Raw genomic sequence first — 114,859 nt, 5'->3', positions numbered from 1 at the left:
GCCGCTGGATCGCCAGGCGCGCCTCGACCTCGGGTCCCGCGGCCAGCCGCCGGGCGAGCTGGCCATTTCCCGTGAGTGTCGAAAAGCGATCCACGGCGAGATGAACTGCAACCCCTGTGCCGCGTCGTCCCTCGATGCCAACCCGGGGTCCTGGGCCAATTTCTGGATTTTTTCGGAGGTTTCGCTGGGGTGGACGCAGGAAAGTCCAGGAAGCGTGATCCACCCCGGTCGCGATCCATCCATGCTCATCGGTGGCCGGGCCCCCAGCCCCGGCCGCGTCAGCCCTTGGACCAGGCGCTGATCGAGCGATAGCTGGCGACGGACTCCTCGATGACCTCCAGGGCGCGGTTCCTGTCGTACATCGTCTCGACCTCGGCGAGCTTGTTCTCGAGCGTCTTGTAGTCGATGAAGAACCGCATGAGCTCCTTGGTCACATGCGGGGGCAGCTCCTCGTGGGTCAGGTAATGGGCCACGGAGGGGTCGTCGACGGCGACGGCGATGATCTTGTCGTCGACGCCCTTGTCGTCGCGCATGAAGAAGCCGCCGATGGCGCGCGCCCTCACGATCGTGAGCGGCACGACCGGCTCCTGCATGAGGACGAGGACGTCGAGCGGGTCGCCGTCGCCCGCGTGCGTCTGGGGGATGAAGCCGTAATTGGCCGGATAATGAACGGACGAGTAGAGCACGCGATCGAGCATCAAGAGCCCGGTCTTCTTGTCGAGCTCGTACTTGCACTTCGACCCCTTGGGGATCTCGATCACCACGGGAAAGAAGTCGTGCCGGCTGTCGGGGAGCAGGATGTCGTGAAGCGGATGGGTCATTGAGGCGTCCTGGGCTTTCGCCCCGCCCTGGGTGTGGACGAGGGGCGCGCAGGATAGCAGAATTCCAGGCAAATTGGCGCGCGACGTGGCGCGCGCGACGTGGCGCGCGCCACGCCGCGGCTCACTCCCGCCAGCAGAACCCGAAGCGCGCGGACGCCCCCGGCAGGAGCTCGGCGTTGTAGCTCATGCCGGAGAACTTCACGCCCGCGTTGCCCGCCTCGGCCACGGCGTTCCACACGTCGGTGGGCGTGCCGTCGGTCTGCAGGGTGATCACCCAGGTCGCCGGCGCGTCGCCCACGTTGGTGACGTCGACCGACTTGCAGCCGCCGCCGTCCCACACCGTGTCCACGGTCTCCTTGACGTCGAAGTCCGAGTTCACGGGCGGCGGGTCGTTGTCGGTGCCGCCCGACGGCTCCTCCTCGCCGCCGCCGGGATCCTCCGACGGATCCGGCTGCGTCGCCGCCTCGGCGAGGCGCCTCGTGAAGCGCGGCGACTGCGCGATCGCCTTGATGACGCCCGCGACCGTGAGGTTCTCGGGCCCGAGCTGGCCGGTGATCTGGTCCGCCATGCAGGAGAGCTCGGCCTGGTCCATGGCGCCGAAGCCGAAGCGGAGCCACTGGAGGGTGAAGCACGCCTGCGCGTCGGGGCTCTCCGCGAGCTTCTGGGCGAGCTCTCCGGTGCCGTCGAACGGGCCGCTCGTGCCCTCCGCCCCCACGATGTTGCCGCTCGCGTCGACCGGGTGCCCGTCGTCGGTGTCACGGTAGCGGCCGACGCCGTCGAAGTGCTCGAAGCCGAAGCCGATCCCGTCGATGAGCGAGTGGCAGCTGCCGCACGCCTCGTTGTTCGAGTGCTCGAAGAAGCGCTCGCGGGTCGACTTCGTGGGATCGGGCTGGGGCGGCTTGACGTCGAGCCCCGCGGGCGGCGGCGGCAGCGGCTGGCAGAGGAGTTGCTCGCGCACGAACTTGCCGCGGTGCACCGGAGACGACTCGCCGGCGTGCGCGTGGGTGCTGAGGACGCTGCCGAGCGTGAGGATGCCCATCCGGTTCGACCCGGTGAGGTCGACGCGCGTCGTGCCGTACTGATCCGCGGCCCCGCCCGGCGCCGGGAGCCCGTAGAACGACGCGAGCTCCGGGGTCACGTAGGAGTAGTTCGCGGTGTACATCTCGCCCAGCGAGCCGGAGCCATCCTGGAGGAGGTGGTGCACGAAGGCCGCCGTCTCCTTCTCGATCGCCTGCCGGATCTCCTCGGTGTACTCCGGGTACGCGGTCATGTCCTTCGACGGCTTGGCGCTGAGCTGGAGCCATGTCCTGAAGAACCTGAGGACGCCGGCGTCGGCCCGCGGATCCTGCATCATCCGGTCGACCTCGGCGGAGATGGCCGCCGGCGTCGCGAGCTCGCCCGACTCCGCCTTGCTGAGCAGCTCGTCGTCCGGCATCGAGCTCCAGATCATGTAGGAGAGCTGAGACGCGATCTCGTGCGGCAGGAGCTGGTAAGTGCCGTCCTGCGCGGCCACACCGAGCTCCGGGCGATAGAGGAAGTACGGAGACTGGAGCACGGCGGCGATCATCGCCTGGACGCCCCCGGCGAAGCCCTCGTCGGCCTTCACGCCGCGGTAGAGCTCCATGTACCGGGACCGGTCCTCTTGCGTGAGCGGCCGGCGGAAGGCGCGGCGCCCGAAGCCCTCGAAGAACTCGGTCGCGCACGCGTCGTCTCCGGTCTCGATCGGGCAGGGGACGAGCGACCCGGGCGCCGCGGCCACCTTGGCGGCGATGTCCTCGGCGGCGTCCCGCATGAGCTGGACGTCGGCGCCGGCGTAGAGGAGCGCGTCGGCGTTGTTGTCGAACCCCTCGACGTTCGCGTCGGTCGGGAGGATGTAGCCGGTCGTGTCGACGCCGAGGAGGTCGGCCACGGTCCTGTCGAACTCGACGCGCGACAGCCGGCGCAGGACGCGCCGCCCGGACACCATGTTGGGCTCGCAGGCCGTCGGCTGGTCCTCGCACCCCTCGCCCAGGTTGACGCGGTTCACGAACTTCTCGAAGGACTGGTATTCCTCGCTCTGGAACGGGATGAGCGCGCCGCCGGCGTGGCCGTCGGGGTGCCGTCCGGAGGGGCGCAGGAGGAGCGTCGACTCGCCGTTCACCTCGAGCGCGGCCATGGCGCGCACCGCCTCGAAGTTGGCCTGCAGCGCCTCGTCGGTACCCGAGGTGTCGAACACCATGCGGGTCCCCTTCGCGAGCCCGCTCGCGGTGTGGCAGACGGTGCACTTCGAGGACATGATCGGGTCCCAGAGGTTCGCCTTGAAGAACTCGATGTTGTCGGCGCACCCCGAGTCCAGCGAGCCCGTGTCGTCTCCGCCGTTCGTCTCGTCGCCGCCTCCGAACATGCCGTTGCAGCCGGCGCCCGCGGCGCCCAGCGCGGCGCATGAGAGCAGGAGCGCGTAGCCGAGGCGCGGAGTCCGCCGGCGCCGCGGGGGGTCGCTCGCCGGCGGGGGCCGGGAGACGGGCGCGTCCGCCGTGTCGAAGGGTCCCTTCGCGTGTGTGTTCATAAGCTTGTTCCTCGTAATCCCAAGTGCTTTGAGTGGACGGACGTGCGGACGACCGCGCGTCACGCGAGCCCGTCCAGGGGGCCGGTGCCCTTCGAGGCGTCGCCGAAGGTGCTGTTGCTGAGGCCCATGGCCTGGCAGATGGAGACCAGGAGCTGCTGGTGGGGAGCGCCGCCGAACTTGATGTAGCGGCCGGGCGTGAAGGCTCCCCCGCCGGCGAGGACGAACGGGACCGACTCGCACCGGTGCAGCGGCGCGTCGCCGAGCTCCTTGGCCCACACGACCAGCGTCTCGTCGAGCAGGGTGCCGCCGCCGGAGCCGGCGGTCGACTTCAGCTTCTTGAGGAGATAAGCGAACTGCTCGGCGAACCACCGCTCCGCGATGCGGAACCTGTCGACGTCCTCCCCCGAGCTCGCGTGCGAGAGCGAGTGATGATCCTGGCTGGAGAGGCCGAGCCACCGGAGGTGCAGCGGCGAGACCGTGTGAGAGAACTGGACGGTGGCGACGCGGGTCCGGCCGCAGGCGAGCGCCGCGGCGACGAGGTCCATCTGCGCGACGGCGATGTCGGGCACGGCGTCCTCGTCGGTCGGGTTGAACGAGGGCGGCGGCGGGGGCGCCGTGCCGCAGCTCGCCGCGACGGGGCCGGCGCCGGTGCTCGCGCCGGGCGCGATCTGCTTGAGGCCGTCGATGTGCGCGTCGAGCTTCGCCTGCTCGCGCGCGGGCACGCCGGCGCGCAGCGCCTCCATCTCGCCGTTCGTGACGCGCAGGATGCTCTGCCGGCGCTTCATCTTCGGATCGATCTCGCCACCTCCGGTTCCGGTCGAGCCGCCGTTGCCGGTGAAGCCGTCGAAGATCTGGTTGTAGGCGGTCCGCGGCTCGTCGATCACGGGCGCGAACTGCCCCGCCGCGCTGTAGGACATGCGGGTCTGGGCGCCGGTCCCCCACGGGCTCGTGTAGATGCCGAGGTTGACCGGCCGGACGCCGAGCTCCTGGGCGACGTACCAGTCGACGCTCTGGCCGCGGCTCGCGCTGCCGGCGTTCCCGCCGCCCGTGAGCATGTTGATCATGCCGGGCTCATGGTTGTCGACGCCCTTGAAGTCGATGCCGTCGCAGATGATGAGATCGGACTTGTGCGCTGCGAGCGGCTCGAGGATCGAGCCCGCAGGGAAAGAGAAGCTCGATCCGGAGCCCGTCGGGCGCCAGAGGTGATGATGAGTCCCGTTGGGAGAGAAAAAGATGACGAGGTTGCGCGCAGTACCACCGTCGGCGCGAAGCTGGCTGATCCTCCCGAGGAACGGAGCGGCGAGGAGACCAGCGCCCAGGCCGGCGGCGAAGCGACGTCGGGATATGCGGTTCATGCGAGCGTGCTTTGCAGAGGCCGTGCCCGCGAGGCGATCGGCGCCTGAGCACTCGAATTCATCGAGCTCGCGAGGGTGCCACATGTCGCCTGAACCCGGAGCGGTTCTGGGCGCGAGATCCAGTCGATTTGGAGGATGATCCTGAACCGGAACGAGTTCGGCGCACATTCAGCACAATGCGTGAGCCTCTGCGGCACCGCACGGGCTCATCCGCGAAACGCGCGACGCAGGCCCTCATTCAGCGGCGGATATTCAAGGCACGTGCCGCGGGCGTCCGGAAATGCCTTAAGGGGTCTCAGCGCCGCTGGTGATGCCTGGCACATTCACGCTGCATCAGGAGGACGCCAGGAACGCGAGGAGAAGCCACAATTTTATCCTCCTGGCATCCTTTGTACCTCGGCCGCTCGACATCTCCTCGCCTGGAGAATACGACGATGCAGCGATGCTCGTGCGTGTCCGATCCAGTCACACAGAGCGAAGACCGCCAGGACGCCAAGAGCAGTCGAGACCGTGCCCCGCGCACGCCCCACCCGGGCGACGGGAGCGCGCGCCCGCGCCGCGCCGGCCGCGGCGCAAGGCGGCCTGCGCGCTCGCGCTGCTCGCGCTGGCCGCCGCCCTCGGCGGCCCCCCCGCCGCGGCGGCGCGCGCGCCGGACGCGGCGCCGGACGGTCCGCCGCCGCCCGCCCCGGGCGCCCTGCGGGGCGTCGCGCCCACCGATGAGGCCGCAGAGCCACCGGCCGACGGCCGCCCCGTGGTCTCGCCGGTCCAGCGCCCCGACGAGCGCGACGTCCCGCAGCGCGCCTGCTCCTTCGCGCTGCCCGTCTGCGCGCACGCGCCCGCGGGCGTCCCCGGCAGCGCTCTCCTGGAGAGCCTCGCCGACCTCGAGGCCGCGATGCGCGCCTACGACGCGCTCGGCCTGCCGCGGCCGCTCCCCGACGGGGCGCGCGGCGGCAGCCCGGCGTACGACCTCTACCTGGAGCGCGGCCCGCGCCGCCCGGCGCGCGTCGGGCACGACCTCAGGGCGATCGGCGAGCGGTTCGACGCCGCGAGCGCGTTCGCCATCGTCGCGGCGCCGGGGCGGGGCGGGTGCTCGAGCGCGTCCGACGCGGCGTACGCGCTCGGCCACGCCGTCGCGACGCGCCTCGACGCCGGGGCCGAGGAGGGCGCGCTCGCCATGACGGCGAGCTACCTCGCGGCGATCGCGGCGCCCTGCCCGGCCGAGGAGCTCGCCGCGATCGACGCCTTCCAGCGCGCGCCCGAGCGGGCGCTCACGGGCGCGGCGCTCGGCGCCCTCGACGGCGCCCTGCTCTTCCCGTGGTACCTCGACGACGCCTACGGCACCGGGACGCCGGCGCAGGTCGCGATGTCGCTGCTCGCCATCGCGGCGCAGCCCACGCCCGGCGGCGCGGCGCGCTTCCGCGCCGAGCCCGACACGTTCGACGCGCTCCGGGCGTCGCTCCGGTCCCGCGGCAAGGACCTCGACGACCTGCTCCTCGAGTTCGCGATCGCGCGGGCGTTCGTGGGCAGCCGCAGCGACGGCGCCCACCTGTCCGACGTGGAGCGCTTCGGCGACTTCGGCCGGGTGCGCTTCGAGTGGTCGCTGCCCTACGCGACGCTCCCGCGGCGGGTCGCGCCCCTGCGCCCGATCGAGCCGACCGGCGCCACCTACCTCTGGCTCGATCTGGCCGCGGAGGGCGCGGCCGGCGGGCCGGACCTCGAGGCGGCCGAGATCACCCTCGTGGCCGACTGGGAGCTGCCCGCGCTGTTCCGCTGGGCGATCGTGAAGGTCGACCGGCAGGGCGCCGAGGCCGGCCGCGTCGAGGTGGCCGGCATCTTCGGCGAGAGCCGCGCGCAGCGCACCGTGGTCGGGCTCGACGGCCTCGCGGGGCTGCTCATCGTGGGCGTCAACGCGGGGAGCATGATCCGGAGCCGCCCGTTCGACCCCGACGACGCGCCGTTCATGCCGCACGCGTACACGGTCTGGCTCTCGAGGTGATCGCGGCGTATCACGCCCGCGCCTCGTCGCCCCTCGGGGACAGGTGCTGCGCGAACCACTCCCCCGCGAGCCGGGCGACCGCCGCGAGCGCGCCCGGCTCCTCGAACAGGTGCGTCGCGGAGGGCACCACGGCGAGGCGGCGCGGGCCGGCGAGGCGCTCGAGCGCGCCCTGGTTCAGCGCCAGCACCGTGGTGTCCGCGCTGCCGACGATGAGCAGCGTCGGCGCCCGCACCCGGGTCAGGGCCGCGCCCGCGAGATCCGGCCTGCCGCCGCGCGACACGACGGCGCCCACGGCGCGAGGCCGCGCCGCCGCGGCGACGAGCGCGGCCGCCGCGCCGGTGCTGGCGCCGAAGTAGCCGACGCCGAGGTGACGGAGCTCGGGGCGCGCGAGCGCCCAGTCCGTCACCCCGAGCAGCCTCCGGGCGAGCAGGTCGATGTCGAAGCGGAGGCGAGCGCTCCGGCGATCTTCGGCGGCCTCCTCCTCGGTGAGCAGATCGAACAGCAGCGTGGCCAGCCCCCACCGCCAGAGCGCCTCCGCGACCGAGCGGTTGCGAGGGCTCCTGCGGCTGCTGCCGCTGCCGTGGGCGAAGAGCACGAGGCCGATCGCGCGCTCCGGGATCGCGAGATCCCCGGGCAGCGCCGCCGTGCCCGCCTGGACGAGGAGCGGCCGCTCCGCGCCCTCCGGCGGCGGCAGCTCGCGCCGCGCCTCGGCGAGCAGCCAGGCGACCAGGTCATCGGAGGTCTGCGAGAAGTCCTCGTAGTAGGCGCCGATCGCCTGGAGGCCGGGGTCCTCCTCGATGCAGGCGATGGAGTCGACCTCGCGGGCGAGCGACGACAGGCTCGATGGCGCGGCGACCGGCGCCGCGAGCACGATCCGCCTCGGCGAGCGCTTGCGCAGGTCGCGCAGCGCGGCCCGCACCGTGCCGCCGGTCGCGATGCCGTCGTCCACGACGATGACCGTCCGCCCCTCGACGCGGGGCATCGGCCTGTCGCCCCGGAACCGCCGCACCCCGCGCTCCACCTCGGCGGCCTGCTGCTCCGCGATGTCGGCGAGCTCCGCGTCGGCGATGCCGAGCGCCGAGACGAGGCTCCGGTCGATGTACACCTCGCCCCCCTCGGAGATCGCGCCCACGCCGAGCTCCGGCTGCCCGGGCGCGCCGAGCTTGCGCACGATCCACACATCGAGCGGCGCGCCCAGGGCGCGCGCCACCTCGTAGCCCACCTCGACGCCGCCGCGGGGCAGGGCGAGGACGAGCGGCGCCTCGCTCCTGTACCCCGAGAGCAGCTGCCCGAGCCTGCGCCCGGCGTCCCTGCGATCCTGGAACAGCTTCGCTCGACCCATCGCCGCCTCCCCTCACCACCGCTCCCTTTTGGATCGTGTCGATCTTTCAAGAGCGGTGCCGCGCGCGGCGCGCGGCGGGGGCGCCGCGCCGGCGCGGGCTCAGCCGCGCGGCGCGCCGCGGCGGACCGTCAGCCGAACAGGCTCCACTCGTCCTCGATGAGCGACAGCGCGTTGATCAGCTCGATCGCGAGCTCGCGATCCAGCCACTCGTCGACGCGCTGGCCGGCCGCGACCGCGCTGAAGCACGCGCGCGGGATGCGCTTGGCGAGGTGCATCAGGCACGAGCCGGTCCGATCGAGGCGCGCGACCCAGTCGGTGTCGCGGTAGGCGTACCTGGCCTGGTGGAACAGCGAGTCGCTGAGCGCGGAGATCCTGTCGCGGATGACGTCGGCGGGCTCGGCGCGCGACGCGATCGCCTCGCGGACCTCGCCGATGGCGCGCAGCACCAAGCCGACCGGCGCGCCGGGGTGGAACGAGGCGCGCTTCGGCGAGAACGTGAGATCGTCGAGCGCGACGAAGTACCAGGCCTGCGGCGAGGACACGCGGTAGAGGTACGCCGCGCCGCAGGCGTCGGCCGCCCTCATCGCGACCTGCCAGGCGCCCTCCTCGTCGACGCTGTCCTGCTCCGCGGGCATCCCGTCGATGCGCTCGACGCCCGCGCTGCTGACGAGCGGATCCGCCCACGCCATGACCACGACCGACGTGGTGCGCGACCAGCTGCACAGGAGGCGCGCCCTCGCCTCGGCGGAGACGCGGCCGCCCGGCGCGATCCAGACGAAGCGCCCGTCCTTGAGGTCGGCGCGGTGCTCGTGCTGCGAGGCGCCGTGCTCGGCGAGCTGCTGGAAGAGCGCCTCGCCCCGCGCCGCCCAGCGCTGGGCGAGCGCCTCCTCGGCGCTGTCGGACGGCGTGTCGTCCCAGTCGAGCTCCGGCGGCCGGGGCGGCGAGAGCTCCGTGTCGTCCGCCTCGCTCGCGGGCTTTTCGCTGCGGGGTCGCCGCTTCGGCGGCGTCGCCTGGGCGTGCTCGTCGGCGCGCGCCCTCGCGGGGCGGAGCCTCGGCGCCGCCGGCCGCTCCGTCGCGGCGCCCTTTCTCGCCGCCGGCCGCTCCGTCGCGGCGCCCTTCCGCGCCGCCGGTCGCTCCGTCGCGGCGCCCTTTCTCGCCGCCGGCCGCTCCGTCGCGGCGCCTTTCCGCGCCGACGAGCGCTCCGTCGCGGTGCCCTTCCGCGCCGACGAGCGCTCCGTCGCGGCGCCCTTCCGCGCCGACGACCGCTCCGTCGCGGCGCCCTTCCTCGGCGCCGCCGCGCGCTCCGTCGTGGCGACCTTCCGCGACGTGGTCGATCGCTTCGCCGGCGCGGCCGACCGCGCGGCGGCAGCCTTCGCCTTCCCGGGCGTCGCTCGCGCGCTGGCCGCCGGCCGCTCGTGCCTGTCGCGGAGCGCGGCCGGCGAGCCCGCCTCGGCGACGCCGCGCTGGCCCGCCTTGTCACGAGGCTGCGCGCGCGCCCGCCCGCTCGATGCCTTGACGGTGCGCCTGGGTTCGGCCGATGTCCTTCGACCGCGCGGTTTGGGCATTGGGACAGCGTATCACGAGCCCGGCGGGCGATACCGACAGACGCGCCCCGAGAAACGCGCATGTCGAACGGAAAGGCGGTCCACCGAGCGCCGCGCCCGGGAGCCCGCAATCGAGCGCTCCGTCGCGGCGCCCATCACCCGAGCTCGCACCTCCCCGGCCCCGCGCGCTCACGCCGCCTTCAGCGCAGGTGCGTTTGCGTTCAGCGCCCGTCTTGTTGCGTTTGTTGCGTTTGTTGCGCCCAGCTGCCCGTATTTGCGTCGCTCGCGTTCAGTTCGCCTCGCTGAGGGCCCGGCGCACGACCTTCTTGAATTTCCTGAGCGGTTGGGCTCCGCTGACCAGGTAACCGTTGATCACGAACCCCGGAGTCCCGGTGATGCCGGCGCTCCGCGCGGCCTCCGCGTCGGCCTCGACGGCGGCACGGTGGGTGCGCTCGTCGAGGGCTCGGGCGAAGCGCGCCGCGTTGAGCCCGATGCTCGCGGCGTGCTGCTCCAGGGCAGCGCGATCGAGGTTCGCGGCGTCATGGGCCTTGAAGAGCCGATCGTGCATCTTCCAGAAGCCGGCCTGCCCCTGCTGCGCGAGCGCCTCCATGGCCGCTTCGGCGGCCAGCTGCGCTTCGGGGTGGAAGGGGAGCGGCAGGTGGCGAAAGACCACGCGGACCTTGCCCGGGAACGCCTTGAGGAGCTCATCCATCGTGGCGGCGCTGCGCGCGCAGAAAGGACACTGGAAGTCGGAGAACATCTGGATGACCACCTTGCCGGCGGCCGCCCCCTTTGCGGGGTGGCCCTTGGGCGGCGGCGGCACCGACACCTTCGGCGGGAGCGCCGGCGGGACAGCCTGCTTCTGGATGGCCTCGTAGACCTTCGCGCGCGGCGTCCCCGCCACGACCATGGCCTCCGCCTTGGCGAGCTCCTCGTCGATGAGCGCCTGGAACTCCTCGATCGGCTGCGCGCCGACCAGCCTGCGCCCGTTGATGAAGAAGTGCGGCGTCCCCGCGGCGCCGAGATCGTCGGCGAGCTCCATGTCGGCCTCGATCGCGGCCGCGTGCTTGCGCGAGGCGACGGCGCGCTTCGCCGCCGCCACGTTCAGCTGGAGCTCGGCGGCGAGGGCCTCGAGCGCCGCGTCGTCGAGGCCGGCCTCGGGCGCGAGGAGGCGGTCGTTCGCCCGCCAGAAGGCGGCGTCCCCCTTCTGGGCCCGCGCCTCCCGCGCGAGCTCCGCCGCGGGCTCGGCGCGGGGGTGGAACGGGAGCGGGTTGTCCTTCCAGACGACGCGCAGCTTGTCACCGTACTGCGCCGCGAGCTTCTCGACCGTCGGCGTCACCCGCCTGCAGAACGGGCACTGGTAGTCGCTGAACAGCACCATCGTGACGAGCGCCGTGTCCTTGCCGCGCACGGGCGAGTCGCCGACCGGCACGAGGTGCACCACCCGGCGCTCTTCCTCCTCCGCCGCCTCCTCGGGATCCGCGGCGGGCGCCGCGAAGTTCTTCGCCGCGAGCGCCGCGTAGATCTGCTCCGGCGGCGTCCCCGCGGCGCGGAGCGCGCGCGCCGCGGCGAGCTGCGCGTCGATGATCTCGGCGAACCGCTCCGCCGGCTGCGCGCCGACGAGCAGGACGCCGTTGATGAACGACGCCGGCGTGCCGTCCACGCCGAGCCGCGCGGCGAGCGCCATGTCGGCGTCGACCTTGCGCGCCGCCCCGCTCCGCTCGACGAGCTGCTCGACCTGGCCGGGCGTCACCCCCGCGCGCCGGAGCGCCGTCGCTTCGAGCTCCGGAGAGAGCCGCTCGTCCGCCCCGAAGATGGCGTCATGAAACGCCCAGAACGCGCTGGGGCCGGCGTGCGCGAACACCGCCATCGCCGCCTCGGCGCTCGGGCGGGCCTGCTTGTGGAAGGCGAGCGGGAAGTTCTTCCACACGATCCGCAGCTGCTCCGGGCCGTAGCTCCGCTCCAGCTGCCGCAGCGTGCCGCCCAGGTGCTTGCAGAAGGGGCACTCGAAATCGGAGAACACGACGATCGTCACGGGCGCGAGCCGGCTGCCGCGCGCCGGATCGGCGCGGGTCACCGGCACCGGACCTGGCTCGCCCTCCGCGACCATGAGCTCATCGAGCGTCGGGCGCGTCGCAGCCGTCGAAGACCGCGCGGCCGCGCCCGGCGGCTGCGCGGCCTTCGCCGGCTGCGACGCGCCCGGGGCGGACGGCGGGAGCGCGGAGCTGCAGGCCAGGGCGAAGATCAGCGAGAGCCAGGCGACGGCGGCGAGGGCGCGGCGGAGCATCGCGCGAGTGTACTCGCGTTCCGCGATGACGCCGGCCGTCGCCGCGCGGCCTCGCTGCGCCCGGCGCGGAATGCGTCCGCGCGTCGCCCCGGGAGCGGCGAAGCGCGCGGATGCGGCCGGGCCAGGCACGATTGACGCCCTCGCGGCCTTCGGCCATGACGGGCCCGGCGCGCCGCTCTGCCGCGCCAGGAGAGCGCACCGGAAGCCATGGAGAAGGTCTACAGCGCCGCCCGCGTCCAGCCGGACGCGCACAGGGACGTCCTCGCGCAGCTCTGGAAAGAGAACCTCGCCCACGGCGAGGTCTCGCAGGAGTTCGTGGAGCGGCGGATGCGCTGGTTCCAGGAGCAGAACCCGGCCGGCCCTCCGCGGACCTGGATGGGCTTTCACGGCCCGGCGCGGGAGATCATCGGCAGCGGCTCGTTCTACCCGCGCGACGTCTACGTCAGCGGGCGGAAGCTCAAGGCCGGCGTCCTCGGCGATTTCGGCGTGACCAAGGCGCACCGCATCGCCGGGGCCGCCATGAGCATCCAGCGCGAGCTCGCGAAGGGCTGCCGCGACGCCGGGGTCGACTTCCTGTTCGGCTTCCCCAACAAGGCCTCGTTCCCGATCTTCCAGCGCGCCGGCTACAAGAAGATCGCGGACTCCACCATCTGGGTGCGGCCCCTCATGGCCGCGTACAAGCTGAACGAGCTCGCGGCCTCGTCGGCCGGCGATCAGCAGAGCATCGTCACCGCGGTGGTGCAGCGGGTCGCCGAGCGGGCCGCGTCGGCGGTCCCCCACCCCCGCTGGCGCGCGCTCTGGGAGCCGGCGGCGCCGGGCGCCCCGCCCGCCCCCCTGACGCAGGCGCTGTCGACGGCCGCCGAGCGCGCCGTGCAGCGGGCGACGGTGAAGCCGGACAACGCCCTGGTGCGCGCCGCCGGGCGCGCCGTCGACGCCTCGATGGCGCTCCGGGACGCCGCGGCGCTGCTCGCGCGGGGCAGCCGCGTGCGCACCGAGCTCGTGGACGCCGCCGACCACCGCTTCGACGAGCTGTGGTCGCGGGCGAAGCCGTCGCCGATCGCCGGCGAGCGGAGCGCCCAGTTCCTGAACTGGCGCTACGCGCAGCTCGGCAACGTCCGGTACCGCTTCTTCTGCATGCTCGACAGGCACGACGGGCGGCTGCTCGGCTACGCCGTCTACGCGGTGCGGAACAACAAGGTCGAGATGACCGACGTGTTCTGCGAGGACAGCGGCCCCCTGCTCGACGCCCTGCTCCTCGAGTTCTGCCGGGCGATGCGGCGCGAGGGGCACGTCTCCGTGGGGATGCTCCTCGTGACGCCGCCCGCGTTCAGCGCGCGCCTGCGGGCGCTCGGCTTCTTCTCGCGCCCCCACCCCCCGAGCGTGGGCTCGCGGTGGCTCATCGTACACCTCGACCCGAGCTTCCCGGACGAGCTGCGGCGCGTGCTCCTCGACCCGGACAGCTGGTTCATGACCGACGGCGAGCTCGACGTCTGACCGCCCGGGCGCCCGCCCCCCGGAGGATCCCACCGATCCGCTGGACCACCTGCTGCCGCCGGTTACCCTTGCCTCTCCATGGATAACGAGGCGCCGGCCCTGTCCATCGCGCGGCTGCGCTCCATCTGGGACGCGGAGGTGGATCCCTCCGCGCGGCGCGCGCTCACCGCCGCGGCCTTCGCGGGGCTGTTCGGCGCGGCGCACGTGGCGCGCGTGGGCTCCCCGCTCGCCCGCGGGCTCGCCGGCGCCGGCCTCGCGCTGCTGCTCGCGGCGATCGTCGCGCGGGTCGTCGTCGCGCGGCGGCGGCGCGGCGACGCCCGGCGCACCGTGCGCGAGATCGTCGGTCGCACGGACGAGGCGCTCGGCGCGGCCACCCTGCGGGCGCTCTCGCTCGTGGATCGCGCCTCGGCCGACGATCGGGTCGGGTCGCCGGAGCTCGCCGGCCTGCACCTCCGGCGGCTGCTCGGCCGCGCCTCGCGGGCGCGCATCCTCGCGCGCGCGCAGCGGTCGGCCGCGCGGTGGGCGAGCGCGGGCCTCGGCCTCGGCCTGGCGGCGCTCGCGGCCGCCGCGATCGATCCGCCGCGCGTCGTCGAGGGGCTCGACGTCCTCGCCGCCCGCGGCGGCGAGGCGCCGCTCGCTCTGCTGTGGCTCGAGGAGGTCGAGATGACGGCCACACCGCCCGAGTACCTGCACGAGGGCGCCGAGGTGCTCCTGCCGTTCGCGACGACGATGCAGCCGCGGGGGACCGTGATCACGGTGCGCGGCCGCCCGGTCCGGGCGGGGCGCGCGCTCGTGCTGACCGACGGCGGCGCCGAGGTCCCGTTCGTCGACGACGGCAAGGGCGGCGTGATCGCCCACTGGACCCTCGGCGACTCGACGACGCTCCAGGCGGCCGCGCGCTTCGGGCAGGTCCGCGTCCGGCAGGCCGACGCGCAGCGCGTCGTGTCGATCCCGGACGACGCGCCGCGCGTCACGCTCGAGGGCGCGCCGCGCACGGTCAGGCTCCTCGACGAGCCCAGCATCCCGCTCCGCTACGAGATCACCGACGATCACGGCCTGCGCGAGGTCGACCTCGTCCTGCGCGCCGGCGCGAAGGAGGAGCGGCGGGTGCTCTCGCGGCCGGCGGGGGACGCGAAGATCGACCGCGGCGGCTACGAGCTCAAGGCGCGCGACCCGTTCTTCCGCAGGACGTACGTGCCCATCGAGGTGCGGATCGAGGCGCGGGACAACGATCCGATCGAGGGCCCGAAGTGGGGCAGGAGCGAGGCGATCGTGGTCATCCCGCCGCAGGTGGGCGAGCCCGAGGCGCGGCGCTACGCCGCGCTCGCGAAGGCGCGCGACGCCCTCACCGACCTGCTCGCGGACCGCATCGGCCAGAAGACGCCGGAGGCGGGCGGCGCCGCGGCGCACGCCGCGCACGAGGCCGAGGCGCAGGCGACCGCGAAGGCGGAGGTCGAGCGCGCGCTCTCCGCCGACTACGGCGGGCTCCGGGTGCGGGGGCGCGTCGCGTCGCTCGCGCGCGGCCAGCTCGCCCGGCTCGACGCGGCGCTCGGCGCCGAGCGGAAATCCACCACCCGCGCGGCGCACCAGAAGCTGCTCGACGAGACCGAGGGCGTGCTGCTCGCCTTCGACGCCGGCCTGCGGGGCCTCGGCGTCCGGGACGCCCGGGCCGTCGCGCAGCGGCTCGCCGACGTCGCGGACGAGGCCGCGGCCGCGGCCGAGCTCCTTCGAGGCGGCGGCGACCGCGAGGGCGGCGAGGTCCGCCTCGAGGCGGCCGTCACGGTGCTGGGCGGCGGGGGCGCCGAGCTGCGCAAGCTCGGCGAGCTCGGCCTCGATCTCGGCGAGATCGTCGCGAGCGACCTGCGCAGGGTCGCGCGCGCCCGCGGCGCCGGCGACTGGGCGCACGCCGAGCTCGCGGCGCGCGACCTCGCGGCGCGGCTCCGGCGGCCGGATCCCTCGTTCGGCGGCGGCGGCCGCGGCGGGGTGGAGTCCGGGGCGCCGCGCGGGGGGCCCGATCCCGGGGAGGCTTCGCGCGCCGACGAGAGCGTCGCGCAGAGCGAGCGGGAGCTCGAGGACCTCGCGCGCGATCACGCCGCCGAGACGAACGCGGTCGCCGAGGAGCTCATGCGCGCCTCGCGGCCCGAGGACGTCGCGGCGCTCCGCGAGGAGGCGAAGCGGCGCGCGGAGGCGATCCGCGAGGCGGTGCAGGAGCTGCCGCGGCCCGGCGGGGCGCCGGGCTCGGCCGAGTCCGCCGCGGCGGCCGGCAGGGAGCAGGCCGAGGCGATGGCCGGCGCGCTGGAGCAGGGCGGCCTCGAGGAGGCGGTCGAGAGCGGCCAGGGCGCGGCGCGCTCGCTGGGCGAGGCGAAGCGGCTCGGCGCGCAGGGCGGCGGCTTCTTCCCCGAGGAGCGGGCCGGCCGCGAGGCGGGCGAGGCGCAGCAGGCGCTCGCCCGGGAGCTCGCCTGGGCCGAGGAGGCGCTGCGCCAGCTGCGGCAGGCGGCGTCGGAGCGGGCGCGGGAGGGCCTCGCGCGCTCGAGCCAGCGCGAGGGCTCGCTCGCCGATCGCGCGCGCGAGCTGCGCAGGCGGGGCGAGCAGGGCGACGGCCGCATGCCGGAGGAGATGCTCGAGCGCCTCGAGGAGGCCGAGCAGGCGATGCGCGACGCCCAGCGCGCCCTCTCCGAGGGGGAAGGCGAGCAGGGCAACGAGCGCCAGCGCGACGCGCAGCGGCTGCTCGAGATGTCGCGCAGCGACGACCAGAGCCAGGACGGCGACGCCGAGTCGGAAGGGAACAGGGACATGGCGAGGAAGGCCGACATCCCGGACAAGGACAAGCACAAGGGCCCCGAGGAGTTCCGCCGGCGCGTCCTCGAGGGGCTCGGGAGCGCCTCGGAGCCGCGGCTGCGAGAGGCGGTCAAGCGCTACGCGGAGGGGCTCCTGAAATGACGCGCGCCGGCGCTACGGCGGCCCCGGCGAGGGCTCCGCGCGGGGCGACGGCGCTCGCGAGGCGCGGCCTGCGGGCGGTGGTCCTCGCCGCGCTCGCGACCGTGTCGGCGACCGCGTCCGGCCGCATCGCGGTCGGCGACCTCGATCGCGCGGTGCGGGCGCGGACCGCGATCCTGGAGATCGACGCCCCGGCGGCGCGGGGCATCCTCGAAGGCGCGGATCCCGTCGATCCCGCGCTCGCGCTCGAGCGCGGCCGGCTCGCCATCTACGAGGGCGACTGCGACGCCGCCGCGGCGATCCTCGCGCGCCCCGATCTCGCGGCGACGGCGGAGGGCGCGGCGCTCGGCGACATCGCGCGCGGCTGCGCCCGCGCCACCGCCGCGACGGTCGTCGTGAACGACGAGGCGCGCGGCGTGTGGGTGCGGCTCCAGGACGACGACGATCGCGCGCTCGTGCCGCTGCTCGTCGAGGTGGCCGCGAAGACGCGCGACGTGCTCGCGAAGGACCTCGGGGTCGAGCTGCTCCGGCCGCTGCGGATCGATCTCGTCCGCGATCAGTTCACGCTCTCCGCGATGACCGGGCTGCCCGAGGACGCGGCGCGGACGACGGGCACCGTCGCCATCGCCAAGTGGGGGCGGGTGACGATGCTCTCGCCGCGCGCGACGCCGAACGGCTACCCCTGGCTGGACACGCTCGCGCACGAGATCACGCACCTCGCGCTCTCGCGCGGCACGCGGGACAACGCCCCGCTGTGGCTGCAGGAGGGCGTGGCCAAGCGCGAGGAGGTCCGCTGGCGCGAGCCCGACCCGCTGGACGACGTGCCGTCCGCGGACGCGGTCGCCTTCGTCGGCATCCAGAAGGGCCTCGGGCGCCCGCTCGACAAGATCGGCCCCTCGATCGCGATGCTCCCGAGCGCGGAGGAGGCGGCGATCGTGTTCGCCGAGGTCGCGAGCTTCATCCGGTACTGGACGAGGGAGGCGGGCGACACGGCGCTGCCCGAGCTCTTGCGCCGGCTCAAGGACGCGAGCAGCGACGCGGATCTGGAGCGGGCGATCGCCGACATCTCCGGCGCGGATCTCGCGGCCTGGGACCAGCGCTGGCGCGCCTACCTCGCCACGGTGCCGGCGAGCGTGCCGCCCGACCTCGCGCCGGGCGGGGACATGCCGCACCGGCAGGAGGTCGCCAAGCGGGTGCGGCTCGGGCAGCTGCTCCACGATCGCGGCCACCACGCCGCCGCCGCGGTCCAGCACGCCCGCGCGCAGGCGCTCGCGCCGCACGAGCCGGCGGTGCGCTGCTTCCTCGCCGCCGCCCTGCTGGCCTCCGGCGAGCGGGCGAGCGCCGCCCCGCTGGTCGAGCGGGTGGAGGACGTGAACAGCCGCCACGGCCGGTGGTGGTCGCTGCACGGCCTGCTCCACGGAGGCGCCGACGGAGGCAGCGCCTTCTCGGCGGGCGTCGCGCTCGACCCGCTGAGCCCCGAGGTGGCCTGCGAGGAGAAGCTGCCGCCGGAGCTCCCGAGCGACCCCACCCGGTCGGCCCTCTGCGAGGCCGCGCGCCGCAGGGCGCGCTGATCAAAAGACCGCGGAGTCGAGGAAAAGCCGCCGCTCGACGCAATGGCGCGCGCTCGCCGGTTTCTGCGCGAGCGCGCGCGCTCCGGCTTCCGTCGCGCTGGAGCGCGCGCCTACGGTCGCGCGCGTGCCGAACCTGGATCGCATCGCCCTCGTCGTCGCGCTGAGCCTCGCCTTGCCGGCTCGGTCGCGCGCCGACGACGCGCCGCCCTCCTCGGCGCCGCGCAGGGTCGGCGAGCTCGGCGCGTCGTCCGTGCTGGCGTTCGGCTTGCTGCCTGCGGCGAGCATCGGCCCCTCGGTGGAGGCCACCCTCCGCTGGCTCGACGCGTCCCTGTCGGTCGAGGCGCGCGTGCTCCGGGCGCTGGGCCGCGGCCCGAGCGCCGCGACGATCCTGGGGCCGGAGAGCACCGCCGGCCTCGGGCTCATGTCGATATGCAGGCACGAGGAGGCCGTCTTCGTGTGCACCTCCTTTCAGACCGGGGTCGTCGCCGCGGATGTCGACGCGAGCCTGAAGCCGACGAGCGGCGGCGAGCTCTCCTGGATGATCACCTCCGGCCTGCGTGGGGGCGCCGCGTGGCGCCTCGCCCGCCACCTCGAGCTGCGCAGCTTCCTCGAGCTGCACGCCGTCCTGGAGCGCCCTCACGTGGAGGTCGACTCCATCGAGAGGTGGCGGGCGTCCTACGTCGCGGGGATCGTCGGCGTCGGCCTCTGGTTCCGCCTGAACCCGGAGTGACGCAGGCCTCCTAGCGCGCCGAGGCGCCTTCGGTGAGGCGCCCTCGCCCGGCGCAGGCGCCTCGCCGGCGGCTGCGCGGCCGCCTCACCGGCGACGCGTGCGCGGCCGCCTCAGCTCTTCGTGCGGAGCGCGCGCGCCAGGGTGTTCCTGCCGACGCCGAGCCGCTTCGCCGCTTCCGTCTTGTTCCCCTCGCACGCGCGGACCATCGCCTCGACGTAGCGCCGCGTCACCTCGTCGAGGGTGAGGCCGAGCGGCAGCGCGACCTGATCGTCGCCCTCGGGCCCCGAGGCGGCCTGCGGCGGGGCGCCCCCGCGCCGGCGCGCCGGGAGGTGCCCGGCGGAGATGCGGCCGTCCGGCGCTAAGGCGATCGCGCTCTCCACCCAGTGCTCGAGCTCGCGCACGTTGCCCGGCCAGGTGTGGGCGCGGATGTGGCGGAGCGCGTCCAGATCGAAGCGCGGCGCGGGCCTGCCGTACCGCGTCGCGTAGACGTCCGCGAAGTGGCGGGCCAGCGTCTCGACGTCCTCGGGACCGCGCTCGCGCAGGGCCGGCAGGTCGATCTCGACGACGCGCGCGCGGTAGTAGAGATCCTTGCGGAAGCGGCCCTCGGCGACCGCGCGCTCGAGGTCGCAGTGCGTGGCGCACACGACGCGCACGTCGGCGCGGAGCGTCTGCCGACCGCCGACGCGCTCGAACGAGCGATCCTGAAGGAAGCGCAGGAGCTTGCCCTGGATGTCGAGCGGCAGATCCCCGAGCTCGTCCAGGAACAGCGTGCCGCCCTCCGCGAGCTCGACCTTGCCCGGCACGCGCCGGTCCGCGCCGGTGAACGCCCCGCGCTCGTGGCCGAAGAGCTCGCTCTCGACGAGCTGCGCCGGCAGCGTCGTGCAGTCGACCGTGACGAAGGGCCGCGTCTGGCGCCGCGAGTTGACGTGGATCGCCCGCGCGAACAGGCTCTTGCCGGTGCCGGTCTCCCCGCGGAGGAGCACGGTCGCGTCGGTCTGCGCCGCGAGCTGGACCTTCTCGTAGACGGCGGCCAGCCGCTCGCTGCGGCCCACGATCCGGTTGAACGGCCCCTGCAGCACGACCCCCGGCCCGCCGCCCTCGGCCGCGCGGAGCGTCGTCAAGAGCAGCGCGCGGGCGAGCTGCGTCGCGAGCGCGACGAGGTAGCGCTCGTCCTCCTCGTCGAAGGGCGCCCCCGCGCGGTTCAGCAGCTGCACGACGCCGCGGATCGGCGCGGCGCCGTCCTCGCGGATCGGCGCGACGAGCATCGAGCGCGTCGTGTAGCCCGTCGCCCGATCGGCCGACGGATCGAAGCGCGGATCGCGCGCCGCGTCGTCGACGCGCACGACCTCGCCGGTCCTGGCGACGTGCCCCGCGATGCCGCGCTCGAGCGGCTGCCTGAGCGCGGGGAGCTCGGGCAGGACGGCGACGCGCGTCACGAGATCGCCGCGCTCCGCGTCGACGAGCCAGATCGTGGCGCGGTCGGCGCGGAGCGCCTTCGCGAGCCGCTCGCACGCCGTGCCGAGGAGGGCGTCGAAGTCGACCTCCCGGGCGAGGAGGGAGGCGAGATCGACGAGCAGCGAGAGGCGCGACATGGATAGCGGAGCAGGATCCAGCATAGAGGTCGCCGCCCTTGTCGTCACCCGCGTCATCACGCGGCCCGCGCGACGGCCTCGACGTCGATGCAGAGCCCCTCGCGCGCGGCGACCGAGGCAGGGAAGAGCTCGCGCGCGAGGCGCTCGATCTCGGCGACGCCAGCGTCCGTCCGCTGCGGGTCGTGGTGGAAGAGTACGAGCTGACGCGCGCCGCACGCCCGCGCGATCTCGGCGCCCGCGATGTACGTCGAGTGCCCCCATCCGACCCTCGATCGCCCGGCGTCGCCGCGGTACTCCTCCGGGGTGTACTGCGCGTCGTAGATGAGCACGTCGGCGCCGTCCGCGAGCGCGCGCAGCGCCGGATCGACGCAGGCGTAGTGCTCGGTGTCGGTCGCGTAGACGAGGCTCTTCCCCGCGTGCTCGAGGCGGTAGGCGAGCACGCCGCCCGGGTGGTTGAGCTTGGCGGTGCGCACGTGCACCTCGCCCACGTCGAACGCCTCGCCCGGCCGCGCCTCGCGCAGGGCGATCTGGGCGCCCAGCTCGTCCAGCCGGACCGGGAAGCTCGGCGCCGCCATCTGCGCCGAGAGCGCCTCGCGGAGGGTCCCGGCCCCGTGCGCGCTGCCCACGATCGACAGCTTCGAGCCCGGCAGGTACGCCGGCACGAAGAACGGCAGGCCCTGGATGTGGTCCCAGTGCAGGTGGGAGAGCAGCACCGTCGCCTCCACCGGCCCTTCCCGGAGCAGGGCATCTCCGAGCTTGCGAACGCCCGTCCCGGCGTCGAGGATGAGCCGCGTCGATCCGCAGCGGACCGCCACGCAGCTGGTGTTTCCGCCCACCGCCGCCGTCTCCGGCCCAGGCGAAGCGATGCTCCCGCGAACCCCCCAGAACCTGATCTCCATCGTCGTCGCGTGCCTCCTGGGCTCCCTTCAGCGAGCGGCGTGCCAGGGCGCAGGGACTTGAAATCGCTCCGCTTTTCTGCTGCCCCCGGCCAGGCCGATCGAAGTTGCAGCGCCGGGTCCGGATCGGCGCTTCAGAATGGAGCGCGCGGCCGGCGCGGTCTGCCGGCGCTCGCGCCGCCATTTGCGTGGGGCGGCGCTTCGCGGTTGACGCCCTCGCGGCGACGTGGAGAAACGTGGAGCGCGGGGGACGGGCCTTTCGTCGCGCCACGGATCGCGCTGAGCGTCGCGCGTCGCGTCAAGGCTGAGCTCCTTCGCTGGATGGGGGGACCGCGCCGGCGCGGAAAGGTTCGCCTGACCCGAGCGTTGACCGAGGTCCGTCCCGAGGCCTAGCATTCCTGCACCGCTCTCTTTCCCGCATTGTTACCGCCGCTCCGCACAATGACCGTTGCCACCTACGCCGCCGCACAGCTGTTGCGGGTGCTTCCGCGAGAGCGCATTACCCGGGCCGTTGGCCGCCTCTGCGACGCCAGAGCACCCGCCGCTGTCTTGAACGCGGTGGTCAAGCTCTACGCGCGCGCGTACCGCGTCGACATGGACGCCGCCGAGGTGCTGACGAGCCCTTACGAGAGCTTCGACGCGTTCTTCACGCGCAAGCTCCGCGAGGGGATGCGCCCTGTCTGCTCCGATCCCGGAGCCATCACCAGCCCCGCCGACGGCCGGATCGAGTCGCTCGGCCCCGTGACCGAGGGCGGGCGCCTGCTCATCAAGGGGCAGCCCTACCGCGTGGAGGACCTCGTGGGCGACCCCGCGGAGGCGTCGCGCTACGACGGCGGGCAGTTCGCGGTCGTCTACCTCTCCCCCCGCGACTACCACCGGGTCCATTCGCCCGTCGCCGGCCAGGTGAGCCTCATCCGCTCGATGCCGGGGGAGCTGTTCCCGGTGAACGCGATCGGCGAGCGCCACATCCCGGGCCTGTTCGCGCGCAACCGGCGCGTCGCGATCGTGATCGACACCGAGCGCCAGGGGCGCGTGACGGTCGTGATGGTGGGCGCGATGATCGTCGGACGGATCACGGTGAGCGCCGTCGACGCGCGCGACGTGCCGCTCGGCGTGCACCCGATCTCGCCGGCCCTCCCGGTCGCGTGCGGCGAGGAGATCGGCAAGTTCCACCTCGGCTCCACCGCGGTCCTGTTCGTCGAGCGCGGGGTGTCGCCCCCCTGGAGCAGGGCTCCGGGGCCGGTCCTCTACGGTGAGCCGATGGACGGAGGGGGCAGGCAATGACGAGCGAGCGGCCGCGCAACCCCCTGGCCCAGGCCGCCCAGGAAGGCGGCGCCTCCGGAGAGTCCGGCGCGCCCCCGCCGGGCGAGGCAGGGAACGCGGCCGCGCTCGCGCCGCAGGGAGAGGGCTCGCTCCCCGCGCGCTCGTCCGTCGCTCCGCGGCCCGAGCGCACGCCCAGCGTGCGCCCGCAGCTCGCGACCACCACGCCGCTGCCGCGCCTCGACGTCATCCCGGGCATGGCCGACGGGAGCTCCAGCCGGCCGCCCTCGGAGATCCCGGATCTCGATCTCGATCCGCGCATCGCCGGGCCGCCGACGGAGCGCTCGCGCCACGGCACCCCCCTGCCAGCCACGCCCACCTCGAGGCGGGCCTGGCAATCGCTGGCCGCGGAGGTGGAGCGGGCCACGGAGGCAGAGCGCGGCGACGGCGCGAAGACGGCGCGCCGCCGCTCGCGGCGGCTCGTGAACGTGCCCGGAGACGCGGCGCAGCAGGGCGACGATCCGGGCGCCGCGCTCGACTCGGGCGCCGCGCTCGACTCGGGCGCCGCGCAAGCGGACACGGCGACGCCGCGATCGCTGGGGCTCGATGAGGCGGAGGACGACGGATGGTTGAGCGCCGCCTCGAGGCCTCCCAGCGAGCCGGCGATCGAGGTGCCCAAGACCGCCAGCAAGCCGGCGCCGCCGCCGAACCTGGCGGAGCTGGTCGCGCCGCGGGCGGTCCCGCGGCCGTCGCCGAAGTCCTCGAGCGTGCCGCCGATGCCGACGCCGGGGCTGATCATCGACCCGGACTCGGTCGCGGTGATCCGGCCGCTCCAGATCCTCAGCATCGAGTCGAACCTGCCGCCGGTCACCTCGCAGGCCGAGCCGCAGCCCGAGCCCGCCAGGCCGCCGCTGCTGACCGACCCGACCGAGCACGAGTGGCCGCCGCTCCAGTTCCGGAGCGGGCCGGACTCGCGCCAGACCGTGCTGGGCCTCGACCCGTACCAGGAAGGCCCGGGGGAGGGCCCGCCGACCGCGCGCGACGCCGCCTTCGACGCCCTCCAGCCCGAGCCCCGGCGGCCCCAGCCGTCGGCGCCGGAGATCGAGGCGCGCCCGCTCGACTGGCGGCCCGGGTCGAGCCCGGAAGAGCTCACGGAGGTCGAGCCCGAGCCCGAGCTGGCCGACGAGGCCAGGGCCGACGCGACGAGCGCCCCGCCCGAGGCAGGCGGAGGCGAGCAGCAGCAGGTCGACCCGACGCGCATCACCTTGCCGCCGAAGAGCAGCGAGGTCGAGCTGGAGGAGGTCGAGCCCGAGCTGACCGACGAGGGCCGGGCCGCCCGCGCCGACGCCCAGGCGGCGCATCCCAAGAAGCCGCCGCCGCCCCCGCCGCCCCCGCCGCCGCCGCGGCGCCCGCGCGCGCAGGCGCTCGCCTCGCCGGATCTCGCGACGTTCACGTCGGTGCCGCCTCCGCCCGTGTCCGTGCCGCCGCCGCACGGCGATCCCTCGGCGCGCATCTCCGCTCCCCCCGCGCAGCCCGCGGCCAAGCCGCTCGATTTCGAGCCGAACTCCGGCCCGTCGACCGAGCCCGCCGCGCGCCGCAAGCGCCCGTGGTGGGAAGAGCTCTTCGGCGACGACTTCCTGCGCACGCTCGACAAGATCGACAGCAAGGTGGTTCGCCGCGAGGTCGACTTCATCGAGGAGCGGCTCGGCGTCGAGAAGGGCGCCGTGATCCTCGACCTCGCGTGCGGCGCGGGCGGCCACGCGATCGAGATCGCGAGCCGCGGCTACAGCGTGGTCGGCTTCGACCTGTCGCTCGCCATGCTGGCCCGCGCCGCCGACGACGCGCAGGACCGCGGCCAGAAGCTGAACTTCCTCCAGGGCGACATGCGCGAGATGACGTTCGAGGAGACCTTCGACGGCGTCTACTGCTGGTCGACGAGCTTCGGCTACTTCGACGACGAGAAGAACGCGGACGTGCTCGCCCGCATCCGCCGCGCCCTCCGCGCGGGCGGCATGCTCCTGCTCGACATCGTGAACCGCGACTACGTCGCGTCCCGCCAGCCGAGCCTCGTCTGGTTCGAGGGGGACGGCTGCGTCTGCATGGATGAGATGCAGGTCGATTTCTTCACGAGCCGGCTCAAGGTGAAGCGCACGGTCATGTTCGAGGACGGCCGCTCGCGCGAGATCGACTACTCGATCCGCCTCTACGGGCTGCACGAGCTCGGCAAGATGCTCCACGAAGCCGGCTTCAAGGTCACCGAGGTGACCGGCCACCCCGCGCACCCGGGCGTCTTCTTCGGCTCGGAGTCGCCGCGGCTCATCATCCTTGCCGAGCGCAGCTGACGCGCTAGGGGGCTCCTGACGCATGCGCTTCGAGGCCGCGATCTCGCGCGCGCTGCCGGGGATCCCGGCCAGCGCCTCCCCCGTCGATCAGATCGCCTACGCCCGCGATCTCTGGCCGCGGCACCACCTCGCCGTCACGGAGGGCCGCATCGCCGAGCACCGGCCCGGGATGATCCTCTGGCCGGCGTCGACCGAGGAGGTCGCCCGGGTGGTCCGCTTCTGCGCGGACGAGGGGCTCCCGCTCGTGCCGTACGGCGCGGGCTCGGGCGTGTGCGGCGGCGTCCTGCCGGACGACCGCACGGTCGTGCTCGACCTGAAGCGGCTCTCCCGCCGCCGCTCGCTCGATCGCCAGGCCCCCTCGGTCGAGATCGAGGCCGGCGCCCTCGGCATCCGCTTCGAGGAGGAGCTCAACGCCGAGGGCTTCACGCTCGGCCATTTCCCGTCGTCGATCCTCTGCTCGACCGTGGGCGGCTGGGTCGCGGCGCGCAGCGCCGGCCAGTGCTCGGGGCTCTACGGCAAGATCGAGGACATGGTCGCGTCGCTCGAGTGCGTCGTCGGCCGCGGCGAGGTCGTCCGCTTCGATCGGCGAACGCGCGGCCCGGATCTGACGCCGCTCCTCATCGGCAGCGAGGGCGTGCTCGGCGTGGTCACCGCCGCGACGCTCCGGCTGCACCCCGCCCCGCCGGCGCGCGCGTTCGCCGCCTTCTCCTTCCCCACGCTGGAGGCCGGGTGGAACGCGATGCGCGAGATGTTCCAGGCCGGCCTTCGCCCGGCGGTCTCGCGGCTCTACGACCCGTTCGACTCCTTCATGGCCAGGCTCGGCGCGGTGCGCCGGCAGCGCGGCCACGCCGTCGCGGGCGACGAGCCGACCGAAGGGCCGGCCGCGCGGGCGCGCGGCGCGCGAGGCCCGGGCACCGGCGCCGCCGTGCTGCGCGGCCTCCTGCGCGCGCCGGGGCTCCTCAACCAGGCCGTGGACGCCGTCGGGTCGCGCGTGCTCCGCGGCGCGACGCTCATCCTCATCTTCGAGGGCACCGCGCGCGCGAGCGCCGAGGATCTCGCCCGCGCCGCGGCGATCGCCGGGCGCGCCGGGGCCAGGCCGCTCGGCGAGGAGCCGGCGCGCCACTGGCTCGCGCACCGCTACAGCGTGAGCTACCGCCAGGCGCCCGTCTTCATGGCCGGCGCGTTCAGCGACACGATGGAGGTCGCCGCGCCCTGGTCGCGCCTCGACGCGCTCTACCGCGCGGTGCGCGGGGCGCTCGGGCGCCACGTCTTCGTGATGGCGCACCTGTCCCACGCCTACCCGGACGGCTGCAGCATCTACTTCACCTTCGCGGGCAGCGCGCCGACCGTGGCGGCGGCCGAGGCGAAGTACGACGCGGCCTGGCGGGCGGCCCTCGACGCCGCGATCGACGCCGGCGGCACGCTCTCGCACCACCACGGCGTCGGCCGCAGCAAGGCGCCGCGGCTCGGCGCCGAGCTCGGCCTCGGCGCCGACGTCGTCCACGCGCTCCGGGGCGTCTTCGACCCCGCCGGCATCATGAACCCGGGCAACCTGCTCCCGCGCGAGGCCGCCCGCGCCGCGCGCCGCCCGGTGCCGCCGCCGCCCGCGTCGCCGGTGATCGACCGCGACGCGCTGCTCGTGCACGCCGCCGGAGAGGCTCGCCTCGGCGAGGTCGAACGCGCGCTCGAGCAGCGCGGCCTCACGCTGGGGCTCGACTTCGACGCGGCCTCGCGCGAGCTCACGCTCGACGCGTGGATCGCGGCGGGCGCCCCCGGCGCGCCGGATCCGTGGAGCGATCCGGTCGATCACCTCGTCGCCGGCTTCACCGCGCGGCTCGCGTCGGGCGCCGAGCTCGCGGTGCGCCCCGCCCCGCGGCGCGCCGTCGGCCCGGATCTCTTCGCGCTGTTCCTCGGCGTCGGCGGGCGCGTCGGCGCCGTCACGTCCGTGCACCTGCGCGCCCATGGCGCGTCGCGGCCGCGCGCGCTGCCGACCTCGCTGCCGCGGCAGCCGCCGCTCGGCCAGGCCGAGGCGGTGTGGCTCGACGCCGTGGTGAGCGCCGCCCGCGACGTCCGCTGAGCGGCGCCGGCGCTGGCCGCCTCAGCCGGGGGGCCAGGCCATGGGCCGGCCGCCGAGGACGTGGACGTGGAGGTGGAAGACCGTCTGGCCGGCGTTCGCGCCGCTGTTCACGACGGTCCTGAAGCCGCCCTCCGCGATGCCGGTCTTCTCTGCGACCTGCCGCGCGGCGAGCAGCAGCCGCCCGAGGACGGCCTCGTCCTCGGGCGTGGCCTGGGCGATCCCCGCGATGTGGCGCTTCGGGATGACGAGCACGTGCGTGGGCGCCTGCGGGTTCACGTCGTGGAAGGCGAGGACGTGCTCGTCCTCGAGCACGACCTTCGACGGGATCTCCTTGTTCGCGATCTTGCAGAAGATGCACATGGTCGCCTACTAGTACCGCGTCGTACCGCGCGTCAGGAACCCCTATCACGCAGCGCTAGCTCCACCCACCAGCAGTCCGGCCCGGGGATCCGGGGAGAGTTTCAACGCAAAGGCGCAAAGACGCAAAGGCGTAAAAAGACGAATGTTTTTGCGTCTTTGCGCCCTTTGCGACTGTGCGTTGAAATCTCCCTCGCGAGGCAGATCCCTGACGGGATTTCTGACCCGCGGTACTACGGCGCCTGCGTATCGCGCCGCTCCCGGTCGCGGGGCAGCGTCCGGGTCGCCGGGTCCGGCTCTCCCGGCTCTCCCTCGCCGGCGGCCTCCAGCGCGCCGCCCTGCCCTTCCCTGGGCAGCAGCCGGGCGAGCGCTCGCTCGATCCGCGAACTGTCCGCTGGCTCGGGGAGCAGGTCGTCGGGTAGCGCGGCGCCCGACGGCGGGCTCGGCGCGGCGCCCCCGCCGTCCTGCTGCCCGGCGCGGGGGACCGTCCCGCGCGCGACCGCGATGCGGAGCACGGCGAGCTCGAGGTCGTCGAGCGCGGCGGTGCGCTTCAGCCCGAGCGACGGCACATCGTAGGTGAGGAGCGCGCCGCCGCTCGCCGCGGGCGCGAGCCCGGCGCGGCCCGCGCCGCCGACCAGCTGCCGCACGATGCTCCTGAGCAGCGCCGCCCGCCGCCGCACCCGGCGCGCCTCGGGATCGGCGTAGAGCGAGTAAAACCGGTTCCGCGAGAACGTGGACGGCGCCAGCACGAGCGCGACGAACAGCGCCTCCAGATCGATGGGCGGCGTCCCCCTCACGTCAAGGGCTCCACCGCGCCGCCGGCGGGCCCCGAGAGCCCGCCGCGCCGCAGGAGCTCCGCCTGGCGATGCGTGCGCAGCGCGCCGATGAGCTCGTCGAGATCCCCCTCGATGATCTTGTCGAGCTTGTGCAGCGTGAGGCCGATCCGGTGATCCGTCACGCGGTTCTGCGGGAAGTTGTAGGTCCGCACCTTCTGCGCGCGCTCCCCCGTGCCGACCATGGTCCTTCGCTCCGCGCTCTGGGCCTCCTCCTGCCGGCGCTGCTCGATCTCGAGCAGCCGGCTCCGGAGCACCTTCATCGCCTTCGCCTTGTTCTTCAGCTGGGAGCGCTCGTCCTGGCACTTCACGATCATGCCCGTCGGCAGGTGCTTGATCTGCACGGCGCTGTTCGTCGTGTTGACGCCCTGCCCGCCGGGGCCGCCCGACGCGGCGATCGAGATCTCCAGGTCCTTGTCGTCGATGTGCACGTCGACCTCGTCCGCCTCGGGCAGGACGGCGACGGTCGCGGTCGAGGTGTGGATCCGCCCCTGCGTCTCCGTCGTGGGGACCCGCTGCACGCGGTGCACGCCGCCCTCGTAACGGAGGTGGGAGTAGACGTCCTGCCCCGAGATCAGCGCCGCGACCTCCTTGTAGCCGCCGGCCGAGGCCTCGCTCAGGTTGAGCACCTCGACCTTCCACCGCTTCGTCTCCGCGTAGCGGCAGAGCATGCGGAAGAGGTCGGCGGCGAAGAGCGCCGCCTCCTCGCCGCCCTCGCCGCTCCGGATCTCGATCACGGTGTTGCGCGCGTCGTTCGGGTCCTTCGGCAGGAGGAGCACCTCGAGCTCGCTGGCGAGCCGCTCCCGCTCCGTCTCGAGCTCGGGCAGCTCCGCCTGGGCGAGCTCGGACAGGTCGGGATCGCTCAGCGCCTCGCGGTCCTCGGCGATGCGCCGGTCGACGTCCCGCAGCCGCGCGAAGGCGACGACCACGGGCTCGATCTCGGTCCGCTCGCGGTTGAGCCGCTGGAGCTCGGCCGGGGAGGAGAGCACCGCCGGGCTGCACATGAGGTGCTCGAGTTCCTGAAAGCGGCGCTGGACCGCCTCGAGTTTCGCGATAGGTAGCATCTGCAATCCGAAGACGACGCGGAGTTGGACGGCGGCGGCGTGCGGCGGCGCCGGCGCGCGCTAGCCGTGGGCGCCAGCGTAGCCGGGGTCGGCCAGCACCTTGGAGTAGTCGGCGAACACCCGATCGGGCTGGACCGGCGCGGTCACCGACGCCTCCCGCCAGAGCGTCGCGCGGAGCGAGGCGAGGGCGATCTCGAGCTGCGCGTCGTCCGGCTCCGCCGTCGTGATCTTCTGGACCAGGAACCCCGGCCAGAGCAGCACGCGGAGCGGGCCGGTGGTGCAATAGCGCGCGAAGAGCCGCTGGATCTCGAAGGTCACCGCGGCGATCAGCGGGAGGAACGGCAGCTTCATCAAGAAGAAGCCGACGCTCTCGACGAGCCGGCCGCCGGGCAGCTTGGGCAGGAACGCCCCGAGGGACGCCCCGGCCACCGAGAACACGACGATCGACACGAGCGCCACCATCACCAGGAACGTCGTCCCGCAGCGCGGGTGCATGGCCGTCTTGCGGCGCGCGTTCTCGACCTCGAGCGCCTCGCGCGCCTCGTAGGTGGAGATCGCCTTGTGCTCCGCCCCGTGGTACTGGAAAACGCGCCGGACCTCGGAGATCTGGCGGATCAGGAGGAGGTAGGTGACGACGATGGCGAGCTTCGCCACGCCGGTGATCGCCTGGAACCCCGGCGACGTGACCTCCAGCCCGAGGCCGAAGACCTTGTTGACCAGCTCGGCGCCGGCCTGAGGCGCCGCCACGAAGAGCAGGACCGCGAAGAGGATCGGGATGATGCCCATCCCCCCGCCTCTCTTCTTTCCATCCGCGCTTCCGTCCGCGCCGCTGCCGCCGGGCGCCGGGCCGCCCGCGACCTGCGCGGGCTCGCCGTCCTGCGTCGCGATCGCGGCCATGCTGAGCGCCAGGGAGGTGAGGCTCGCTCCGCTCGCCGAGCCGGCGCTCGAGCGCCTGGAGGCCGGCCCCTTGGCCGAGGCCGCCTCCTCGGCCGCCAGATCCTGCTCGTAGAGATCGGCGGACCAGCGGAGCGCCTGGGATCCGAGGCGCAGCGACTCCACGAGCGTCGCGACCCCCCGCACGAACGGCCACGTGCGCGGCCCCTTGGAGACCGCGGTCATCGGCTGCTCGCGCACCACGAGCTCCCCCGAGCGGCGCCGGCAGACGATCGCGACCGAGCTCGGCGATCGCATCATGACCCCCTCAATCACCGCTTGGCCGCCGATATACGGACGTGCAGGCTGATCGCTCATACGCGTTCCAATCTAGCGCATCACGCGGCTTTCGCATCGGCCTGGCCGATCAGCGCCGCGAAAGGTGGACGGACGACGTCGTCCGTCGTCCGTCGTCCGGCGCGCGCGCCGTCTCGGCCGCTCGCGCAGCGCGGGTCGGCCGCTCGGGCCGGCCGGCGCGCTCGGGACGAGCGCGGGCCTCCGCCACGCCCCGGGCGGGGCGGCGTGACGGGCGTGTCTGTAAAGAAGGGATGTCGAGGAGGGGACGAGCCGCCCGCCTACTTGCCAGCGGTCGCGTACTTCTTGCGGAAGCGGTCGACGCGGCCGGCGACGTCCATGATCTTGTGCTTGCCCGTGTAGAACGGGTGGCAGGCGGAGCACACGTCGGTCGTGAAGCTGCCGCGGGTGGAGCGGGTCTCGACGACGGCGCCGCACGCGCAGGTGATCGTGGAGGCCTTGTACTCGGGGTGGATGCCGGGCTTCATGGTGAGTCCTTCGGGTGTTGCGAGGGAGGGCGCCTATAGCTCAGGGCGTCTCGGACCGCAAGAAGCCCCTCCGGCGCGCCGCGTCTTCACGTGCTCCCGCGGCGTGCTCCCGCGCCGGAGTCTGCCGGACGGGCGTTCGGCGCGGGTTGCGTGAGGAGATCGCGGGGCCGGAGAGGTCCTGGCGTGGCCGGCGGAGCCCGCCGCTCCGCACCGACGCGGCACCTCGAACCGGAGCGCCGGCTCGAGGCGCTCGACGGCGCGGAACGCGGACGCTCTACGTGCGGCCCGAGGGCGCGCCCGTCAAGCGTCCGGCCCGGCTGGCCCGCGCGCACGACAATTGCTAGGGGCGGCGTTGACGCTCGGATGCACATGGTTAGTTTCGCGGTCGCGAGCCAGCGAGCTCGCGAAATCCGGCGAAAGTATCCGAATTCCCAGCGGTTTTTGACGGCTCTGGAGCAGGGGCTCGCGGCAGCTGTCAGCCGGGCCCTGCTGGCCGGTCGGGTCTTCTCGCCCCCCCGGCGGCGACCAAGCCGTCGCGCAAACATTCCTCGGAGGGTTCAACGTCATGGGCAAGATCATCGGCATCGATCTCGGCACGACCAACAGCGTCGTCGCGGTGATGGAGGGCAAGGAGCCCAAGGTCATCGTGAATGAGGAGGGCTCGCGCCTCACGCCGTCCGTCGTGGCCTGGGACGACAAGGGCGAGGTGCTCGTCGGGCAGATCGCCAAGCGCCAGGCGGTCACGAACCCCACCAACACCATCTACTCCGCCAAGCGCTTCATGGGTCGCCGCGCCGAGGAGGTGCAGGACGAGACGAAGCGCGTCCCGTACAAGGTCAGCAAGGGCAAGAACGGCGACGCCTCGATCGAGGTGCGCGGCAAGCAGCTGTCGCCCCCCGAGGTCTCGGCGAAGGTCCTGCAGAAGCTGAAGAAGGCGGCGGAGGACTACCTCGGCGAGAAGGTGACCGAGGCCGTCATCACCGTGCCCGCGTACTTCAACGACTCGCAGCGGCAGGCCACGAAGGACGCCGGCCGCATCGCCGGCCTCGAGGTGAAGCGCATCGTCAACGAGCCCACGGCGGCCGCGCTCGCGTACGGGCTCGACAAGAAGAACGAGCAGGTCATCGCCGTCTACGACTTCGGCGGCGGCACGTTCGACATCTCGATCCTCGAGGTCGGCGACAACGTCGTGCAGGTCATCTCGACCAACGGCGACACCCACCTCGGCGGCGACGACGTCGACCACCTCGTCATGGACTGGCTCGCGGCCGAGTTCAAGAAGGACACGGGCATCGACGTCTCGAACGACAAGATGGTCGTGCAGCGGCTCAAGGACGCCGCGGAGCAGGCGAAGATCGAGCTGTCGAACGTGCAGGAGACGACGATCAACCTGCCGTTCCTCACCGCGGACGCCTCGGGGCCGAAGCACCTCCAGAAGCAGCTCACCCGGGCGAAGCTCGAGCAGATGATCCGGCCGCTCATCGAGCGCACGCTCGAGCCGACCCGCAAGGCGCTCGCGGACGCGAAGAAGACGCCGCAGCAGATCGACGAGATCGTCCTGGTCGGCGGCTCGACCCGCATCCCGCTGGTCCAGGAGACGGTCAAGAAGTTCTTCGGCAAGGAGCCGCACAAGGGCGTGAACCCGGACGAGGTCGTGGCCGTCGGCGCCGCGGTCCAGGCGGGCGTGCTCTCGGGCGACGTGAAGGACCTCGTGCTGCTCGACGTCACCCCGCTCTCGCTCGGCGTCGAGACGCTCGGCGGCGTGATGACCGTGATGATCGCGAGGAACACGACGATCCCGACGCAGAAGAAGGAGATCTTCTCGACCGCGACCGACAGCCAGCCGAGCGTCGAGGTCCACGTCCTCCAGGGCGAGCGCACCGAGGCCCGCTACAACCGGACCCTGGGCCGCTTCCACCTGGAAGGCATCATGCCGGCGCCCCGCGGCGTGCCGAAGATCGAGGTGACCTTCGACATCGACGCGAACGGCATCCTGTCGGTGCACGCCAAGGACACCGCCACCGGCAAGGATCAGCGGATCACGATCACGGCGTCGGGCGGCCTGAAGGAGGACGAGATCAACCGGATGGTCAGCGAGGCGGCGACGCACGAGGCCGAGGACAAGCGGCGCCGCGAGGAGATCGAGCGGCGCAACAAGCTCGACAACCTCTGCTACACGCTGGAGAAGACGATCAGCGAGAACAAGGAGAAGCTGCCGGAGAGCGACGTCTCGGCGCTGAACGGGATCATCGCCGAGAGCCGGTCGGCCATCGAGAAGCAGGACGACGCGGCCGTGACCGCGGCGCTGGAGCGGCTCGAGAAGGAGGCGCACCGCATCGCGAGCGTCATGTACGAGAAGGCCGGCCCGCCGCAGGACGGCGGGGGCGCCGCGCCCGGCGCCGCGGGCGGCCAGCCGCCGCCCCCCGCCGGCGGCAAGGGGAAGGACTCGGTCATCGACGCGGAGTTCGAGGAGTCGAACTGATCGCCGCGGGGTGAGCGCTCCTCGAGCGGTTACGCCGGCGCAACCGGCGTAACCGACGCGGCTCACGCGACTCACGCGACCGGCGTCCCCGATGGTGCTGGCGCCGCTGGCACAACGGTGAAGTAGCAACGAGCGCGGCTTCGTCCGCGCTCGTTTGCATTTGAGGCCGCGCCTCACCCTCCGAGGCGGCGCGGACCGCCATCTCCCCCGCCGCGCGCTCCTTGGGCGTCGACTCGGATGTCCGGGGGCCGTATAACCGGCGCTCATGCGAACTCTCCTGCCGCTCGCCACCCTGGTCCTGATGGCCGGTCCCGTCGCCTGCGGGCCGGCCCCTACGCCTGCCGCGCCGGCAGGAGCACAAGGCGAGGTCAAGGCCGGGCCCTCCCAGCCCGCGAGCCCCGCGTTCGATCTCTCCCCCGTCGCCGAGCCCGCCGACATCGTGGGCGTGCTCCGCTGGAGCAACCCGGCGGCCACGCTGTCGAGCGTCGCCGCCTGCGCCGGGATGCCGCCGGCGCTCGCCGAGGCGGGCGCGCAGGGGCTCTCCGCGGGCGTCCTGAGCGAGCTCGTGAGCCCCTCGATCGACGCGAACCAGCTCGCCGCGGTGGTCGCGCTCGACGCGCCGGTCCACCTCGTCGTCGCGCTCGACGACAGCTCGAAGCGAGGCAACCCGGTCGCGGCCGTGTCGCTCGGGCTCACGTCGCTGGAGCGGGCCAGGGGCGCGCTCGAGGCCGGCGCCACCCTGACCGAGGTGAAGCCGGGCATGTGGAAGATCGGCGGCAAGGAGCCCGCGTCGTCGAGCTGCTTCCTCGCCGCGTCCGCGGGCTCGACGCCGGCGCGGCTCCTCTGCGGCGATCGAGACCGGGACGTGACGACGCTCGGGCCGTACCTCGCGCGCACGCTGCCGACGCTCTCGCCCGAGGCGCGCGACCTCCACGGCGAGGTCCGCTTCGTCCCGCTCAGCACGAAGTACGGCGACATGGCCAAGCAGCAGCTCGGCGGCCTCCCGATCCTCGCGCAGAGCCAGCTCTCGATCGGGCAGCCCCAGTTCGACCGGGCGCTCACCGACGCGACCACCGCCGTCCAGGCGGAGCTCGAGGCGCTGATCAACGACGCGAGCAAGGCGATCGTCGATCTGAAGGTCGACAACCAGACCTGCGTGAACCTCACGGCGGCCCTGGAGCTGCGGGGCCAGTCGTCGTGGCTCGCGAAGACGATGGCCGACGGCGCGAGCCGCGCCGCCCCCGCGCCGGCGCTCTACTGGCGTGTGCCGAAGGACAGCCACGGCGCCTTCTTCGACCACGGCTACGACCCGGCGCACTACACCGGCATCCTGAAGACGCTGCGCGAGATGCTCGAGGGGTGGCTCGAGAAGGAGAAGATCGGCAAGCCCGCCGATCGCAAGGCGCTCGCCGACGTCCTGTCGCTGCCGATCAACCGGACGCCGAGCGTGTCCGCGCACGGGTACGTCGACGCGCCGCCCGCCGCCGCGAAGACCGGCAAGCCTTCGCCGAACGAGATCCTCGACGGCATGATGGGCGGCTTCGTCGGCTGGAACCTGTTCGGGTTCGAGGAGGCGCCGGACGCGCTCATCAAGTACCTGAAGAACGCCGTCGCCGCCTACAACACGCCCGCGCTGCGCAAGCGGCTCCCGGAGCTCGACGTCGATCCGAAGGACCTGCCGACGGTCAAGACGGTGCAGGCGCCGAAGGAGCTCGGGAAGACGTCGCTCGCCGTCGAGATCCAGATCACGAGCGAGCTGCCGTCGCCCGACGCCGACGCGGCGCAGGCCCCCGCCGGCAAGGCCAAGCCGAAGCCCAAGGCCACGGTGACGCTGCACCTCCTCCTCATGGGCGACGAGAAGACGACGTGGATCGCGTTCGGCCACGACAAGCGCGAGCTGCTGAGGCGGCTCGCCATGGTGAAAGCGGGCGCCCCCGACACCGACACGCTCGCGTCGCGTCCGGGGCTCGAGAAGCTGAAGACCGGGAAGTTCGTCTCGGGTGGATTCTCGACGCTCGCCCCGATCACGCGCACGCTGCAGAGCGTCCTCACGACCCTGGACAGCCCCGGCGCGGCCCCGATGGCGCTGCCGCCGGAGGCGCGGCGGTTCGGCGAGGCGCTGGCGAAGCTCCCCCACAAGGGCGAAGGGCTGATGTTCATCACGACGCAGGAGCAGGGCGGCGCCGCGCCGCGCGCCGAGATCGCCATCAACGTGTCCAAGCCCGTGCTCGAGGACATCGGCGCCCTCCTCGCGGCGGGGCTCCAGATGGCCGGCATCACGAAGCCATAAGCCCGCGGATGCGCTATCACAGCGGGAGCCCAGCGTGGCCGCTCCTGCTCGGTCGTGTCCTCCGGAGGACGCACGCGCCGCGTGCGCCCTCCGCCCACGTTCAAGACCGGTATGCGAATTGCCCAGCTCCCCGAAGAGATGAGAGGAAACCATGAACAACCGTGAAGGTGCGAGTCGCGACGGAACGAGCCCGGCGCGACCGGAGACGTCCGGGAACGCCACGACGGCAGCCCCCATGCCGAGGCCGCCCGTGCGCCGCACGGCGCCCGATACGGACGACTCCGATCTGCCCGAGCTGACGCCGGAGCAGCTGAGCGAGCTCAAGCAGGCGCTCGAGGAGCGCCGGGCGAGCCTCGTCGCCAACATCGACGAGCGGCAGCACGCAGAGCGCGACGTCTCGCGGGAGGTGGGCGACGAGATGGACGAGGCGAACGCCGAAGGCGCAACCTCGCTGACGTCGAAGCTCCTGGAGCGCGACGTCCGGGTGCTCGCCGAGATCGATCGCGCGCTCGCCAAGATGAAGGAAGGGACCTACGGGATGTGCGAGGGCACCGGCGAGCCCATCGGGTACCGCCGCCTCAAGCTGCGCCCGTGGGCGCGCTACAGCGTCGCCTACCAGGAGCAGATCGAGCGCGAAGAGCGGACCGGCGGCGGCTCCTGAGCCGAACGCCAGCGCGCCGCACGCCCCGCGCCGAGCGCGGGCGTGCGGCCGGGCGCTAGCGGAAGCGCGCGTCCAGCGGGGCGCTCGCGCTCGTGCCGAGCGCCTTGGTCCACGCGATCACCGGCGCGCGCCAGTCGAGGCCGGTCCACCGCGGGGAGGGGTCCTGCGCCTGGAAGCGAAAGCCGTCCCCGCCGTAGTAGAGGAAATCGATCGTCGCGACGGTGTAGCGGCGGTTTTCGTCCAAGAGGCGCCCGTCGTGCAGGACATAACGACCGCCGGTCGAGGGCGATAGGCCGACGAGCACCGCGTCGCGGTGGCGGAGCGTCTCGAGGATGTCGCTGCCCCGCAGCGAGCAGATGACGAGCTTGTTGTCGAACGGGAGGACGGAGAACACCGTCGCTTTCGTGATGGGCCCCCTGGGGACGGCCTGCCGGATGCCGTCCTTGTTGAGGATCGCGACGTCGACCCCGAGCTGCTCGCGCCACGACCCCGCGATCCAGCGCTGGATCTCGGCGGAGTCGCGCTCCATTCCGTCGCTCGAATACCCGATCTGCTCGCCGAGCGCCGCGTCCAGCGCGCGCTGCCAGCCTGCGGCGGCCCTGGAGAGCGGCTCGTCCGGCGGGGCCGCGGGCGCGCCCTCCGGGTGGGCCACGTCGACGACCTCCGCGGCGACCGACAGCACGCGCCGCTGGAGCGGACGGCGGGGGTCGATCTCGAGCGAGACGCGGGCGTAGCTGCGCAGCCGCCAGCCGGGGTTGACGAGCGGCACGCCGCCCACGCGCAGCTCGGCCCTCTTGTGGCAGTGCCCCGCGCCGACGAAGGACAGGCGCCACTCGGGGTGACGCGCGAGGATCGGCTCGAGCACGTCCTGGCACTGGTGCGCGACGAGCACGAGCGCGTCGGGCGCGGCGCGCCACGCCTCGGGGATGGCGCGCGAGAGCGCCGCCTCCTCGCCCTCGAAATCGATGCCGTCGAAGCGGCTCGCCGTCGCGGCCTCGCGGGTGCGCGAGGTCGAGAGGCCGACGACGCCGATGCGCAGCCCGCGCCGCTCGAACACGGCGAAGGAAGGCAACGCGAAGGCGGAGAGCGCCGGATCGGTCACGCGCAGGTTCGCCGCGAGGTAGGTGGCGCGAGACCGTGTCCGGTTCTGGAGAAAGGCGTCTCTGCCGAAATCGAACTCGTGATTTCCGAAGGCCGACGCGGCGTAGCCCATCCGCGCCATCGCGTCGGCCATCGGCGCGCCCATGAAATAGGAAGAGATCGCGGGGCCGGTCCAGTTGTCGCCGCCGGAGAGCGCGAGCGTCGACGGGTCCTCGCAGGCCGGCGCTGGCGGGAGATCGGGCGGAGCCCCGGGCGCAGGGCCCGCGCAATGGCCCTCCCGCGAGCGCCACACGGCCAGCACCTCGGCCGCGCCGCCGAGGACCTTGCCCCCCTCGGCGGTGGGCAGGAGCCACCCGTGCTCGTCGGTCGTGTAGAGGAGGGTGACCGCCGCCGGAGCGCGCTCGGCCGGAGCCGACGCCTTCGCGGCCGTCGCCGCCTCCCTGGGATCGCACGCGGAGAGGGGCAGCAGCGCCAGCGCGCCGAGCGAGAGCGCGGCGAGCGCGCGCGCGGCGCGGCGCCGTCGCGCAGGCACCGCGCTCAGGGGCATCGCGCAGGCTCCGCGCGGCGAGGCACCTCAGCCGCCCATCCGCTGGATGAACGGGACGATGCGCTCGACGAAGGGCTGCTTGTGGTAGCGGTCGAACTCCGCCCACGTGCAGAGCGTGCGGGGATCCTTCACGCGATCGACGAAGAGCACGCCGTCGACGTGGTCCTTCTCGTGCTGGAAGGTGCCCGCCGACAGCCCGCGCACGACGCGGTCGATCGGCTTCCCGTCGCGATCCAGGCCGGTCAGGCGGATCTCGGTGTACCGATCGACGACGCCCCTCAGGTTCGGGACGCTCAGGCACCCTTCGTAGTTCTCGAACGTCTCCTGCGTGAGCGGCTCGATCACGGGGTTGACCACGATCGTGAGCGGGATGTTGGGCTTGTACGGATACCGTGGGTTGTTCTGCACCTCGACCGCGAAGATGCGCAGCGGCGCGTGGACCTGAGGGGCGGCGATGCCCGCGCCGTTCGCGTCGCGCATCGTCTCGACCAGGTCGTCGATGAACGCCTGCATGGCGGGAGACGAGAGCTCTTCCGGCGTGACCTCGCGCGCTCGCTGCCTGAGGACGGGGTTGCCGATGTGGGCGATTTTCAGGAGCGTCACGCGCCGATCGTACCATACGCGCGCGCCGCCGCCCCCGTCCCGCGGGGCCGCGCGATCGTCGACCACGCGCGCGGCCATGCGGCGCGCTTTTGCGTCAGCTATGGAGAGGGGCCATGCACTACTTCCCCGACGAGCCCCACGTCCCCGAGCAGCAGCAGGCGACCGCCGTCATGCACCTCCGCTTCGAAGACGTCAGCCAGAACGGACGGGTGATGCTGGACGCGCTGCCGCACGGCCTCGGGCCCGCGATCTGGGTGAAGCTCCTGCGCGCGAGCCCCGTCGAGGCGCTGATGACCACGCAGGGGATCATCCCGATCCTCACCCGCCTCATCATCGAGGGCGGCGACGGCCCCGTCGCGGCGCGGGAGCCGCTAGCGCTCAAGGGCAGCTACCAGCTCGCGCGCACGGAGGACGCCGCGTCGGAGGTGAACCGGCTGATCCTGGCCATGTGGCTCTCGGCCAGCGCGCGCCGCAGCCGGACCTACGGCCCGCCGCCGCCCGGCGCCGGCGAGCCGATCCAGGTCGGCCGGGTGTTCGCGGAGCACGTGTTCACGCGGCCCTTCGCCGAGCCCGGCGCGCGCAAGGTGCTGCGCTTCGACGCGCAGGACCTGCCGCCGGTCCCGCCGGAGCGCTACGCCTGGCGCTCGCCGGAGGCGCTGATGGGCCTGCCGGCGGGCGCGGAGCCGTTCGACCCGGAGCCGACGCTGGATCCGATCCCGATCGCGTTCGGCCTGGATCACACGGACGGCAACCAGCACGTGAACTCGCTCGTGTACCCGCGGCTCTTCGCGGAGGCGGCGCTCCGGCGGCTCGCGCAGCACGGGCACGGCACGGCGGTGCTCGCCCGCAGGGTCGAGGTCGCCTACCGCAAGCCGTGCTTCGCGGGCGCGCGCGCGAGGATCGTGCTGCGCACGTTCGCGATCGACGGCGCGCTCGGCGCGCTCGGCGCGTTCGTGCCGGACCCGCCGCACGGCGCCGAGAGCGCCGCCCCCGAGGCGCGCGCGTACTGCTACATCCGCACGCTGTTCCAGGGCTGAGCGGGCCCCTCGGTCGAGCGGGGCCTCTCGCGGCCCCGCGCGCGACGGCCGGGCGCGCTACGCGCTCGCCGGGCGCGGGAGGCCGGCGCGATCGGCGATCTCGTCGTGGAAGGCGCGGAACGTCGACTCCTGCGGCCACGACGGCGCGTTGGCGAGCAGCTCCCCGACGCGGGTGAGCTCGCCCTCGTCGATGGCGATGACGGCCGCGGCGTAGCGCATGGCCCAGAAGACGAGCGGGCTGACCTCGCTCGCGCGCTCCAGGAGCGCGCGGTCGCCCGGCACGCTCGTGTGCGCGAAGGCGCGGGCGAGCGCGCCGGCCGCCGCCCGCAAGGTGACCACCCGGTTGCGGAAAGGAGAGCTGACGTTCGGGAGCGGGAGGCGCTCCAGGCGACCGGCGCGCTCAAGGGCCGCGTCGCGATCGCCCTCGAAGGTGTAGAGGAGCGTGTCCAGGAAGAGCCGGTGCTCGAGCGCCGCGTCCCACGCCGGCCCCCGCTCGGCCGCCGCCATGGCCGCCCGCGCCTTCTCGACCCAGCCGTAGGCGGCGAACGCCGTCGCCGTCATGAGCGGCGCCATCGTGGCGGGGTGCGGGATGCGATGCAGCGTCGGCGACCAGCGCTGCAGCACCGAGCGCACGTCGCCCGAGCGGAGCAGCCGGCGCAGCTTGCGGCGAGCGAGCCAGCGGGCCGCCGCGAACGCGAGGACCAGGCCGAGCACCGCCGCCATGATCACCGGCTGCTGCCAGGCGAACCGGAGCGCGGCCGCGGCCAGCGCTGCGGAGCCGGTGAAGAGCAGCACCGGAATCAGCCGGCTGCCCCGCCCCTCGTCCTCGGAATCGAACGGATCCACGACACCTCCAAGCGTACGGGGCTTCCCGAACGAGGCAAGTCCCGGGCGACGCGCGCTCCGGCTCCACCCACCCCGCCACCCTCCCCCCGCGCGCGCGGCGAATTGCGCTCCGACTGCATCCGGATGGCCCTCGGCGGAAGAACGCGGGGAGGCAGGCCCTCGGGCGTTCGTCGCGCGGCCGAGACGCCGTGGCGCTCACGAGCGCGCCGCGGCGCGCTTCATAAGGCTCGACACGGCGCCGAGGTTCGACTACGTAGTCCGTGCGTCAGGCGAAAGCGCCTGGACCTCATGGGTCCGCCGACAGCGCGCCGTGAACCCCGCCAGGCCCGGAAGGGAGCAACGGTAGCGGAAAGCGGGTGTGGCGGGCCCACTTGCTTTTTGTGGGCTCGACGCGCTCCCGCACCCACCCCGGGCGCGGTCGCGGAGCCCGGTGCCAGGTCGCTGCCGCGGGCACGACCGGCGCATCAAGGCGCTTCGAGCGCCGCCGGCGCGATGGGCGCGACGGGCACGGAGAAGAGCGCGTCCGGGCTCGTCGTGATGCGCGGGACATCCGTGCTCCGCAGCGGGCTGACGCCGCCGGCGGCCAGGCGCTGCTGCACGATGCCCGCCTCCTCGTCGCCGCCCTCGAGCGTGATGGCCCCGAGGCGGCTGTCCCGGCCGACGTCGCCGTCGATGAGTATGCTCGCCCGGCGCGACGGCTCGATGGACGGGTTGATGGACTCGAGCCCGTTGCCGCTGAGGACGAGCCCGTGGATCGCCGCCTGCGCCCGCTCCTGCCAGCTCACGCCGTCGCCCACGACCTCCTGGGCCTGCTCGCCGCTCGCGCTCACCACCGCCGAGTCGGCGAAGGTCCCGGCGATGCGCATGCCGTCGATGATGATGCCGCGCGCCTCGCCGCTCATGCCCAGGCCGATGGCCCTGTTCTTCTCGAGGACGCCCCCGCGGAGCGCGACGGGCTGCTCCGGCGTCGTGTTCTGGATCCAGATCCCGGGCTGGTTGCCGCTCACCTCGAACCCCGCGCCGTCCCCGCCGATCGCCGCGCTCGCGCCGTCGATCAGGAGACCGAAGCCGCTGTTGTCGGCCACCTTGAGGGACGTCGCCTCGAGGCTCGAGCAGCTGGACACGGAGACGCCGCCGCTCGGGTCGAACCCGGTCAGGCCGTTACCGCTCACCTCGATGCGGGACAGCGAGGCGCGCGCCCCGACGAGCGACACGCCGACCACCTTGTTGTCGCGGAGGACCGCGTCCTCGACCTCGAGGTCCACCGTCGCCTCGCAGTCGCAGCCGCCGGTGCACTGCGCCCACAGCCCCGGCCCCCGCGAGCCGGAGACGACGGACCGCACCACCGAGACGCGGTCGGCGTCGAACACGCTCAGGCCGTAGCGCGCCGAGCCCTCGATCGCCGCGTCGACGAGGTCGAGCGTCGCGCCGAGGCCGACCGTCACGCCGTCGGCCGCGCTCCCGGCGACGCGCACCGCCTCGATCCGCGCCCGCGCGCCGGCCGCGACCACGACGCCGCCCTCGCCGACCGTGAGCCCGCGGAGGACGGCGCCGTCGCCGGCCGCGAGCGAGACCGCCGCCACGGTCACGGAGCCGGCGCCCCTGCCCAGCAGGCTCACGCCGGGCGGCAGATCGACGGCGCCGTACGTGCCGGGGCCGAGCGCGATGCACGCCCCGGGCTCCGCCGCCGCGGCGGCCGGCGAGAGCGCCGCGGGGCTCGCGACCTCGATCACCTCGGCGCAATCGACGGACCCGGCGCAGAAGTCGCCGCCGCAGAGCGCGCCGGCGGGGACGCCGATGCACGCGCCGGAGGCCGTGAGCGCGCCCGGGCACGCGCCCTTCGTCGGTTCAGGGTCCGACGCGCACCCGAGCGCCGCCGGGCCGAGCGCGGCCATGGCGGTCAAAACGAGAGCTGCCTGATTCCAAGCCTTGATCATGACGAACGTCTCCTGCGCGGCACGCCGCGCTGCCCAACGAGAAGAGGCGCGGCCCCTCAGGACCCCGCGAGCACCGCGCGGCACTCGCGCGCCCGCGCGGCGAGCTCGCCCTCCACGAAATGCGCCGCCAGCGAGGCGGAGAGCTGCGCGACGGCGGCCTCGGCGCGAGGGCGCGTCGCGGCGTCGCGCAGGCCCGCGCGGCAGATCGTCGCGAGGCCGAGCGCCACGTCGGCGAGGTACACGCGCCCGCCGCCCACCTCGGCGAGGCGCAGCGCCGCGCAGCCGGACTCGAGCGCCTCGCCGACGTGGCCGACCGCGAGCAGCGCCGCGGCCAGGTTGCGGTACGCGTCCGGCAGGTCGGCGCCCGCGCCGGCCTGCTCGCCCAGCGTCACCGCGCGCCGCGCGTGCTCGAGCGCGGCGCGCGGGCGCGAGAGCCGGAGCTCGACCTCCGCGAGGTTGTTGTGCCCGGAGGCGATCGCCTGGAGATCGCCGAGCCGCTCCTTCAGCGCGAGCGCGCGGGCGAACACCTCGCGGGCGCCGCCGAGGTCGCCCCGCGCGAACAGCGCCGCCGCGACGCCGTTCAGCGCGAAGCTCAGCGCCTCTGGGGACGCGCGCTCGTCGACCGCGCGCGCGGCCTGGCGGTAGCAGCGCTCGGCCTGCACCAGCCGGCCGCGCGAGTAGAACACCGTCCCGAGCGCGAGGAGCAGCTGCGACGCGGCCTCGCGGCGGCGGCCGTCGCCGGGCGGCAGCGTCGCGCAGACGCGCAGGCTCCGGAGCGCGACCGCGCGGCAGGCGTCGAGATCGCCGTCGCGCCGGTGGAGCGCCGCGAGCAGGCCGACCATCGGGAGCGCCTCCGGGGCGGCGCCGCCGCGCTCGGCGAGCGCGATCGCCCGCTCGACGAGCGCGCGCGCCTCGGCCGTCGCGCCGCGCACCTTGAGCGCGAGGGCGAGGCGGTAATCGACGCGCGCGTCCCAGAGCAGCGCCGCGCTCGGGTCGCGCGCGGGCGGCGCGGAGGCGCGCCGCTCCACGCGGAGGATCCGCGCCCGCGCCTCGTGGTACGCGCGCTCCGCCTCGTCGAGGCGGCCTGCCCGCCGGAGCGCGTCGCCGGCGTCGAGCAGGAGCCCGGCGCGCTCGTGCCACGCGAACAGCCGGCGCTCGCCGCCCGCCGACGCGGCGCGCGCCTCGGGGCCGCTCGCCTCGGGGCCGCCCTCGGCGCGCGCGTGGATCTCCCGGGCGCGCTCGAAGTGGCGCAGCGCCTCGGCGTTCTGCCCGAGCGACGCCGCGCTCGCCGCGGCGCGGGCGTAGGCGAGCGCGGCGCTCCGCGCGTCGCCGCCGCGATCGTGGTGCAGCGCCGCGAGCGCCGCCCCGACCTCCCCGGGCCCCCGGGGCGCCGCCGACATGCCGTCGAGCCAGGCGGCGACCGCGCGGTGCATCGCGCGGCGCACCTTGAGGCTGAGCGTGTCGTAGGCGATCTCCTGGGTCGCCGCCTCGGCGAAGACGTACTCGCCGTCCTCGGGGAAGGTCGACGCGTCGCGCGCGCGGATGATCTGCTGATCCCGGAGCCGGCGCAGCACGTCCGCGGTGCTCGACGCGCCGCCATCGAGCGGCGCGACGCCGCGGAGGTGGTCGATCGCGCCCTTCCAGAACGTCCTGCCGACCACGGCCGCCTGCGCCAGGACGGCCCGCGCCTCGCCGTCGAGCCGATCGAGCCGCGCCTGGACGACGCCCTGGATCGTCGCCGGCAGCGAGAGCCGGGCGAGCTTCTCCTCGTGCAGGATCCACGGCTCGCCGGCGCGCCGCTCGAGGGCGCCGACGTCGATGAGCAGGTACAGCGTCTCGGTCAGAATGAGCGGGTTGCCCTCCGCGCGCTCGGCCAGGGCGCGGACGGCCTCCGCGGAGCAGGGCGCGGCGAGGCGCAGGCGATCGCGGGCCATGTCCTCGACGTGCCGCCGCGACAGCGGGCCGAGATCGAGGCGCGCGTGGCTCGCCTTCCCCTCGCCCCAGTGCGGCCGCCGCTCGTAGAGCTCGGGCCGCGCGGCGCCGACGAGGAGCAGCGGCGCGTCCGAGAGGCGCACGACGAGGTCGTCGAAGAGGTCGAGGCTGGCGTCGTCCGCCCAGTGGATGTCGTCGAGCAGGACGACCACGGCCCCGCGCGCGGCCACGGCCCGCAGGAGCACCGCGACGGCCGCGGCCACCCGCTTCTTGACGTCCGCGCCGCCCTCGTCGGGGACGATCGCGGTCGCGGACGCGGCCGGCGCCGCGCGGCGCGGGCAGAGCACGGCCGCGATCTCGTCCAGCGCGTCCGCCAGGGCCAGCGGATGGGGCGCGCCGTCGGCGCCTTCGCCCGCGCCCGCCCCGGAGACGCCGGCCCTGAGCTTGCGCAGCACGACGTCGCGCGCGTCGTCGTCCTGGACGCGGAAGTGGGCGCGCAGGAGCGACGCGGCGAGGTGGTAGCTCGCGTCCATCGACAGCGAGGAGCACGCCGCGGCGAGCACGACGCACGGGCCCGCAAGAGGCGGCGCCATCGACCGGATCTCCGACAGGAGGCGGCTGCGCCCGACGCCGCCCGCGCCGATCACGGAGACGAACATCGCGCGCCGCTCCGCGACGACGGTCTCCAGCGCCTCGGAGAGCCGCTGCAGCTCCGCCGTCCGCCCGACGAAGCGGGTGCCCTGCCCGAGGAAATCGGATCCGGCGATCGATCCGCTCGCGACCTTGAGGACGCGGAAGCTCGGCGCGTCGCCGCCCTGCGGCTCGACCTGGAAGAGGCCGGCGACCTGCCGGAACGTGGGCTGCGCGATCAGCACCGCGCCCGGCGCGGCGGCCTGCTGGAGCTGCGCGGCCGCCCGCAGGGCCTCGCCGGAGGCGTCGACCGGGGCGCCCGGCGCGGCCGCGCCGCTCACGAACAGCCTCCCCGTGCTGATGCCCACGCGCAGCCTCGGCCGGCACCCCGGCGGCAGCTCTGCGCCGAGCGACGCCGCGTCGATCGCGGCGAGCTCCAGCCCGGCGCGGACCGCCCGCTCGGCGTCGTTGTCGCTCGCGCGCGGCGCGCCGAACAGCGCGGAGATGGCGCCGCTGCCGCGGCCGTCCACGACGCCGCCGAGGCCCTCGACCCGCGCGCGGACGAGCGCGAGGCAGGCCTCGCGGAGCTCGAGCTCCTGCTCCGGATCGAGCGGCGCCTGCCCATCGCCGCCGGCCACGATCTCCGCCGAGAGCACGGTGCAGACGCGGTACTCGCCGGCCGGCGGCGCGGCCCTCGCGGCGCGCGCGGGCGCCGCGAAGGCCGGGGGCGGCGCGCGCCCCGACGCGGGCGCGGAGGCGGCGTCCGGCAGCGTGGCCGAGAGCGCATCGGCGGGCCTCGGCGCGGCGCCGCGGCGCGCTTCCGGGACGCGCGCGAGCGCCTCGCCGAGCTCCCGCGCGTCCCGGAAGCGCGCCGCGGGCTCGACCGCGACGGCGCGCGCGATGACCCCCTCGAGCGCGGGGCTCGCCGCGACGCCCAGCCCCGCGAACGACGGCCGCCTGCGCGAGTCGACGGCGGCGAGGTAGAGATCGGCCCAGTCGCTCCCGTCGAGCGGCTGCTTGCCCGAGGCGAGCTGCAGCAGGATGAGCCCCAGCGCGAACACGTCGGTCCAGGGCCCGGTCGCGCCCAGCCGCGGGTTGAACTGCTCCGGGGCGCCGTAGAGCGGGGTGAACGCGTGCAGCGTCCGCGACGCCGCGAGCTCCTGCGTCGTCTCGGTCGCGGCCCCGCTGGGCGCCGGCGTCGCCGAGCGCGCCGTCTCGACGAGCGCCTTCGACAGCGGCATCGACGCGTCGATCACCTTGGCGATGCCGAAATCGACGACCTTCATCGTCGTCGCGCCGGGCGACCCGACGAGGAACAGGTTCGCCGGCTTGATGTCGCGGTGCGAGACGCGCTCGTCGTGCGCCATCGCGAGCGCCGACACCGCCGGCGCGAGGAGCTCGATCGCCTCGTCGACGGGGTACGGCCCGCGCCCGGCGGCGCTCCGCGCGTCGATGTGCTGCGCGAGCGTCTCCCCCTCGAGCCACTCCATGACGAGGTACGGCGTCCAGTGGCCCTCCGGCGAGGTCGCCGCGGCGACGTCGAGCGCCTGGACGATGCCCGTCGTCCGGCGCGAGAGCCGGTGCAGCAGCCGCGCCTCGCGCTCGAACGTGTCGAGCAGCGCCCCCCGCTCTTCCAGCGAGAGATCCGCGGGTATTTTCAAGCACTTGACCGCGACCTGCTCCTGGAAGCCCAGGTGCGTCGCCCGGTAGACGACGCCGAACGCCCCCTCCCCGGCCACGGCGTCCACCAGCAGCTTGCCGCCGATGGTGCTGCCCACCCAGCCGAACGGGTCTCGCGCGATCATCCGCGGAAATTCTACCGCCCACGCCGCCTCGCCGGGAGCGCGCCGCCTCGGCGGGGCGACGATCGTCGCCCTGCGTCGCCGCCGGAGGTCGAGCGGGCGAAGCGAGCGCGACGGCAGTCGCCCTGCGCGCGCGTCCATGCTACGCAGCGGCCTGCAAGGCGCGCCCTCGGTCCTGGCCGCCGTCCTGCGCGAGCTGCCGCAACGGTCCCCGGGACGGATCGCACGCGTGCAGTGGAAGGGCGCCCTCGGGCGCCCAGCGCGACTCTGGGGTGCGATGTGGCTGAGCCGGAGTTTGTTTCCCGCGATGGTGGCCCGCTCGAGGTCCTGATCATCACCCAGAGCTCGATGAGCACGCGGCAGCTGCCGGGCTCCGGGAGCGTCGTCCTCGGCAGGGACGAGGACGCCGGCATCTGCGTCCCGGACTCCTCGGTGTCGCGCCGGCACGCGGTGCTGCACCTCGGCCCGCCGCTCCGGATCGAGGACCTCGGCAGCAGCAACGGGACGCGCGTGCGCACCCGGCACAGCAGCGCGGCGACCGAGCGCCTCATCGACGTCGGCAAGGGCGCGCCCGCGCGCGGCGCCGTCGAGCTCGCGCCCGGCGACGTGATCTACCTGGGCGCCGCGCGCGTCATCCTCCGGCAGAGGGACGGCGAGCGGGGCGCGCGCAAGGACGTCATCGTCAAGGACGACGCCATGCGCGCCGTCTACGCGCTGGCCGAGCGCGTCGCGAAGGGCCCCATCAACATCCTGCTCCTCGGCGAGACGGGCGTCGGCAAGGAGGTGCTCGCCGAGTCGATCCACAGGGCGTCGCCGCGCGCGGGCCGGCCGCTCCTGCGCCTCAGCTGCGTCGCGCTCTCCGAGTCGCTGCTCGAGAGCGAGCTGTTCGGCCACGAGCGCGGCGCCTTCACCGGCGCCGTCCGGGCGAAGCCGGGGCTGCTCGAGACGGCCGAGGGGGGCACGGTGTTCCTCGACGAGATCGGCGAGCTGCCGCTCTCGATCCAGGCCAAGCTGCTCCGGGTCATCGAGGAGCGGAAGGTGATGCGGGTCGGCGGCCTGACCCCCACGAAGATCGACGTCCGCTTCATCTCGGCGACGCACCGCAACCTCGAGGCCGAGGTGAGCCGCGGCGCGTTCCGGCAGGACCTGTACTTCCGGCTGAACGGCGTGACCCTCACCCTCCCGCCGCTGCGCGAGCGCCCGGGCGAGGTCGCGGCGCTGGCGCAGCTCTTCGCGGAGCGCACGGCGAAGGAGCTGTTCCCCAGCGAGGCGAGCGCCGCGGCCGTCCCGCTCTCGCCCGCGGCCCTGGCCGCGCTCCAGCGCCACAGCTGGCCAGGCAACATCCGGGAGCTGCGCAACGTGATCGAGCGCGCGGTGATCCTCGCCAACGGGGCGCCCATCGGGCCGGAGCACCTGCTCCTCTCCCCGCTGGCCGATCCCACCCGTCCCTCGCATGAGCCTACCCTTCCGGTGCAACCGTCTCAGGCGCCCGCCCCGGCGGCCGCGTCCCCGAGCTCCCCGCAAGGGGATGCGAGGGGCGTGCCGGACGGCGCGAAGGGCGCGCTCGACGGCGCGGGCTCCGGCCCCACGCGGCTGCGCGATGCCATGGAGGCCCACGAGCGCGAGCGCATCGTCCAGGCGCTCGAGCAGTGCATGGGCAACCAGACGCGCGCCGCGGCGCTGCTCGGGATCTCGCGGCGCACGCTGGTGGAGCGCATCCGCGTGTACGGGCTGCCGCGGCCGCGCAAGGCCTGAGCGTCGCCCGTGCGTTGCGCGAGCCGCCGCGCAAGTTGCGCGAGGGCTCGCTCGACCGCGCGCCCCCGCGCGCAACGCCTCAGGCGGGCGTCTCGCGCCGCGTGAGCGGGGCGAGCTCGATCCCGAGCTCCGTGGCGAACCGGAAGATGCGCTCGTCGCGGTAGAACTCGCCGAAGACGACCCGCGAGATCCCCGCGTTCGCCATCATCTTGAAGCACCCCCAGCACGGCGAGGCCGTGACGTAGACCATCGCGCCGTCGATCCGCACCCCGTTCCGCGCGGCCTGGATGATCGCGTTCGCCTCCGCGTGGATCGTGCGCACGCAGTGGCCGTCCTCGATGAGGTGCCCCTCCTCGTCGCAGTGGGGCAGCCCCCGGATCGAGCCGTTGTACCCGGTCGCGAGGATGCTCTTGTCGCGAACGATCACCGCGCCGACGTGCTTCCGGTCGCAGGTCGCCCGCGACGCGACGACCTCGGCGATGCGCATGAAGTATTCATCCCACGAAGCCCGGTGAGTCATCGCTCGTCTCCACGGCGGGGATCCGCGCCCGCTGCCCCCTCGATGCCGATCGACGCCGAGGCTCCGCGCCCGCTGTCCCCTCCAGAATGTTCAGGGGTCCGCACTCCGGTCCTCGCGCGTCCCCGCGCGAGGGGGCCCGGCGGCGCGCGCTCGCGGCCCTGGCCGAGCCGCGCCGCGCGCCCTGCGGGCGCTTCTATCACGATGTCGGGCGCCGCGGAGCCCCTCCCGGACGGGCGACCGCGCGAGGCGCCTCGACAGCGAGGGCCGCCGCGTGGTAGCGCGCGTGCGTGAGCTCCACTGCGAAACCACGCCGGTCAGATCGCCGCATCCTCGTGCTCGGCTCGGGGGGGCGCGAGCACGCCCTCGCGCGCGCGCTCGCCCGATCGCCCTCGGTCGCCGAGGTCGTCGTGGCGCCCGGGAACGCCGGCACCACGGCGCAAGGCGGCCCCGGCCGCGCCCCGATCCGCCGCGCCGACCTCGCCTCGCTGTCGCCCGACGAGGCGACCCGGCTCGCCGTCCGCGAGCGCGTCGACCTGGTCGTCGTCGGCCCGGAGGCGCCGCTCTGCGCCGGCGTCGCCGACGCGCTCGCCGCCGCGGGCGTCGCCGTGTTCGGGCCGAGCCGCGAGGCGGCGCGCCTCGAGGGGTCGAAGGCGTTCCTCAAGGAGTTCGCCGCCCGCCACGGCATCCCGACCGCGCCGTTCCAGATCGCGCGCTCCTTCGACGAGGCGGCCCGCATCATCCGCGAGCGCGGCGCGCCCATCGTCGTGAAGGCCGACGGGCTCTGCGCCGGCAAGGGCGTCGTCGTCGCGGCGACCGTCGACGAGGCGCTCGCGGCGGCGAGGGACATGCTCGTGGATCGCCGCTTCGGCGACGCCGGCGCGACCGTGATCCTCGAGGACGCGATCGTCGGCGAGGAGGCCAGCGTCCACGCCCTCAGCGACGGGGAGGCGATCTTCGTCCTGCCGGCGGCGCGCGATCACAAGCGCGTCGGCGAGGGCGACACCGGGCCGAACACCGGCGGCATGGGCGCGTTCGCCCCGAGCGCCCGCGTCACCCCCGAGCTCACCGCCCGCGTCGAGCGCGAGATCCTCCGGCCGACGATCGACGGCATGCGGGCGGAGGGGAGGCCCTTCCGCGGGGTGCTGTTCGCGGGCCTGATGATCACGCCCGCGGGGGACCCCATCCTGCTCGAGCACAACGTCCGCTTCGGCGATCCCGAGTGCGAGGCGCTGATGGAGCTCCTCGAGGGCGACGTCGCCGAGCTCTGCGCGTCGGCCGCGGCGGGCGCGCTCGACCCCGGGGCGGCGCGCGTCGCCCCCGGCCGGCACGCGCTCACCGTGGTCCTCGCGGCGCGCGGCTACCCGACGGCGCCCGTGACCGGCGACGTCATCCGCGGCCTCGACGCCGCGGCCGCGGTCGAGGGCGCCTTCGTGAACCACGCGGGCACGGCGGAGCGGGACGGCGCGATCGTGACCGCGGGGGGGCGCGTGCTCGCCGTCACCGCCGCGGGCGACTCGCTCGCGGAGGCGCGGGAGCGCGCGTTCCGCGCCGTGAGCGCGATCGACTTCGACGGCAAGGTGCTCCGCCGCGACATCGGGGTGGACGGAGCGCGCGCCGCCGGGTGAGGCGCGGCCCGCGCGGCGCCGCGCTTGACCCTCGGCCGCCGGTCGTGCCTATCGTTTCACGAGGGCGCGCCACCGCCGCCCAGGCCGTCCGCCGGGTGCGCGCGGCGACGCGGCTTGCCGGGGAGCGCATCGGCCACAGAGAGACGGGGGGCGGCGCTGCGCCGCTCCCGACCCGAGAGCGCGACACCATGGAGCCCATCGTCGATCTTGCCCCGGGCGCGGAGGACAACGCGCTCGCCGCCCACTTCGGCCGGCTCATCCGCGAGCACCTCGGCCGCGACCCGAGGCGCGTGTCCGATTTCCGGACGCTGCGCGGCTCGGTGCTCGTCGTCGCGCAGGACACCGGCACGTCGATGACGATGCGCTTCGATCACGGGCGCCTCACCATCCACGACGGCGCCATCGGCATCCCCTCCGTCACGTTCTGCGGCGACGAGGCGTCGCTGCTCCGGCTCCCGGACATCGCGTTCCACCGCTGGCTGAGCCTCCCGAAGCTCGGCCTCCTGCACCGCCGCCAGAGCGGCCCCCTCCGCGAGCTCGCGCGGCTCGTGGCCAGCGGAGACCTCAAGATCTATGGCCTGCTCGCGCACCCGCGGCTCATCCTCACGCTGCTCCGGGTCCTCTCGAGCCACCCCTGAGGTCCGACCAGGCCGATCGCGCTGGGCCTGCCGGTGTGATGACGGTGTGATACTGTACGACGAAAGCGGACTTCGCCGTCCGCGTCCGACGGGCGTTCTTGTGGGCTTGCAAACCTTTGCAACGCGGCCCAGAAGCTGGCTTTTGACGGCCTGTTGGGCTGTTGGTATGGCTCGATCATGGGCATCCGATTGCGCTACCTCGCCCACGATCTCGAGGTGCCGCTCGGCGAGTTCTTCATCGGACGGAGCGCGGATTGTCAGCTGTCGCTCGACGACCCGCTGGTGTCGCGCAGGCACGCGCTCTTGACCGTCGGCGAGGGCGGCGTCGCGATCGAGGATCTCGGCAGCCGCAACGGCGTGCTCATCAACGGGACCCGGATCACGGGCCGCCAGATCCTGTCGGACGGCGACAAGATCGCGATCGGGGGGCAGGAGATGTTCCTGCTCGGGGCGATCGAGCCGAGCTCGACGCACTCGCCGCGCAGCGCGCCGATCTGGACCCGGCAGCCGAACGCGCGCACGGTCGACATGAGCGAGATGTCCTCGGGCGAGGACGACGGCGCGACGGCGATCGCCTCGCGCAGGTCGCTGCCCGGGCTGATCCCGCAGCACCCCGACAAGCGCGTGCACGCGCTGAGCCTCATCGGCAGCGTCGCCGACAAGGCGCTCGCCCTCGGGCGGGTCGACGAGGCCGAGCGCATCCTCCAGCGCTCGCTCAACGACATCCTCACCAAGGCGCGGGAGGGGGGCGTCGGGGCCGTCCAGCCCGAGCTGGTCGAGAAGGCCAGCACGTACGCCGCCCGCCTCGCCGCCGCCACCGGCCGGGGGTCGTGGATCAACTATATTTTCGAGCTGAACACGCGGCTCGAGCTCCTGCTCCCCGCCTACCTCGTCGATGAGCTGTATAGTGTCCTGCGCAAGGTGAAGGCCGTCGACATGTCCATCCTTCGTGGCTACGCGAAGCGGCTCCGCGAGCGTGCGGGAGAACGTACCCCGGCGGAGCGGTTCATCCTCCAGCGAATCGAAGGGCTCGAGCGCCTCGGCGCACTGAAATAGACCATGCCTTTCCGCCTCCGGTACTTGGCGCACGATTTCGAGCTCCCCGAAGGGCCCTTCGTGATTGGCCGGAGCGGCGACTGCCAGCTCTCGCTCGACGATCCGCTGGTGTCCCGGCGCCACGCCACGCTGCAGGTGCGCAGCGACGGCGTGGCCGTGCTCGATCTCGAGAGCAGGAACGGCGTGTACGTGAACGGCACGCGCATCTCCGGCCAGCGCGAGCTGGTCGACGGCGATCGCATCATCATCGGCAGCCAGGAGATGCTGCTCTACGGCGGCGAGGAGTCGCGGCCCCACGACGCCTACGGGGTCGAGTTCCGGCGCGCGACCGCGACGCTCGGCGCGATGGCGCTGACCGAGATGCGCAAGATGTCGGACGACCCGACGGAGCTCACGAGCCCGACGGGCGACGGCGGCTCCAAGGGCTTCCAGTCGCTGCGCCTGCTCGCGAGCCTCGCCGACAAGGCGCTCGCGATGGGGCGGAGCGAGGAGGCCGAGCGCATCCTGCAGACCGTGCTGATCGACATCCTGAGCCGCGCGCGGACGAACGTGCCGCTGGAGATGCCGGCCGCGGAGCTCGCCGCGCGCTACGCGGCCCGCCTCGCGGGCGCGACGACCAAGGGCACGTGGGTCAACTACGCGTTCGAGCTCTTCACGATCGCGCGCCGCCCGCTGCCCGGCCCCGTGGTCGACGAGCTCTACACCGTGGTCCGCCGCGTGAAGTCGCTCGATATCCAGCCGCTCAGGATCTACCTCGACGACCTGCGCCGGATGGCTCCTTCGTTCGGTCCGACCGAGCGGTTCTTGATGCAGCGGATCGAGGGTCTCGAGCGGCTGGTCGCGGCGAAGTAGCCGCCTCGTCGCCCGGCGCCGCGGTCGCCGGCGCGGCGGCCCGCGGCGACGCGCGCGGGGCGGGCGGCGCGGCGTCGCGAGCGGCTGCGCGCGAGGTCGACCGAAAGGGCGACGGCGTCGACGACGTCGGCGGCGCCGGCGCCCGGGAGGGCTGCGGCGGGGCCGCGGCGGGGGCCGGAGGCTCGTTGCGAGGGCGCGCGCTCGCGCGCCCCTCGGCTTGCTGCCAGCCGAGGTTCCTCGCGGCGGCCTTCGCGATCGCGTCGCGCAGCTCGGGATCCGGGACCTTCCCGAGCTCCCGCCGCACCTCGGACGGGAGCGGCGCCTCCTTCGGCGCGGGGCGGACCTCCTCGCGCCACGGCGGGCGCGCGACCGGCTCCACCTTGCCGACGCGGAACCGGAGCGACTGCACCGCGAGGCCGCGCGCGCGGAGCTGCGCGGTGATCACGTCGCCGAGCATCGAGAGCTCCTGCGCCCACGTCGAGCTCGCCGCGCGCACGTGAAGGACGCCGCGCTCCAGCTTGAGCGGCCGCGCGCGCGCGGCGATCCGGGACCCGACGGCCGCCTCCCAATCGCGGAACGGCATCGGCGCGGTGTCGACCTCCGTCGGCGCCGCCAGCGACGACGCCCGCTGGATCAGCGCGCCCAGCCGCTCGATACCTCCGCTCCGACGCGACATGCGCGCCGAGCGTAGCAGCCCGACGGCGGCTTGCTCCGGCGGACCGCGGCGTTCCGACTCGCCCGACGTCGCGGACGGCCGGCCCCCGCCACGCCCTGGCCCCGCCCCGCCGCCCCGCGACCAGGACAGCCGACGATCGATCGCGGGCGCCTCACCCCGCCGGAACGGCCCGGAGCCGCAAGCACGCTCGCCCGCAGAGGACGAGATCCGCGCAGAGGCGCCTCGTCCAGGGATTCCGCATCGGTACCGAAGGTGGGACTCGAACCCACAAGCCCGTGAGGACAGCGGATTTTGAATCCGCCGCGTTTGCCATTCCGCCACTTCGGCTCAGCGCTCCGAGGAGCGTGCGCTCCGGGAACCGTAGATCACCCGGCGCGATCCTGGCAACGGTCGTCGACCGTCCGATCGCGGTCTGAGAGCGATCGGAGCGCGGCAGAGGCGCGGCGACGCGCGCGGGGGAGCGGCGGGCGAGGCGCGCGGCGGCCGCGGATCGCGGCCGCGCGGCGCGAGATCACACCACGAAATCCAGCATCTGGAGGCGCGTCAGGTAGTCCTGGAGCGCGGCGGCGTACTCGTCGATCAGGAGATCGAGCCTCACCAGCGCGCCGTGATCGTCGATCGCGTCGATGGTCCCGCTCACCGGGATCTCGCGCGTGGGCAGGATGAGCACGCCGCTCCAGTGCGCGCCCTTCGCGGCGTCGCGGAGGCCGGCGAGGCGCAGCCAGCCGTCGGAGAGCTCGACCACGGGGACGAGCGCGCCGCTGTCCAGGCGGACGGAGCTCTTCAGCGTGTGCGCCGGCTCGACCATGTAGTGCGAGCGCCGGTTCTTCTCGATGAGCTCCTCGAGCGTCGCGCAGATGACCTTGCTGAGCGGCGTCTCCTCGCTGTCGAGCACGAGCTCGAGCAGCCGCTTCATCGCCCGCTGCGTGCGGATGAGGTTCGCGCGCACCTCCTCGAGCCGCCGCGCGTCGCGGCGGATCTTGCCGGCCACGACGTTGAGCAGGTTGTTGTAGAACGGGTAGGCGACGTCGCCGTGCCCCTCGAAGAAGTCCTGCAGCTCGGCGACGCCGATGCGCCAGATCTCCGAGGGCTGCGTCGTCACCGCGGTCGTCGTCCGCCGGAAGCCGGTGAGCGCGCCGAGCTCGCCGATCGGCGAGATGGGGCTCAGGCGGAAGCGCGTCTCGCCCCCCTCGAGCAGCGCGACCTCGCCCTGGACCAGGAGGAACAGGTGCGCCGGCGCGCTCCCGGCCTCGAAGAGCACGTGGCCGGACGGGACCTCCTGGCGCTGGAACGCCCTCATCAGCTCGTCGAGGTGGTCCTCCGTGATTCTCTCGAACAGGGGGATCGCGTGCAGGTCGGATGGACGGACCGCCATGGGGTGACACTCCTCTTCAACGTGGGTCGGGCTCCGCGTCCGCCGCGTTGCGAGACACGGATCCATGCGGCGCGCACGAGCTCGGCGTGGACCGCGGGAGGGGCATCCTACTCCAGGTCCCGTCGCGAGGAAGAGGGATGGCCGCCTCGCCGAGCGGCGCGCGCCCACGCGGGAGGCTTGCCCCGCTGGCGGGATCGGGTGGGTGCCGGTAACGTCGCGTGGGTGATGCCGTCCGTTCGTCAAGGGCTCTTCGCCGCGGTGCGCCTCCTGCCGCTGCGGCTCCTCGCGCTCGGCCTCGCCCTCGCCGCCGTCGCGTGCGGCTCCGCGCCCGCGGCGGCGCCGGCCTTCGTGGAGGCGCCGCCGCCGCCGAAGCCGCGCAACGCGGCCGCGATCGCGCAGTCGATCGCCGGGGGGAAGGTCTCGGTGCTCGTCTTCGCCGATCGGACCCGGGGCCACCCGATCATGGCGCGGCTCGCGGCGCTCGATCTGTGGGGCCCCGTGCTCACCGGCACGGGGCTCGATCCGGAGCGGGATCTCGAGCGCGCCTTCATCACCGCGCCGCGCGCGGACGCGGCCCACGAGGCGGTGATCGTCCTCGAGCACAACGTGCCGCCGGAGCGGCTGAAGACGGGGCTCGACACGCTCCTCTCGCGCAGCCAGCCGCCGGGCGCCGAGGAGAGCGGGCTCGGCGTGCCGGCCGTGCGCGTGACCCTCAAGGGGCACACGCGCGTGGTGGCGACCGTGGAGCCGAACTTCCTCGTGGTGCTGCCGGTCTCGCGGGCGCGCGAGGCGCGGCGCTTCATCGGCACGGGCGGCTTCCCCGAGCCGGTCGGCGACGAGGCCGCGCTCGCCGCGGCCATCGATCCGGCGCGGACGCTGCGGGGGCCGCGCGAGGCGCCCCGCGTGCCGCCGACGCTGAGATCGCTCGAGGCCACCGTGACGCTGGCCAAGGACGGCGGCGCCACGGTCGCGCTCGACGGGGCGAGCCAGAGCCCCGAGGACGCCGCCCGCGACGCGGCCTTCCTCAACGCGGAGATCGAGCGCGCGACCTCGTTCCGCATCGCCGTCGTGACGGTCCGGGTCGTCGACCCGGTCGAGTTCTTCGCCGAGGGAGACCGGGTGAAGGCGAACCGGCGCGTGACGCCCGGGGAGATCGACAAGCTCTTCGCCCTGCTCAGCGCCGTGCTGCCGCGCTAGGCTGCCGCCCGATGCGACTCGTCAAGATCGGAATCGCCAACGTCAACGCGACCGTCGGCGCCGTCCGCTCGAACACCGACCGGTGCCTCGCGCTCGCCCGCTCGATGGCGCGCGACGACGTCACCCTGGCGGTCTTCCCGGAGCAGGTGATCGGCGGCTACGCGTCCGAGGACCTCGTGCAGTGGCCCGCGTTCGTCGCGAGCCAGCAGCGCGAGCTCCGCCGCTTCGCCGAGGAGACGGCGTCGCTCCGCACCGTGTTCGTCATCGGGGTGACCGTCGGCGTGGGGGGCGACCTCTTCAACGCCGGCGCGATCGTCCACGCCGGCCAGGTGCTCGCCTTCTCCCCGAAGGAGAAGCTGCCCACGTACAACATTTTCTACGAGGCGCGCACGTTCTCGCGCGGCATGCCGTTCATGGAGCTCGACGCCGACGGCGTGATCTGCGGCGACCGCATCCTCGCCTTCGATTTCGGGACGATCGCCGTCGAGGTGTGCGAGGACATCTGGTCGCCCGACGGGCCGATGCGGCGCCGCTGCTACGCGGGCGCCGAGATCGTCTGCAACATCTCGGCGTCGCCGTTCCGCGCCGGGGTGACGGGCACCCGGCGCGAGATGATCGCGACGCGCGCGGCCGACAACCAGTGCACCATCGCCTACGCGAACCTGGTCGGCGGCAACGACGGGCTCGTCTTCGACGGCGGCGGGTTCATCAACCAGAACGGCCGCCCGATGCTGGAGGCGCCGCGCTTCCGCGAGGGGTACGCCGCGGCCGTTGTCGACCTCGACCGGACGACGCGCTGCCGCCGCGAGGCGAGCACCTGGCGCAGCGACCTCGAGGAGTTCCGCCGCGCCTCCCCGCACATGGTGGAGGTCCTCCGGGCGCCCGGGCAGACCGCGGACCGCTCGCGGCTCGCCTACCCCGCCCCGCCGCCGGGCACGACGCCGTTCCTGCCCTCGGCGGCGCTGCCGGCGATCTCGGCGCGCGACGAGCTGCTCGACGACTTCTACGAGGTGCTCGCGCTCGGCGTCGCCGACTACTACCGCAAGATCGGCGCCTTCAGGGGCATCGGCCTCGCGCTCTCGGGCGGCCGCGACTCGCTCCTCACGCTGCTCGTCGCCTGGCGCGCGGTGCAGCTCCTCCACCCGGGCCTCGAGGGCGAGGCGCTGCGCGCGCAGATGAAGGCGTCGCTCCACGCGTTCTTCATGCCGTCGCGCTACTCCAGCGACGCGACGCACCGGGCCGCCGCGCAGATCGCCGACGATCTCGGCGCCTCGTTCGCGGTGATCCCGATCGAGGACGCGTTCCCCCGGGAGCTCGAGGCCGCCCAGGCGATGGTCGGCGAGGGCCGGCAGCTCACCGAGCTCACGCGGCAGAACGTGCAGGCGCGCATCCGCGGCGGGCGCATGTGGAACTGGGCGAACACGAGCGGCGCGCTGTTCCTGCAGACGGGGAACATGAGCGAGAAGGCGCTCGGCTACACCACGGTGGGCGGCGATCTCGAGGGGGCGTTCAGCGTGATCGCCAACCTCCCGAAGACCGTGGTCATCGCGCTCATCGAGCGCCTCTCGCAGCGCTTCGGCTTCAAGGGGATCCAGCAGACGCTCGCCACGACGGCGGGGCCGGAGCTCGCCGAGAACCAGTCGGGGGAAGCCGAGCTCATGCCGTTCGAGGTGCTCGACGCGTGCCTCTACCTCTACGGCGCCGAGAAGCTCGCCGCCGACGAGCTGGCCGCCGCGCTCCCCAGCCTGTTCCCGGACAAGGACCCCGCCGCGCTCGCGGCGTGGGCCGAGAAGTTCGCGACCCTGTTCTCGAGATCGATCTTCAAGTGGGTGCAGTCGCCGATCGCGATCCACCTCGGCTCGCTCGATCTCGACCGGGAGCGCGCGCTGCAGCTGCCCGTGGTGCAGCGGACCGAGTGGAAGGGCGGCTGAGCCCCGCCCGGGCGCGCCCCGCGGCCGCCCTCGCCGCGCGGGGCGGCCAGCGCGTCAGTTGGGGGCCTTCTCGACCGGCGTCTGCGCCGCCTGCCGGCCGTCCTTCCCGTCCATCGGGGTGAGCTCGAGGATCTCGTGGCCCGGGGGCGCCGGGGGCGGGGCGGGGCGGATCGTGCCGTCGGCGGAGAAGCGCTCGAGCTCCTCGGTCACGCGGCGGAGGTAGCCCTGCTTGATGTGGAACGGCAGGAAGGCGCTCTTGAAGCCGGCCACGATGGTCGACTTGATCTCCTTCAGGCCGAACCCCATCTTCGTGTGGCAGTGCCAGAGCTCGTGCGACACCGTCGTGTCGGTGACGAGCCGGTTGTCGGTGTTGACCGTCACGCGCAGCCCGAGGCTCTGGTAGAGCTTGAGCGGGTGCGAGGCGAGGTCGCGCACGGCGCCGGTCTGCACGTTCGAGGACGGGCAGCACTCGAGCGGGATCCGGTGATCGTTGATGTAGTGGAGCAGGCCCCCGTCCTCGCGCAGGCGGCAGCCGTGGCCGATCCGGTGCGCGCCGCAGACGTGCAGCGCCTGCGCGATCGACTCGGGGCCGTAGGCCTCGCCGGCGTGGATGGTGCAGTTGATGTTGTTCTGGCGCACGAGCTGGAACGCCGCCTTGTGGTGCTTCGCCGGGTGGTCGTACTCGGCGCCGGCGAGGTCGAACCCGACCACGCCGCGGCTCTTGTAGGCCACCGCGAGCTCCGCCATCTCCAGCGACGACTCCGGCGAGATGTTCCGGATGCCGCAGACGATGACGTTGCTCTCGATGCCCAGCGCGTCGCGCGCCGCCCTGAGCCCCGAGAGCACCGCCTCGACGACGCTCGTGAGGCGCAGGCCGAGGCGGGTGTGCAGCATCGGCGAGTAGCGGACCTCCATGTAACGGACGTTCTCGCGCGCGGCGTCCTCGGCGAGCTCGTAGGCGACGCGGTAGAGCGCCTCCTCGGTCTGGAGGACGCGCAGCGTGATGTCGAACGCCTTGAGGTACTCGACGAGCGAGCCGCAGTTCTGGCCCAGGTTCATCACCCGGCGCAGCTCCGACGGCTCGTACGTCGGGAGCTCGACGCGGTTGCTGCGGGCGAGGTCGATGATCGTCTCGAGGCGCAAAGAGCCGTCGAGGTGGACGTGCAGATCGGTCTTGGGTAGTTGCCGGAAGAACTCCAGCGGGAGCTTGCCGGCTAGCTCGGGATGATCACTCATGAGCTATTCTGTCACCCGCCGACCGGCCGCGAAAGGCGGCGGGCGAGCGCAGCGCGGCGCGGCTTACGGTGCCGCCGCCGCCGCCGATGACGGGGGCGGCGCGGACCCGCCCGACGCGCCGCGCGAGCGATCCCGGCTGCCCACGACGACCGCGGCCGCGGAGACGCCGAAGAGGGCGACGAAGAGCAGCGGGAGCGGCAGGCTGAGCGGATCCCCGGCGGCCTCGCGCCGCAGCGCATCGCGGAGGCGATCGGGGTTGTAGCCGACCACGAGCCGCCGCCCGACGTAGGTGGCGGGGAGCCCGCGCGCCTCCATCCGCCCATACAGCGCGACGTCCGCGTCGATCGTGGCCTGGGTCTCCGGCGCGGCGAGGCAGGCCTCGAAGTCGGCGGGGAGCCCGAGCGGCGCGAGGACGGACGCGACGCGGTCGTCCGTGAGCTTGCCGGGCGACGCGCTGTAGAGCAGCGCCGCGGCCTGCTCGCGCTTGTCCGGGGGCGCGCAGACGTACGCCTTCGCCGCGGGGAGCGCGCCGGGGTGGCTGGGCAGCGGCACCATCTTGCGCACGTGGCGCAGCCGGTCGCCGTAGGGCTCCTCCATCTGGCTCAGCTCGGGGTGCAGCCGGCGGCAGAAGGGACACTCGAAGTCGGTGAAGGCGACGACCGTGATCTTGCCGGGCTCCTGCAGCGCCGCGAGCTCCGGCGGGAGCGGCGGGATGACCGGGTAGCTGCCCCAGAGGAACGGCAGGCCGATCGCCGCGACGGCGGCCGCGCCCCACACCGTGGTGCCGGGCAGCCCGCCCTGCGCGGCGCGATCGAACGCCGCGCGCGGCATGCGCCACGCCTGCCAGGCGACGAGCGCGGACGTGACCGCGGCGGCGATGGCCGCGACGTCGACCGCGACGCACCACGCGCAGAACGCGCCGATCGCGAAGGCCTGCAGGCCGAGGAGCACCGTGGCGGCGAGGCCGCCGGCGGCCGAGGCCGCCGCGATCGCGACGTGGTGCCAGCGCTCCCGCGCGAGCAGCGAGGCGGCGAGGAGCGTGCTGAAGGCGGCGAGGCCGAGGTTCGGCAGCGGGACCCCGAGCAGCCGGCTGTACGGCGACACCCGGACGGCGAAGCAGCCCGAGCTGACGCCGCAGAACGCGGGGTCGCCGGCGTTCTGGTACTCGACGACGAGCGCCGCGCTCGCCGCGATGGCGACGAACAGCGCGAGCCGGAAGAGCGTCACGACGAACCGGGCGCGCCCGGCCTGCGCCTCGCCGGTCGAGGTCGCGGGCCCTGCCGCCTGGGTCGCGGGCCCCTCGGGGCCGGCCCGATGCGCCTCCGAGGATTCACGCGCGTCGCGTCTGTCGCGCGCCGGACGCACCGCGAAGACGTTGCCCCTCCCGGCGAGGAAGACGAGGAGCATCAGCGCGAGGAGCAGGGCGATCGAGTTCAGCAGCATCGGTCCGTGGCGGCGCCAGAGGCGTGGGTTCGAGGCATACCGGACCCGGGCGGCGACAGCCAGCGAGAGGAGACTCGTGCTAGTCGAGTTTCATGCGTTCCTCATCTCGCGGAGATTCCCCGACGACCGGCTCCGGCGCGCGCCGCCGGGAGGCCGTGGTCGGCCTGCTGTCGTCATTCAAGCGCGCCCTGCACGCCAACGAGATCGCCGAGCGCCTCGGGGTCGAGCCGAGCCGCTACACGAAGCTGCAGCGGCTGCTCGAGGAGCTGTCGACGGAGGGCAGCATCGTCGCCCTCCCCGGCCAGCGGTTCCGCGTGAGCCGCCAGCAGGTCGAGGCGCGCGGCGCCGAGCACGAGGGGACGCTGACCGTGCACCCGCGCGGCTTCGGGTTCGTGTCGCTCGGCGGGGCGGCCGAGGACGTCTACATCTCGCCCGAGGCGATGGGCGGCGCGCTCCACGGCGACACCGTCGCGGTGCGCATCGCGACGCGCTCGCGGCGCGGCGTGGAGGGGGAGATCGTCCGCGTGGTCAAGCGGCGCCACGCGCGCGTGGCGGGCGTGCTCAGGCGGCGAGGCAGGAGCGCCTGGCTCGAGCCGGACGACGGGCGCGTCCGCGGGCCGATCGTGATCGTGCCGCGCGAGCCGGGCGGGCCGCTCGCGCCGCCCGACGCGGAGGACGGCGCCGCGGCGGTCGTGTCGATCGCCCGCTTCCCGGACCTGCCCGACGAGAACCCGGAGGGCGTGCTCGAGGCCGTGCTCGGGACGCCCGGCGACCCGAACGTGGAGGTCGCCAAGATCCTGCTGCGCGAGGGGATCGAGGAGGAGCACACGAGGGAGGCGATCGCCGAAGCCGAGGCGTTCGGGGGCGAGGTGCCGGCCGAGGCGCTCGAGGGGCGCACCGACCTCACCCACCTGCCGATGCCGACGATCGACCCGGAGGACGCGCGCGACCACGACGACGCGGTCTGGGTGATCCGCGAGGACGACGGCTCGTACCGGGCCTGGATCGCGATCGCCGACGTATCGCACTACGTGCGGCCGGGCAGCGCGCTCGACCAGGCGGCGCTCGGGCGGGGCAACTCGATCTACCTGCCCGATCGCGCGATCCCGATGCTGCCGCGGGCGCTGTCGTCGAACCTCTGCTCCCTCCTGCCGGGCGTGATCCGGCTCTGCCTGTGCGTCGAGGTCGAGCTCGACGCGACCGCGACGGTGCGGCGCGCCCGCGTCATCGAGGGGTACATCCGGTCGATCGCGAAGCTCACCTACCCCGGCGTGGCGCGCGCGCTCGGCTTCACGCCCGATCCGCCGCGCAGCCCGGAGGCCGAGGCGCTCCGGAACGACCTCCAGGTGATGTGGGACCTCGCCCGGCTGCTCCGCGGCCGGCGGATGCGGCGGGGCGCGCTCGACCTCGACCTGCCCGAGGCGAAGGTGGTGCTCGATCCGTCGACGGGCGCGCCCGTCGACGTGCAGAAGCGCAGCCACGACCCCGGGGTGGCGAAGGCCTACCAGCTCATCGAGGAGATGATGCTCCTGGCGAACGAGACCTGCGCGCAGTTCGTGGTCGACCAGGGCATCCCCACCGTGTTCCGGTACCACGCGCCCCCGGACCAGGCGAAGCTCGAGCGCTTCGCGACGATGTGCGGCGAGCTCGGGCTCGCGTTCGACCCGGAGGACGCGGCCGATCCGAAGCGGCTGTCGGCGTTCCTGAAGAAGCTCGACGCGCACCCGCAGAAGCAGGTGCTGCACATGCTCCTGCTCCGCGCCATGAAGCAGGCGGTGTACGACGTGGCCAACGTGGGCCATTTCGGGCTGGCCTCGAGCGCGTACCTGCACTTCACCTCGCCCATCCGGCGGTATCCCGACATCACCGCCCACCGCGCGATCCGCGCGGTGCTGCGCGGCGAGCGCGTCGACCGGAGCGAGGCGGCGCTCGAGCGGCTGCGCGAGGCGGCCATCGTGGCGTCGGAGCGCGAGCGCAAGGCGATGGAGGTGGAGCGCGAGGTGGTCGACCTGCACCGCGCGCTCGTCATGCGCTCCCGGCTCGGGGACACCTTCGAGGGCACCGTGACGGGCATCGTGGGGACGGGCGTTTACGTCAACATCGAGGATCCCTTCGTCGACGTGCTCGTCCGCATGGAGTCGCTCGGCCGGGATGATTACGAGATCGACGACGAGGGGCTGCGCGTCATCGGCCGCCGGTCGGGGGACCGGATCGCGATCGGCGACGCGATGCTCGTGCAGATCGAGGACGTGGCCATCCTCCGGCGCACCATCTACGGCCGGCGGCTCGCCGGAGACGGGATGTCGGACGAGTCGAAGCCGCGCCGGCTGCGGCGCGACGCGACGGACGCACGGACAACTCGTCGTGTCAAGGCCAGCAAGAGCACGAAGCCCGCCAAGGGCCTGAAGGCCGGCAAGGGCGGCAACGGTGGCAAGGGCGGCAAGAGCGCCAAGGGGCGAAAGAAGCAGCGATAGCAGGGCGCCCGAGGGCGCCACGATCCGCCGGCATTCCCGCCGGCCTTTGCCGCTCGGACGCACGAGCGCGCGACACCGATCGAGCCGCGCTCACGCGCGCCGATAAGCGCGCGAAACCTCCTCGAAATCGCTGAGATAGACCCTCGAAACCAACGAGGCCGGCCCGCGCCGCGCGCTGCTCGGTCCGCCCGCGGCGCGCGTCGACGCGAGATCCACAATCGCACCTCCTCCGCGCCTCTTCGCGATCCAGTCGCGATCAAAAGAGGGCGGGCTCCTGCATTTTCCTTGCGTTCAGAAAATCACTATGGTCTCAACTTATTCATTCTAGGAGAGAGGTAACCAATGCCGAAGCCGACGTATCCCGCCTACAACGCTGGTGACTTCCTGGTCGATTACGAGGAGAAGGTCTTCGAAGACGTCAAGGCGAAGCCGGGAGAGAAGGCGCTGGTCACCTTTCACACCGTGGCCTTCGAGGGCTCGATCGGCCTCGTCAACGTGCTGACGGCGATCCGCCTTCAGCGTAAAGGGTTTGAGACATCCATCTTGCTGTACGGGCCGGGCGTCACGCTGGGGCTGCAGCGCGGCTTTCCGAAGCTCGGCAGCGAGGCGTTCTCCGGGCACCTCGCCGTGAACCAGCAGATCGGGCGGTTCATGGAGGAGGGCGGCAAGGTGTACGCGTGTCGGTTCGCGCTGCAGGCGCTCTACGGCCACGGCGAGCACGCGCTGATCCCGGGAATCAAGCCCATCAGCCCGCTCGACGTGCTCGACATCCAGCTGATCCACCGCCGGGAGAACGCGTTCATGGTCCACTCCTGGACGCTCTGACCCGAGCGCCGTCCATGGAGTACAACCGCAAAGTCCGGGCCGCCGCGGTGCAGGCCAGTCCCGTCCTCGGCAGCAGGGACGGGACGACCGAGCGAGTCGTCGCCGCGATCGCCAGGGCCGCGAAGGAGGGCGCCGAGCTCTGCGTCTTCCCCGAGGCGTTCGTCCCGTATTACCCCTACTTCTCCTTCGTGCTCCCGCCGCCCGCCATGGGCAAGGAGCACATGCGCCTTTACGACGAGGCGGTCACCGTCCCCGGCCCGGTGACGCGGACCGTGGCCGCCGCCGCGCGCGCGCACGGGGTGGTCGTGGTGCTCGGCGTGAACGAGCGCGATCACGGCACGCTGTACAACGCGCAGCTCGTCTTCGACAGGGACGGCGCCCTCGTGCTCCACCGGCGCAAGATCACGCCGACCTACCATGAGCGGATGATCTGGGGGCAAGGCGACGGCTCGGGCCTCAGGACCGTGGACACCGCGGTCGGGAGGCTCGGCGCGCTCGCGTGCTGGGAGCACTACAACCCGCTCGCGCGGTTCGCGCTCATCGCGCAGCACGAGCAGATCCATTGCAGCCAGTTCCCCGGCTCCCTGGTCGGGCCGATCTTCGCCGAGCAGATGGAGGTGACCATCCGGCACCACGCGCTGGAGTCGGGGTGCTTCGTGGTGAACGCCACGGCCTTCCTGACGCCGGAGCAGGTCCGGGAGGTCGCGCCGAACGAGCAAATCCAGGGCGTGCTGCGCGGCGGGTGCATGACGGCGATCGTGACGCCGGAGGGCGCGCACGCGTGCCCGCCGGTGACCGACGGCGAGGGGATGGCCGTCGCGGACCTCGACTTCGCCCTGATCACGAAGCGAAAACGGATGATGGATGCGGCGGGGCACTACGCCCGGCCCGACTTGCTGCGGCTTTGGATGGACACGGCAGAGCGACCGATGGTGCTCGGCGCAGGCAGCCCCAAGGCCTCCTCCCTCGATCCTGCGGCGGTGGACCATGGATACCCAGACGCTGATCACCGAGCTCCAGTCGTTCGGCCTGAGGCTGGCTGAGGCCCCCGAGGGCGCCGCGGGCGCCGCGGCGCCGGGCGAGCCCGCGTCGCCCACGTCGCCCGCGTCGGAAGGCGGCGAGGGCCGCCGCGCGGCGTGGACCTCGCGCCGCGGCGGGGCGGGGCCGACCCAGCACGTGGCGGCCACGCTCCGCGGCGCCACGGTGATGATCCCGATCCACACCGACCAGGCCGCGGCGTCGCCGTTCGTGGCGCGGATCGGGCGCGACGGCGCGGGGACCGTCGAGCGCGACGGCAGGGCGCTCGCGCCGATCGCCCTCGTGAAGGCGCCGCGCTTCTACGCCCTCTCGACCAGGGACGGCATCCCCTACCCCAAGATCGCGCTCCTGCACGGGGCGGACGTCCTCGCCTCGACGGTGCTCCAGACGTGCATCCGGTACTCGGAGCGCGACAAGGCGTGCACGTTCTGCGCGATCGGGCAGTCGCTCGCGGCCGGGCGCACCACCGCGAAGAAGACGCCGGAGCAGCTCGGCGAGGTCGCCGAGGCGGCGGCGCGGCTCGACGGGGTGCGGCACGTGACGCTCACCACGGGCACGCCGCGGTCGCCCGACCGCGGGGCGGCGCACCTCGCCGACTGCGCGCGCGGCATCAAGGCGCGCGTCGACCTGCCGGTGCAGGCGCAGTGCGAGCCGCCCGACGATTTCGCCTGGTTCGAGCGGATGCGCGCGGCCGGCGTCGACAGCCTGGGCATGCACCTCGAGGCGGTCGAGGACGAGGTGCGCGCGGCCGCGATGCCGGGCAAGGCCGAGGTGAGCGTGGCCCGGTACTTCGAGGCGTTCGAGGCGGCCGTGCGCGTGTTCGGCCGCGGCCAGGTGTCGACCTACCTCATCGCGGGGCTCGGCGACTCGCTGGCGTCGCTGCTCGACGCGAGCGAGCGGCTCATCGCGATGGGGGTCTATCCGTTCCTCGTCCCGCTCGTGCCCATCCCGGGGACGCCCGCGGCCGATCGCGCGCCGCCCTCGGGGGATTTCATGCGGGCGCTCTACGCGCACATCGGCCCGCTGCTCGCGCGGGCGGGGCTGCGATCGAACGACGTGAAGGCGGGCTGCGCCCGCTGCGGCGCCTGCTCGGGGCTCTCGGGCTTCGAGGCGGAGGGCCAGGCCGCGGCGCCGCCGGACGCGGCGCCGCCGGACGCGGGCGCGGCATGGACATCAACCTCGGAGAGCTCCGATGACGCCTCAGTACAGCTTCGAGCTTGTGCAGACGCGGGACACGTATCTCGCGTACCTCCGCTTGCGCCGGGCCACCTTCTGCGACGAGCAAGGGCTGTTTAAGACGACCGACGAGGACGACTGGGACGCCTCGGCGTTCCCCATCGCCGCCGTGCTGCGCGGGGCGCCGGGGGGCGAGGCGGTCGTCGGCACGGTGCGCATCTACGAGGCGGAGCCCGGCCTCTGGTACGGCGGCCGGCTCGCCGTCGAGCGCGCCCACCGCAAGCAGGGCGTGGTCGGCCGCGGCCTCGTCCACAAGGCGGTCACCTCCGCCCACGGCTGGGGGTGCCAGAGGTTCCTCGCGCTCGTGCAGGCGGCCAACGTGCCGTTCTTCGAGAGCATCCACTGGCGCTCCCTCGAGGAGCGGTCGTTCCGCGATCGCCCGCACCACCTGATGGAGGCCGACCTCGCGAGCTACCCGCCGGGCGACGAGCCCCGCCCGCCGCCCGGGCAGAGGTTCCGCTGATGCTCGCCGGCATCGCGGCCGAGCTGCGGGGCGCGCTCGGCATCCTCGCGAAGCGGGACGTGCAGATCCCGGCGCGGTACCTGTCCGGCAAGCCGGGCGCGGGTGGCGCAGGCGACGCGGCCGGCGCGGGCGACGCGGCCGGCGCGGTCCATCGGCCCGCCGCGCTCGGCGACGACTGCGCGGCCATCCCCGACGGCGACGGCTACCTGCTCCTCGCCGCCGAGGGGATCTGGCCGACGTTCCTCGAAGGAGACCCGCGGTTCGCGGGCTACAGCGCCGTGATGGTCAACGTCAGCGACATCTACGCGATGGGCGGCCGCCCCATCGCCGTGGTCGACGTCGTCTGGGGGACCTCGGCCGGCGCGCTGGAGCCGGTCTGGGAGGGCATGGTCGCCGCGTCGCGCGCCTACGGGGTGCCGATCGTCGGAGGTCATACGAGCGCGCGCAGCCCCTACAACGCCCTCGCCGTGGCCATCGCGGGGCGGGCGCGGCGGCTCATCACGAGCTTCGCGGCGCGCCCCGGCGACGTGCTCGTCGCGGCGATCGACCTGCGCGGCAGGATGCACGCGGAGCACCCCTTCTGGGACGCCTCGACGGGCACCGACCCGGCGCGGCTCCGCGGCGATCTCGAGGTCCTGCCCGCCCTCGCCGAGGCGGGCCTGTGCGACGCGGGCAAGGACATCAGCATGGGCGGCGTCGCGGGGACGCTGCTGATGCTCCTGGAGACGTCCGGCGTCGGCGCGGTGCTCGACGTCGCGGCCGTCCCGCGGCCGTGCGACGCGCGCGATCTCTCGATCGCGCGCTGGCTGCTCGCGTTCCCGAGCTACGGCTTTTTGCTCAGCGTGCGCCCCGACGCCGCCGGCGCGGTCCTCGCGGCCTTCGCCCGGCGCGGCATCGCGAGCGCCGCGGTCGGCGCCGTCGACGGCTCGCGGCGGCTCACGCTGGAGGCCGCCGGCGAGCGGCAGACGCTCTGGGACCTGTCGGCCGAGCCGCTCACCGGCTTCGCGGGCGAGGGCGCGCGATGAGCGCCGGCGCCGCGCCCGGCGCGCCGCTCTCGGTCGCGCTGCTCACCTACTCGACAAAGCCGCGCGGCGGCGTCGTGCACACGGTGGAGCTCGCGGAGGCGCTCCACGACCTCGGCGTGGACGTCTGCATCTACGCGCTGAACAAGGACCAGGGCGGCTTCTACCGGCCGCCGCGCTGCCCCGCCGTCCTCGTGCCCGCCGCGCCCCCGCCGGAGGGGATCGACGCGGTCGTGCGGCAGCGCATCGCGGAGCTCGAGGCCGGGTTGCGCCGCCTCGGGGCGCGGCACGACATCTGGCACTCCCAGGACTGCATCAGCGCGAACGCGCTCGCCGCGCTGCGCGCCGAGGGGCGCGTGCCCCACTTCCTCCGGACCGTGCACCACCTCGACGACTACGACAGCCCCTACCTGCGCGCCTGCCAGGAGCGCTCGGTGCGCGAGGCGGACGCGTGCCTCGTCGTCAGCGAGGCGTGGCGGAGGACGCTCCGGGCCGATCTCGGCGTCGACGCGGCGATCGTCCCGAACGGCGTGAGCCTGCGGCGGTACTCGCCGGCGCCGGACGCGCGCGACGCGGAGCTCCGGGCGCGGCTCGACGCGACCGGGTCGCCGCTCTACGTGACCGTGGGCGGCGTCGAGCCGCGCAAGAACTCGATCGGTCTGCTCAAGGCGTTCCTGTCGGTCCGGAGGCGGCTGCCCGGAGCCCAGCTGATCATCGCGGGCGGAGAGACGCTGTTCGATTACGCGCCGTACCAGCGCGAGTTCGAGGCGATCGCGCGGGAACACGGCGTCTTTCCCGCGCCCGCGGGCGCGCCTGCGGCGGGGGCGCGGGCCGCGGGCGCGCCGCCGCCGCTCGTCCTCGCGGGCGTGCTCCCCGACGCGCTGATCCCGCCGCTCTACCGCCTCGCCGACGCGTTCGTATTCCCGTCCGTCCGCGAGGGATTCGGGCTCGTCCTGCTCGAGGCGATGGCGTCGGGCGCGCCGGTGGTGAGCTCTGCTCAACCTCCCTTCACCGAGTTCCTCCGAGACGGGGAGAGCGCGCTGCTCGTCGATCCCTCGAGAACAGAGGATCTCGCGGCCGCGATGGAGGCTATCCTGGAGGGAGGCGTGAGGCGGCGCCTGCGCGCGGCGGCGATCGAGGCCGCGGCGCGGTACACGTGGGAGCGCTCGGCGCGCATCGCGGCCGGCGTCTACCGCGAGTTCCTCGGATCCCGCCATAACTAGGACGAGCGACGTATGCCGGAGATGCGCTTCGTGATCGAGTGGCCGAGCGGCGAGCAGCAGGTCTGTTATTCTCCGTCGCTCGTCGTGAAAGAACACCTCGACGTCGGGGAGAGCTACTCCATCGACGATTTCGTGTCGCGTTGCCGGAAGGCGCTCGAGATCGCGAGCGAGCGGGTCTTCAAGAAGTACGGGTTCCCCTGCAGCCTGGCGCGGGCGGAGGCGGCGCGCATCGCGAGCGCGGCCGCGCGATTCCACGGCCAGAGCGGGGCCAAGGTCCGGGTCCTCAAGTTCGTCGAGTGACGGAAGGAGCACGGTATGGTGTCGAAGTCGAAGATGGAGCGCCTCCTCAGCGAGCGCCAGTTCCTCGTGTCCGCCGAGCTGACGCCCCCGCGGCACTACGACCTGGAGAAGCTCTTGAAGCACGCCCGAAACATGGCCGGGTGTGTCGACGTGGTGCAGATCAACGATCACCTGCTCTCCCAGGCGCGCTGCGCCAACATGGCAGTCGGCCATTTCGTCAAGCAGGAGGGGCTCGAGCCGGTGCTCCAGTTCTCGCTCCGCCACAAGAACAGGATCGCCCTCCAGGGCGACCTGCTCGGGATGGCGGCGCTCGGGCTCTCGAACATCATCATCCTGGGCGGCTATCCGTGCGCCATCGGCTCGGATCCCGAGGCCAAGGAGGTGAGCGACGTCGACAGCTACGCGGCGATCGAGCTGACCCGCCGGATGACGCGCGAGGGGAGGCTCTACAATGGAGACGTCATTTCGCCGGCGCCCTACTTCCACGTCGGGACCATCGATTTCCCGTGCGGGGAGCAGGCGATCGCCGGGGCGATGGACCGGCTCAGCGCGAAGATCGACGCGGGCGCGAGCTTCATCCAGGTGCAGGCGGTGTTCGAGCTCGCGCCGATGCGCCGCTGGATGGCCGCGGTGGTCGAGCGCGGGCTCCACGAGCGCGCCCACTTCATCGCGGCGATCTTCCCGTTCGCCGGCGTGGACCGGCTGAGCTTCTTGCAGAAGGTGCCGGGCCTCGTGGTGCCGGAGCACCTGATCGAGCGCGTCCGCCAGAGCGGCGACGCCGAGGGCGAGAGCTACCGGATCACGCTGGAGCTCATCCGCGGGCTCCGCGACGTCCCCGGGCTCTCGGGCATCCACATGCGCTCCATCGGCGCGGAGGACTGGGTGCCCCGGCTGGTCGAGGAGGCGGGGCTCCGCCGCGCGGCGTGAGCCGGCGGGCGGCGTGAGCCCCTCCGGCCGGGGGCTCACCCCCTGTGCGCGATCCAGAGCAGCGCGAGGCCGTTCATCCGGCGCTCGCGGCGATCGATCTCGAAGCCCGTGCCGCTCAGATCGGCGGTGAGCCGGTCCTCGGTGTGGCGGTAGGTGACCTCCGCCGCGTCGGCCCACGCGAGCATCGCGTGGGCCGTCTGCGGGTTGTACCGGTGGCCGCGCAGGTAGCCGGCCATGGCGACGCGGTTCATCCCGGGCGCGGGCTCCAGGAGCGCGAGGCGGCCGCCCGGGCGGAGCACGCGCGCCGCCTCGGCGAGCACCGGGCCCGGCTCGGGCACGTGCAGGAGCAGGTTCGACGCGGTCACCACGTCGAACGAGGCGTCGGGGAACGGGAGCCGCGTCGCGAGCGCCTCCCGGAAGGTCACGTTGTCCAGGCCGAGCGCCTTCGCCCGCTGCGCGGCGCGCTCGACCATCGCCGCGGTCGCGTCGATCCCGACCGCCTCGTGGCACCGGCGCCCCATCTCGCGCGTCAGCCGGCCGGTGCCGCAGCCGAGGTCGAGGCACCGCTCCTCCACGCCAGGATCGGCCAGCGTGACGAGCTCGTCGATGAGCGTCGCGTACGGCCCCTCCGCCTGCATGCGATCGAAGAAGTCGACAAGCTCGTGGAACGGGGTCGCCTGCTCCTTCGCCGCGTACCGGTCGCGCCACCGCCAGACGTCGTCGAGCGCCTGGTACGTGCCCCGGTAGTACAGGAGCGGCGCGCCCGCCTCGCCCCGGCCGGACGAGAGCGCGCGGCCGACATAGATGATGTGATCGCCGCCGTCGTACGCGTGCTCCACCTTGCAGTCGATGAAGGCGAGCACGTCCTTGAGGATCGGGCTGCCGGACTCGGCCACGTGCGCCTCGGTGAGCACCGCCTGCCGATCGATGTCCGTGCCCTTGCCGGCGAACAGATCCGAGATGTCCCGCTGCTGCTCCCGCAGGATGTTCACCGCGAAGACGCCCGACGCCTCGATGGCCGCGCTCGTGCGCGAGCGCCGGTCCGCGCAGAACAGCACGAGCGGCGGCTCGAGCGAGACGGCGCTGAACGAGTTCACCGTCATCGCGTGCGGCGTGCCGTCCTGCACCGTGGTCACGAGCGTGATTCCGGTCGCGAACTGGCCCAGCACCTTCCGGAACTCCGCGGGATCGAAGAGCATAGGCCATAGTACGCGCTCGGCGCGCACCCGGGATCCAGGATCTGCGCCGCGCGCGCGCTCTCGTCCATCGCCACGCGGCCACCACCCACCCCGCGCGCGGCCATCGCCGCCCGCACGCAACTCACCCGGCGTCGCGCCGCGCGAGGTCCGGCGCGAACGCCGGTATGCAGAGGGCGAAGTACTCGCTCTCCTCGTCGAACGGGTTGCTGTAGCGGACGCGCTGATCGGGCTCCGTCCAGAGGGCCTGCCCGGCGGAGAGGTCGACCGTCTCGCCCGCGATCTCGACGCGCATGCGGCCGCGGATCATCAGCGTCAGCTCGCCGAACGCGGGCGTCTGCGCCGGCTCGCTCCACCCGGGCGGCGCCACCATGTGCGCCAGGCTGAAGCCGTCCGTGCCGGTGTTCACGCGGCCGAAGAGCTCCTCGATCAGCTTGCCGCCAGGCACGGGGATGCGCGTGGCGGACGTGACGAGACGGTAAGGGCGCGCCATCGAGGACCTCCAGATCAGAACGCGCGCGTCCGATCGTCGGACACGCGGTAGAGCTGCATGAGCAGGTGGCGGCCGCCGTACGGCTGCAAGTAGCGGAGCGCAGCGGCCTTGCTCGCCACGAAGCGGTGGTAGCGCCGCGCCGGCACGACCACGAGATCGCCCGCGCCGACCCAGATCCGCAACCACTCGTCGTTCATGCAGCGGACGTCGTACAGGGCCTGCCCCTCGAGGAAGAGCCGCACCTCGTCGCCGAGGTGGCAGTGCTCGTCGGCCTCCCGCGCGCTCTCCGCCTCATCGCGAGGATTGCTCGTGTCGCGTCGGACCTCGTCGTGCTCCGTCCACCCGCGCTCCGCGTTCACGCGCTGCAAGGCCAGCGCAGCTGCGCCCGGGTCGAACGTGCCGCACCGGATCCCTTCCGCCTGGAGCTCCGCCTCGGTGAACTCGATCTCGCCTTCAGCGCTCATTCGGATCGCACGCATGCGCACCCTCCGGGACTGGGCTCTTCGACCTCTGCGCGCGCGCGACGTCAAGACGCTAACCGCGTCCAAGCAGCCACATCAGACCCGCGATGCTGAGAGCCAGCACACCCAGCGCGAGCAACGCAATGAGCGCCTCGGTGAACCCCCACCCGCCACCCTGCGCAACGCGCGGCGCCGCCGCGGCAGGCCGCGCGAGCGGCGATAACGTGCTCGCGGAGGCAGGCGAAGGCGTCGGCGTGGAAGTCGGCGAGGATGACGGTGCGGACGGCTCCTCGGCCGAAGGAAGCTCGACGGCCGCGTCCGCAGGGAGCGGCTCGCACGGGCTGCGCTCGATCTCCGCGAGCGCCTCGGCGGCCGGATGCTCGAACACAAGCCGATCGGCCGAGATCGCCAGCACCTGTCCAGGCCGCCAGATCGTATCGAACTGAGGCACCGGAACGCCGTCGAGCGAGGCGCCGGAGCGCGACCCGAGATCCTGAACTGAGAATTGGTCGCCTCTGCGCGTAATGGCCACATGGCGACGGGAGACGTCCGGGTCGTCGAGCGTGAGATCGGCGTCCTGGGCGCGCCCGACGAAGTAGGGTCGCCCGGGCGCCTCCACGTGCAGCGCGCGGCCGCGGTCCGGGCCGTCCACGACGACGACGCGCGGCGTGGGATCCTCGCCCTGGGCGGCGAGGCCGCGGGCGACGAGCTCGAGGGCGAGCTCCTTGGCGGCCGCGGTGGGGGAGGCCTTCGGGACCGCCGGCTCGATCCGGAGCGCGAGCCACACGCGCCCGATGCGGATGCGGTCGCCGGTGCGCAGCGGCATCGCCGTGCGCGGGGCGATGCGCGTCTTGCCGAGGAAGGTGCCGTTCTCGCTGCCCTCGTCGAGGAGCAGGTAGGTGGCGCCGCGCTGCCGGATCGACGCGTGCCGGGGGCTCACGCTCGTGTCGGGGAGGCGGACCTCGCAGCCCTCGGCGCGGCCGAGGATGATGCGGGGCGCGTCCAGGGTCAGCGAGAGCTCGCCCTCCCTCCCCGCCCCGCCGGGCGAATTCCCCGCCCCGCCGGGCGAGAGCACCACGATCGTTAGCGCCATCGACGCTGCCTCTGCGCGGAAGGGCCGCGGGGGGTCAAATCGCCGCCGTGCGACGCATCCGCTCGGTGGCGCTGACGAGCTGCCGCACCGCCTGATCCTGCTGCCGCGCCGCCTCCTCGATGCGCTTGCCGGCCTCGATGAGCTGCTCGCCGCCGCGCGTCTGGCTGCGGTGCGAGGCGTTGAGGCTGTGGACCTGGTTCGAGATCTGCTCGATCGCGCTCGTGATCTGGCGGCCGCCGCGCGCCTGCTCCTGGCTCGATCGCTCGACGTGCTGCGTGATGGTCCGCATCTTCTCCGCGCTCTTCATGATGAGCTCCGAGCCGCGCGCCTGCTCCGCCGTGGCGGCGGCGATCTGCTGCACCGTCTCGGCGATGCGGCCGATCGCGTCCGTGACCTGCTTCGACCCCTTGGCCTGCTCGACCGTGGCCCGGGCGATGGCGCGCACCATGTTCGTCGACTTCTGCGAGCTCTCCAGGATCTTCTTCAGGGCCCGCTCGGCCTCGTTCGACACCTCGACGCCGCGGTCGACGTTGTGCGCGCCGCGCTCGACGGCGGCGATCGCGTTCTTCGACTCGGACTGGATCGTCTTGATGAGCTCCGCGATCTCCTTCGTGCTGCCGCCGGCGCGCTCGGCGAGGTCCTTGATCTCGTCGGCGACGACGGCGAAGCCCTTGCCGTGCTCGCCGGCCTGGGCGGCGATGATCGCGGCGTTCAGCGCGAGCAGGTTCGTCTGCTCGGCGACGTCGTCGATGACGGCCAGGATCTGCCCGATCGCCTCGATCCGGAAGCCGAGGTTCGAGATGACGGCCACGGCCTCCTGGCTCGACTCCTTGATGCGGTAGATCTCGCCGATCGTCTTCAGGATGGCCTCGGCGCCCTTCTCGGCGTCGGTCGCCACCTCCTCCGAGAGCCGGGCCGTCTCGTTCGCGTTCGACTGGACCTGATCGATGGAGACGTCCATCTGGTTCATCGAGGAGCTCGTCTCCTCGGCCGTCAGCGCCAGGGCGTCGACGTTCTTCGCGACCTCGCGGATCGAGTAGGCCATCTCCTCGATCGACGAGACCGTCTCGCGCACGCTCGACCCGAGCTCGCCGACGTTCTCGGCGACCTCCTCGTTCGTGGCGGTCATCTCGAGGATGCTCGAGCTCGACTCCTCGGCGCTCGACGCGAGCGACTCGACCGACTGGGCGATGTTGGCGAGGGCGGTCGTCATGTCGCGGATGTACACGGTCGCCTGCTCGCTCGCGTGCATGACGCTGCTCACGCCGTCGCTCAGCTTGGGCAGGAGCTCGTCGAGCAGCACGGTGGCCTGGGCCAGCTCCGACCGGCGCTGCTTGTCGCGCAGCTCGGACTGGGTGACCCGCTCCGCGATGCCGGTGAGCTCCGAGTAGAGGCGCGAGAGCTCCGGCGGCGCGCCCGGCGGGACGCGCACCCGCTCGCCGGCGGTGGCGCGCAGCACGGCGTCGACGAGCGCGTCGACGTCGATGTCGGGGCCGCGCTGCGCGAGGTCGTTCACCTTGCGGGTGAGGTTCGCGCACTCCCGCTCGAGGGTGTCGCGCTCCTTCGTGAGCCCGTCGCGCTCCTTCAGGAGCCCGTCGCGCTCGCGGCTCAGGCTGTCCCGCTCCCGCTCCAGGGCGTCGCGCTGCCGCTCGACCCCGTCGCGCTCGCGGCTCAGGCCGTCCCGCTCCCGCGCGAGCTTGTCGCGCTCCTCGGCGAGCGCGTGGCGCTCCTCCGCGAGCTCGGCCTGCCGGCCGGCCAGCTCGGCGATCTGCTCGTAGGTCTCCGCGATGTCGGCGGGGGCGCCCTCGGGCAGCTTGGGCCGCTTGCCCCGCGCGGCCGCGCGGAGCGCGTCGCGCAGGCCCCCGAGGGGGACGCCGCCCTTGCCCGCGAGGCTCGCGTATACCACCGCCACCGCCGCGGAGAAGCCGAAGAACATGAACAGCTGGCCCGAGAACTCCGCCAGCGACCTCGACGCGAAACTCAACCCGAGGCCGACGAGCGCGAGGACTACGGCGATGGGGATGGAGAGCTGCTTGGAGTTCATTTCGTGCGTTCCAGCGCGGTCGAGCGGCGGCGCGCGCGTGGGCCAGCGCGCACCCGACGACCCCGAGGACGCCCGAGCGTAAGAGGCGAGTGCCCCCCGGTGCAAGGAGAGCGCGCGGCAGAAGCGCGGTGAGGGGCCGCGGCAGGCGAGCCGCGGACCGGAGCGCTGCCTCTGGGCAGGGGCGCAGGGGCGCAGGGGCGGCCGCACGGCCAGGGCCGGCGTGTGGGGAAGTCGCGATGAATTTGGACGACCTCGACCCGATGGCGTATGCACGGAGACGCGGCGGAGAAGGACCGCCGCGGGGGCTCGGCGCGGGCGCCGGTTCCTCCAGGCTCGACCCTGAACACCGCCGCAGACCGCGGCGGCCGCCCGGCCGTCCTGGCCGCCGGGGTGGCCGGGCGGCCGTGGCCGCGCCGCCATGCCCCTCGCCGCTCGCCTCCTGCTCGCCTTCGGGCTCGTCGCGATCATCGCGACGGCGTTCGTCGGCCTGACGTTGCGCGAGGCGTCGCGCGAGATCATCGAGAGCGGCTTCGCCGATCGGATCGACGCGGCGCACGCCGGCGTCCGGCAGCAGCTCGCGTGGGAGGCCGAGGCGCTGCGCGACCTCCTGCCGCCGTTCTGCCAGCACGACACGTTCGTCGACAAGGCCCACGTCGAGCTGGAGCGGGCCAAGGGCGACCCGGACGCGATGGACCCGACGAGCCGCATCGCGCTGCGCCGCCTGGTCCCGAGCCAGGCCAAGGCGCTGCGCCTCGACGAGCTGTCGCTCGTGGCGGCCAACGGGAGCGTCCTCGCGGCCGAGGACGCCTCGCGCATCGGCGCCCGCGACCCGCGGCTCGCGGAGGCGATCAAGGCCCCGGGGGGCGCGCCGCGGCTCCGGCCGGCGAAGGCGGGCGGCGAGCCGTCGCTGGAGGTCCACTGCGCCCTGTCGCGGCACGGGGTGACGATCGGCCTCGTGGGGGCGCGGCGGATCGGCCCGGTGCTCGCGCGCATCGGCGACGCGTACCACGTGCGGCTCACGGCGGCGCCCGAGGGGGGGCGCGCGCCCCGGAGCGGCGAGGCCGAGGTGGTGCGCGTCCTCGACGTCCCGGAGATCCCGGGGCTCGACGTGGTCGCCTCGGTGTCGCGCGAGCCGCTGAGGCAGGCGCTGGCCCGGCTCGATCGCTCGATCGCGCTGACCGGCGCCACGGTGCTGGCGATCGCCCTCGGGATCGCCGTGGTGCTGGCGCGCAGCCTGTCGCGGCCGATCGCGGCGCTGGCCCGCGAGACGCGCGAGGTGATGAGCGGCGCGCCGCGGCGGGTGGAGGGGCGCGGGGGGCGGGAGATCGCGGATCTCGCGGCGGCGTTCAACGCGACCATCGACGAGCTCGCCGCGATGCGCAAGCGCCTGGCGGCGACGGAGCGGATCGCGGCGCGGCGCGAGGTCGCGCGGCAGATCGCCCACGAGATCAAGAACCCGCTGGCGCCCATCCGGGCGGCGGTGGAGACGCTGCGCCGGCTGCGGCAGCGCGAGGATCCGGCGTTCGACGACTACTTCGAGGAGGCGACGTCGACGGTGCTGAACGAGGTGCACCGGATCGCGAACATCGTGACCGAGTTCACGCGGTTCGCCCGGCTGCCGGCGCCCAACCCGGAGCCGGTCGATCTCGTGGCGATCGCGCGCGGGGTGGTGACGCTGCACGCCGCGCCGGCGGGCGAGGAGACGGGCGGGACGACGGGCGGCGCGGCGTCGCCGCGGGTCGAGCTCGTGGCCGAGCCGATCCCGAAGGTCTCGGCGGACCGGGACCAGCTGATCCAGGTGCTCACGAACCTGGTCCAGAACGGGCTGGAGGCGGCGGGCGCGGTCCGGCGCGACCCGCGCGTCTCGGTGACGATCGGCCCGCTGCCGAACGATCGCGTGCGGATCGTGGTGCGCGACAACGGGCCGGGGGTGGCCGAGGACATGGTGCCGCGCCTGTTCGAGCCGTACGCGACGAGCAAGGAGAAGGGGACGGGGCTCGGGCTCGCGATCGCGCAGCGGATCGTGTTCGAGCACGGGGGGGAGATCGGCTACCGCAAGGCCCAGAAGGGGGGCGCGGTCTTCGAGATCTGGCTGCCGGTCGGGGGGCCGCCGCTCCTGGAGAAGCCGCCGGGGGACACCACGGTGCGGCCGAGGGCGCCGGACGTGCCGTGACAGGGGCGCCGCCCGCGGGCGCGCGCCCCTGTCACGCGGCGCTCTGACTAGAGCGGCTGGCTATCGTACTCGCAGGCCGAGCTGCAGCCGTCGCCGCTCCTGTTGTTCCCGTCGTCGCACTCTTCGTAGGCGCTCTGGCGGATGCCGTCGCCGCAGTGCGGCCCGTACTTGCACCCCGGCGCGCACTTGCCGTAGCCGCCGGTGTTGTTGCCGTCGTCGCACTGCTCGGGGCCGTTGACGACGCCGTCGCCGCAGCGCGGCCCGTACTTGCACTGCGGGCCGCACTCGCCGTAGCCGCCGTCGTTCTTGCCGTCGTCGCACTGCTCGCCGAGGTGGGCCTGCACCACGGAGTCGCCGCACTGGGCGCCGAGGCGGCAGTTGTCGCTGCAGCCGGTCGCCTCGTTCGGGGGATCGCACTGCTCGCCCCACTCCTCGTCGACGTGGCTGTCGCCGCACTGGGCCGCCGGCGTGCAGTCGGGGAAGCAGCTGCCGTAGAAGCCGTCGTTCACGCCGTCATCGCAGGCCTCGGCGCCGTTGATGACCGCGTCGCCGCAGTACGGACCGTAGGTGCAGGAGGCGTTGCACCCGTTGTACGCGCCGGTGTTCATCCCCTCGCCGAGGTCGCAGTCCTCCTCGTCGGGCTGCACCACGCCGTCGCCGCACCGCGGGCCGTAGAGGCACATCGGGGCGCACTCGCCGTAGCCGCCGTCGTTGCGGCCGTCGTCGCACTCCTCGCCGTAGTTCGACTGCACCACCGCGTCGCCGCAATGCACGCCGAGCTGGCAGCCCACGCAGTTCGCGTCGGTGGGGTCGTCGCACTGCTCGCCCCACTCCTCGTCGACGCGGCCGTCGCCGCACTGCGGGGCGCGCGTGCAGTTCGGGTTGCAGGTGCCGTAGAAGCCGTCGTTCTTGCCGTCGTCGCACTGCTCGGGGCCGTTGACCTCGCCGTCGCCGCACGACGGCCCGATCTCGCACGAGGTCGTGCAGCCGCCGTAGCCGTTCGCCGTGTTGCCGGAGCCGAGATCGCACGCCTCGTAGGGCGCGTTGACCAGGCCGTCGCCGCAGCGGGGCGGGGCCACGCACCCCGGGGCGCAGGCGCCCGAGGAGTTGGCGTAGGTGCTGTTGTTGACCCCGTTGTCGCAGGCCTCGGGGCCGTTCTTCACGCCGTCGCCGCAGTAGGGGCCGAGCTGGCAGTTGTTGCACTGGCCGTAGCCGGTCCCGTTCGCGCGGCCGTCGTCGCACTCCTCGCCCGGCGTGACGACCGGCGGCTCGACCCCGCACTGCGGCGTGCACACCGACGTTCCGGCGCTGAAGCCCGCCAGCGTGAGCTGGTAGTTCGATCCGGTGACGTGGCGCTCGGCCTGGAACACCGCGATCTCGTAGACCTTCCCGTGCTCGAGGTTGAGGTCGACGGGGTAGGCCGCGCGGTTCGGGCAGCCGGAAGAGGTGGGGCAGGGGGTCACCTGGGCGTCGCCGTTGTCGAGGATGGTCACGCTCTCCTGGGCTTGCCCGTGGATGCCGCCGATGTCCGCGGTCAGCGTGTTCTTGATGAACACCCAGACGTCGTCGTCACCGTAGAAGGTGAGCACGGGGTTGTTGCTCGCGTTGCCGTCCGAGCGGTGCTGGAACCAGTAGCGGACCTCGCTCGTGAAGTAGAAGTTGTGCCCGTTGTCCTGCGCCCGCTCCAGCCCGGCGGCGACGAGGCTGTCGAGCGCGGGATCGGCGCCGGGCGGGTCGAGGTCCAACGGCCAGAACGGGTTCCGCTGGTACACGTACCTGCCGCTGCCGGCGCCCATCTCGGTCAGCTGGATGGTCGTGACGAGCGTCCTGTTGAAGATCGGGTTGTCCCGGTACCACCACTGGAAGTTCTCCTGCCCCGTGGTCCAGCCGTTGCTGCTGGCCGGCTCGAAGTAGCCGTTACCGTGGGCGTTCACGGGCTTGCCGTCGGCGTCGAGCGTCGACTCGACGGTGCCGTCGGTCTGCAAGGTGGTACCGCTGGGCGTGATCTCGAAGTCGAAGTGCCCGATGAGGCGGTCCGTCAGGCGGGCGTCGCACTGGGAATTGCTCGCGCTGGTCTCCCTCGGGCACCAGCCGATGAAGTCGCGGAGGACCATCGGCAGCCGCATCTCTGTGGGCGCCACGGTGCAGACGTAGCCCGGCTCGATCCGGCACGTGGCGGAGCAGCCGTCGCCGCTCTCGGTGTTGCCGTCGTCGCACTGCTCGGTGGCGTCGCCGGGCAGGAGGATGCCGTCGCCGCAGATCGAGAGGCACGCGCCGGCCCTGCAGTCGGGCTCGCGCTTGCAGTCCGGCGTGCAGCCGTCGCGCCAGTTGCCGTTGCCGTCGTCGCAGACCTCGGTGCCCTCGCGGACGCCGTCGCCGCACACGGAGCGGCCCCTGCAGTCCTGGGGCTCGCGATCGTCGCACACCCGGCCGGGCTCGATCCGGCACCGATCGTCGCAGCCGTCGCCGGAGACGAGATCGCCGTCGTCGCACTGCTCGGCGCCGACCTTGATCCCGTCGCCGCAGACCGTCTTGCAGGGGAACCCGACGCGCGAGCAGTCCCACCCCCTCTCGATGGTCCGGCAATCGGCGCTGCAGCCGTCGCCGCTGGCCGGCGTGCCGTCGCCGTCGTCGCACACCTCGTCGCCGCCGATCACGCCGTCGCCGCACACCGGGGGCGGGGGCGGCGTGCAGGCGCCGCCGGCCGGCGGGCACGTCCAGCCGAGCTCGATCTTGCACTGCGCGGTGCAGCCGTCGCCGCCCGCGGGCGACGCGCCGCCGCCGTCGTCGCACTGCTCGCCGACCTGCACCACCCCGTCGCCGCAGAAGGTCCTCACGGTGCAGGGCTGGCCCGGCCTGCAGACCCAGCCCTCCTCGAGGCGGCAGTCCGCGGTGCAGCCGTCGCCGCTCTCCGGCACCGCCTCGCCGTCGTCGCACTGCTCCGCGCCGTTCACGCGGCCGTCGCCGCACCGGTAGAGCAGGATGCACGGCTCGCCCGGCTCCGGGCACACGTAGTTCGGGTCCCGCACCTGGCAGTCGGCGCTGCAGCCGTCGCCGCCTTCGGCGTTGCCGTCGTCGCAGAGCTCTCCCGGCTGCACCTCGCCGTCGCCGCACTCGATCAGCCGCTCGCAGGGCGATCCGGGCGTCGGGCAGTAGTAATAAGGCTCCTGCCGGCACAGGCTCGAGCAGCCGTCGCCGCTCGTGGCGTTGCCGTCGTCGCACCCCTCGCCGGTCTCCTTGTCGCCGTTGCCGCAGACCGGCAGCGGCGTGCACGGCTGACCGGGCCGGCTGCACTGATATCCCGGCTCGCGCTTGCACTCGGCGTCGCAGCCGTCGCCGGACGCGGGCGGATCGTCGCCGTCCTCGCACTCCTCGGAGCCGTTCACGCGGCCGTCGCCGCAGTCGTAGAGCAGGATGCACGGCTCGCCCGGCCTCGGGCACACGTACGAGGAGTCGACGTAGAGGCAATCGGCGCTGCAGCCGTCGCCGTCCGCGGTGTTGCCGTCGTCGCAGAACTCGCCGGGGTGGAGGATGCCGTCGCCGCACGCGATGGTCAGCCGGCAGGGCTGGCCGGGCGTCGTGCACTCCCAGTAGGGCTCGACCTGGCACTGCCCCGAACAGCCGTCGCCGGGCAGGGTATTGCCGTCGTCGCAGGTCTCGGCCTCCTGGTTCTTCGCCCCGTCGCCGCACGCGGGATCGGGCGGCAGGAAGCACTCGGGCGGCGGCTCATCGACGTCGCACGGATCCGGCTCGCCCGCGCCGCTGCCGCCGAGGCCAGGGCCGCTGCCGACCGTGAACTCCGGCTCGCCGCCGGCGCCGCCGGAGCCGGGCCCGCCGGTGCCGGAGCCCGCGCCGCTCCCGGAGCCCGTGGCGTCGCCCGGGGACGAGACGTCCCCGCCGCAACCCGCCGTGATTTGAAGCAATCCCAACGCCAAAGCCAGATAAGAGGTTCTCAAGCCCACAGCCACCTCGATAACGCACGTTGCGCTCAGCAGAGGCCAACGGCGCTAGGATGCACCATATCGTAAACGCGCCTCACACCTCTAGCGGTAAATCACACCTCGTTGTTTTCGACGCTTCGCCGCTTCGACGCTTCGACGCTTCGACGTTTCGCCGTGCCCGAGCGGCTGTGCTCGGCGCGCCTCGCTGCCCTCGGCCTTTCCTGGTCGTCGGGATCGTCGTGCGTGCGTGCGTGCGTGCGTGCGTGCGTCCTACCCGCGTAGGCCGGGAGCCGCACGAAGGGATGACGCGCCTGACGCGACGCAGGGTGCTGGCGGGGGTTGGCGGATAGCTGATGAGGCGAGCGCGGCAGGGCTTCGCGCTTGACGGCGCCGGCGTTCCAGCGCGCCCACGCGCGGCGCGGCGTTCGCGCCACAGTGACGCGAGCGGCGGGGGGAGCTTGAGACAAATCGCCGCGGCGGAGTCGGCCGTGGGCCTCGGCGTTCCGGCTCGCTCCGGAGCGGAGGGACATGCATACGCCGCCACCTCGCGCGGCTGGCCACCTCAGCCGTGTTCCGCGCCGGCGGCCGGGCGCGGCGCGCGAGGGCACGGGAGATGAATACCGCGCCGGCATGCGCGCACGCTGGGTCGTTCCTCTCGCCATGATCACCGCGCTTCCGCTCGGCTGCCTGGATCGGGCGGAGCGCCGGGTCGAGCAGATCGCCGAGGCGACCCCGCCGCCGGCTCCGGGGCCGCTCGACGTGCCGCCCTCTGCCCGCGAGGCGGTCTCGCTCCAGGAGGGCTTCGCGCCGATCGTGTCGCGCGTGAGCGCCGCGGTCGTGAACGTCTCCTCGGTGCGGTTCGTGCGCCCGCCGGCGCCCGAGCGCGTCCCGTTCTTCTCGAACCCGTTCTTCCATGAGTTCTTCGGGATGGGCGGCGACGGGCGCGACGGGCGCGACGACAGGGGCGGCCAGGAGGGCCAGGCGCCGGGCCCGCTCGTGCAGCGCGAGCAGAGCCTCGGATCGGGCGTGATCGTGTCGCGCGAGGGCCACGTGATCACCAACGCGCACGTGGTCCAGGGCGCCAATCAGGTGCGCGTCGCCGTGCCGGGGCGGCAGGAGATGAAGGCGACGGTCGTCGGCGTGGACGCGAAGACCGACGTCGCGGTGCTGAAGCTCGAGGGGGGCGAGTTCGCGTTCGCGCCCTTCGGCGACTCGGACGCGGTGCGCGTGGGCGACTTCGCGCTCGCGATCGGCAACCCGTTCGGCATCGGCCAGACCGTCACCCAGGGGATCATCAGCGCCGTCGGCCGCGGCAACATGGGGATCGTCGACTACGAGGACTTCCTCCAGACCGACGCGGCCATCAACCCGGGCAACTCGGGGGGCGCGCTCATCAACATGGCGGGTGAGCTCATCGGGATCAACACGGCCATCCTCGCGCGCGGCGCGCAGGGCAACCAGGGCATCGGGTTCGCCGTGCCCTCGAAGCTCGCGCGCGCGGTGATGGACCAGATCGTGGAGCACGGCCGCGTGATCCGCGGCGCGCTCGGCGTCGCGATCCAGGACGTCTCGCCCGGGCTCGCCGAGGCGCTCGGGCTGCCCCCGGACACGCGCGGCGCGGTGGTCAGCGACGTGTCCGCGGGGAGCGCCGCCGACAAGGCCGGCCTCCGGCGCGGCGACGTGATCGTCGCGCTGCGCGGGGAGCACCTCGCCGACGGCCGCGACCTGCGGATGCGCATCGCCGAGACGAAGCCGGGCACCCGGGTCGAGCTGCGCGTGCTCCGCGACGGCCGGAGCCTGGAGCTCGCCGCGACCCTCGACGAGCTGCCGGAGCCGAAGGCGGAGGCGCCCACGCCCGCGCCGACGCCGACGGGCGCGCTGGGCATCGAGATCGCCGCGCTCTCGGACGACCTGCGGCGGCGGTTCGAGATCCCCGGCGACGTGAAGGGCGCGCTCGTCGTGGGGCTCAGCCCGGGCAGCCCGGCCGCGCGGGCGGGGCTCGGCCCGGGGGACGTCATCCTGGAGGTGAACCGGAAGCCGCTGACGGGCCCCGAGCAGCTGAAGCAGGAGGTCGACGCCACGGACAAGCGGCCGGTGCTGCTCCTGGCGTGGCGGGAAGGGCGGACGCGGTTCGTGCTCGTGGAGCGGTGAGCCCGGGCGGCGCGCCCCGCGCCGGCCCGCCGCCGGCGCCGGTCACTCGGCGATCACCATGATCTCGGTCGCCTTGATGAGCGCCTGCACCTCCTTGCCGACCGAGAGCCCGAGCTCCTTCACCGCGTCGCTCGTGATCACCGCGACGAGCTCCGTGCCGCCCGGCCCCTCCATCACCACCTTGGCCATCACGTCGCCGACCACGATCTCCGTGATCTTCCCGGGAATCTTGTTCCTGCCGCTGATCTGCATCCCCACCCTCACCCGGAGGATCGTAGTGCCGAGCGGTCCGATCGTCCCCGCGTGGGTCGCCGAGAGTCTCACAGCCACGAGGAGTAACTTAGTGTGGCTAACTGATTGTTCCGCGCGGGCGCCGAGAGCCCGTAGGCGCCGCGACCGTTCAGGCCGGGAGCGGTTGGCCGCCGGCCCTGCCCGGCCGGCGCCGCGCGACCTCGATCCCGGAGATGCAGACGGCCAGCCACATGCTGCCCGCGGCGAACCCCGCGAGCACGTCGCTCAGGTAGTGCACGCCGAGGTACATCCGGCTGAAGCCCATCGCCACCGTCCAGCTGAGCGCGAACGCGACGAGCGCGAGGCGAGCGCGGAGCGTCCGGAGGAACAGGAGACCGAGGTACGAGAGCATGCCGAACGTGACAAACGTGCCCATCGAGTGTCCGCTCGGGAAGCTCCACCCCGCGGCGACCGCGAGCGGCTCGTCGAACAGCGGCCGCGGCCGCGCGAACAGGGCCTTGAGGGCCTGGTTGAGGAGCCCGCCCCCGGCGAGCGCGATCAGCCAGCCGACCGCGAGGACGCGCTGCCGCCGGCTCAGCAGCAGCGCGGCCACGACGAGGGCCAGCACCGTGAGCGCCCAGCCGCTGCCGAGGTGGGTGAAGGCGCCGAGCGCCGTCACGCCGGCGCTGCTCGACGACGCATGGAGGGCGCGCGCGAGCGCGAGATCGACCTGAACGATCCACGCGTTACCGCTCACGGACTGCGCGATCGCGACGAACACGAGCGCGGCCAGGGTGAGCGCGAGGCCGAGGCCGAGGTGGATGACGAGGTACTCGGACGCGGAGAGATCGCGGAGCACCCGCGCGATCGCGGGGAACCGGGCGGAGAGCCGCTGCGTGATCGGGTGCTCGGCGGCCGCGCGGTAAGCCCCCGCGGCCCGCCCCCACAGCGCGCGGGCGTGGCGCTCGGAGAGGCGCGCGACCGCGACCAGCCCGAGGAGGGCCCCCACGGTCCCGGCCAAGAGCAACGCGAGCAGCAGAACGGGCCGCGCGCCGACCGCCGAGGCGAGCTGATCCGCGCGGACATCCAGCGCTTCCATGGCCGGAGCTCTAGCACGCGGGCTGCCCGGTCCGGCGCGACCGCGCCTCGCCGGCGCGCGGCGCCCCGGCGAGCGCGGGAGGAGCGCACGGCCTGCGCTCGGCCTGCGTTCGCCGCAGGCCGCCGGGGCGACGCCGGCGCCCGCGCGGCGGGTCGCGCTCACGGGGTGAGCGACACGATGGCTGCGGGCGCCGAGAGATCGCTCACGTCGGCGACGCGGATCTCGTCGTCGGACACGGAGTAGACGTAATCCTCCATGAAGACGCTCCGCTTCACCTGCGAGCTGCCGCGGGTCCACCAGTTCCCGCAGCTGGTGTACGGGTCGGCGCTCGCGTCGGGCAGCGGGTGGGCGACGCCGCCCATGGAGGTGAAACCCTCGCCGACGTCCACCTTGTAGACGAGCAGCCCGCTGAACGTCATCGTGTCGGCGTACTCTCCGCCGTCGCCGCCCTCGCAGATCACCATGGGGATCCCGAGGAGCCCCCGCTGGGCGAAGTAGTTGAACGCGAGGTGGTTGGTCGCCGCGTCGCTCGTGGAGCCGCGCGTCCCGATCTCCACCTTGTGCATGAGCTTCGGCGCGTCGAGGTTCGTGACGTCGAAGATCTGGAGCATGATCCCCTGGAACCAGGCGAATTCCCCCTGATCGTCGGCGTCGTAGCCGATGCTCATGACGTGCCCCTCGTCGATCATGTGCATGTACGTCGAGAACCCGGGGATCTTCAGCTCGCCGCGCACCCTCGGTGCCTCGGGATCCGAGAAATCGAGCGTGAAGAGCGGGTCGGTCTTCTTGAAGGTCACCACGAACCCGACGTCGCCGTAGAAGCGCGCGGACCGGATGTCCTCGCCGGGAGCGAGGTTGTCCACCATGCCCTTGACCACGAGCTCGCCGCCCTCCAGCTTCAGCGACGCGACCGTGTTGTGCGTGTCCGGGTCGGGGAGGTGGCCTGTCGTGGTCGCGACGCGGAGATAGCCTTTGTGCTCGCTCAGGGCGAACTGGTTGAGCACGCGCCCCTTCACGACGCCGCTCCCCAGGTAGGCGCTCGGCAGCGCGCGCTCGCTCAGGGCGAACTTGTGGATCGTCGTCGCGTCGGGCGTCGTCCCCCCGTCCTCGTAGAACCAGCCGTACGTGCTCCCGAACTGGTGCCGGCTCGCCACGTAGAGCGACGCTGCGGTCGCGTAGACGGCGCCGGGCCTGCCCACGATCGTGGCCTGGCCGATCGCCTCGCCGCCGAGCTCGGTCGAGACGACCGAGAGGAAGCTCTGCCCGTCGCCGGTGTTCGACAGATAGAAGCCCTCGCAGCCCGCGAACGGTTCGGCGCTCGTCGCGATCGCCTCGCCGTCCCGGTACACCGTCTCCTCGACGGTGGGCAGATCGACCTCGATCGGGGCCGCGTCGATGACCTCGAGGTTCTTTTGCGCGATCTCGTCGAACGCGCTGTTCACGGCAGCCACGTTCAGCGGGGTCGGCCCCTCCTCGGCCATGGCGCAGAGGTCGAGCCCCTCCGGCGAGAGCGCGAGCCCCTCCACCGTCGGTCCGGGGGAGTACACGACCGTGTGCACCGCGCTCCCGATGCGCCGGGCATTGATGAACGACCCGGAGAACTTCAATGTCCGCACGACGGTGGGCGCCGTGAGATCGCTGATGTCGAGCTCGGTGACGAGGAGCGGCGTGCCGTCGCCCGTGAAATCGCAGTCGTATCCATAGGTGCAGTCCGCGGTCTCGCGGTACTCGGCGGGCTCGTTGGGCGCCGGGGGCGCCGACGAATACACGAGGGCGCGATTCTCGTGGACGAAGAGCTTCTTCGGCTCGCCCTCGATCGGGACCGCCGCGATCCGGTGCGTGTCGGCGGCGGGCCACGCGTCGAAGATCTGGAGTTGTCCGTGGGCGAGGAGGTAGACGTGCTCGCCGTCGTTCTTGATGAAGTCCGCCTCGTCGACGTCCGCCTCCTGCGTGTTCGTCGTCGAGTGCTCCGTGGCGGCCCCGTCGTCTTCCGCGGGCGGGGACGGGAGGTCGTGCGGAACCGGGTCCCCCGCCCCGGTCGAGGTGCCGTCGGCGGAGCCGCCGCCGCCGGCGCCCCACCAGAAACACCCGGCCTCGAGCTCCTCCAGGGCGAGCTTCCGCCTCGATTCGATCGTATCGAGCATGTCCTGCTTCAGCCGCTCGCGCAGCATCCCCTCGACCTCCTCGCAGCTCGCCGCGAGCGTGAGGGCGCTCTGCGCGACGGTCGTCTGCGGGGGCTTGCCCGGTTCGCTCGATCCGATCGAGCAGGCGGTGAAGCCGGCGCCGAGCGCGAGCAGCGGAACGAGCATGGTTGTCCTGGAGAACGAGCGCATGAAAAGCCTCCCTGTCAGTCCGTCTCAGAAGCGATGGACGGCAGACAGGCATGCGACGTGCCGGCCACATTATGAGCGGTTGTGAAGGGTTGGCATCACCCGGCTGGCACACCCCCGTCGGCTCCAGCTGGCGCACGGCGGCACAGGTGCTTTCGAGGCTCACCGGTGTGCGCCGCTGGCGGCGCGCCGGGCTGGAGGGCTGAACGCCTCGCCGCCTCACGTGCCGTTTTCGTGCTGACGAGGCTCGGGCTGAGAAGGGTGATGTATCCCGGACAGAGCGCCGCGGCGAACGCTCCTTGAAGGCGTGGGGCTCGCGCCCCGGGCTGCCTCAACCTGGGTCGGGTCCGTCTCCCTAGACGACCGGTCTACTAGCTGCTACGGTGGGGCGTCATGAACGGGACTGCCGCCGCCATCGACGTCCGCCGGCACATCCTCGACGTGGCCCAGCCGCTGCTGCTCCGTAAGGGCTTCACCGCCGTCGGCCTGGCCGAGGTGCTGACGGCGGCGCAGGTGCCGAAAGGCTCGTTCTATCACTACTTCGGTTCCAAGGAGGCCTTCGGCGAGGCGGTGCTCGAGGCCTATTTCGCCGGCTACCTCGCGCGGATGGACGCGCTCCTGGCGCAGCCGGGCACGGCCGCGCAGCGGCTGGTCGCCTACTTCCACGACTGGCTCGACTCGCAGACCGGCGAGGAGGCGCAGAGCCGTTGTCTCGTGGTCAAGCTCGGCGCGGAGGTCTCCGATCTGTCCCAGAGCATGCGCGCGGCGCTGGAGCGCGGCACCCGCGGCATCATCCAACGCCTGGCGCGCTGCATCGAGGCGGGCAGAGCGGACGGCTCGCTGGCGACCGCGCCGGACGCGCACGCGGTCGCGGTCGCGCTCTACCAGAGCTGGCTCGGCGCCAGTCTGCTGGCCAAGATCGCCCGCGACCGCGCGCCGCTGGACACGGCCATGGCCGGCACGCGGCAGCTCTTGGGTCTGGCGCAGACGGCCTGAGGCGGGAGAGGAGCATGCACCCCCGCCTTTCGTCACGCCCGCCTTCTAGACGACCGGTCTACTCGAAGGTCCACGCCGCGCTCGCCTCGCCCGTGCCGGCGCGCCGGAGCGAGCGAGCAGAACGTTGTTCCACCCCACGTCAACCACACCTCACCCCCGGAGTAGCCCATGCCTCGAAGCGATAGCGTCAACCGCCGTGTCCTCCTCGCCGCGCGTCCGCGCGGCCTGCCGACGCCGCAGGATTTCCGGCTCGAGGAGGTCGCCGTCCCGACGCCGGGCGAAGGACAGGTGCTGTTGCGCACCCTGTACCTCTCGCTCGATCCGTACATGCGTCAGGTGATGGACGAAACCCGACCTGTCTATGCCCCGTCGGTGCGGCTGGGCGACCCCATGGTGGGCGGCACGGTCAACCGCGTCATCGCCTCCAAGCATCCGCAGTTCCGCGACGGCGACCTGGTGCTCGGCAACGCCGGCTGGCAGGACTACGCGCTCTCGGACGGTCAGGATCTGATGCAGCTCGGCGAGCTGGCGCAGCCGTCGCTGGCGCTGGGCGTGCTCGGCATGCCCGGGTTCACCGCCTACGTCGGCCTGCTCGACATCGGCCGGCCCGCGCCGGGCGAGACCGTGGTCGTGGCCGCGGCCACCGGCGCGGTCGGCGCGGTGGTCGGGCAGATCGCCAAGCTGAAGGGCGCGCGCGTGGTCGGCATCGCCGGCGGCGCCGACAAGCGCCGCTACGCCGTCGAGGAGCTCGGCTTCGATGTGTGCCTCGACCGCCGCGATCCGCAGCTCGCCGAGCGCCTCGCTGTCGCCTGCCCGGACGGCATCGACGTCTATTTCGAGAACGTCGGTGGCGCGGTGTTCGACGCGGTGCTGCCGCGGCTCAACGTCGGCGCGCGCGTGCCGGTGGTCGGGCTGATCGCGCATTACAACGAGGAGACGCCGCCGCCCGGCCCGAACCGGCTGCCGCTGCTGATGACGGCCGTGCTGCAGAAGCGCATCCGCATGCAGGGCCTGGTCATCCTCGATCACTATGCCGACCGCTTCGAGGCCTTCCGCCGCGACATGGGCGAGTGGGTCGCCGACGGCCGGGTGAAGCTGCGCGAGGACCTCGTCGACGGGCTGGAGAACGCGCCGGAGGCGTTCATCGGCCTGCTCGAGGGGCGCAACTTCGGCAAGCTCGTGGTGCGCGTCGCGGCCGGCTGACGCGCCGCCGCCGGCGAGCGCGGCGAGGTCGGCTCTCCGCGGCGACGCTGATTCGGTCCGCCAGCTCTGCCGTGCACGGCGCCATCCGCAGCGCGGGCGCGCTATGCTGGCGGCCTCGCGCGACCGACGTCGGCGCGCCGGGGAAGCCGGAGAGGGACGAGAGAGGGAGCGATGGAGAAGCTGGTCCTCGAGCCGTACGCTGCGCAGGCCGCCCGCTGGCCCGCCGCGGGGCGCCACATCCTCGCGCAGTTCGACGCCGAGACCATCGTGGTCTACCAGGCGTACCGGCCCTCGATCGCCCGCCACGCGGCGCTGCACCAGCGCCTCGGAGGCCCGGAGTTCAGCTTCGGCCGCATGAGCTGGATCAAGCCGAACTTCCTCTGGATGATGTACCGCTCGGGCTGGGGCACGAAGCCCGACCAGGAGGCGGTGCTCGCCATCCGCCTGCGGCGCGCGGGGTTCGACGCGATCCTGGCGGCCGCGGTGCCGTCGAGCTTCGTCCCCGAGCTGCACCCGAGCCAGGAATCGTGGAATCGAGATCTGAAGCGCTCGGACGTGCGGCTCCAGTGGGATCCGGACCACCATCCCTCGGGCGCGCCGGTCGCGCGGAGGGCGATCCAGCTCGGCCTGCGCGGCGCGACGCTGCGGCGGTTCGCCGAGGAGTGGACGGTGGGCGTGGAGGACATCTCGGCGCTCGTGGCGGAGCAGCGAGAGGCGCTGAAGGGCCAGGGCGCCTCGGGGCTCGTGATCCCGCGGGAAGAGGTGTACTGGCCGGCGGAGGCGGAGGGGGCGACGCGGGTCGGGCTCGAGCGGTGGGCGGGCGGAGAGGAGCGAGGTCGATGAACGGCGGGAGGGCCGTCCGCGCGGCGGCAGGCCTCGGCGACGCATGAGCGACCGTCCGACCATCGTCGAAGTACCGCCGCGCTTTCGCGTGGTCACCGGTCCGTGGGACGCGGAGGCCGACGAGCGCACCATCGTCCTCGGCCCGAGCCACGCCTTCGGCGACGGCCGGCACGAGAGCACGCGGATGTGCCTTCAGGCGCTCGCGGCGTTCGCGCCGCGAGGCGGCTTCCGCCTCCTCGACGTCGGGAGCGGGACCGGCATCCTCTCGATCGCCGCCGCGAAGCTCCGCGGCGAGGCGATCGGGGTCGACATCGACGCCGCCGCGATCGCCATCTCTGCGGAGAACGCCCGGCGGAGCGCGGTGGAGGCGCGCGTGCGCTTCGCGACGACGTGGCCGGATGGAAGCTTCGACATCGTCGTGGCCAACATCCTTCGCGACGTGCTCACCGAGCTCGCCCCCCTCATCGCGGCCCGCCTGGCGCCGCTCGGCACGCTGATCCTCTCGGGCCTCGTGTCCACCGACGTCCCGGAGATCGTCGCGCGGTATGCGCCCCTCCTCGCCGGACGAAGGCCGGAGATCTTCGAGCGCGGCGCGTGGCGTACGCTCGTGTGGCGCCTGGCCGACCGGCGAGGGCCCTAGCTCCTTCCCCTCTCGCCTCGGCGCCCTGGCGGCCTTTCTGCTGTTCCGGGGCGACCTCCGCAGCCGCGCTAACGGTCGACGGCGTCCATGACGGCCTGCCACTCCGGCGAGAACGAACCGTCGGTGCGCTTGATCTCCGACCCTGTGTCCCACAGCACGGGGACGATGCCGCGAGACTGCGCCGCCTCCACCACCGACTGCATCCACAGCCTCCGCGACGCCGGCTCACGGGGGTACTTCTCGCCCAGCGTGACGGCGAACTCGCCGAGGATGATCGGGATGCTCCGCTCAGCGCTGAACGCGCCGAGCTTGTCGAACAAGCCCTTCAGCTCCGCCTTTTCGGCGTCCGTGCCCCACGTCGTCTTGGGCGAGCCCCAGGACTCCACCGTATCGAGGCCGCAGAAGGTGTAGGGCGTGTAATAGTGGATCGAGAGGAAGAGGCTACCCGTGCCGGCCGGATCGGTCGGCACCTTGAAATCGCTCACGCAGGTCCTGTCGATGTCCGTCACGAAGCCGGAGATGAGCAGGGCGCGGCTCGCGTTGTAGCCGCCCTGCTCGCGCACGGTGGTGACGAAGAGCTGGTTCATCTCGTTCAGGGCGGCGTAGTCCGGCGTCCCCCCGTCGTGAACGCCGTTGACCCAGTAGTTCCCCTCCTCGTTCATCCCCTCGAGGATCAGCTTGTGACCGACGTCGCTGAAGGCCGTGGCGATCTGGGTCCAGTAGGACGCGAACTTGGTCTTGACGTCGTCGGTGAGCTTGTACTTGTTGGCGTTGGCCTCGTTGAAGATCCAGCCCCCGTCCCAGTGGATGTTCACGATCGAGTACATGCCCGCCGCCTCGATCCAGCCCACCACCTCCTTGACCCGGGCCATCTTGGCGGCGTCGATCGCGCCGTTGACGGCGTAGGTGTCCCAGGCCACGGGCACGCGCACCGTCTTGATTCCATGGCTGGCCATGCCGTTGATGAACGCCTGCGTGATCAGCGGCTGGCCCCAGCCCGTCTCCCACTCGGTGGTGTTCTCCAGCGTGTTGCCGATGTTGGTCCCGATGCCCATGTCGGGGACCATGGCTGCGGCGTCCACCGGCGTCGCCGATCCGCCGCTCCCGCCGGAGCCCCCGGTTCCCCCCGCGCCTCCGCCGCCCGTGCCGGCGTCGCCAGCGCCCGCGCCGCCCGCGCCGCCCGTGCCGGCGCCGCCCGTGCCGGCGCCGCCCGTGCCGGCACCGCTCGTGTCCGTGCCTCCGCCGCTGCCGCCGGCGTTCCCGCTCGTGCTGCTCTCCGAGGAGCACCCCAGTGCAACGAGCATCAACAAGGGGGCAGTGAGATTGCGCCAGGACGTGGCCGCAGAGCAGCAGAGTTGCAAGCAGTTCATGAACGACATGGATACCGAAGTCCGCCGCGAAGTACAACCTCGCCCCTGGCAGCGCGGAGGTGCCGGGAGCTGGCGCTCCAGCCCCCTCCACGCGAGATCACTCCCAGTCCTTGCGCTGGGGATTCACCCAGGGCGAGGTGCACATGACGCAATCATCGCTGTAGAATAATGCTTCCCGCCGGTGTCGTTGTAGATCCAGTAACGGAGCCAGGCCACGATCGCAGGTCGCTGGACGCATGGAGTGCGCCCGGATATCGTCCCAGCCGAGCCCAACTGCTGCTCCTCCCCCTGCGCGCGCCTCGTCTGGAGCCATGGCGCGACCGTCAAGGTGAACGCGCATGAGGGCGCAGGGCCCGGTGCGCGTGAGGGCCTTTCAGGGCACGGCGAGAGGAGCTCCGCAGCGCGGAATGTGAACGTTAACATGGCCGGCGTCAATCACAAACTGGCGCGCGGCGGTCGCCCGCGGGCGCGAGGTCCGCGCCTGGCGAACGGATCTAGTGGCGCGGCATGACGCGCCCTCGAGCCTCCTGCTCGCGTCACCGACGCCAGCCACACCGACGCGATGCGGCGCAGGTCTGCCGTACCGGCGCGGCCGCAGGGGCGGGCGGCGAAGCTCGAGGTAAGCGGTTGGCAGGCGCCGAGGCAGGCGCAGAGGCCGGGCGCCTCGACGCGCGCGTCGACGCCGCGTGGCCCAGCGCTATACTCCCGCGCATTTCAAAGGAGATTGCTCGCCATGGAGTACCGGTCGCTAGGAACCAGCGGGCTCAAAGTCCCCGTGCTCTGCCTCGGCGCCATGACCTTCGGGGAGGCGGACGAGAAGTCGTTCATGCACAAGGTCGGCTGTGATGAAAAGACGTCGTTTGCGATCATGAGCCGAGCGCTCGAGCGGGGCGTGAGCTTCATCGACACCGCCGACGTCTACGGCCAAGACGGGCTGTCCGAGCGCATCGTGGGCGCGTGGATGGCGGAGGCCAAGAGCCGCGATCGCGTGGTGCTCGCCACCAAGTTCCGCTTCCGCATGGGCGAAGGGCCGAACTCCTCCGGCGCCTCCCGCTACCGCATCGTCCGTACGGTCGAAGACAGCCTGCGGCGCCTCAAGACCGATCGCATCGATCTCTACCAGATCCACATGCAAGACATCGAGACGCCGGAGGAGGAGACCCTCCGCGCGCTCGACGATCTCGTGAGGGCGGGCAAGGTCCTCTACCTCGGCGCGAGCAACTACGCGGCGTACCGCCTCACCGACAGCCAGTGGATCGCGAAGACCGAGCACCTCCATCGGTTCGTCGCGCTGCAGATGCAATACAGCCTGCTCGTGCGCGACCTCGAGCGCGAGCATATCCCGGTGTGCGAGCGGTTCGGCATCGGCGTCCTCCCGTGGTCGCCGCTCGCCGCCGGCTTCCTGTCCGGGAAATACGCGAAGGACCAGCCGCCGCCGCAAGGCGTTCGCCTCGAGAAGTGGAAGCAGCGCTTCGCCGATTACGACAACGACCGCGGCTGGCGGACGCTCGACGCGGTGAACGCGATCGCGAAGGAGAAGCAGACCACGCCGGCGGCCATCGCCCTCGCCTGGCTGCTCGCCAAGCCGACGGTCACGTCCGTCATCTTCGGCGCGCGCTCGCTCGAGCAGCTCGACGACAACCTCAAGGCCGCCGACATGAAGCTCTCGGCCGAAGAGGTGCAGAGGCTGGACGACGCGAGCGCGTTCGAGATCGGATATCCCTACAACTTCATCGGGAACGTCCAGAAGCGCTGGTGAGCGCGGCGAGGGCGCCTCACAGCTGCGACCAGAACTCGAGCTGGTGCGCGGCCTCGACGTCGACGCCGCGGATCCCGCCGTCCCCCGGGGCGAGCGATTGCACGTGCGGCGCGTCGCCCGCGCGGAACCCCGGCCAGGACGGCAGATCGGGGCGGTTCGGATCTCCCCCGCGCGCGAACTGGGACCAGTACGCGATCATCTGCTGCGATAGCCGCTGCTGCTCGGGCGCGAGCCCGGGTTCCTCCCCGACGAAATCGAGCAGGTACACGACGTCCGAGGCGTGATGCGCTCCGAGCGGGAAGCCCGGCGGCGCGGGGACGGCCGCGGGGGCGCCACGGTCGGCGAACTCGAAGGCGAACACCGGCGCGTGCGCCGCCAGCGCGCGATTCTGCTCCTGCGTGGCGCGCCACCAGACGCGGTCGGTGATCACCGCCGCCCACGCGAGGGCCGGCGATTCGTACGCCTCGAGGGGATAGCGCGCCTCGACCTGCCCGGCCGCCTCGCCGAACGCCTCGACGAGCAGCTCGCGATACCGCTCCGCCGTCACCGGCGCGCCCGCGAGCTCGTAGAACAGCGCGACGAACAGCCGGCCCTCGTCCTGCGTTGCGCCCGAGAGCACCGGCACGCGATGGAATCGCCCCGCCCGCAGCGCCTCCGCCGGGCTCTCGGGCAACACGTCGTCGCCGAACGCGGGCGCCACGAAGCGCGCCGTGTGCGGCAGGAGGTCGGCCACCGGCAGCGCGCGCATGCGCTCGATCGCGACCGCCGCCTCGCTCGCCGGCTCGACCCACCCCTGCTCGGCCGCGAGCGCCTCCCCCGTCGCCCGTAGCTCGGCGAGCGGCGACCAGAACGGCGGCAGCGCGGGCAGCTCCGGATAGAACGTGCCCGCCGGATAGTCCGCCAGCGCGAAGCCGCTCTGCAGCGCGACGCGATGGAATAGCCCGGCCGCCGCCGGCGAGGTGAGCTGCGCGCTCGCGGCGAAGGCGCCCCACGACTCGCCGAACAGGGTGACATTGCCCGGGTCGCCGCCGAACGCCGCGATATTGCGCTGCACCCATCGCAGCGCCGCCTGCTGATCCTGCAGACCGAACGTCCCCGAGCCGTCGAGGCCCGGATAACCGAGGAACCCGAAGATGCCGAGCCGGAAGTTGATCGTCACGACGACCACGTCGCCGCCGACCGCGAGCCGACGGGCGTCGAAGACGCTGCCGGCGCCCGTGGCCTCGCCGCCCCCGTGCAGCCACACCATCACCGGCAGGAGGCGCCCTGGAGCCAACGAACGCGGCGTGACGACATCCAGGAACAGGCAATCTTCGTCGTCGCTGCCGAGCGGGCTGTACGCCGTCGGTGTCTGAGGGCACGGGCTGCCCGGCCGCGTCGCGTCCCTCGGCTCGGTCCAGGGCGACACCGGCTGCGGGGCGCGCCAGCGCAGCGCGCCCACCGGCGGCGCGGCGTACGGTATCCCCTGAAACAGGCGATGATCGTCGCGCAATGCGCCCCTCACCGGCCCGGCGTCGACCCGCACCAGCGCCGACTCGACCGTCGTCGGCGCGCCGTCGGCGCCGCCGGCGCAATGGGTGGTCGCCAGCGCGCCAATCATCGCTGCTGTGCTCGTCGCTCGTCGGTGGGTCGTCACGGCTGCCTCCGATCGCGAGGTCCGAGAGCATGACACGCACGGCTGCGCGGCGCCGCCGTCCCCCCGCGCAGCGAGCGGGGACGCCGCGCGACGCGCCGCAGGTTGACGTCTCGCGTCGCCTGGATGTAATGGCACGCGATGCATCGCGCCCTCGCCACCGCTGCACTGCCGCTCCTCTTGCTCGCGTGCGCCACCGCCTCGCCGCCGCCCTCCGCGCCGGCGGCGCCCGCGCCCACGGCGCCCGCGCCGGCGGCGGCCGCGGCAGCGCCCGACGCGCGCGCGCAGCAGGCGCTCGGGGAGCAGCTCGTCGCCGCGTTCAACGATACCTGGAACCGACACGACATGGACGCGTTCGCCGCCCTGCACGCCGAGGACGCGGACTTCGTGAACATCTTCGGGATGTGGTGGCACGGGCGCGCGACCATCCGGGAAAACCACGCTGGCATTCACAAGACCGTCTTCCGGCAGAGCCGCCTCGAGAGCGTGCGCGTCGAGACGCGCTTCGTGGCGCCGGACGTCGCGGTGGTCCGGTGGGCATGGGTGCTGACAGGCGTCCTCACGCCCGACGGCAAACCCGCGCCCGACATGCAGGGCATCCTGGTCCACGTGGCGCGGCTCGAGGGGGACCGGCTCCAGTTCGTGACGACGCAGAACACGCAGGCGACCGCCGACGCTTTCCGCGCGGTGCGCGGCGCGGAGCCGCAGGGCAGACCAGCCCAATAGGGCCGCCTCCGCCGGCGCTCGACGAGCCGTCAGCTCGCCAGCGCCGCCTCGCCCCGCCGCGGCCCCTCCCCCGCCCCCGAGAGCGCCGCGCGGAAGCTCTGGATCGTCGCGTAGAGCCCCTGCCGGAGCGCCACCCGCGGCTCGAACCCCAGCGCCCGCCGGGCCAGATCGATCGCCGGCCGCCGCTTTCGCGGATCGTCCTCCGGCAGCGGGCGGAACACGATCCGGCTCGCGCTGCCCGTGAGCCGCACGATCTCCTGCGCCAGCTCGAGCACCGTCACCTCCACCGGATTCCCCAGATTGACAGGCCCCATCTCCACCGGGTGCTCCATGAGCCGCACACACCCCTCCACGAGATCGTCGACATAACAGAAGCTCCGCGTCTGCGCCCCGCTCCCGTAAATCGTCAGCTCCTCCCCCCGCAGCGCCTGGACGATGAAGTTGCTCACCGCGCGCCCGTCGTCGATCGCCATCCTCGGACCATACGTGTTGAAGATCCGCGCGATCCGCCCCGACGCCCGGCCCTGACGGTGGAAGTCCATCACCAGCGACTCCGCGCAGCGCTTGCCCTCGTCGTAACAGGCGCGCACCCCGATCGGGTTGACCCGGCCGAGGTAGCTCTCCGGCTGCGGGTGCACGTCCGGGTCGCCGTACACCTCGCTCGTCGACGCCTGGAGCAGCCGCGCGCCGTGCCGCTCGGCGCACTCGAGCGCGTGCAGCGTGCCCATCACGTTCGTGATCGTGGTGCGCACCGGGTCGCCTTGATAACGCGCAGGGCTCGCCGGCGACGCCAGGTTGTAGACCCGGTCGATCTCGTAGTCGAAGGGCAGCGTCACGTCGCGCTCGACCAGCCAGAAGCGGCTGCTCCGCATCAGGTGGGCCACGTTGGTCGGCGAGCCCGTCGAGAAGTCGTCGAGCGCGATGACCTCATGGCCATCCGCGAGGAGCCGCTCGCACAGGTGCGAGCCCACGAAGCCGGCGCCCCCCGTCACCAGGATGCGCATGCTCCTCCCCACCGCTCTCCCGTTCGCGTCCACCATCGGAACACCTCCGTTGTCGCAAGCCCGCCCCTCGCGGGGCGCCGAGACCACGCCCGCCCGCGCCGCGCCTCACGCGAGCGGGCTCCGGTGATGCGCGGGGTCGCAGCGGCGGACCCCGGACGCCGCGCCGCTCCGCTCGAGCTCGTCCTCCTCGTCGCCGGCGAGCCAGGGCGACGGCCGCAGGAGCAGCTCGTCGACGACGTCGAGGAGCGTGTCGACCCGGTGCGCGCACGTGTGGCGCGAGAGCACCGTCCGGCGCCCGTGCTCCGCCACGCCGCGCGCGAATCCGGGGTCCGCGAGGAGCGCGCGGAGGTGCTCCGTCATCTCCGCGCCGGTGCGCGCGACCAGGTAGTCGCGGCCGGGCGAGAAGAGGCGCTCGGCGTCGGTCCACGGCGCGCTCACGAGCGGGATCCCGCACGCGAGCGCCTCGAACGGCCGGATCGTGGGGATGCCGGGGAGCAGCGCGGCGTACGGCCGCCGCGGGACGTGCACCGTGACGCGGGCGCGCGCGTAGGCGTCGGGGACGAGGTGGTTGGGCAGCCAGCCGGCGTACTCGATGCCGGCGTCCGCGAGCGCCGCGAGCGCGTGGTCGGGGTAGCGCACCCCGTGCACGCGCGCGCGCAGCCCGAGCGCCCTCACCGGCTCGATCAGGAACTCGCGGAGCTCCGCCGTCCGCTCGCCGTCGCCGAAGTTGCCGATCCACACGAGGTCGCGCTCCTTCTCGACCCCCGGCAGCGGCCGGAACACGCGCGCGTCGGCGGCCTCGTGCCACACCACGGCGCGCCGCGCGACGCCGCGGCGCAGGTAGAGATCGCAAAGGCTCTTTCCGAAGCCGAGCACGCAGTCGTACCCCGAGAGATCGCGGCGCACGATCGCGGCCGGATCGGTGAGCAGGCGGTGGTGCGTGTCGTGGAAGAGCAGGCGGTAGCGATCGGTGCGCGCGCGGTGCTCGCCGAGGCGCCGCACGAGCTCGGGGTCGTTCCGCTCGTGGACGAGCACGACGTCGACGCCCGCGAGCGCGGCGTCGAGGTCCAGCGCCGCGGGCGCGTAGCGGCGCGGGCAGAGGCGCGGGTACACGGCGGCCGACTCCCACGGCGCGGCCGGGCCGCTTTCGGCCTCGAAGCGCTCGGCGCTCGCGGCGTCCTCCGGCTCGAAGGCGAGGACGTCGTGGCCGCGGGCGTCGAGCTCCGCCGCGATCCCGCGGAGGAAGTGCGCGTGCCCGTGGTCCCAGTCGGAGAGCAAGGAGTGACAGAAGAGGGCTATTCGCATGGTGTCCCGCAAGGCGTGGGCGTCGAGGGAGAGCAGGCCCGCGAGGCGGCCTCCGGCCGGGCCGCGAGCGCGACGGCGTAGACCTCGAGGTAGCGGCGGGCCATGGCGTGCGGGCTGAAGCGCACCGCGCGCCGGCGGGCGAGCGCGCCGAGCGCCTCACGGCGCGCGGCGTCCTGGATGAGCTGGTCGAGGGCGCCGAGGAGCGCGCTCGGGTCGTCCGCGGGGACGTAGACCGCGGCGTCGCGCCAGAGCTCGCGCAGGCTGGGCAGGTCGCCGAGCACGAGCGCGCAGCCGGAGAGGCCGGCCTCGAGGACCGACATGCCGAACGGCGCGTACCGCGCCGGGAAGGCGTAGATGGCGGCGCGGCCCATCCACCACGCGAGCTCGCCCTCGTTCATCCACCCGAGCGAGCAGAGGCTCTCCCCGGCGCGGCGGCCGACGCCGCCCGGGGCGACGTCGCTCCCGGCCACGAGCACGGGCCACGGGAGGCGCGGCGCGACCTTCTCGAGCGCCGCGAGGTTCTTGGCCTCGTCCCAGAGCCGGCCGGCCGCGAAGACGAACCGCTCCTTCGGGGCCGGCGCGAACCGCCGGCGGTCGCGCGCGTGCGGGACGACGTGCCCGCGCCCCAGGCCGAGCGCGCCGTACTCGCCCGCGAGGGCGCTCAGCATGGCCGCGCTCGGCGCGACCACCGCCTCGGCGGCGCGGAGCCCCTCCGCGACGCGCGCCCGGTAGACGTCGTGCCGGACCGGCGCCGGCCGCCGGTGGACGGCGCGCCACCACGACAGCACGCAGGCGTGCGCCACGACGACGCGCGGCGCCCGGAACGGCAGGGCGGCGTGGCAGTAGCCGTTCAGGTGGACGACGTCGGGGCGCGTCCGCTCCTCCAGGTCGAGCAGCCAGTCGCCCGCGGCCGCGACGTCGTCCCAGGGGTCGTCCATCCACTCGAGCCGGTAGGCGCTCTCGACGAGCTCGAGCCCCGGGATCGCGGCCGCGGCCGCGCGCGCCGCGGGCGCCAGCGGCCCGCCCATGACCGCGAGCGCCGTGGCCACGCCGGCGCGCGCGAGCCCGGCGGCGAGCTCGAGCGCGTAGGTCCACACGCCGCCCTGCGTGTCGGCCGTCATGAGCACCCGGCCGGGCCGCGGCGCCGCCGCGCCGGAGAGGTCGCCGTCACCACGCGCCATGCTCGAGCTCCGAGAGCGGCAGCGGCGGGCCGTCCTGCAGGTCGCTGAGCGCCCGGTGCTCGGCGATGTAATGGGCGTGCGCTCGCTCCCAGGCGCCGTCGTCGGGCGCGCCCCACCGCCGGGCGTACGCCGGAGAGCCGGGGTACGGGAACATCGGGACCGGCTCGTTCGCCCACACGCCGAGCCCGAGCAGGCGCTGCCGCCACGACGCCGCCTCGCCCGGGTCGTCGGCGTCCGCGTGGATCAGGCTCGCCTGGACGAACGGCACGCTCCGCCGGGCGTGGACGAGCAGCCCGGTCAGCTCCTCGACCGACGCGACGCGCCGCCTTCCGGGCGCGTCGCTCCCGTCCGCCGAGGCGCGCTCGATGCCGGCCTCGATCGAGACGCAGCCCGCGCGGCCGAGGAGGTCGAGCATCTCGCGCGACCAGGCGTCGATCCGGAGCTGGACGCCGAACACGACGTCGCGCGCGCAGAGCGCCTCGAGGAGCGCCCGGTCGGGCAGGAAGAGCTCGTCGATGAAGTAGACGTGGCGGACGCCCTGGGCGAGGAGCGCGTCGAGCTCGTCGAGCACGGTCGCGAGCGGTCGCCGCCGGGGCTTGTCGCGGAGGCGCGCCGCCGCGCAGGAGGCGCAGGGGTGGGGGCAGCCGCGCGAGGTCTCCATCTCGGCGCTCGGCCCGTCGGGCACGGCGTCGAAGCGGTGGTGGTGGTGGGCGTGGCGCGCGATCGTCGCGGCGTCCCATCGCAGGGGCGGCAGCGCCCTCATGCAGGCGGCGTAGGGGCCGCCCTGCACGTGATCGACGCCGTTCCTGCGGTAGGCGATCGACGGGATCTGCCAGAAGCGCGACTCGGTCGCGCCCGCGAGCAGGACGAGGATCTCCTCGCACTCGCCGAGGACCACGACGTCCACGCCGAGCTTGCGGAGCGCCGCGCGCGGCGTGGCGGAGCCGTGGGGCCCCACCGCGACGAGCAGGCCGCCGTGGCCCCGCAGCGCGGCGGCGGCCGCCATGGGCACGCGCAGCTCGGGCGGCGGGCAGCGCCAGAGGAGGTAGCTCGGCGCCGTGGTGATCACCGTCATGTCCGGGCGGAGCGCGGCGACCTCGGCGCGCACGACGCCGAGGTCGATCCCGCGCGCCTGCGCGTCGATGAGGGCGGCCTCGTGGCCGGCGCGCTCGAGCAGCGCCTTCGCGTACCCGAGCTCGAGCGGCAGGTGCGCCTCGCGGCAGCCGGCGTAGACGCTGCCCTCGAAGCGCCAGGGCGGGTTGACCAGCGCGACCTTCACGAGGCGACCCCCAGCCGCCGGTCCGCGCGGCTCAGCCGGACGGACGCGGGCACGTCCCCGTAGACGGCCCCGAGGCGCTCCTCGACCCCGAGGCGCCATTGATAGAGCGCGCGCAGCCCGTCGCGGAGCGCGACGCGCGGCGTCCAGCCGGTGAGCGCCTGGAACGCGCTGCAATCGGAGACGTAGTAGCGCTGATCGCCCGGCCTCCACGCGGCGAGCGAGACGACCGGGCGGCGGCCGTCGAGCTCGGCGATGAGATCGAGCAGCTCGACCGGGCTCACCGCCCTCTCCGGGCCGCCCCCGATGTTGAAGGCGCACCCCGAGGCGGGCTCGAGCTCGCGCCGCGCGAGCAGGAGGGCGTCGACGAGGTCCTCGATGAACAGCGCGTCGCGGACCTGCAGCCCGTCGCCGTAGAGGGTGATCGGGTCGCGGCGGATGGCGCGCGCGACGAAGTGGGCGATCCACCCCTGGTCCTCGTTGCCGAACTGCCGGGGGCCGTAGATGCAGCTCATCCGGAGCACCGCGGCGCGGAGGCCGAAGGTGCGGGCGTAGTCGAGGACGTACTGGTCGGCGGCGCCCTTGGAGCAGCCGTGGGGGCTCCGGAGATCGAGCGGCTGCGCCTCGGAGATGCCGTGCTCGCGCGCGCGCTCGCAGAGGGGCTGGTACCGGTCCTCGCGCCGCTCGAGCGGGAGGTGGGCCAGCGCGCCGTAGATCTTGTGGGTCGAGGCGAAGAGGAGCGGCGGCGGGCGATCGAGCCTCCGGAGCGCCTCGAGCACGTTGAGCGTGCCGCGCGCGTTCACCTCGAAATCGAGCGCCGGGTCCGCGACGCTGCGCGTGACGGCGACCTGCGCGGCGAGGTGGAAGACGAACGAGGCGCGCCGCACGGCGTCGCTCACGGCCTGCTCGTCGCGGACGTCGCACAGGAGGACCTCCACGCCGTCGGCGTGGCGCTCCCGGAGGAGATCGACGTTCCGCTCGACGAAGGCGCGCGAGAGGTTGTCGAGGACGAGGACCGGCTCCCCCTCGCGGAGGAGCCGATCGGCGAGGCTCGAGCCGATGAAGCCGGCCCCTCCGGTGATGAGGACGGGCGGCTTCACAGCGAGAGCCCCCTCGCCTCGAGCTCGGTGCGCGCCTGGGCGGCGCCGTCGCGCGCGATCTGCCCTTCGATCCAGCCGGCGAGCTCGAGGAGCCCGCGCTCGAACGGGACGGACGGCGCGAACCCGAGGACGCGCCGCGCCTCGCGGGTGTCGGCGAAGCAGTGCCGGACGTCGCCCACGCGGCACCGGCCGGTGATCTCGGGCTCGATCTCGCGCTTGCCGAGCGCCTTGCAGAGCGCCTCGGCGACGTCGAGGATGGAGCGCGGGCGGCCGGTGCCGATGTTGAGCGCCTTGCCGGCGGCGGCGTCCTCGGCGAGCGCCTTCGCGCAGGCCTCGGCGACGTCGCGCGCGCTCACGAAGTCGCGCTGCTGGAGCCCGTCCTCGAAGACGAGCGGAGGGCGGTTGTTGAGCAGGCGCGAGGCGAAGATGGCGATCACGCCCGTGTAAGGATTGGAGAGCGCCTGTCGCGGGCCGTACACGTTGGCGAGGCGGAGCGCGACGACGGGGATGCCGTAGGCGCGACCGGCGATGAAGCAGAGCCGCTCTTGATCGTACTTGGAGAGGGCGTAGACGGACTCGAGGGCGGGGATCTTGTCCTCGGGCGTCGGCACGGGGACGAGGGGCTCGCCGTCCGCGGCGCAGATCTCGAAGGCGCCGCGCTTCAGCTGCTCGACGGGCCGGCTGCGCGGGGCGACGAGCTCGCCGCTGGCCCGGCGGTAGAGGCCTTCTCCGTAGACGCTCATGCTGGAGGCGACGACGAGCCTCCGCACCGGCTGCTCGGCGAGGGCCTCGGCGAGCACGGCGGTGCCGACGGTGTTGACGGACGTGTACCGCTCGACGCGGTACATGCTCTGTCCGACGCCCACGGCGGCGGCGAGGTGGACGACCGCATCGACGCCGTGGAGGGCGCGCCTCACGGCGTCGCGGTCGCGGACGTCGCCGACCATGAGCTCGACGGCCGGGTCGAGGTGCGCGGGGCGGCGCCGGTCGGGGCCGTGGACCTGGGGTACGAGGCAGTCGAGGGCGCGGACGCGGTGGCCTGCGCGGAGCAGCTCGTCGGCGAGGTGGGAGCCGATGAATCCGGCGCCACCCGTGATCAGGACATGGTCAGGCATATCATGCTCCGTTCCGGTCTGGACGAGCAGCGGGCGGCGAGAGAGAGCACCTCGCGAGCGGGCGGCGCAGGACGGCGCGGCGGACAGAGCGTCCGCGCGCCGCGATCTCCCCCCGGCTCCGCGCCTCGCTGCGCTGGAGTCTCCGAGGGGACACCGATTAACATGCGGTCTCTGGGGTCGCAAACCGATCGGAGGTGCTTTGTCTCGAGAGGGAACTCGGGGCGGCGCGGGCCTTAGCGGGGGTCCGGAGGCGCCGGAGGGTACGCCGTCCCCCGTCTCTCGCCTCTCACTCGCCCTCCGTCTTCCGTCTCCCCTCTTCCCTCTTCCCTCTTCCGTCTTCCGTCTCCCCTCTTCCGTGCGCGTGCGCGTGCGCGAGTAGTGGCCAAATTTGAACATGAAGGCGGGAAGGCGGGAAGAAAAACTTAATGATCTTCCCGCCTTCATGTGGACTCTCTCTGGGCAAAGTTGACCACTACCCGTGCGCGATTCCCCCGGAATCGGCGCGCACGCGCACGCGCACGAAGGACGAGCACGGAAGAGGGAAGACGGGGGACGGGGGACGGGGGACGGGGGACGGGGGACGGGGGACGGGGGACGGGGGACGAGAGGCGGACGATGTCTGCATGAAGCCCGAGCGAAAACCGCTCTAGAACACCGATCGCCTGTTCGAGCGAGAAATAAACCGCCAAGGCACCAAGGACGCCAAGACATTGCCTTCTTCTTGGCGTCCTTGGCCCCTTGGCGGTTCGAAACTCTGCTCGCTTCAGGCGGGTCCAACCCGCTCCTCGCCCCACCGCCATCGCGCAACCGGCGATGAGCTCGGGTGAAGCGGAGCTGGAGCGCCCAGCGCGGGGCGTTCAGCCCGGACGGCCAGGGTCCGGCATTCCGAACATCGACGGGGACTGCGCTGGAGGAGAGCGGGCTTCGGGGTGTCCGGGGAGGGGCGGACGGGCCGCCGCCGAGGCTCAGCTTGCGGTCGGCTGGCCGGTCAGGCGCAGGTAGATGTACACGTAACCGAGGGCTGCGATCGGCCCGGCCACGAGCGTGCCGACGCAGCAGGCGAGCATGCCCGCCACCACGAGCGCGAAGACGAGCAGGCCATAGACGAAGATGCCGCCCTTGTGTCCGGTCGTGATTCGCCAGCTTTCCTTCATCGCGTCGACGGCGCCCAGGTTCTTATCGACGATGCACATGTTCGTCATGCTCAGGCCGAGCGCGAGGATGACGCCGGGGACGATCAGGAGGACCATGCCGATGCCGATGGCCAGAGAGGTCAAGATCTGGGCGCCCAGGATGGACATGAACCACCGCCCGCCGCCGAGGATGTCGTTGAACGCGTACGGCTGGCCGCGCGCCACCTTCAGGAGGAGATTGGACAGGCCTCCGGCGAAGTAGCTGCCCACCACGAAGCCGAAGAGCTGCATGAGGACCTGAATGGCCGATCCGGCGGCCGGCGCGTCGCTCGCGAGCGCCGCCTGGAGGCCGCCACCGATGAAGTTGGGGAAGCCCGCCGCGAGCCCGACGACGGCCACGGCGCCGATGATCACCGCGGGATCGCGCTTCACCCGCTCCCAGCCGAAGGACGCGGCATCTCCCGCCCCCCACGACGTCGGGCTGCCCATGCCAGGCGGCGCACCGTAAGGGCCGCCGCCCGGCGGCGGACCGTAGCCCCCACCGCCAGGAGGCGCACCAAACCCCCCGCCAGGCGGCTGACCCCAGCCGCCGCCACCAGGAGGCGGGCCCCAGCCGCCGCCGCCAGGCGGCGGGCCGTAGCCGCCGCCGCCGGGAGGCGGGCCGTAGCCGCCAGGAGGCCCGCCGCCAGGAGGCCCGCCGCCAGGAGGCGGGCCATAGCCGCCCCCCGGGGGCTGACCGTAGCTACCGCCCGGCGGCTGACCGTAATTGCCGCCCGGGGGCTGGCCATAGCTACCGCCCGGCTGCCCCGGCGGCTGGCCGTAACCGCCGCCCGGCTGCCCCGGCGGCTGACCGTAGCCGCCCCCCGGCTGCCCCGGCGGCTGACCGTACCCGCCCGGCTGCCCCGGCGGCTGGCCGTAACCACCCCCCGGCTGCCCCGGCGGCTGGCCGTAACCGCCGCCCGGCTGCCCCGGCGGCTGGCCGTAGCTGCCGCCAGGCTGGCCCGGCGGCTGACCGTAACCACCCCCCGGCTGCCCCGGCGGCTGGCCGTAGCTGCCGCCAGGCTGGCCCGGCGGCTGGCCGTAACCACCCCCCGGCTGCCCCGGCGGTGGGCCGTAACCGCCGCCGCCCGGTGGCTGACCGTAACCACCACCGCCCTGACCGCCCCCTGATCCCCCGCCCCAGCCACCTTGGCTCATCTTGTCTCCACCGGGTGTGAATCCCAACGATGTCCGACCCAACCACCCCCACTATACGTGGAGGGCGCCGGCACGGAACAACTAACTTCTCCCTACGCAGCCAGCGCGCCGTAGCCCCCCGCACCGCCGCGCAGGATCGACCGTCGAAAGCCTGCCGGCATTGCGAGCAGCGCCGTCACGACGGATTGCGCAGCGCGTTTCTCGATGGACGGCAATCGACCCATCGAGGTCCATTGCGGGACACGCGCGCGAAACGGAACAGCACGAGACGGAAGAGCACGAAACGGTGACGGATCACCTCGACAGCACGCCGCTCAGGCAAAGCCCTGCGACGCTGCTCGTGAACGAGGTCCCGTCCTCGCGCTTCACCTCGGCGGAGTTGCCCGTGAGCGGCGACAGAAACACCCCCTCGACGACCCCGGCCCCCTGCTTCGCCGTCACGAAGCGGCCAACGAGAGCCCCCGGCGACACCGCCTCGACCGGCGCCCCCGGCGCGATCGCCTGCTCCTCGGGCAGCTCCACGCGCCGGAACCCCCCGAACCGCACAACCGTACCGCCATCCGCTTTTGGCACAATTTTACCGATGCACTGCCCAACCGGGGTGCTGACGGCCGCGTAGCGCACGGTGGCGTCGATCGGCCGCCGCCGCGACTCGCCCACGAGGACGGCGGCGATGGCGAGGACGAACGCGGCGATCGGGACCACCACCGCGGTCGCCACGACCGCAGCGGCGGCGCCGGACGTCGCGCGGCCGAACGACGCGAGCTCGGCGCTCACGGCCTGCTCGAACGACCGCAAGATCACCACCTGCCGCGCGCGCACGCGCTCGAGGACCGCCGGCGCGATCAGGTTGTCGGCGGCGCAGAAGCCGCACCGCGCGATCGCGCCGTCGCCGCCGCCGAGCGGCGCGCCGCACACGTGGCACGCCGCCGGCTCGCCCGGGGCCGCCGGCGGGCGCGCGGCGCACGCCTCCTCGATCCGCCGCTGCCGCCGGCGCATGAGCGCGAGCACGGCCGCGCCCGTCCCGACCGTGCCCAGCCACGCCGCCACCACCATGCCGCCGGTGACCAGGTTCCCCTCGGTATCGGGGCTGACCCAGACCCCCAGCAGGATGATCGCGGCGAGCGCCGTGATCGGCACCGACGCGAGCGAGAACACCACGAGGAGCCGCGCGTGCCGCCGCGACGCCGCGACCAGCATCCGCCGCAGCGCGTCCGAGAGCTGGCGCCGGCGAGCGTCGGTCTGGAAGACGACGTGCGCCGCGGCGCGCAGGCCCTGCGCCGCCTCCGCGGGCGGCGGACCGCGGTAGTGGCACGCCGCGCACTCCATGAGATCCGGGCTGGCGAGCGATACCGGCGCAGGACGCCCGCAACGCGGGCAGTGCACGGCGAGCATCGCTCGATTCTACGCCAGCCGCGTCTCGGCGCGTCAAGGCGCCCCGCCGCGCGCCAGGCGCAGCGGCGCGGGAGCGCGCGGCCTCGACCACATCGTGGCCGCGGCCGCCCTCACCGCGCCCGCCGCGCCGCCTTGCGCGCGCGCTTCCCCGCCGGCGCGAGCTCGCGGAGCGCCGCCGACAGCGACGAGAACGTGGCCAGGACGCCGAGGTCGACGCCGACGAGGCTCATCGCGATCTCGGGACGCACGCCGACCAGGTAGACCCGCGCCCCGAGCAGCGCGGCCGCCCGGCTGGTCAACCCCAGCGTGTCGGCGACCTGCGCGTCCACGAACGGAACGCCCGTGAGGTCGAGCAGCACGCGAAACGCCCTGTGCCGGCTCACCCCCTCGGACACCTTCTCGAGCACCTGCCGGGCGCGGCCGGCGTCGATCATCCCGATCAGCGGCACGAGCAGCACGCCGGGCAGCAGCGGGATGAGCGGACAGCCCAGCTCGCGCACCGTCTCCGAGAGCGCGCGCTCGATCGCGTACGCCTTCTGCAGATCGGCGTGCTGCGCCGAGAGCGACTCCACAAGCGCGTCGCGCTCCAGCGCCGCGCCGAGCAGCGTCCCCCAGATCGCGACCGTGCCCTCGTCGCCGGCCATCGCGACGTGCGTCGGGCCGACGAGCACCAGGATCCCCCAGTCGCGCCGCGCGGAGCGGATGGGCAAGAGCAGCACCATGTACGTGCCGTCGGTGGCCGAGGGCGGCAGCATGTCCGCCGGCGGAAACGCCTCCACCGGGCAGCGGCTGCCGATCGGCGGGGTCGGGCTGCCGTCGCGGCTGTAGGCGCCGGCGACGACGAGGCCCGCGCGCGCCTCCGGGTCCTCCCACAAGGCAAGGCAGCCCCAGACCACCGTGGTCGTACCGAGCCACGCGAGCGACCGCGACGCCTGCTGGGTGCCGCCGAGCAGGGCGAAGCTCACGTCGTAATTGGTCCTCGCGAGCACCCCGAGCCTCTGGACGACCTGCGTCTCGGCCTCGAGCCGGGCCCGCGCGATCGCGAGGCGCGCGAGCTCCAGGTAGGCGTCCACCCGCCGCCTGGCCGCGGCGTCGAGGGGCGCGCCGCGCCGCTCGTGGCGCTGGCCCAGCAGGCGGATCGCCGCCAGCAAGGTCCCGAGATCGGGCGTGATGCCGACCGCCTGCCGACAGGCGGCTCCGAGCTCGGCCGCCGAGGGCAGCGCGGCGCCGTGGAGCGCCGCGAAGTAGCCGTCGATCACCGACGCGACCGCCGGCCAGACCTCGCTCGGCGGGGTGTCGGGCGGGAGCGGCCGGGGAAGGAGCAAGAGCTCGACCATCTGCCGCGCCAGGGCGCCGCGCGCGTCCTCCTCGGACGCCGCGTCCTCCCGGTCGAGGAAGTCCTCGACCGTGTGGCACCCGCACGAGCTCCGCACGACGAGCGTGTTGTCCGTGTGCACGCCCTCGGCCGGGAAGGCCTCGCCGGCGATCATCGACGCGATGAGCTCGCACGCGGCGCTCCCCATCATCTCGAACCGCTGGCGCACGGTGGTCAGCGGGGGATCGACGCCCTGCGCCTCCACCACATCGTCGAAGCCGACGATCGCGAGATCCTCGGGGATGCGGACGCCCGCCGCCTTCAGCGGGGGCATCATGCCGAGCGCGTTCTTGTCGGTGCCGAAGACCGCCGCCGTGCACCCGGGCAGCAGCGCGAGGAGCGCGGGCGCGGCGCCCTGGCCGCCGCTGTACCAGTTGTTGTCGCTCCGGACGACGAGATCGGGATCGAAGGGGATGCCCGCCTCGGCGAGCGTGTCCTTGTAGGCCGCGAAGCGCTCGCGCACGTCGTACGCGTCGAAGTAGCCGACGAACGCGATGCGCCTGTGCCCGTGCTCGATCAGGTGGCGCACCGCGCTCCGCATGCCGCCGCGGTTGTCCGGGATCACGGCCGGGCAGTCGACCTCTGCGGCGCGGGTGCCGACCGTGATGAACGGGACCCCCGCGGCCGCGAGCGCCGAGAGGCCGTGCAGCTCGATGACGACGATCCACCCGTCCACCTGCTCCCGGGCGAGCGACGGCGCCTGGACCTCGGAGGGCGTGCCGCGCAGCACCAGCGTGCGGAGCCCGCGCTCCTGGGCCGACGCATGGAGGCCCATCAGGACGGGGTTCCAGAACGACCCGTCGAGAAAGGGGGTGATGACGCCGACGGTGACCGGGCGGTCCGCGGCGGCGGGCGCCGCGCCCTGGACCGGCGGGGCGGTCGTGCGGCGCGCGGGCGGGTGGGTGCTGCGCGCGGGAGGCAGGGAGCTGGCCCCTCGTCCCGAGCCCTGCCCCGGGTCGCCGGGGAGCTCGCCCCACTGCTCCGGCACCGCGACGCCGCTGTCCCGCCCGCCCTGACCCATCGTCGCGCTCCCCCCCGGTCTGCTTGACCCCATCCAGCTGAGCCTCCGGCCCGGAGGCCAGCGCCATCCCTAGCCGATCTCGGGCGGGCGGTGTGGAACGCAGCGGTGCCCTCGTTCCGCCCGCCCGAAGTCAGGCCGGGGATGGCCGGGCTCCCGCGCCGCTTCGCGGCGGCTCCGTTGTAGCCGCCGGTGGAAACGATGCTTTGCTCAGAGAGACCTTATGGTCTTCGCTCGGCAGTGTCGGGAGCGACGAAGTGAAGTGATGTTCGCGCTAACATGGAAACTTCTGCCCGACGCGGCAACCCGACGACGAGCTATCTTTTCGACGGTTCGCCTCGCTTGATCAAAATGTGCATAACCGGCATGCTCCGCGCATGAGCGTTGTCGTCCCGTCCCGTTGGTCGCAGGGTACCCTCGCCGCTTGCCTGGCTGCCGCGGCCTTCACGGGCTGCGCCGGCTCCGGGGAGGGGAAGGACGGAAGCGGGAGCGGCGGATCGATCGCAGGATCCACCGGCGGAGGCGGAAGCGGTGGTCAACCGGGCGCCGGGGGCGCGGGCGGTACCGCCACAACGGGAGGCGTCACGGGGGGCGGCGACGCGAGCAGCAGCAGCGGTGGGGTTGGTGGCGCGGGCGGCGCGACGGGCGGCGGTGGCTCCGCCGGCGACGGCGGCGGGACCACGGGCGGCGGCGCGGACGCCTGCCCGCCGGCGCCACCCCTGACCGGAGGCATGGAGTATTGCTCGAACAGCCGAGGCAATGCGGGCAATGGTTACGGTTACGAGCTCTGGGCGGAAGGCGGCGGGTCGGGCTGCATGACCGTGCACCGCGTCGACGCCACGTTCAGCGCGGAATGGAACAACGTCGAGGATTTCTTGGCGCGCGTCGGGCTCGACTACAACCAAACCCAGAAGCACACCCAGATCGGCACCATCTCGGCGGAGTTCGCGCATACCAAGACGGAGGAGAACGGCGGCCTGACGTACATCGGTATCTACGGCTGGACCGTCAACCCGCTGCGCGAGTTCTACATCCTCGACGACTGGGGGAGCGAAAAGCCGGCGGGGTTCTCCTCCGACGGGACGCCGCGGGACGAGGTGGGCACGCTCACCGCCGATGGCGAGACCTACGACGTGTGGAAGAAGACCCGCGTGAACAAGCCGGCCATCACGGGTCCGAGCGCGACGTTCGATCAGTATTTCAGCATCCGGCGGACGGCGCGCACGTGCGGCACCATCTCCGTCTCCGAACACTTCACCAAGTGGGAAGCGCTCGGCCTCCCCCTGGGGAATCTGCACGAGATCAAGCTGCTGGTCGAGGCCCAGAACAACAGCGGGACGGTCAAGTTCACGACGGCGAAGTTCACCGTGAAGTGAGCGTTCCGGCCGGCGCGATCACCTTTCCGGGGTTGAGGATGCCGCCCGGGTCGAAAGCATCTTTGATGCGGTGGTGCAGCGCGAGCGACGCCGCGCCGAGCTGGCGTGTGAGGAGGCCGCGCTTGAGCGTGCCGACGCCGTGCTCGCCAGTGATCGTGCCGCCCAGATCGAGCGCCTGCGCCATCACCTCGTTGAAGGTCGCGACCGCGCGCGCCTCGGCAGCGGCGTCGCTTCGATCGAACACGACAAGAGGGTGAAGGTTACCGTCGCCCGCGTGCGCCACCGTCGCGACGGTGGTCTGCCTCGCGGCGACGATCGCCTCGATTCGACGGAACATCTCCGGCAGCTGCGGCAGCGGCACGGCGACGTCGTCGACGAGCACCGTGCCGAGCTGCTCGAGCGCCGTGAGCGCGAGGCGGCGCGCGGTGAGCAACATCTGCCCCTCGCCCTCGTCCTCGGTGGTGGCGACCACCGTCCCGCCGGCGGCCTCGCAGGCCGCCTGCATGCAGGAGAGCTCGGCGGACCCGGGAGCGTCGCTCTGCGCGATGAGCATCGCGGCAGCCTCGGTGTCGAGGTCGAGCGGGCGGAAGCGCTCGACGGCGCGGATCGCCGTGCGGTCCATGATCTCGAGCATCGACGCGTCGACCGACCGGACGATCGCCGCGACCGCCCGCCCCGAGGCCTCCAGCGACCCGAACGTCGCGACCAGCGTGGTCGCCGGCGGGCGCCGCCGCCGCAAGCGCAGCGTGATCTCGGTGATCAGCGCGAGGGTGCCCTCGGAGCCGACCAGGAGGCGCGTCAGATCATAGCCGGCGACGTCCTTGCGGCTGCGGCCGCCGGTGCGGAGCGCCGTCCCGTCCGCGAGCACCGCCTCGAGGCCGAGCACGTAGTCGGACGTGACACCGTATTTCACGCAGCACAGGCCGCCGGCATTGGTGGCGACATTGCCGCCGATCGTCGAGATGGCGTAGCTCGACGGGTCGGGCGGATACCACAGCTCCCGTTCCTGCGCCGCGGCCTTGAGCTCGCCGTTGAGCACCCCCGGCTGGACGACGGCGAGCATGGCCGCCTCGTCGATCGCGAGGATCCGGTTCATGCGCTCGAAGCTCACCACCACGCAGCCGTCGGTGGCGGTCGCCCCGCCCGCCACCCCGGTCCCGGCGCCGCGCGGCACCAGGGCGGTGCGGTGCTTGGTCGCCCACCGCGCCAGCGCCTGCACGTCGGCGGTCGAGGACGGCCGCGCCACGGCGAGCGGCCAGCCGCCCGGCGCCCACAGGGCCTTATCGTGGCGATACCCCTCGATGACGTCCCGATCCGTGACGAGGCCATCGCGCAGCGTGAGGGCAAGCTCATCGAGCGGGCTCATGTGCCGTAGAACTCCGAGAGGTGCGCCCTGAGGAGCGTCGCGCCCGACTTCGCGTTACCGCGCTCGATCGCGCGCAAGAGCGCCCGGTGCTCCTCGACCACCCGCGGGCGGATCGCCGCGAACGAGCGCGCCCGCAGCGCCTCTTCGAGGTGGAGCCGGATGCTGTCCTTGACCGCGACCATCACGAGGGAGAGCGCCTGGTTGCCAGAGGCCGCGACCAGCGCGGCGTGGAACGCGATATCGACGTCGTAGAAATCGGTGGGCGAGATATGCTCCCGCGCCATCTCCTCGAGCGCGGCGCGCGCCTCATCGAGGTGAGCGGCGACAGGCGCGGCCGCCGAGCGGGTCATCGCGGCGGTCTCGATCGCGACGCGAAGCTCGATGAGGTCCGGGAGCGACACGTTCCGGAGCTGGACCACGTGGGTGAGCGCCTCGCAGAAGCGATCGACCGCCGCGTCAGGGCTCGCGGCCTGCATCGGCGAGGTCCGCCCGCGCGACGCGAGTAGCCCCTGCGCCTGGAGGTGGCGGAGCGCCTCGCGGATCGTCGCGCGGCTGACCCCGAACTGCTGAGCGAGCTCGCGCTCGGGCGGCAGGCGCTCGCCCGACGAGAGCGAGCGATTGAGGATCGCGTCACGGATTTGGTCGGCGACGTCGACGTAGATCGCCGAACGGGACACGGTCCGGAAGCGTGGCACGTTGGTCATATTGTCCTTTGGTCAGACCAACGTACTTTCGGCCATCGGCGCGGTCAAGGAAAATCCAGAATCCCTGCCGGCCAGCTTGGGGTTCGCCCCGGAGCGCTCCTCGGGCGAAACTATTCACGTGAGCATCGAGAACGTCGAAGATCTGCGCGTGCTTGTGGAGACGGCCCGCCGCGGGACGCTGACGGCGGCGGCGCGGGTCCTGGGCGTCACGCCGGCCGCGGCCAGCGCCATGCTCAAGCGGCTGGAGACGCAGCTGGGCGAGCGGCTGTTCGAGCGGTCCACGCGCGCGCTGCGCCTGACGCCGGAGGGCCAGATCCTCCTGGACTACGCCTCCCGCGCGCTCGACCTCCTGGAAGAAGGCGAGGCGCAGCTCGCGTCGCAGCGCCGCTCGCTCGTGGGCACGGTGCGCGTGGCGGCGCCGTCGGATCTCGCGCGCAGCGTGCTCTTGCCCTGGCTCGACGAGTTCGTGGCGGCCCATCCGGGCGTGCGCTTGGCCCTGTCCGTGACCGATCGCGTGCAGGACGTGATGCGCGACGTGGTGGACCTGGCCTTGCGTTACGGCGAGCTCAGCGATTCGCGGCTGGTGGCCCGGGCGCTCTCCACGACGCGCCGCGTGCTCTGCGCTTCCCCCGCGTACCTTGCACGGCACGAGCCGCCGCGCTCGCCCGAGGATCTGGCCCAGCACAACTGCCTGACCTTCCACGTCAACCACAAGCGGCATGTGGCCTGGCGCTTCGAGAAGGGCGGCGCATGGACCGAGGTGCGCGTCGACGGCGACCGCGACGCCGACGACGCGGCCATCGCCCACCAATGGGCCCTCGCCGGCGCCGGCCTGCTCTACAAATCCGAGCTGGATCTGGTGCACGATCTGCGCGAGGGCCGTCTTGTGCGCCTGCTGCCCGGCTGGCAGGGTGAGCCCTATCCGCTCAACGCCATCCTGCCGAGCCATCGTTTCGTGCCGGCGCGGGTGCGCGCCCTCGTCGACTTCCTCGCGGCGAAGCTCCGCGACCTCTCGCCTCAGAAGCCCGGTGTGCCCGGCGCCAGGGGCTTGAAGCGATAGACCAGGTAGGGCGCCTTGTTCCTGGCCACGCCGTCGGCCTGGAGCGCGCTGGTGAGGGACAGCTGCGCCGCGCCGGTGTACATGGCGCCGTCGCTGTTGTAGGTGACGCCGTCCGGCCAGACCATGTCCGGGTCGCTCACCAGGCGCTCGTATTTGCGGGTGCCCGACGGGATGACGCCCACGGCGCGCTCGCCGACCTCGGTGAGGTACAGGTTGTCGTCCCGGTCGATGGCCAGGCCGCCGTTGAAGGGCTTGTCCGCGTAGGTCTCCACCTTCGCCCCGAGCTGCGCGGCGGTGAGCGACGTGTCGAGAAGGTCGCTCATCCGGATCCGGTACATCTTGTAAGCGTTGAGCGGGGCGAAGTAGAGCCACTCGCTCTTCGTGTCGAGGGCGATGCCGTCCACGCCCACGTACAGGTCGGCGGAGCCGCTCGT

84 protein-coding genes, 1 tRNA gene, 1 other RNA gene and 1 pseudogene (1 of these 87 only partly in view) are annotated in these 114,859 nt (G+C 73.4%); 40 read left to right on the top strand and 47 right to left on the bottom strand.

All coding sequences use genetic code 11. The features are described from left to right. Positions 1–278: 278 nt before the first annotated feature. The 3 genes from WMF33_RS48885 to WMF33_RS48875 all read right to left on the bottom strand — a co-directional run bounded on the left by WMF33_RS48885 (position 279) and on the right by WMF33_RS48875 (position 4,721). Positions 279–821: an inorganic diphosphatase gene (locus tag WMF33_RS48885; RefSeq protein WP_020742099.1), complete on the bottom strand. Its 543-nt coding sequence runs from the start codon at positions 819–821 to the stop codon at positions 279–281. A gap of 121 nt (positions 822–942) precedes the next feature. Next, complete coding sequence (locus WMF33_RS48880; RefSeq protein WP_437334994.1) at positions 943–3,366, bottom strand: DUF1592 domain-containing protein; 2,424 nt, start codon at positions 3,364–3,366, stop codon at positions 943–945. A gap of 59 nt (positions 3,367–3,425) precedes the next feature. After that, entirely contained in the window at positions 3,426–4,721 is a 1,296-nt protein-coding gene (locus WMF33_RS48875; RefSeq protein ID WP_437334993.1) for a DUF1552 domain-containing protein, read from the bottom strand. Between the two features lie 751 nt (positions 4,722–5,472). Here WMF33_RS48875 and WMF33_RS48870 point away from each other — a divergent pair. Continuing rightward, positions 5,473–6,717, top strand: a complete 1,245-nt coding sequence (locus WMF33_RS48870; protein WP_437334992.1) for a hypothetical protein — start codon at positions 5,473–5,475, stop codon at positions 6,715–6,717. Positions 6,718–6,727: 10 nt separating this feature from the next. On the opposite strand, the gene WMF33_RS48865 is transcribed toward WMF33_RS48870, so the two are convergent. From WMF33_RS48865 to WMF33_RS48855, 3 genes are all read right to left on the bottom strand, one after another. Then, a complete protein-coding gene (locus tag WMF33_RS48865) occupies positions 6,728–8,059 on the bottom strand; it encodes a phosphoribosyltransferase family protein (RefSeq protein ID WP_437334991.1) in 1,332 nt (443 codons plus the stop codon). 128 nt (positions 8,060–8,187) lie between these two features. Next, positions 8,188–9,624, bottom strand: a complete 1,437-nt coding sequence (locus tag WMF33_RS48860; RefSeq protein ID WP_437334990.1) for a DUF6882 domain-containing protein — start codon at positions 9,622–9,624, stop codon at positions 8,188–8,190. Positions 9,625–9,892: 268 nt separating this feature from the next. Then, entirely contained in the window at positions 9,893–11,890 is a 1,998-nt protein-coding gene (locus tag WMF33_RS48855) for a DsbA family protein (RefSeq protein WP_437334989.1), read from the bottom strand. A 207-nt stretch (positions 11,891–12,097) separates the two neighbouring features. Here WMF33_RS48855 and WMF33_RS48850 point away from each other — a divergent pair, with 207 nt between their 5' ends. The 4 genes from WMF33_RS48850 to WMF33_RS48835 all read left to right on the top strand — a co-directional run bounded on the left by WMF33_RS48850 (position 12,098) and on the right by WMF33_RS48835 (position 18,622). Continuing rightward, positions 12,098–13,384 (top strand): GNAT family N-acetyltransferase, encoded by a 1,287-nt coding sequence (locus WMF33_RS48850; protein WP_437334988.1) that lies wholly within the window; start codon positions 12,098–12,100, stop codon positions 13,382–13,384. A 78-nt stretch (positions 13,385–13,462) separates the two neighbouring features. After that, complete coding sequence (locus tag WMF33_RS48845) at positions 13,463–16,324, top strand: DUF4175 family protein (protein WP_437334987.1); 2,862 nt, start codon at positions 13,463–13,465, stop codon at positions 16,322–16,324. Further along, positions 16,321–17,892: a hypothetical protein gene (locus WMF33_RS48840; RefSeq protein WP_437334986.1), complete on the top strand. Its 1,572-nt coding sequence runs from the start codon at positions 16,321–16,323 to the stop codon at positions 17,890–17,892. Before WMF33_RS48845 ends, WMF33_RS48840 begins: the two co-directional genes overlap by 4 nt. Before the next feature lie 124 nt (positions 17,893–18,016). After that, positions 18,017–18,622, top strand: coding sequence for a hypothetical protein (locus WMF33_RS48835; RefSeq protein WP_437334985.1), 606 nt, complete (start codon positions 18,017–18,019; stop codon positions 18,620–18,622). 110 nt (positions 18,623–18,732) lie between these two features. On the opposite strand, the gene WMF33_RS48830 is transcribed toward WMF33_RS48835, so the two are convergent. Both WMF33_RS48830 and WMF33_RS48825 read right to left on the bottom strand, forming a co-directional pair. After that, positions 18,733–20,214, bottom strand: coding sequence for a sigma-54-dependent Fis family transcriptional regulator (locus WMF33_RS48830; RefSeq protein WP_437334984.1), 1,482 nt, complete (start codon positions 20,212–20,214; stop codon positions 18,733–18,735). 56 nt (positions 20,215–20,270) lie between these two features. Then, positions 20,271–21,113: an MBL fold metallo-hydrolase gene (locus WMF33_RS48825; protein ID WP_437334983.1), complete on the bottom strand. Its 843-nt coding sequence runs from the start codon at positions 21,111–21,113 to the stop codon at positions 20,271–20,273. A gap of 555 nt (positions 21,114–21,668) precedes the next feature. On the opposite strand from WMF33_RS48825, the gene asd reads away from it, so the two are divergent. Genes asd through WMF33_RS48810 form a run of 3 tightly spaced genes read left to right on the top strand, consistent with a single transcriptional unit; the run spans position 21,669 to position 26,789 of the window. After that, positions 21,669–22,394, top strand: coding sequence for an archaetidylserine decarboxylase (gene asd, locus WMF33_RS48820; RefSeq protein ID WP_020742088.1), 726 nt, complete (start codon positions 21,669–21,671; stop codon positions 22,392–22,394). Further along, entirely contained in the window at positions 22,391–24,712 is a 2,322-nt protein-coding gene (locus tag WMF33_RS48815) for a methyltransferase domain-containing protein (RefSeq protein WP_437334982.1), read from the top strand. Before asd ends, WMF33_RS48815 begins: the two co-directional genes overlap by 4 nt. Positions 24,713–24,734: 22 nt before the next feature. Beyond that, on the top strand, positions 24,735–26,789 hold the full coding sequence (locus WMF33_RS48810; RefSeq protein WP_437334981.1) for an FAD-binding protein: 2,055 nt from the start codon (positions 24,735–24,737) through the stop codon (positions 26,787–26,789). 21 nt (positions 26,790–26,810) lie between these two features. Here the strand turns inward: WMF33_RS48810 and WMF33_RS48805 are convergent, their stop codons facing one another. From WMF33_RS48805 to rpmE, 5 genes are all read right to left on the bottom strand, one after another. Then, positions 26,811–27,149, bottom strand: a complete 339-nt coding sequence (locus WMF33_RS48805; RefSeq protein WP_437334980.1) for a histidine triad nucleotide-binding protein — start codon at positions 27,147–27,149, stop codon at positions 26,811–26,813. A gap of 230 nt (positions 27,150–27,379) precedes the next feature. Continuing rightward, complete coding sequence (locus tag WMF33_RS48800) at positions 27,380–27,943, bottom strand: hypothetical protein (protein ID WP_437334979.1); 564 nt, start codon at positions 27,941–27,943, stop codon at positions 27,380–27,382. Further along, positions 27,940–29,043, bottom strand: coding sequence for a peptide chain release factor 1 (prfA, locus tag WMF33_RS48795; protein WP_437334978.1), 1,104 nt, complete (start codon positions 29,041–29,043; stop codon positions 27,940–27,942). Before prfA ends, WMF33_RS48800 begins: the two co-directional genes overlap by 4 nt. Before the next feature lie 60 nt (positions 29,044–29,103). Further along, positions 29,104–30,237: a DUF1385 domain-containing protein gene (locus tag WMF33_RS48790; protein WP_437334977.1), complete on the bottom strand. Its 1,134-nt coding sequence runs from the start codon at positions 30,235–30,237 to the stop codon at positions 29,104–29,106. A gap of 314 nt (positions 30,238–30,551) precedes the next feature. Then, positions 30,552–30,758 carry a 50S ribosomal protein L31 gene (gene rpmE / locus WMF33_RS48785; protein WP_012241637.1) on the bottom strand — a complete coding sequence of 69 codons (207 nt, stop codon included), beginning with the start codon at positions 30,756–30,758 and terminating at the stop codon, positions 30,552–30,554. A 565-nt stretch (positions 30,759–31,323) separates the two neighbouring features. Between rpmE and dnaK the strand changes: the two genes are divergently transcribed. From dnaK to WMF33_RS48770, 3 genes are all read left to right on the top strand, one after another. Continuing rightward, positions 31,324–33,240, top strand: coding sequence for a molecular chaperone DnaK (gene dnaK, locus WMF33_RS48780; protein ID WP_020742081.1), 1,917 nt, complete (start codon positions 31,324–31,326; stop codon positions 33,238–33,240). 265 nt (positions 33,241–33,505) lie between these two features. Beyond that, a complete protein-coding gene (locus WMF33_RS48775; protein ID WP_437334976.1) occupies positions 33,506–35,530 on the top strand; it encodes a hypothetical protein in 2,025 nt (674 codons plus the stop codon). Positions 35,531–35,765: 235 nt separating this feature from the next. Beyond that, on the top strand, positions 35,766–36,191 hold the full coding sequence (locus tag WMF33_RS48770) for a TraR/DksA family transcriptional regulator (protein ID WP_437334975.1): 426 nt from the start codon (positions 35,766–35,768) through the stop codon (positions 36,189–36,191). A 55-nt stretch (positions 36,192–36,246) separates the two neighbouring features. Here the strand turns inward: WMF33_RS48770 and WMF33_RS48765 are convergent, their stop codons facing one another. Beyond that, positions 36,247–37,824 carry a bifunctional metallophosphatase/5'-nucleotidase gene (locus tag WMF33_RS48765; protein ID WP_437334974.1) on the bottom strand — a complete coding sequence of 526 codons (1,578 nt, stop codon included), beginning with the start codon at positions 37,822–37,824 and terminating at the stop codon, positions 36,247–36,249. 42 nt (positions 37,825–37,866) lie between these two features. Next, complete coding sequence (gene def, locus WMF33_RS48760; RefSeq protein WP_437334973.1) at positions 37,867–38,442, bottom strand: peptide deformylase; 576 nt, start codon at positions 38,440–38,442, stop codon at positions 37,867–37,869. Between the two features lie 113 nt (positions 38,443–38,555). Between def and WMF33_RS48755 the strand changes: the two genes are divergently transcribed. Then, positions 38,556–39,479 (top strand): hypothetical protein, encoded by a 924-nt coding sequence (locus WMF33_RS48755; RefSeq protein WP_061626240.1) that lies wholly within the window; start codon positions 38,556–38,558, stop codon positions 39,477–39,479. Positions 39,480–39,536: 57 nt separating this feature from the next. On the opposite strand, the gene WMF33_RS48750 is transcribed toward WMF33_RS48755, so the two are convergent. Beyond that, on the bottom strand, positions 39,537–40,325 hold the full coding sequence (locus WMF33_RS48750) for a hypothetical protein (RefSeq protein ID WP_437334972.1): 789 nt from the start codon (positions 40,323–40,325) through the stop codon (positions 39,537–39,539). 286 nt (positions 40,326–40,611) lie between these two features. Between WMF33_RS48750 and ffs the strand changes: the two genes are divergently transcribed. Then, positions 40,612–40,701: signal recognition particle sRNA small type (ffs, locus tag WMF33_RS48745), an RNA gene on the top strand. A gap of 88 nt (positions 40,702–40,789) precedes the next feature. On the opposite strand, the gene WMF33_RS48740 is transcribed toward ffs, so the two are convergent. Then, positions 40,790–42,262 (bottom strand): hypothetical protein, encoded by a 1,473-nt coding sequence (locus WMF33_RS48740; RefSeq protein ID WP_437334971.1) that lies wholly within the window; start codon positions 42,260–42,262, stop codon positions 40,790–40,792. Between the two features lie 56 nt (positions 42,263–42,318). Next, positions 42,319–46,629, bottom strand: a complete 4,311-nt coding sequence (locus tag WMF33_RS48735) for a protein kinase domain-containing protein (RefSeq protein WP_437334970.1) — start codon at positions 46,627–46,629, stop codon at positions 42,319–42,321. A 345-nt stretch (positions 46,630–46,974) separates the two neighbouring features. Here WMF33_RS48735 and WMF33_RS48730 point away from each other — a divergent pair, with 345 nt between their 5' ends. Then, on the top strand, positions 46,975–48,381 hold the full coding sequence (locus WMF33_RS48730; RefSeq protein WP_437334969.1) for a sigma 54-interacting transcriptional regulator: 1,407 nt from the start codon (positions 46,975–46,977) through the stop codon (positions 48,379–48,381). A gap of 79 nt (positions 48,382–48,460) precedes the next feature. Here the strand turns inward: WMF33_RS48730 and WMF33_RS48725 are convergent, their stop codons facing one another. Further along, positions 48,461–48,901: a deoxycytidylate deaminase gene (locus WMF33_RS48725; protein WP_044987198.1), complete on the bottom strand. Its 441-nt coding sequence runs from the start codon at positions 48,899–48,901 to the stop codon at positions 48,461–48,463. Positions 48,902–49,188: 287 nt separating this feature from the next. Between WMF33_RS48725 and purD the strand changes: the two genes are divergently transcribed. The 4 genes from purD to WMF33_RS48705 all read left to right on the top strand — a co-directional run bounded on the left by purD (position 49,189) and on the right by WMF33_RS48705 (position 53,072). Next, positions 49,189–50,526 carry a phosphoribosylamine--glycine ligase gene (purD, locus tag WMF33_RS48720; protein ID WP_437334968.1) on the top strand — a complete coding sequence of 446 codons (1,338 nt, stop codon included), beginning with the start codon at positions 49,189–49,191 and terminating at the stop codon, positions 50,524–50,526. Positions 50,527–50,714: 188 nt separating this feature from the next. Further along, positions 50,715–51,164 (top strand): hypothetical protein, encoded by a 450-nt coding sequence (locus WMF33_RS48715; protein WP_437334967.1) that lies wholly within the window; start codon positions 50,715–50,717, stop codon positions 51,162–51,164. A 177-nt stretch (positions 51,165–51,341) separates the two neighbouring features. Continuing rightward, the gene (locus tag WMF33_RS48710; RefSeq protein ID WP_437334966.1) at positions 51,342–52,220 is read left to right on the top strand and encodes an FHA domain-containing protein; all 879 of its coding nucleotides are present in this window, start codon (positions 51,342–51,344) and stop codon (positions 52,218–52,220) included. A gap of 3 nt (positions 52,221–52,223) precedes the next feature. Further along, positions 52,224–53,072: an FHA domain-containing protein gene (locus WMF33_RS48705; RefSeq protein ID WP_061626907.1), complete on the top strand. Its 849-nt coding sequence runs from the start codon at positions 52,224–52,226 to the stop codon at positions 53,070–53,072. Here WMF33_RS48705 and WMF33_RS48700 read toward each other — a convergent pair. The 3 genes from WMF33_RS48700 to WMF33_RS48690 form a co-directional block, all read right to left on the bottom strand. Then, positions 52,963–53,748, bottom strand: a complete 786-nt coding sequence (locus WMF33_RS48700; RefSeq protein ID WP_437334965.1) for a DUF721 domain-containing protein — start codon at positions 53,746–53,748, stop codon at positions 52,963–52,965. The two genes, WMF33_RS48705 and WMF33_RS48700, sit on opposite strands and share 110 nt — an antisense overlap. 244 nt (positions 53,749–53,992) lie before the next feature. Then, positions 53,993–54,075 (bottom strand) — tRNA-Leu (locus WMF33_RS48695). A 184-nt stretch (positions 54,076–54,259) separates the two neighbouring features. Further along, entirely contained in the window at positions 54,260–55,123 is an 864-nt protein-coding gene (locus tag WMF33_RS48690; protein ID WP_437334964.1) for a Crp/Fnr family transcriptional regulator, read from the bottom strand. Positions 55,124–55,348: 225 nt separating this feature from the next. On the opposite strand from WMF33_RS48690, the gene WMF33_RS48685 reads away from it, so the two are divergent. Together WMF33_RS48685 and nadE are read left to right on the top strand one after the other, a co-directional pair. Then, positions 55,349–56,320, top strand: coding sequence for a hypothetical protein (locus tag WMF33_RS48685; RefSeq protein WP_437334963.1), 972 nt, complete (start codon positions 55,349–55,351; stop codon positions 56,318–56,320). Positions 56,321–56,331: 11 nt separating this feature from the next. Continuing rightward, entirely contained in the window at positions 56,332–58,251 is a 1,920-nt protein-coding gene (gene nadE, locus WMF33_RS48680; RefSeq protein ID WP_437334962.1) for an NAD(+) synthase, read from the top strand. Between the two features lie 54 nt (positions 58,252–58,305). Here the strand turns inward: nadE and add are convergent, their stop codons facing one another. Beyond that, complete coding sequence (gene add, locus WMF33_RS48675; RefSeq protein WP_437334961.1) at positions 58,306–59,487, bottom strand: adenosine deaminase; 1,182 nt, start codon at positions 59,485–59,487, stop codon at positions 58,306–58,308. 63 nt (positions 59,488–59,550) lie between these two features. Next, on the bottom strand, positions 59,551–60,930 hold the full coding sequence (locus WMF33_RS48670; RefSeq protein ID WP_437334960.1) for a vitamin K epoxide reductase family protein: 1,380 nt from the start codon (positions 60,928–60,930) through the stop codon (positions 59,551–59,553). Positions 60,931–61,022: 92 nt separating this feature from the next. Between WMF33_RS48670 and rnr the strand changes: the two genes are divergently transcribed. The 9 genes from rnr to WMF33_RS48625 all read left to right on the top strand — a co-directional run bounded on the left by rnr (position 61,023) and on the right by WMF33_RS48625 (position 70,438). Continuing rightward, positions 61,023–63,404, top strand: coding sequence for a ribonuclease R (gene rnr, locus WMF33_RS48665; protein WP_437334959.1), 2,382 nt, complete (start codon positions 61,023–61,025; stop codon positions 63,402–63,404). Between the two features lie 342 nt (positions 63,405–63,746). Then, entirely contained in the window at positions 63,747–64,229 is a 483-nt protein-coding gene (locus tag WMF33_RS48660; RefSeq protein WP_020742060.1) for an MSMEG_0572/Sll0783 family nitrogen starvation response protein, read from the top strand. 14 nt (positions 64,230–64,243) lie between these two features. Continuing rightward, on the top strand, positions 64,244–65,272 hold the full coding sequence (locus tag WMF33_RS48655; RefSeq protein ID WP_437334958.1) for a Nit6803 family nitrilase: 1,029 nt from the start codon (positions 64,244–64,246) through the stop codon (positions 65,270–65,272). Beyond that, on the top strand, positions 65,217–66,563 hold the full coding sequence (locus WMF33_RS48650; RefSeq protein WP_437334957.1) for an MSMEG_0568 family radical SAM protein: 1,347 nt from the start codon (positions 65,217–65,219) through the stop codon (positions 66,561–66,563). Before WMF33_RS48655 ends, WMF33_RS48650 begins: the two co-directional genes overlap by 56 nt. After that, entirely contained in the window at positions 66,460–66,966 is a 507-nt protein-coding gene (locus tag WMF33_RS48645) for an MSMEG_0567/Sll0786 family nitrogen starvation N-acetyltransferase (protein WP_437334956.1), read from the top strand. The genes WMF33_RS48650 and WMF33_RS48645 overlap by 104 nt, the downstream gene beginning before the upstream one ends. Beyond that, a complete protein-coding gene (locus WMF33_RS48640) occupies positions 66,966–67,991 on the top strand; it encodes a sll0787 family AIR synthase-like protein (protein ID WP_437334955.1) in 1,026 nt (341 codons plus the stop codon). The genes WMF33_RS48645 and WMF33_RS48640 overlap by 1 nt, the downstream gene beginning before the upstream one ends. Then, the gene (locus tag WMF33_RS48635) at positions 67,988–69,211 is read left to right on the top strand and encodes an MSMEG_0565 family glycosyltransferase (RefSeq protein WP_437334954.1); all 1,224 of its coding nucleotides are present in this window, start codon (positions 67,988–67,990) and stop codon (positions 69,209–69,211) included. Before WMF33_RS48640 ends, WMF33_RS48635 begins: the two co-directional genes overlap by 4 nt. A gap of 12 nt (positions 69,212–69,223) precedes the next feature. Continuing rightward, complete coding sequence (locus WMF33_RS48630) at positions 69,224–69,511, top strand: MSMEG_0570 family nitrogen starvation response protein (RefSeq protein WP_437334953.1); 288 nt, start codon at positions 69,224–69,226, stop codon at positions 69,509–69,511. Positions 69,512–69,526: 15 nt separating this feature from the next. Beyond that, positions 69,527–70,438, top strand: coding sequence for a methylenetetrahydrofolate reductase (locus tag WMF33_RS48625; RefSeq protein WP_437334952.1), 912 nt, complete (start codon positions 69,527–69,529; stop codon positions 70,436–70,438). A gap of 35 nt (positions 70,439–70,473) precedes the next feature. On the opposite strand, the gene WMF33_RS48620 is transcribed toward WMF33_RS48625, so the two are convergent. The 5 genes from WMF33_RS48620 to WMF33_RS48600 form a co-directional block, all read right to left on the bottom strand. Further along, complete coding sequence (locus tag WMF33_RS48620; protein WP_437334951.1) at positions 70,474–71,637, bottom strand: flavin reductase; 1,164 nt, start codon at positions 71,635–71,637, stop codon at positions 70,474–70,476. A gap of 121 nt (positions 71,638–71,758) precedes the next feature. Next, a complete protein-coding gene (locus tag WMF33_RS48615) occupies positions 71,759–72,127 on the bottom strand; it encodes a cupin domain-containing protein (protein ID WP_437334950.1) in 369 nt (122 codons plus the stop codon). A gap of 14 nt (positions 72,128–72,141) precedes the next feature. Beyond that, positions 72,142–72,606, bottom strand: coding sequence for a 1,2-dihydroxy-3-keto-5-methylthiopentene dioxygenase (locus WMF33_RS48610; RefSeq protein WP_437334949.1), 465 nt, complete (start codon positions 72,604–72,606; stop codon positions 72,142–72,144). A gap of 55 nt (positions 72,607–72,661) precedes the next feature. Then, the gene (locus WMF33_RS48605) at positions 72,662–73,681 is read right to left on the bottom strand and encodes an FHA domain-containing protein (protein ID WP_437334948.1); all 1,020 of its coding nucleotides are present in this window, start codon (positions 73,679–73,681) and stop codon (positions 72,662–72,664) included. A gap of 34 nt (positions 73,682–73,715) precedes the next feature. After that, a complete protein-coding gene (locus WMF33_RS48600) occupies positions 73,716–75,725 on the bottom strand; it encodes a methyl-accepting chemotaxis protein (RefSeq protein ID WP_437316913.1) in 2,010 nt (669 codons plus the stop codon). Positions 75,726–76,143: 418 nt separating this feature from the next. Between WMF33_RS48600 and WMF33_RS48595 the strand changes: the two genes are divergently transcribed. Continuing rightward, positions 76,144–77,898: a sensor histidine kinase gene (locus WMF33_RS48595; RefSeq protein ID WP_437334947.1), complete on the top strand. Its 1,755-nt coding sequence runs from the start codon at positions 76,144–76,146 to the stop codon at positions 77,896–77,898. Between the two features lie 47 nt (positions 77,899–77,945). Here the strand turns inward: WMF33_RS48595 and WMF33_RS48590 are convergent, their stop codons facing one another. Next, a complete protein-coding gene (locus WMF33_RS48590) occupies positions 77,946–81,821 on the bottom strand; it encodes a DUF4215 domain-containing protein (RefSeq protein WP_437339591.1) in 3,876 nt (1,291 codons plus the stop codon). 678 nt (positions 81,822–82,499) lie between these two features. Here WMF33_RS48590 and WMF33_RS48585 point away from each other — a divergent pair. Continuing rightward, positions 82,500–83,990: a Do family serine endopeptidase gene (locus WMF33_RS48585; protein ID WP_437334946.1), complete on the top strand. Its 1,491-nt coding sequence runs from the start codon at positions 82,500–82,502 to the stop codon at positions 83,988–83,990. A gap of 42 nt (positions 83,991–84,032) precedes the next feature. Here WMF33_RS48585 and WMF33_RS48580 read toward each other — a convergent pair whose 3' ends face one another. The 3 genes from WMF33_RS48580 to WMF33_RS48570 form a co-directional block, all read right to left on the bottom strand. Continuing rightward, positions 84,033–84,320, bottom strand: a complete 288-nt coding sequence (locus WMF33_RS48580; RefSeq protein WP_437334945.1) for a TOBE domain-containing protein — start codon at positions 84,318–84,320, stop codon at positions 84,033–84,035. A gap of 70 nt (positions 84,321–84,390) precedes the next feature. Beyond that, a complete protein-coding gene (locus tag WMF33_RS48575; protein WP_437334944.1) occupies positions 84,391–85,320 on the bottom strand; it encodes a phosphatase PAP2 family protein in 930 nt (309 codons plus the stop codon). Between the two features lie 158 nt (positions 85,321–85,478). Beyond that, on the bottom strand, positions 85,479–87,629 hold the full coding sequence (locus WMF33_RS48570) for a beta-propeller domain-containing protein (RefSeq protein ID WP_437334943.1): 2,151 nt from the start codon (positions 87,627–87,629) through the stop codon (positions 85,479–85,481). Between the two features lie 414 nt (positions 87,630–88,043). Between WMF33_RS48570 and WMF33_RS48565 the strand changes: the two genes are divergently transcribed. From WMF33_RS48565 to WMF33_RS48550, 4 genes are all read left to right on the top strand, one after another. Then, entirely contained in the window at positions 88,044–88,646 is a 603-nt protein-coding gene (locus tag WMF33_RS48565) for a TetR/AcrR family transcriptional regulator (RefSeq protein ID WP_437334942.1), read from the top strand. 168 nt (positions 88,647–88,814) lie between these two features. Beyond that, a complete protein-coding gene (locus WMF33_RS48560) occupies positions 88,815–89,849 on the top strand; it encodes an NADP-dependent oxidoreductase (protein WP_437334941.1) in 1,035 nt (344 codons plus the stop codon). A gap of 171 nt (positions 89,850–90,020) precedes the next feature. Then, complete coding sequence (locus tag WMF33_RS48555) at positions 90,021–90,692, top strand: DUF4291 domain-containing protein (protein ID WP_437334940.1); 672 nt, start codon at positions 90,021–90,023, stop codon at positions 90,690–90,692. 43 nt (positions 90,693–90,735) lie between these two features. Next, positions 90,736–91,332, top strand: a complete 597-nt coding sequence (locus WMF33_RS48550; protein WP_437334939.1) for a 50S ribosomal protein L11 methyltransferase — start codon at positions 90,736–90,738, stop codon at positions 91,330–91,332. A gap of 68 nt (positions 91,333–91,400) precedes the next feature. On the opposite strand, the gene WMF33_RS48545 is transcribed toward WMF33_RS48550, so the two are convergent. Continuing rightward, positions 91,401–92,636: a glycoside hydrolase family 5 protein gene (locus tag WMF33_RS48545; RefSeq protein WP_437334938.1), complete on the bottom strand. Its 1,236-nt coding sequence runs from the start codon at positions 92,634–92,636 to the stop codon at positions 91,401–91,403. 799 nt (positions 92,637–93,435) lie between these two features. Between WMF33_RS48545 and WMF33_RS48540 the strand changes: the two genes are divergently transcribed. Then, positions 93,436–94,461, top strand: a complete 1,026-nt coding sequence (locus WMF33_RS48540; RefSeq protein WP_437334937.1) for an aldo/keto reductase — start codon at positions 93,436–93,438, stop codon at positions 94,459–94,461. Between the two features lie 16 nt (positions 94,462–94,477). Here the strand turns inward: WMF33_RS48540 and WMF33_RS48535 are convergent, their stop codons facing one another. Next, on the bottom strand, positions 94,478–96,061 hold the full coding sequence (locus WMF33_RS48535; RefSeq protein ID WP_437334936.1) for a carboxylesterase/lipase family protein: 1,584 nt from the start codon (positions 96,059–96,061) through the stop codon (positions 94,478–94,480). Between the two features lie 174 nt (positions 96,062–96,235). Here WMF33_RS48535 and WMF33_RS48530 point away from each other — a divergent pair, with 174 nt between their 5' ends. Then, positions 96,236–96,820: a YybH family protein gene (locus tag WMF33_RS48530; RefSeq protein WP_437334935.1), complete on the top strand. Its 585-nt coding sequence runs from the start codon at positions 96,236–96,238 to the stop codon at positions 96,818–96,820. A gap of 29 nt (positions 96,821–96,849) precedes the next feature. On the opposite strand, the gene WMF33_RS48525 is transcribed toward WMF33_RS48530, so the two are convergent. The 6 genes from WMF33_RS48525 to WMF33_RS48500 all read right to left on the bottom strand — a co-directional run bounded on the left by WMF33_RS48525 (position 96,850) and on the right by WMF33_RS48500 (position 103,801). After that, positions 96,850–97,860 carry a UDP-glucuronic acid decarboxylase family protein gene (locus WMF33_RS48525; RefSeq protein ID WP_437334934.1) on the bottom strand — a complete coding sequence of 337 codons (1,011 nt, stop codon included), beginning with the start codon at positions 97,858–97,860 and terminating at the stop codon, positions 96,850–96,852. Positions 97,861–97,929: 69 nt separating this feature from the next. Then, positions 97,930–99,129 carry a CgeB family protein gene (locus WMF33_RS48520; protein ID WP_437334933.1) on the bottom strand — a complete coding sequence of 400 codons (1,200 nt, stop codon included), beginning with the start codon at positions 99,127–99,129 and terminating at the stop codon, positions 97,930–97,932. Beyond that, the gene (locus tag WMF33_RS48515; RefSeq protein ID WP_437334932.1) at positions 99,120–100,310 is read right to left on the bottom strand and encodes a glycosyltransferase family 4 protein; all 1,191 of its coding nucleotides are present in this window, start codon (positions 100,308–100,310) and stop codon (positions 99,120–99,122) included. The genes WMF33_RS48520 and WMF33_RS48515 overlap by 10 nt, the downstream gene beginning before the upstream one ends. Then, the gene (locus WMF33_RS48510; RefSeq protein ID WP_437334931.1) at positions 100,297–101,589 is read right to left on the bottom strand and encodes a TIGR04295 family B12-binding domain-containing radical SAM protein; all 1,293 of its coding nucleotides are present in this window, start codon (positions 101,587–101,589) and stop codon (positions 100,297–100,299) included. Before WMF33_RS48510 ends, WMF33_RS48515 begins: the two co-directional genes overlap by 14 nt. Further along, on the bottom strand, positions 101,586–102,686 hold the full coding sequence (locus WMF33_RS48505) for an SDR family NAD(P)-dependent oxidoreductase (RefSeq protein ID WP_437334930.1): 1,101 nt from the start codon (positions 102,684–102,686) through the stop codon (positions 101,586–101,588). Before WMF33_RS48505 ends, WMF33_RS48510 begins: the two co-directional genes overlap by 4 nt. Then, positions 102,683–103,801 carry an NAD-dependent epimerase/dehydratase family protein gene (locus WMF33_RS48500; protein WP_437334929.1) on the bottom strand — a complete coding sequence of 373 codons (1,119 nt, stop codon included), beginning with the start codon at positions 103,799–103,801 and terminating at the stop codon, positions 102,683–102,685. Before WMF33_RS48500 ends, WMF33_RS48505 begins: the two co-directional genes overlap by 4 nt. Positions 103,802–104,069: 268 nt before the next feature. Here WMF33_RS48500 and WMF33_RS48495 point away from each other — a divergent pair. Continuing rightward, positions 104,070–104,159: pseudogene (locus WMF33_RS48495) on the top strand (hypothetical protein); the annotation flags it as partial. Positions 104,160–104,766: 607 nt separating this feature from the next. Here WMF33_RS48495 and WMF33_RS48490 read toward each other — a convergent pair. The 3 genes from WMF33_RS48490 to WMF33_RS48480 all read right to left on the bottom strand — a co-directional run bounded on the left by WMF33_RS48490 (position 104,767) and on the right by WMF33_RS48480 (position 109,922). After that, positions 104,767–106,131: a YciC family protein gene (locus WMF33_RS48490; protein ID WP_437334928.1), complete on the bottom strand. Its 1,365-nt coding sequence runs from the start codon at positions 106,129–106,131 to the stop codon at positions 104,767–104,769. A gap of 294 nt (positions 106,132–106,425) precedes the next feature. After that, complete coding sequence (locus WMF33_RS48485; RefSeq protein WP_437334927.1) at positions 106,426–107,526, bottom strand: hypothetical protein; 1,101 nt, start codon at positions 107,524–107,526, stop codon at positions 106,426–106,428. Positions 107,527–107,636: 110 nt separating this feature from the next. Beyond that, positions 107,637–109,922 carry a substrate-binding domain-containing protein gene (locus WMF33_RS48480; RefSeq protein ID WP_437339590.1) on the bottom strand — a complete coding sequence of 762 codons (2,286 nt, stop codon included), beginning with the start codon at positions 109,920–109,922 and terminating at the stop codon, positions 107,637–107,639. A gap of 374 nt (positions 109,923–110,296) precedes the next feature. On the opposite strand from WMF33_RS48480, the gene WMF33_RS48475 reads away from it, so the two are divergent. After that, the gene (locus WMF33_RS48475) at positions 110,297–111,295 is read left to right on the top strand and encodes a glycoside hydrolase family 11 protein (RefSeq protein WP_437334926.1); all 999 of its coding nucleotides are present in this window, start codon (positions 110,297–110,299) and stop codon (positions 111,293–111,295) included. Here the strand turns inward: WMF33_RS48475 and WMF33_RS48470 are convergent. Further along, a complete protein-coding gene (locus tag WMF33_RS48470; RefSeq protein WP_437334925.1) occupies positions 111,282–112,661 on the bottom strand; it encodes an FAD-binding oxidoreductase in 1,380 nt (459 codons plus the stop codon). The genes WMF33_RS48475 and WMF33_RS48470 overlap by 14 nt on opposite strands. Beyond that, positions 112,658–113,365 carry a FadR/GntR family transcriptional regulator gene (locus WMF33_RS48465; RefSeq protein ID WP_437334924.1) on the bottom strand — a complete coding sequence of 236 codons (708 nt, stop codon included), beginning with the start codon at positions 113,363–113,365 and terminating at the stop codon, positions 112,658–112,660. Before WMF33_RS48465 ends, WMF33_RS48470 begins: the two co-directional genes overlap by 4 nt. A gap of 118 nt (positions 113,366–113,483) precedes the next feature. Between WMF33_RS48465 and WMF33_RS48460 the strand changes: the two genes are divergently transcribed. Next, positions 113,484–114,425, top strand: a complete 942-nt coding sequence (locus WMF33_RS48460; protein ID WP_437339589.1) for a LysR family transcriptional regulator — start codon at positions 113,484–113,486, stop codon at positions 114,423–114,425. Here WMF33_RS48460 and WMF33_RS48455 read toward each other — a convergent pair. Then, positions 114,383–114,859 carry the final stretch of an L-dopachrome tautomerase-related protein gene (locus WMF33_RS48455; protein ID WP_437334923.1) on the bottom strand. 735 nt of this gene lie beyond the right edge of the window, so 477 of the gene's 1,212 nt are visible here — the last part of the coding sequence; its start codon lies beyond the right edge, outside the window; the stop codon is at positions 114,383–114,385. The two genes, WMF33_RS48460 and WMF33_RS48455, sit on opposite strands and share 43 nt — an antisense overlap.

It is taken from the genome of Sorangium sp. So ce394, from assembly GCF_051474665.1.
Taxonomy (GTDB): domain Bacteria; phylum Myxococcota_A; class Polyangia; order Polyangiales; family Polyangiaceae; genus Sorangium; species Sorangium cellulosum_D.
This window is presented reverse-complemented; position numbering and strand designations above follow the sequence as displayed.

Excerpts from the sequence above, each read along its gene's own strand:
- WMF33_RS48560 (WP_437334941.1), top strand. The coding sequence starts at position 88,815 with ATGCCTCGAAGCGATAGCGTCAACCGCCGTGTCCTCCTCGCCGCGCGT.
- WMF33_RS48775 (WP_437334976.1), top strand. The coding sequence starts at position 33,506 with ATGCGAACTCTCCTGCCGCTCGCCACCCTGGTCCTGATGGCCGGTCCC.
- WMF33_RS48700 (WP_437334965.1), bottom strand. The coding sequence starts at position 53,748 with ATGTCGCGTCGGAGCGGAGGTATCGAGCGGCTGGGCGCGCTGATCCAG.
- WMF33_RS48810 (WP_437334981.1), top strand. The coding sequence starts at position 24,735 with ATGCGCTTCGAGGCCGCGATCTCGCGCGCGCTGCCGGGGATCCCGGCC.
- WMF33_RS48825 (WP_437334983.1), bottom strand. The coding sequence starts at position 21,113 with ATGGAGATCAGGTTCTGGGGGGTTCGCGGGAGCATCGCTTCGCCTGGG.
- WMF33_RS48840 (WP_437334986.1), top strand. The coding sequence starts at position 16,321 with ATGACGCGCGCCGGCGCTACGGCGGCCCCGGCGAGGGCTCCGCGCGGG.
- WMF33_RS48470 (WP_437334925.1), bottom strand. The coding sequence starts at position 112,661 with ATGAGCCCGCTCGATGAGCTTGCCCTCACGCTGCGCGATGGCCTCGTC.
- WMF33_RS48660 (WP_020742060.1), top strand. The coding sequence starts at position 63,747 with ATGCCGAAGCCGACGTATCCCGCCTACAACGCTGGTGACTTCCTGGTC.
- WMF33_RS48705 (WP_061626907.1), top strand. The coding sequence starts at position 52,224 with ATGCCTTTCCGCCTCCGGTACTTGGCGCACGATTTCGAGCTCCCCGAA.
- WMF33_RS48555 (WP_437334940.1), top strand. The coding sequence starts at position 90,021 with ATGGAGAAGCTGGTCCTCGAGCCGTACGCTGCGCAGGCCGCCCGCTGG.
- WMF33_RS48845 (WP_437334987.1), top strand. The coding sequence starts at position 13,463 with ATGGATAACGAGGCGCCGGCCCTGTCCATCGCGCGGCTGCGCTCCATC.
- WMF33_RS48530 (WP_437334935.1), top strand. The coding sequence starts at position 96,236 with ATGCATCGCGCCCTCGCCACCGCTGCACTGCCGCTCCTCTTGCTCGCG.
- prfA (WP_437334978.1), bottom strand. The coding sequence starts at position 29,043 with ATGCTACCTATCGCGAAACTCGAGGCGGTCCAGCGCCGCTTTCAGGAA.
- WMF33_RS48600 (WP_437316913.1), bottom strand. The coding sequence starts at position 75,725 with ATGAACTCCAAGCAGCTCTCCATCCCCATCGCCGTAGTCCTCGCGCTC.
- dnaK (WP_020742081.1), top strand. The coding sequence starts at position 31,324 with ATGGGCAAGATCATCGGCATCGATCTCGGCACGACCAACAGCGTCGTC.
- WMF33_RS48650 (WP_437334957.1), top strand. The coding sequence starts at position 65,217 with ATGGATACCCAGACGCTGATCACCGAGCTCCAGTCGTTCGGCCTGAGG.
- WMF33_RS48485 (WP_437334927.1), bottom strand. The coding sequence starts at position 107,526 with ATGCTCGCCGTGCACTGCCCGCGTTGCGGGCGTCCTGCGCCGGTATCG.
- WMF33_RS48815 (WP_437334982.1), top strand. The coding sequence starts at position 22,391 with ATGACGAGCGAGCGGCCGCGCAACCCCCTGGCCCAGGCCGCCCAGGAA.
- WMF33_RS48540 (WP_437334937.1), top strand. The coding sequence starts at position 93,436 with ATGGAGTACCGGTCGCTAGGAACCAGCGGGCTCAAAGTCCCCGTGCTC.
- WMF33_RS48790 (WP_437334977.1), bottom strand. The coding sequence starts at position 30,237 with ATGATGCGATCGCCGAGCTCGGTCGCGATCGTCTGCCGGCGCCGCTCG.
- WMF33_RS48735 (WP_437334970.1), bottom strand. The coding sequence starts at position 46,629 with ATGATCGCGCGAGACCCGTTCGGCTGGGTGGGCAGCACCATCGGCGGC.
- WMF33_RS48850 (WP_437334988.1), top strand. The coding sequence starts at position 12,098 with ATGGAGAAGGTCTACAGCGCCGCCCGCGTCCAGCCGGACGCGCACAGG.
- WMF33_RS48545 (WP_437334938.1), bottom strand. The coding sequence starts at position 92,636 with ATGCTCGTTGCACTGGGGTGCTCCTCGGAGAGCAGCACGAGCGGGAAC.
- WMF33_RS48615 (WP_437334950.1), bottom strand. The coding sequence starts at position 72,127 with ATGGCGCGCCCTTACCGTCTCGTCACGTCCGCCACGCGCATCCCCGTG.
- WMF33_RS48685 (WP_437334963.1), top strand. The coding sequence starts at position 55,349 with ATGCCGTCCGTTCGTCAAGGGCTCTTCGCCGCGGTGCGCCTCCTGCCG.
- WMF33_RS48575 (WP_437334944.1), bottom strand. The coding sequence starts at position 85,320 with ATGGAAGCGCTGGATGTCCGCGCGGATCAGCTCGCCTCGGCGGTCGGC.
- WMF33_RS48565 (WP_437334942.1), top strand. The coding sequence starts at position 88,044 with ATGAACGGGACTGCCGCCGCCATCGACGTCCGCCGGCACATCCTCGAC.
- WMF33_RS48480 (WP_437339590.1), bottom strand. The coding sequence starts at position 109,922 with ATGGGTCAGGGCGGGCGGGACAGCGGCGTCGCGGTGCCGGAGCAGTGG.
- WMF33_RS48830 (WP_437334984.1), bottom strand. The coding sequence starts at position 20,214 with ATGTCGCGCCTCTCGCTGCTCGTCGATCTCGCCTCCCTCCTCGCCCGG.
- WMF33_RS48625 (WP_437334952.1), top strand. The coding sequence starts at position 69,527 with ATGGTGTCGAAGTCGAAGATGGAGCGCCTCCTCAGCGAGCGCCAGTTC.
- WMF33_RS48640 (WP_437334955.1), top strand. The coding sequence starts at position 66,966 with ATGCTCGCCGGCATCGCGGCCGAGCTGCGGGGCGCGCTCGGCATCCTC.
- WMF33_RS48525 (WP_437334934.1), bottom strand. The coding sequence starts at position 97,860 with ATGGTGGACGCGAACGGGAGAGCGGTGGGGAGGAGCATGCGCATCCTG.
- WMF33_RS48885 (WP_020742099.1), bottom strand. The coding sequence starts at position 821 with ATGACCCATCCGCTTCACGACATCCTGCTCCCCGACAGCCGGCACGAC.
- WMF33_RS48725 (WP_044987198.1), bottom strand. The coding sequence starts at position 48,901 with ATGACTCACCGGGCTTCGTGGGATGAATACTTCATGCGCATCGCCGAG.
- WMF33_RS48715 (WP_437334967.1), top strand. The coding sequence starts at position 50,715 with ATGGAGCCCATCGTCGATCTTGCCCCGGGCGCGGAGGACAACGCGCTC.
- WMF33_RS48740 (WP_437334971.1), bottom strand. The coding sequence starts at position 42,262 with ATGATCAAGGCTTGGAATCAGGCAGCTCTCGTTTTGACCGCCATGGCC.
- WMF33_RS48515 (WP_437334932.1), bottom strand. The coding sequence starts at position 100,310 with ATGGCGCGTGGTGACGGCGACCTCTCCGGCGCGGCGGCGCCGCGGCCC.
- WMF33_RS48670 (WP_437334960.1), bottom strand. The coding sequence starts at position 60,930 with ATGCTGCTGAACTCGATCGCCCTGCTCCTCGCGCTGATGCTCCTCGTC.
- WMF33_RS48855 (WP_437334989.1), bottom strand. The coding sequence starts at position 11,890 with ATGCTCCGCCGCGCCCTCGCCGCCGTCGCCTGGCTCTCGCTGATCTTC.
- WMF33_RS48645 (WP_437334956.1), top strand. The coding sequence starts at position 66,460 with ATGACGCCTCAGTACAGCTTCGAGCTTGTGCAGACGCGGGACACGTAT.
- rpmE (WP_012241637.1), bottom strand. The coding sequence starts at position 30,758 with ATGAAGCCCGGCATCCACCCCGAGTACAAGGCCTCCACGATCACCTGC.
- WMF33_RS48860 (WP_437334990.1), bottom strand. The coding sequence starts at position 9,624 with ATGCCCAAACCGCGCGGTCGAAGGACATCGGCCGAACCCAGGCGCACC.
- WMF33_RS48865 (WP_437334991.1), bottom strand. The coding sequence starts at position 8,059 with ATGGGTCGAGCGAAGCTGTTCCAGGATCGCAGGGACGCCGGGCGCAGG.
- WMF33_RS48585 (WP_437334946.1), top strand. The coding sequence starts at position 82,500 with ATGATCACCGCGCTTCCGCTCGGCTGCCTGGATCGGGCGGAGCGCCGG.
- WMF33_RS48550 (WP_437334939.1), top strand. The coding sequence starts at position 90,736 with ATGAGCGACCGTCCGACCATCGTCGAAGTACCGCCGCGCTTTCGCGTG.
- WMF33_RS48500 (WP_437334929.1), bottom strand. The coding sequence starts at position 103,801 with ATGCCTGACCATGTCCTGATCACGGGTGGCGCCGGATTCATCGGCTCC.
- WMF33_RS48730 (WP_437334969.1), top strand. The coding sequence starts at position 46,975 with ATGAGCACGCGGCAGCTGCCGGGCTCCGGGAGCGTCGTCCTCGGCAGG.
- WMF33_RS48570 (WP_437334943.1), bottom strand. The coding sequence starts at position 87,629 with ATGCTCGTTCCGCTGCTCGCGCTCGGCGCCGGCTTCACCGCCTGCTCG.
- WMF33_RS48630 (WP_437334953.1), top strand. The coding sequence starts at position 69,224 with ATGCCGGAGATGCGCTTCGTGATCGAGTGGCCGAGCGGCGAGCAGCAG.
- WMF33_RS48475 (WP_437334926.1), top strand. The coding sequence starts at position 110,297 with ATGAGCGTTGTCGTCCCGTCCCGTTGGTCGCAGGGTACCCTCGCCGCT.
- WMF33_RS48875 (WP_437334993.1), bottom strand. The coding sequence starts at position 4,721 with ATGAACCGCATATCCCGACGTCGCTTCGCCGCCGGCCTGGGCGCTGGT.
- WMF33_RS48880 (WP_437334994.1), bottom strand. The coding sequence starts at position 3,366 with ATGAACACACACGCGAAGGGACCCTTCGACACGGCGGACGCGCCCGTC.
- WMF33_RS48655 (WP_437334958.1), top strand. The coding sequence starts at position 64,244 with ATGGAGTACAACCGCAAAGTCCGGGCCGCCGCGGTGCAGGCCAGTCCC.
- nadE (WP_437334962.1), top strand. The coding sequence starts at position 56,332 with ATGCGACTCGTCAAGATCGGAATCGCCAACGTCAACGCGACCGTCGGC.
- WMF33_RS48710 (WP_437334966.1), top strand. The coding sequence starts at position 51,342 with ATGGGCATCCGATTGCGCTACCTCGCCCACGATCTCGAGGTGCCGCTC.
- WMF33_RS48595 (WP_437334947.1), top strand. The coding sequence starts at position 76,144 with ATGCCCCTCGCCGCTCGCCTCCTGCTCGCCTTCGGGCTCGTCGCGATC.
- WMF33_RS48520 (WP_437334933.1), bottom strand. The coding sequence starts at position 99,129 with ATGCGAATAGCCCTCTTCTGTCACTCCTTGCTCTCCGACTGGGACCAC.
- WMF33_RS48535 (WP_437334936.1), bottom strand. The coding sequence starts at position 96,061 with ATGATTGGCGCGCTGGCGACCACCCATTGCGCCGGCGGCGCCGACGGC.
- WMF33_RS48605 (WP_437334948.1), bottom strand. The coding sequence starts at position 73,681 with ATGGCGCTAACGATCGTGGTGCTCTCGCCCGGCGGGGCGGGGAATTCG.
- WMF33_RS48690 (WP_437334964.1), bottom strand. The coding sequence starts at position 55,123 with ATGGCGGTCCGTCCATCCGACCTGCACGCGATCCCCCTGTTCGAGAGA.
- WMF33_RS48620 (WP_437334951.1), bottom strand. The coding sequence starts at position 71,637 with ATGCTCTTCGATCCCGCGGAGTTCCGGAAGGTGCTGGGCCAGTTCGCG.
- WMF33_RS48490 (WP_437334928.1), bottom strand. The coding sequence starts at position 106,131 with ATGAGCCAAGGTGGCTGGGGCGGGGGATCAGGGGGCGGTCAGGGCGGT.
- WMF33_RS48635 (WP_437334954.1), top strand. The coding sequence starts at position 67,988 with ATGAGCGCCGGCGCCGCGCCCGGCGCGCCGCTCTCGGTCGCGCTGCTC.
- add (WP_437334961.1), bottom strand. The coding sequence starts at position 59,487 with ATGAGTGATCATCCCGAGCTAGCCGGCAAGCTCCCGCTGGAGTTCTTC.
- WMF33_RS48465 (WP_437334924.1), bottom strand. The coding sequence starts at position 113,365 with ATGACCAACGTGCCACGCTTCCGGACCGTGTCCCGTTCGGCGATCTAC.
- WMF33_RS48805 (WP_437334980.1), bottom strand. The coding sequence starts at position 27,149 with ATGTGCATCTTCTGCAAGATCGCGAACAAGGAGATCCCGTCGAAGGTC.
- WMF33_RS48770 (WP_437334975.1), top strand. The coding sequence starts at position 35,766 with ATGCCGAGGCCGCCCGTGCGCCGCACGGCGCCCGATACGGACGACTCC.
- WMF33_RS48755 (WP_061626240.1), top strand. The coding sequence starts at position 38,556 with ATGCACTACTTCCCCGACGAGCCCCACGTCCCCGAGCAGCAGCAGGCG.
- WMF33_RS48610 (WP_437334949.1), bottom strand. The coding sequence starts at position 72,606 with ATGCGTGCGATCCGAATGAGCGCTGAAGGCGAGATCGAGTTCACCGAG.
- rnr (WP_437334959.1), top strand. The coding sequence starts at position 61,023 with ATGCGTTCCTCATCTCGCGGAGATTCCCCGACGACCGGCTCCGGCGCG.